Source organism: Nonomuraea sp. NPDC049649, assembly GCF_040675175.1.
Lineage (GTDB): Bacteria > Actinomycetota > Actinomycetes > Streptosporangiales > Streptosporangiaceae > Nonomuraea.
On sequence record NZ_JBFAOH010000017.1, the window covers coordinates 1 to 113,607 of the forward strand.

The 113,607-nt window shown below is 71.7% G+C and carries 105 protein-coding genes and 1 tRNA gene (1 of these 106 only partly in view); 46 read left to right on the top strand and 60 right to left on the bottom strand.

What is annotated here, in order from left to right:
- Positions 1-368 precede the first annotated feature (368 nt).
- From AB0J42_RS21565 to AB0J42_RS21580, 4 genes are all read left to right on the top strand, one after another.
- Positions 369-773, top strand: a complete 405-nt coding sequence (locus tag AB0J42_RS21565) for a hypothetical protein (protein WP_364297010.1) — start codon at positions 369-371, stop codon at positions 771-773.
- Between the two features lie 202 nt (positions 774-975).
- Positions 976-1,164 carry a hypothetical protein gene (locus tag AB0J42_RS21570; protein WP_364297012.1) on the top strand — a complete coding sequence of 63 codons (189 nt, stop codon included), beginning with the start codon at positions 976-978 and terminating at the stop codon, positions 1,162-1,164.
- A 5-nt stretch (positions 1,165-1,169) separates the two neighbouring features.
- On the top strand, positions 1,170-1,388 hold the full coding sequence (locus tag AB0J42_RS21575) for a hypothetical protein (protein ID WP_364297014.1): 219 nt from the start codon (positions 1,170-1,172) through the stop codon (positions 1,386-1,388).
- 16 nt (positions 1,389-1,404) lie between these two features.
- Positions 1,405-1,983, top strand: a complete 579-nt coding sequence (locus AB0J42_RS21580) for a class I SAM-dependent methyltransferase (RefSeq protein WP_364297016.1) — start codon at positions 1,405-1,407, stop codon at positions 1,981-1,983.
- Here the strand turns inward: AB0J42_RS21580 and AB0J42_RS21585 are convergent.
- Entirely contained in the window at positions 1,980-2,555 is a 576-nt protein-coding gene (locus tag AB0J42_RS21585) for a hypothetical protein (RefSeq protein WP_364297018.1), read from the bottom strand. The genes AB0J42_RS21580 and AB0J42_RS21585 overlap by 4 nt on opposite strands.
- Positions 2,556-2,759: 204 nt before the next feature.
- On the opposite strand from AB0J42_RS21585, the gene AB0J42_RS21590 reads away from it, so the two are divergent.
- Positions 2,760-4,070 (top strand): glycoside hydrolase family 6 protein, encoded by a 1,311-nt coding sequence (locus tag AB0J42_RS21590; RefSeq protein WP_364297020.1) that lies wholly within the window; start codon positions 2,760-2,762, stop codon positions 4,068-4,070.
- Here AB0J42_RS21590 and AB0J42_RS21595 read toward each other — a convergent pair.
- The 5 genes from AB0J42_RS21595 to AB0J42_RS21615 form a co-directional block, all read right to left on the bottom strand.
- On the bottom strand, positions 4,067-4,654 hold the full coding sequence (locus AB0J42_RS21595; protein ID WP_364297022.1) for an ATP/GTP-binding protein: 588 nt from the start codon (positions 4,652-4,654) through the stop codon (positions 4,067-4,069). The two genes, AB0J42_RS21590 and AB0J42_RS21595, sit on opposite strands and share 4 nt — an antisense overlap.
- Positions 4,635-4,985, bottom strand: coding sequence for a DUF742 domain-containing protein (locus AB0J42_RS21600; protein ID WP_364297024.1), 351 nt, complete (start codon positions 4,983-4,985; stop codon positions 4,635-4,637). The genes AB0J42_RS21595 and AB0J42_RS21600 overlap by 20 nt, the downstream gene beginning before the upstream one ends.
- Positions 4,982-5,407 (bottom strand): roadblock/LC7 domain-containing protein, encoded by a 426-nt coding sequence (locus tag AB0J42_RS21605; RefSeq protein ID WP_364297026.1) that lies wholly within the window; start codon positions 5,405-5,407, stop codon positions 4,982-4,984. The genes AB0J42_RS21600 and AB0J42_RS21605 overlap by 4 nt, the downstream gene beginning before the upstream one ends.
- Complete coding sequence (locus AB0J42_RS21610) at positions 5,388-7,610, bottom strand: nitrate- and nitrite sensing domain-containing protein (protein ID WP_364297028.1); 2,223 nt, start codon at positions 7,608-7,610, stop codon at positions 5,388-5,390. Before AB0J42_RS21610 ends, AB0J42_RS21605 begins: the two co-directional genes overlap by 20 nt.
- Positions 7,611-7,834: 224 nt before the next feature.
- Positions 7,835-8,497 (bottom strand): class I SAM-dependent methyltransferase, encoded by a 663-nt coding sequence (locus tag AB0J42_RS21615; protein WP_364297030.1) that lies wholly within the window; start codon positions 8,495-8,497, stop codon positions 7,835-7,837.
- A 75-nt stretch (positions 8,498-8,572) separates the two neighbouring features.
- Between AB0J42_RS21615 and AB0J42_RS21620 the strand changes: the two genes are divergently transcribed.
- The 4 genes from AB0J42_RS21620 (at position 8,573) to AB0J42_RS21635 (ending at position 12,674) form a co-directional block, all read left to right on the top strand.
- The gene (locus tag AB0J42_RS21620; RefSeq protein WP_364297032.1) at positions 8,573-9,661 is read left to right on the top strand and encodes an ATP-binding protein; all 1,089 of its coding nucleotides are present in this window, start codon (positions 8,573-8,575) and stop codon (positions 9,659-9,661) included.
- Positions 9,662-9,755: 94 nt separating this feature from the next.
- A complete protein-coding gene (locus tag AB0J42_RS21625) occupies positions 9,756-10,958 on the top strand; it encodes a VWA-like domain-containing protein (protein ID WP_364297034.1) in 1,203 nt (400 codons plus the stop codon).
- Between the two features lie 14 nt (positions 10,959-10,972).
- Positions 10,973-11,704 (top strand): hypothetical protein, encoded by a 732-nt coding sequence (locus tag AB0J42_RS21630; RefSeq protein ID WP_364297035.1) that lies wholly within the window; start codon positions 10,973-10,975, stop codon positions 11,702-11,704.
- 163 nt (positions 11,705-11,867) lie between these two features.
- On the top strand, positions 11,868-12,674 hold the full coding sequence (locus AB0J42_RS21635) for a hypothetical protein (protein ID WP_364297037.1): 807 nt from the start codon (positions 11,868-11,870) through the stop codon (positions 12,672-12,674).
- Between the two features lie 45 nt (positions 12,675-12,719).
- Here the strand turns inward: AB0J42_RS21635 and AB0J42_RS21640 are convergent.
- From AB0J42_RS21640 to AB0J42_RS21660, 5 genes are all read right to left on the bottom strand, one after another.
- Positions 12,720-12,796, bottom strand: a tRNA-Met gene (locus tag AB0J42_RS21640).
- A gap of 56 nt (positions 12,797-12,852) precedes the next feature.
- Positions 12,853-15,792 (bottom strand): UPF0182 family protein, encoded by a 2,940-nt coding sequence (locus tag AB0J42_RS21645; protein WP_364297248.1) that lies wholly within the window; start codon positions 15,790-15,792, stop codon positions 12,853-12,855.
- A 132-nt stretch (positions 15,793-15,924) separates the two neighbouring features.
- Positions 15,925-16,965: a PDZ domain-containing protein gene (locus tag AB0J42_RS21650; RefSeq protein ID WP_364297039.1), complete on the bottom strand. Its 1,041-nt coding sequence runs from the start codon at positions 16,963-16,965 to the stop codon at positions 15,925-15,927.
- A 10-nt stretch (positions 16,966-16,975) separates the two neighbouring features.
- A complete protein-coding gene (locus AB0J42_RS21655; RefSeq protein ID WP_364297041.1) occupies positions 16,976-17,401 on the bottom strand; it encodes a molybdenum cofactor biosynthesis protein MoaE in 426 nt (141 codons plus the stop codon).
- A 20-nt stretch (positions 17,402-17,421) separates the two neighbouring features.
- Positions 17,422-18,495 (bottom strand): NAD-dependent epimerase/dehydratase family protein, encoded by a 1,074-nt coding sequence (locus tag AB0J42_RS21660; protein ID WP_364297250.1) that lies wholly within the window; start codon positions 18,493-18,495, stop codon positions 17,422-17,424.
- A 130-nt stretch (positions 18,496-18,625) separates the two neighbouring features.
- Here AB0J42_RS21660 and AB0J42_RS21665 point away from each other — a divergent pair, with 130 nt between their 5' ends.
- Genes AB0J42_RS21665 through AB0J42_RS21675 form a run of 3 tightly spaced genes read left to right on the top strand, consistent with a single transcriptional unit; the run spans position 18,626 to position 21,391 of the window.
- Positions 18,626-19,831 carry a zinc-dependent metalloprotease gene (locus tag AB0J42_RS21665; RefSeq protein ID WP_364297252.1) on the top strand — a complete coding sequence of 402 codons (1,206 nt, stop codon included), beginning with the start codon at positions 18,626-18,628 and terminating at the stop codon, positions 19,829-19,831.
- A complete protein-coding gene (locus tag AB0J42_RS21670; RefSeq protein WP_364297043.1) occupies positions 19,828-20,379 on the top strand; it encodes an NUDIX domain-containing protein in 552 nt (183 codons plus the stop codon). The genes AB0J42_RS21665 and AB0J42_RS21670 overlap by 4 nt, the downstream gene beginning before the upstream one ends.
- A gap of 10 nt (positions 20,380-20,389) precedes the next feature.
- On the top strand, positions 20,390-21,391 hold the full coding sequence (locus AB0J42_RS21675) for an endonuclease/exonuclease/phosphatase family protein (protein ID WP_364297045.1): 1,002 nt from the start codon (positions 20,390-20,392) through the stop codon (positions 21,389-21,391).
- Here AB0J42_RS21675 and AB0J42_RS21680 read toward each other — a convergent pair.
- Together AB0J42_RS21680 and AB0J42_RS21685 are read right to left on the bottom strand one after the other, a co-directional pair.
- Complete coding sequence (locus tag AB0J42_RS21680; RefSeq protein WP_364297047.1) at positions 21,378-21,962, bottom strand: hypothetical protein; 585 nt, start codon at positions 21,960-21,962, stop codon at positions 21,378-21,380. The two genes, AB0J42_RS21675 and AB0J42_RS21680, sit on opposite strands and share 14 nt — an antisense overlap.
- Positions 21,959-22,474 carry a M48 family metallopeptidase gene (locus AB0J42_RS21685; RefSeq protein ID WP_364297049.1) on the bottom strand — a complete coding sequence of 172 codons (516 nt, stop codon included), beginning with the start codon at positions 22,472-22,474 and terminating at the stop codon, positions 21,959-21,961. Before AB0J42_RS21685 ends, AB0J42_RS21680 begins: the two co-directional genes overlap by 4 nt.
- A gap of 314 nt (positions 22,475-22,788) precedes the next feature.
- Here AB0J42_RS21685 and AB0J42_RS21690 point away from each other — a divergent pair, with 314 nt between their 5' ends.
- The 3 genes from AB0J42_RS21690 to AB0J42_RS21700 all read left to right on the top strand — a co-directional run bounded on the left by AB0J42_RS21690 (position 22,789) and on the right by AB0J42_RS21700 (position 27,762).
- Positions 22,789-24,141: a ThiF family adenylyltransferase gene (locus AB0J42_RS21690; RefSeq protein ID WP_364297051.1), complete on the top strand. Its 1,353-nt coding sequence runs from the start codon at positions 22,789-22,791 to the stop codon at positions 24,139-24,141.
- Positions 24,142-24,205: 64 nt separating this feature from the next.
- Positions 24,206-25,543, top strand: coding sequence for an AarF/ABC1/UbiB kinase family protein (locus AB0J42_RS21695; protein ID WP_364297053.1), 1,338 nt, complete (start codon positions 24,206-24,208; stop codon positions 25,541-25,543).
- A 242-nt stretch (positions 25,544-25,785) separates the two neighbouring features.
- The gene (locus AB0J42_RS21700) at positions 25,786-27,762 is read left to right on the top strand and encodes a heavy metal translocating P-type ATPase (RefSeq protein WP_364297055.1); all 1,977 of its coding nucleotides are present in this window, start codon (positions 25,786-25,788) and stop codon (positions 27,760-27,762) included.
- 131 nt (positions 27,763-27,893) lie between these two features.
- On the opposite strand, the gene AB0J42_RS21705 is transcribed toward AB0J42_RS21700, so the two are convergent.
- The 5 genes from AB0J42_RS21705 to AB0J42_RS21725 all read right to left on the bottom strand — a co-directional run bounded on the left by AB0J42_RS21705 (position 27,894) and on the right by AB0J42_RS21725 (position 31,974).
- Positions 27,894-28,091, bottom strand: a complete 198-nt coding sequence (locus AB0J42_RS21705; RefSeq protein ID WP_364297057.1) for a hypothetical protein — start codon at positions 28,089-28,091, stop codon at positions 27,894-27,896.
- A gap of 51 nt (positions 28,092-28,142) precedes the next feature.
- The gene (locus AB0J42_RS21710) at positions 28,143-28,412 is read right to left on the bottom strand and encodes a WhiB family transcriptional regulator (RefSeq protein ID WP_364297059.1); all 270 of its coding nucleotides are present in this window, start codon (positions 28,410-28,412) and stop codon (positions 28,143-28,145) included.
- Between the two features lie 131 nt (positions 28,413-28,543).
- A complete protein-coding gene (locus AB0J42_RS21715; protein WP_364297061.1) occupies positions 28,544-28,834 on the bottom strand; it encodes a hypothetical protein in 291 nt (96 codons plus the stop codon).
- A gap of 97 nt (positions 28,835-28,931) precedes the next feature.
- A complete protein-coding gene (tesB, locus tag AB0J42_RS21720; RefSeq protein WP_364297063.1) occupies positions 28,932-29,816 on the bottom strand; it encodes an acyl-CoA thioesterase II in 885 nt (294 codons plus the stop codon).
- A 115-nt stretch (positions 29,817-29,931) separates the two neighbouring features.
- Positions 29,932-31,974, bottom strand: a complete 2,043-nt coding sequence (locus tag AB0J42_RS21725; RefSeq protein ID WP_364297254.1) for an ATP-dependent DNA helicase UvrD2 — start codon at positions 31,972-31,974, stop codon at positions 29,932-29,934.
- A 154-nt stretch (positions 31,975-32,128) separates the two neighbouring features.
- Between AB0J42_RS21725 and AB0J42_RS21730 the strand changes: the two genes are divergently transcribed.
- The gene (locus AB0J42_RS21730; protein ID WP_364297065.1) at positions 32,129-33,031 is read left to right on the top strand and encodes an alpha/beta hydrolase; all 903 of its coding nucleotides are present in this window, start codon (positions 32,129-32,131) and stop codon (positions 33,029-33,031) included.
- Between the two features lie 76 nt (positions 33,032-33,107).
- Complete coding sequence (locus AB0J42_RS21735) at positions 33,108-33,356, top strand: mycoredoxin (RefSeq protein ID WP_364297067.1); 249 nt, start codon at positions 33,108-33,110, stop codon at positions 33,354-33,356.
- A 46-nt stretch (positions 33,357-33,402) separates the two neighbouring features.
- Here the strand turns inward: AB0J42_RS21735 and nudC are convergent, their stop codons facing one another.
- The gene (nudC, locus tag AB0J42_RS21740) at positions 33,403-34,377 is read right to left on the bottom strand and encodes an NAD(+) diphosphatase (protein ID WP_364297069.1); all 975 of its coding nucleotides are present in this window, start codon (positions 34,375-34,377) and stop codon (positions 33,403-33,405) included.
- A gap of 114 nt (positions 34,378-34,491) precedes the next feature.
- Here nudC and AB0J42_RS21745 point away from each other — a divergent pair, with 114 nt between their 5' ends.
- A complete protein-coding gene (locus AB0J42_RS21745; protein WP_364297071.1) occupies positions 34,492-36,111 on the top strand; it encodes an IucA/IucC family protein in 1,620 nt (539 codons plus the stop codon).
- Between the two features lie 148 nt (positions 36,112-36,259).
- Here the strand turns inward: AB0J42_RS21745 and AB0J42_RS21750 are convergent, their stop codons facing one another.
- The 11 genes from AB0J42_RS21750 to AB0J42_RS21800 form a co-directional block, all read right to left on the bottom strand.
- Entirely contained in the window at positions 36,260-39,517 is a 3,258-nt protein-coding gene (locus tag AB0J42_RS21750; RefSeq protein WP_364297073.1) for an ATP-dependent DNA helicase, read from the bottom strand.
- Complete coding sequence (locus AB0J42_RS21755) at positions 39,511-42,894, bottom strand: ATP-dependent DNA helicase (RefSeq protein ID WP_364297075.1); 3,384 nt, start codon at positions 42,892-42,894, stop codon at positions 39,511-39,513. Before AB0J42_RS21755 ends, AB0J42_RS21750 begins: the two co-directional genes overlap by 7 nt.
- Positions 42,895-43,020: 126 nt before the next feature.
- Entirely contained in the window at positions 43,021-45,870 is a 2,850-nt protein-coding gene (locus AB0J42_RS21760; protein ID WP_364297077.1) for a CDP-glycerol glycerophosphotransferase family protein, read from the bottom strand.
- Between the two features lie 93 nt (positions 45,871-45,963).
- Positions 45,964-46,284: an MGMT family protein gene (locus AB0J42_RS21765; RefSeq protein WP_364297079.1), complete on the bottom strand. Its 321-nt coding sequence runs from the start codon at positions 46,282-46,284 to the stop codon at positions 45,964-45,966.
- Positions 46,272-46,631, bottom strand: coding sequence for a hypothetical protein (locus AB0J42_RS21770; RefSeq protein ID WP_364297081.1), 360 nt, complete (start codon positions 46,629-46,631; stop codon positions 46,272-46,274). Before AB0J42_RS21770 ends, AB0J42_RS21765 begins: the two co-directional genes overlap by 13 nt.
- A 23-nt stretch (positions 46,632-46,654) precedes the next feature.
- On the bottom strand, positions 46,655-47,809 hold the full coding sequence (locus tag AB0J42_RS21775; protein ID WP_364297083.1) for a S8 family serine peptidase: 1,155 nt from the start codon (positions 47,807-47,809) through the stop codon (positions 46,655-46,657).
- A complete protein-coding gene (locus AB0J42_RS21780; protein ID WP_364297085.1) occupies positions 47,803-48,705 on the bottom strand; it encodes a hypothetical protein in 903 nt (300 codons plus the stop codon). The genes AB0J42_RS21775 and AB0J42_RS21780 overlap by 7 nt, the downstream gene beginning before the upstream one ends.
- A 58-nt stretch (positions 48,706-48,763) precedes the next feature.
- Positions 48,764-50,023, bottom strand: a complete 1,260-nt coding sequence (locus tag AB0J42_RS21785; protein ID WP_364297087.1) for a S8 family serine peptidase — start codon at positions 50,021-50,023, stop codon at positions 48,764-48,766.
- Positions 50,017-50,733, bottom strand: coding sequence for a hypothetical protein (locus AB0J42_RS21790; protein ID WP_364297089.1), 717 nt, complete (start codon positions 50,731-50,733; stop codon positions 50,017-50,019). Before AB0J42_RS21790 ends, AB0J42_RS21785 begins: the two co-directional genes overlap by 7 nt.
- 56 nt (positions 50,734-50,789) lie before the next feature.
- Positions 50,790-51,971: an adenylyltransferase/sulfurtransferase MoeZ gene (gene moeZ / locus AB0J42_RS21795; RefSeq protein WP_364297091.1), complete on the bottom strand. Its 1,182-nt coding sequence runs from the start codon at positions 51,969-51,971 to the stop codon at positions 50,790-50,792.
- Between the two features lie 42 nt (positions 51,972-52,013).
- Positions 52,014-52,913 carry an alpha/beta hydrolase gene (locus AB0J42_RS21800; RefSeq protein ID WP_364297093.1) on the bottom strand — a complete coding sequence of 300 codons (900 nt, stop codon included), beginning with the start codon at positions 52,911-52,913 and terminating at the stop codon, positions 52,014-52,016.
- Positions 52,914-53,553: 640 nt separating this feature from the next.
- Between AB0J42_RS21800 and AB0J42_RS21805 the strand changes: the two genes are divergently transcribed.
- On the top strand, positions 53,554-53,928 hold the full coding sequence (locus AB0J42_RS21805; protein WP_364297095.1) for a hypothetical protein: 375 nt from the start codon (positions 53,554-53,556) through the stop codon (positions 53,926-53,928).
- A 776-nt stretch (positions 53,929-54,704) separates the two neighbouring features.
- Here AB0J42_RS21805 and AB0J42_RS21810 read toward each other — a convergent pair.
- Positions 54,705-55,031, bottom strand: coding sequence for a hypothetical protein (locus tag AB0J42_RS21810; RefSeq protein WP_364297097.1), 327 nt, complete (start codon positions 55,029-55,031; stop codon positions 54,705-54,707).
- A gap of 284 nt (positions 55,032-55,315) precedes the next feature.
- Positions 55,316-56,200 carry a Ku protein gene (locus tag AB0J42_RS21815; protein WP_364297099.1) on the bottom strand — a complete coding sequence of 295 codons (885 nt, stop codon included), beginning with the start codon at positions 56,198-56,200 and terminating at the stop codon, positions 55,316-55,318.
- A gap of 158 nt (positions 56,201-56,358) precedes the next feature.
- Here AB0J42_RS21815 and ligD point away from each other — a divergent pair, with 158 nt between their 5' ends.
- The 4 genes from ligD to AB0J42_RS21835 all read left to right on the top strand — a co-directional run bounded on the left by ligD (position 56,359) and on the right by AB0J42_RS21835 (position 58,482).
- Positions 56,359-57,234 carry a non-homologous end-joining DNA ligase gene (gene ligD / locus AB0J42_RS21820; protein WP_364297101.1) on the top strand — a complete coding sequence of 292 codons (876 nt, stop codon included), beginning with the start codon at positions 56,359-56,361 and terminating at the stop codon, positions 57,232-57,234.
- A gap of 42 nt (positions 57,235-57,276) precedes the next feature.
- The gene (locus AB0J42_RS21825) at positions 57,277-57,483 is read left to right on the top strand and encodes a hypothetical protein (protein ID WP_364297103.1); all 207 of its coding nucleotides are present in this window, start codon (positions 57,277-57,279) and stop codon (positions 57,481-57,483) included.
- A 62-nt stretch (positions 57,484-57,545) separates the two neighbouring features.
- Positions 57,546-58,166, top strand: coding sequence for a TetR/AcrR family transcriptional regulator (locus AB0J42_RS21830; protein ID WP_364297105.1), 621 nt, complete (start codon positions 57,546-57,548; stop codon positions 58,164-58,166).
- 85 nt (positions 58,167-58,251) lie between these two features.
- Positions 58,252-58,482 (top strand): DUF3107 domain-containing protein, encoded by a 231-nt coding sequence (locus tag AB0J42_RS21835; protein WP_364297107.1) that lies wholly within the window; start codon positions 58,252-58,254, stop codon positions 58,480-58,482.
- A gap of 55 nt (positions 58,483-58,537) precedes the next feature.
- Here AB0J42_RS21835 and AB0J42_RS21840 read toward each other — a convergent pair whose 3' ends face one another.
- Complete coding sequence (locus AB0J42_RS21840; RefSeq protein WP_364297109.1) at positions 58,538-59,182, bottom strand: ferritin-like fold-containing protein; 645 nt, start codon at positions 59,180-59,182, stop codon at positions 58,538-58,540.
- 428 nt (positions 59,183-59,610) lie between these two features.
- Here AB0J42_RS21840 and AB0J42_RS21845 point away from each other — a divergent pair, with 428 nt between their 5' ends.
- Together AB0J42_RS21845 and AB0J42_RS21850 are read left to right on the top strand one after the other, a co-directional pair.
- Positions 59,611-61,290, top strand: a complete 1,680-nt coding sequence (locus AB0J42_RS21845; RefSeq protein ID WP_364297111.1) for a DEAD/DEAH box helicase — start codon at positions 59,611-59,613, stop codon at positions 61,288-61,290.
- Positions 61,291-61,402: 112 nt separating this feature from the next.
- Entirely contained in the window at positions 61,403-62,290 is an 888-nt protein-coding gene (locus tag AB0J42_RS21850) for an alpha/beta hydrolase (RefSeq protein WP_364297113.1), read from the top strand.
- A gap of 71 nt (positions 62,291-62,361) precedes the next feature.
- Here AB0J42_RS21850 and AB0J42_RS21855 read toward each other — a convergent pair whose 3' ends face one another.
- The 3 genes from AB0J42_RS21855 to AB0J42_RS21865 all read right to left on the bottom strand — a co-directional run bounded on the left by AB0J42_RS21855 (position 62,362) and on the right by AB0J42_RS21865 (position 64,705).
- Positions 62,362-63,261, bottom strand: a complete 900-nt coding sequence (locus AB0J42_RS21855; RefSeq protein WP_364297115.1) for a PD-(D/E)XK nuclease family protein — start codon at positions 63,259-63,261, stop codon at positions 62,362-62,364.
- Positions 63,262-63,984, bottom strand: a complete 723-nt coding sequence (locus tag AB0J42_RS21860) for an MBL fold metallo-hydrolase (protein WP_364297117.1) — start codon at positions 63,982-63,984, stop codon at positions 63,262-63,264.
- Positions 63,985-64,051: 67 nt separating this feature from the next.
- Positions 64,052-64,705 carry a DUF6758 family protein gene (locus AB0J42_RS21865; protein WP_364297119.1) on the bottom strand — a complete coding sequence of 218 codons (654 nt, stop codon included), beginning with the start codon at positions 64,703-64,705 and terminating at the stop codon, positions 64,052-64,054.
- Positions 64,706-64,752: 47 nt separating this feature from the next.
- Between AB0J42_RS21865 and AB0J42_RS21870 the strand changes: the two genes are divergently transcribed.
- Positions 64,753-65,148 (top strand): NUDIX hydrolase, encoded by a 396-nt coding sequence (locus AB0J42_RS21870; protein WP_364297121.1) that lies wholly within the window; start codon positions 64,753-64,755, stop codon positions 65,146-65,148.
- Between the two features lie 3 nt (positions 65,149-65,151).
- Here AB0J42_RS21870 and AB0J42_RS21875 read toward each other — a convergent pair whose 3' ends face one another.
- Both AB0J42_RS21875 and AB0J42_RS21880 read right to left on the bottom strand, forming a co-directional pair.
- The gene (locus tag AB0J42_RS21875; protein ID WP_364297123.1) at positions 65,152-67,398 is read right to left on the bottom strand and encodes a hypothetical protein; all 2,247 of its coding nucleotides are present in this window, start codon (positions 67,396-67,398) and stop codon (positions 65,152-65,154) included.
- A 1,289-nt stretch (positions 67,399-68,687) separates the two neighbouring features.
- Positions 68,688-69,761, bottom strand: coding sequence for a type II CAAX endopeptidase family protein (locus tag AB0J42_RS21880; protein ID WP_364297125.1), 1,074 nt, complete (start codon positions 69,759-69,761; stop codon positions 68,688-68,690).
- A 99-nt stretch (positions 69,762-69,860) separates the two neighbouring features.
- On the opposite strand from AB0J42_RS21880, the gene AB0J42_RS21885 reads away from it, so the two are divergent.
- Together AB0J42_RS21885 and AB0J42_RS21890 are read left to right on the top strand one after the other, a co-directional pair.
- Positions 69,861-70,586, top strand: a complete 726-nt coding sequence (locus AB0J42_RS21885; RefSeq protein WP_364297127.1) for a hypothetical protein — start codon at positions 69,861-69,863, stop codon at positions 70,584-70,586.
- On the top strand, positions 70,586-71,131 hold the full coding sequence (locus AB0J42_RS21890) for a DUF6529 family protein (RefSeq protein WP_364297129.1): 546 nt from the start codon (positions 70,586-70,588) through the stop codon (positions 71,129-71,131). The genes AB0J42_RS21885 and AB0J42_RS21890 overlap by 1 nt, the downstream gene beginning before the upstream one ends.
- On the opposite strand, the gene AB0J42_RS21895 is transcribed toward AB0J42_RS21890, so the two are convergent.
- Positions 71,128-72,069 carry a CoA ester lyase gene (locus AB0J42_RS21895; RefSeq protein WP_364297131.1) on the bottom strand — a complete coding sequence of 314 codons (942 nt, stop codon included), beginning with the start codon at positions 72,067-72,069 and terminating at the stop codon, positions 71,128-71,130. The genes AB0J42_RS21890 and AB0J42_RS21895 overlap by 4 nt on opposite strands.
- A 42-nt stretch (positions 72,070-72,111) precedes the next feature.
- Here AB0J42_RS21895 and AB0J42_RS21900 point away from each other — a divergent pair, with 42 nt between their 5' ends.
- Positions 72,112-72,504, top strand: a complete 393-nt coding sequence (locus AB0J42_RS21900) for a hypothetical protein (RefSeq protein ID WP_364297133.1) — start codon at positions 72,112-72,114, stop codon at positions 72,502-72,504.
- On the opposite strand, the gene AB0J42_RS21905 is transcribed toward AB0J42_RS21900, so the two are convergent.
- Positions 72,441-73,403 carry an EamA family transporter gene (locus tag AB0J42_RS21905; protein ID WP_364297135.1) on the bottom strand — a complete coding sequence of 321 codons (963 nt, stop codon included), beginning with the start codon at positions 73,401-73,403 and terminating at the stop codon, positions 72,441-72,443. The genes AB0J42_RS21900 and AB0J42_RS21905 overlap by 64 nt on opposite strands.
- Before the next feature lie 96 nt (positions 73,404-73,499).
- On the opposite strand from AB0J42_RS21905, the gene AB0J42_RS21910 reads away from it, so the two are divergent.
- The 3 genes from AB0J42_RS21910 to AB0J42_RS21920 all read left to right on the top strand — a co-directional run bounded on the left by AB0J42_RS21910 (position 73,500) and on the right by AB0J42_RS21920 (position 76,498).
- Positions 73,500-74,699: a CBS domain-containing protein gene (locus AB0J42_RS21910; protein WP_364297137.1), complete on the top strand. Its 1,200-nt coding sequence runs from the start codon at positions 73,500-73,502 to the stop codon at positions 74,697-74,699.
- 1 nt (position 74,700) lies between these two features.
- Positions 74,701-75,168 carry a DUF1003 domain-containing protein gene (locus tag AB0J42_RS21915; RefSeq protein ID WP_364297139.1) on the top strand — a complete coding sequence of 156 codons (468 nt, stop codon included), beginning with the start codon at positions 74,701-74,703 and terminating at the stop codon, positions 75,166-75,168.
- Between the two features lie 190 nt (positions 75,169-75,358).
- Positions 75,359-76,498: an Mrp/NBP35 family ATP-binding protein gene (locus AB0J42_RS21920; RefSeq protein ID WP_364297141.1), complete on the top strand. Its 1,140-nt coding sequence runs from the start codon at positions 75,359-75,361 to the stop codon at positions 76,496-76,498.
- A 15-nt stretch (positions 76,499-76,513) separates the two neighbouring features.
- Here the strand turns inward: AB0J42_RS21920 and AB0J42_RS21925 are convergent, their stop codons facing one another.
- From AB0J42_RS21925 to sigE, 4 genes are all read right to left on the bottom strand, one after another.
- Positions 76,514-76,864, bottom strand: coding sequence for a sec-independent translocase (locus tag AB0J42_RS21925; protein ID WP_364297143.1), 351 nt, complete (start codon positions 76,862-76,864; stop codon positions 76,514-76,516).
- A 131-nt stretch (positions 76,865-76,995) separates the two neighbouring features.
- On the bottom strand, positions 76,996-78,672 hold the full coding sequence (locus tag AB0J42_RS21930; protein ID WP_364297145.1) for a trypsin-like peptidase domain-containing protein: 1,677 nt from the start codon (positions 78,670-78,672) through the stop codon (positions 76,996-76,998).
- 168 nt (positions 78,673-78,840) lie between these two features.
- Positions 78,841-79,365 carry a zf-HC2 domain-containing protein gene (locus AB0J42_RS21935; protein ID WP_364297147.1) on the bottom strand — a complete coding sequence of 175 codons (525 nt, stop codon included), beginning with the start codon at positions 79,363-79,365 and terminating at the stop codon, positions 78,841-78,843.
- 1 nt (position 79,366) lies between these two features.
- A complete protein-coding gene (gene sigE / locus AB0J42_RS21940; RefSeq protein WP_364297149.1) occupies positions 79,367-80,023 on the bottom strand; it encodes an RNA polymerase sigma factor SigE in 657 nt (218 codons plus the stop codon).
- 161 nt (positions 80,024-80,184) lie between these two features.
- Between sigE and AB0J42_RS21945 the strand changes: the two genes are divergently transcribed.
- A complete protein-coding gene (locus AB0J42_RS21945; protein ID WP_364297151.1) occupies positions 80,185-80,823 on the top strand; it encodes an O-methyltransferase in 639 nt (212 codons plus the stop codon).
- Between the two features lie 75 nt (positions 80,824-80,898).
- On the opposite strand, the gene AB0J42_RS21950 is transcribed toward AB0J42_RS21945, so the two are convergent.
- On the bottom strand, positions 80,899-82,308 hold the full coding sequence (locus AB0J42_RS21950; RefSeq protein ID WP_364297153.1) for a leucyl aminopeptidase: 1,410 nt from the start codon (positions 82,306-82,308) through the stop codon (positions 80,899-80,901).
- A 77-nt stretch (positions 82,309-82,385) separates the two neighbouring features.
- A complete protein-coding gene (locus tag AB0J42_RS21955; RefSeq protein WP_364297155.1) occupies positions 82,386-82,553 on the bottom strand; it encodes a DUF3117 domain-containing protein in 168 nt (55 codons plus the stop codon).
- 191 nt (positions 82,554-82,744) lie between these two features.
- Here AB0J42_RS21955 and AB0J42_RS21960 point away from each other — a divergent pair, with 191 nt between their 5' ends.
- Positions 82,745-83,521: a PaaX family transcriptional regulator C-terminal domain-containing protein gene (locus AB0J42_RS21960; protein WP_364297157.1), complete on the top strand. Its 777-nt coding sequence runs from the start codon at positions 82,745-82,747 to the stop codon at positions 83,519-83,521.
- Entirely contained in the window at positions 83,518-84,294 is a 777-nt protein-coding gene (locus AB0J42_RS21965; RefSeq protein ID WP_364297159.1) for an enoyl-CoA hydratase-related protein, read from the top strand. Before AB0J42_RS21960 ends, AB0J42_RS21965 begins: the two co-directional genes overlap by 4 nt.
- 3 nt (positions 84,295-84,297) lie before the next feature.
- Here the strand turns inward: AB0J42_RS21965 and AB0J42_RS21970 are convergent, their stop codons facing one another.
- From AB0J42_RS21970 to dapE, 5 genes are all read right to left on the bottom strand, one after another.
- Entirely contained in the window at positions 84,298-84,846 is a 549-nt protein-coding gene (locus AB0J42_RS21970) for a DNA-3-methyladenine glycosylase I (protein WP_364297161.1), read from the bottom strand.
- A complete protein-coding gene (locus AB0J42_RS21975) occupies positions 84,843-85,955 on the bottom strand; it encodes a hypothetical protein (RefSeq protein WP_364297163.1) in 1,113 nt (370 codons plus the stop codon). The genes AB0J42_RS21970 and AB0J42_RS21975 overlap by 4 nt, the downstream gene beginning before the upstream one ends.
- A 58-nt stretch (positions 85,956-86,013) precedes the next feature.
- The gene (locus AB0J42_RS21980) at positions 86,014-86,598 is read right to left on the bottom strand and encodes a TIGR00730 family Rossman fold protein (protein WP_364297165.1); all 585 of its coding nucleotides are present in this window, start codon (positions 86,596-86,598) and stop codon (positions 86,014-86,016) included.
- 11 nt (positions 86,599-86,609) lie between these two features.
- Positions 86,610-87,407 (bottom strand): TIGR00730 family Rossman fold protein, encoded by a 798-nt coding sequence (locus AB0J42_RS21985; protein WP_364297167.1) that lies wholly within the window; start codon positions 87,405-87,407, stop codon positions 86,610-86,612.
- Positions 87,408-87,631: 224 nt separating this feature from the next.
- Positions 87,632-88,699, bottom strand: a complete 1,068-nt coding sequence (gene dapE, locus AB0J42_RS21990; RefSeq protein ID WP_364297169.1) for a succinyl-diaminopimelate desuccinylase — start codon at positions 88,697-88,699, stop codon at positions 87,632-87,634.
- 149 nt (positions 88,700-88,848) lie between these two features.
- Here dapE and AB0J42_RS21995 point away from each other — a divergent pair, with 149 nt between their 5' ends.
- Complete coding sequence (locus AB0J42_RS21995) at positions 88,849-89,703, top strand: hypothetical protein (RefSeq protein WP_364297171.1); 855 nt, start codon at positions 88,849-88,851, stop codon at positions 89,701-89,703.
- Between the two features lie 182 nt (positions 89,704-89,885).
- On the opposite strand, the gene AB0J42_RS22000 is transcribed toward AB0J42_RS21995, so the two are convergent.
- The 3 genes from AB0J42_RS22000 to fdxA all read right to left on the bottom strand — a co-directional run bounded on the left by AB0J42_RS22000 (position 89,886) and on the right by fdxA (position 92,176).
- Positions 89,886-90,554 carry a DUF4178 domain-containing protein gene (locus AB0J42_RS22000; protein ID WP_364297173.1) on the bottom strand — a complete coding sequence of 223 codons (669 nt, stop codon included), beginning with the start codon at positions 90,552-90,554 and terminating at the stop codon, positions 89,886-89,888.
- 113 nt (positions 90,555-90,667) lie between these two features.
- Positions 90,668-91,738, bottom strand: a complete 1,071-nt coding sequence (gene dapC / locus AB0J42_RS22005; RefSeq protein WP_364297175.1) for a succinyldiaminopimelate transaminase — start codon at positions 91,736-91,738, stop codon at positions 90,668-90,670.
- A 117-nt stretch (positions 91,739-91,855) separates the two neighbouring features.
- A complete protein-coding gene (gene fdxA / locus AB0J42_RS22010) occupies positions 91,856-92,176 on the bottom strand; it encodes a ferredoxin (protein ID WP_148029241.1) in 321 nt (106 codons plus the stop codon).
- A gap of 120 nt (positions 92,177-92,296) precedes the next feature.
- Between fdxA and AB0J42_RS22015 the strand changes: the two genes are divergently transcribed.
- From AB0J42_RS22015 to AB0J42_RS22050, 8 genes are all read left to right on the top strand, one after another.
- Positions 92,297-92,512 (top strand): hypothetical protein, encoded by a 216-nt coding sequence (locus AB0J42_RS22015; RefSeq protein WP_364297177.1) that lies wholly within the window; start codon positions 92,297-92,299, stop codon positions 92,510-92,512.
- A 17-nt stretch (positions 92,513-92,529) separates the two neighbouring features.
- Positions 92,530-93,591 carry an ABC transporter substrate-binding protein gene (locus tag AB0J42_RS22020; RefSeq protein WP_364297179.1) on the top strand — a complete coding sequence of 354 codons (1,062 nt, stop codon included), beginning with the start codon at positions 92,530-92,532 and terminating at the stop codon, positions 93,589-93,591.
- Between the two features lie 101 nt (positions 93,592-93,692).
- Positions 93,693-94,469, top strand: a complete 777-nt coding sequence (locus AB0J42_RS22025; protein WP_364297181.1) for a methyltransferase domain-containing protein — start codon at positions 93,693-93,695, stop codon at positions 94,467-94,469.
- 136 nt (positions 94,470-94,605) lie between these two features.
- Entirely contained in the window at positions 94,606-96,582 is a 1,977-nt protein-coding gene (locus tag AB0J42_RS22030) for a hypothetical protein (RefSeq protein WP_364297183.1), read from the top strand.
- Positions 96,583-96,586: 4 nt separating this feature from the next.
- The gene (locus tag AB0J42_RS22035) at positions 96,587-98,401 is read left to right on the top strand and encodes a UvrD-helicase domain-containing protein (RefSeq protein ID WP_364297185.1); all 1,815 of its coding nucleotides are present in this window, start codon (positions 96,587-96,589) and stop codon (positions 98,399-98,401) included.
- A gap of 47 nt (positions 98,402-98,448) precedes the next feature.
- Positions 98,449-100,278, top strand: coding sequence for a sigma factor-like helix-turn-helix DNA-binding protein (locus AB0J42_RS22040; RefSeq protein ID WP_364297187.1), 1,830 nt, complete (start codon positions 98,449-98,451; stop codon positions 100,276-100,278).
- A 16-nt stretch (positions 100,279-100,294) separates the two neighbouring features.
- A complete protein-coding gene (locus tag AB0J42_RS22045; RefSeq protein WP_364297189.1) occupies positions 100,295-101,389 on the top strand; it encodes a cysteine--tRNA ligase in 1,095 nt (364 codons plus the stop codon).
- A gap of 716 nt (positions 101,390-102,105) precedes the next feature.
- Complete coding sequence (locus AB0J42_RS22050) at positions 102,106-104,631, top strand: penicillin acylase family protein (protein WP_364297191.1); 2,526 nt, start codon at positions 102,106-102,108, stop codon at positions 104,629-104,631.
- Here AB0J42_RS22050 and AB0J42_RS22055 read toward each other — a convergent pair whose 3' ends face one another.
- On the bottom strand, positions 104,632-105,561 hold the full coding sequence (locus tag AB0J42_RS22055) for an MBL fold metallo-hydrolase (RefSeq protein ID WP_364297193.1): 930 nt from the start codon (positions 105,559-105,561) through the stop codon (positions 104,632-104,634).
- Positions 105,562-105,591: 30 nt separating this feature from the next.
- Positions 105,592-106,023 (bottom strand): hypothetical protein, encoded by a 432-nt coding sequence (locus AB0J42_RS22060; RefSeq protein WP_364297195.1) that lies wholly within the window; start codon positions 106,021-106,023, stop codon positions 105,592-105,594.
- Positions 106,024-106,191: 168 nt separating this feature from the next.
- On the opposite strand from AB0J42_RS22060, the gene AB0J42_RS22065 reads away from it, so the two are divergent.
- Positions 106,192-106,692: a hypothetical protein gene (locus AB0J42_RS22065; RefSeq protein ID WP_364297197.1), complete on the top strand. Its 501-nt coding sequence runs from the start codon at positions 106,192-106,194 to the stop codon at positions 106,690-106,692.
- Positions 106,693-106,787: 95 nt separating this feature from the next.
- On the opposite strand, the gene AB0J42_RS22070 is transcribed toward AB0J42_RS22065, so the two are convergent.
- A complete protein-coding gene (locus AB0J42_RS22070; protein ID WP_364297199.1) occupies positions 106,788-107,240 on the bottom strand; it encodes a DUF6113 family protein in 453 nt (150 codons plus the stop codon).
- Positions 107,241-107,251: 11 nt separating this feature from the next.
- Positions 107,252-108,157 carry an N-acetyl-1-D-myo-inositol-2-amino-2-deoxy-alpha-D-glucopyranoside deacetylase gene (gene mshB / locus AB0J42_RS22075; RefSeq protein ID WP_364297201.1) on the bottom strand — a complete coding sequence of 302 codons (906 nt, stop codon included), beginning with the start codon at positions 108,155-108,157 and terminating at the stop codon, positions 107,252-107,254.
- Between the two features lie 34 nt (positions 108,158-108,191).
- Here mshB and AB0J42_RS22080 point away from each other — a divergent pair, with 34 nt between their 5' ends.
- Complete coding sequence (locus AB0J42_RS22080) at positions 108,192-110,261, top strand: prolyl oligopeptidase family serine peptidase (RefSeq protein WP_364297203.1); 2,070 nt, start codon at positions 108,192-108,194, stop codon at positions 110,259-110,261.
- Positions 110,262-110,373: 112 nt separating this feature from the next.
- Here AB0J42_RS22080 and AB0J42_RS22085 read toward each other — a convergent pair whose 3' ends face one another.
- Both AB0J42_RS22085 and AB0J42_RS22090 read right to left on the bottom strand, forming a co-directional pair.
- Complete coding sequence (locus tag AB0J42_RS22085; protein ID WP_364297205.1) at positions 110,374-112,155, bottom strand: ABC transporter ATP-binding protein; 1,782 nt, start codon at positions 112,153-112,155, stop codon at positions 110,374-110,376.
- 113 nt (positions 112,156-112,268) lie between these two features.
- Positions 112,269-113,607, bottom strand: the 3' portion of a protein-coding gene (locus AB0J42_RS22090) for an ABC transporter ATP-binding protein (RefSeq protein WP_364297207.1). 350 nt of this gene lie beyond the right edge of the window; the window shows 1,339 of its 1,689 coding nt (coding positions 351-1,689); the start codon falls outside the window, past its right edge — the gene reads right to left on this strand; it ends in the stop codon at positions 112,269-112,271.

Below are 113,607 nucleotides of genomic sequence, written 5' to 3' on the forward strand. Positions count from 1 at the left end.
CCCCGCGGCCCGAGTTTGTGTCAAATTGACGCTAACCCCGCCAAGCCGCTGGAATCGGCAACCGCCCCGCTTCCGAGGCAACCCCTCTACCTTACCAGCCGATCCGGACAGCTAAGCACCATCCGGACGTTCGGTGAGGAAGTGGGATCTGCCGGGCTTCTCGTGACTCTTGCGAGCCCCTGCGCCGCCCGTGCCTGAGCAACTGTAGCAGCCTCCACGGGCATCTCGGCCCCGCAGAGGTAATCATCAACTCCTTCCCTCTCCATAGGACACCCAAACCCTCACGGCTCGGGGCAAGCGAACGGCAATTAGTCCGCAACACCCCCCAGATACGAAGGGTTCAGACAGCGCTCTCGGAGGTGTCCGCCATGACCCGCTCTGAATTCGACGACATCCGTGGCTTCCTGGCCGACCCGTCGACCCGGGCGGGCGACCTGCTGGACGTGGCCAGGACTCTGGTGGACGACCTGGAGCAGTCCCGCATCCGCGAGGCGGTGCTGCGGACCCACTACCTGCGCCTGCTGACCGCAGCCCGCGCGACGGTGGCCGCCGAGTACGCCGGCGCGCCGGACCCGATGACGTTCGTCAGGCACGAGCTCGGCGAGCGCGGCCAGCTCCCTGGGCCCGGCGAGGCTGTGCACCGCGTCCTGTCGGACGCCCAGGCGGCGGCCGCCCTGCTCGCCTGCCTCACCGAGCGGCAGACGAAGCCGCGTCCCCGCGGCACCGTGCGCCTGCGCCGCTGCATCGGACCGGCCCGCACCCTGCGCCGCTGATCCGCGAGAGCGGTGGTCCCGAATCGGCGGTGGTTCCCGGGTCGGCGACGGTTGCTGACGCGAGAATCACCGCTGAGGCGAGGACCGTCGACGGTTAGGGAACCGTTGACAGCCGGGGTACCGCCGCCGGGGTCAGTGAGAACGACGTGGCTGTGACCTGCGGCATACCCGGGCTTGGTGCGCCGACTGTAAGACTGCGCATATGTGGCAGAGAGGGATGAATTGGGCGGCCATCGCGTTGGTCGCCGTGTTCAGCCTGACCTGGCTGGGCGTGGTGGTCTACGCGGACCTGGACTCCGCCGTCTGGGTCCGCGTCACCCAAATAATCGTCGCCCTGTCACTGCTGGGCTGGGCCGCCAGGAAGACGGTCCAGATGTTCGGCAAGGCGTGAGTTCCATGAGCGAGCAACCGTACGAAATCAACAAGGACCTGGGGGACGATCCGCAGCAGTCGTGGGCCTCGATGTACGAGGACGTGTTCCCTCAGCGGCACCTGATCGCGGAGATCGACGACGAGATCCCGCGCGGCATCTCCCGCTGGGTGCGCGAGGAGGACGATCGCGAGACCGACACCTTCATCGACCCGATGGACGAGCCGCCGCCTTTCGAGCTGTAGGACCGCCCTCGGCCCCATGGCTTTCGATCACAACGACCATTACCACCCCCTGCTGCTCCGCCAGGTCCCCAGCGGCGCGGCCACCGCGCTCGACGTGGGCTGCGGCACCGGGCTGTTCGCGCGCCGGCTGGCGGCCCGCGGCGTGGTCGTGGACGCGGTCGATCCGGCGCGGGAGGTCATCGAGGCGGCGCCGCCGGCGATGGGCGTCCGGTACCGGCACGCCGACATCACCACGATGGATCTGCCCGAGGCCCACTACGACTTCGTCTCGTGCCTGGCCAGCCTGCATCACGTGCCGTTCGAGACGGTGCGCAGGCTGCATCGGGCGCCGGCGCCCGGCGGGGTGCTCGCGGTGCTCGGCTGCTACCGGGAGAGCACCCCGTCCGACTTCTTGACCAGCCTGGCGGCGGTCCCGGTGAACGCGGCGGCGCGCCTGGCGCTGAGCCGCCGCCCGCAAGCGCCGGTACGGGCGCCGGTCAAGCCGCCGGCGATGACCCTTGGCGAGGTGCGGGAGGGCGCGGCCCGTCTCCTACCGGACGCCCGCGTCAGGCGTCTCCTCTTCTGGCGCTATCTGCTGGTCAGCCGCAGGCCCTAGAAGTCCTCACAGGTGGCGTACCACCGGGAGGAGAGCCGGTCGACGGACGAGAACCGGTAGACCTTCAGCCGTTCCCCGCTCACGTACGTCAGGCCGCAGAACTCGAACCAGCCGCCCGAGCCGACCACTCCCAGGTCGGCGCGGTCGAGGTGGCGTACGGCCCGGCCGACGGGGAAGAGCCCCACCCATTCGACGCCGAGCCCGCTCTCGGCGTCGCCCACGGTGACGTGCTCGGGGTGGAGCGGCAGCGAGCGCACGTAGGCGGTCAGCGCGGGCTCCGACATGGCGAACGCCGCGCGCATCGGCAGGTCCGCCGCGACGACGGCGTACGTGAGGGCGGCCACGAGCGGCGGGACCAGGATGGCCGTGCTCTCGCGGTAGCGGGGCACGCAGAGCACGACGAGCCACCCGGCCAGTGCCAGGATCCAGAACAGGGCCGCGTAAGACAGGACATAAAGGCTGCCGCCGGGGAAGACCATCCCGATGAGGGTGAGAAGGGCCGCGAGTGTGGCCGGCGCCACGGGCCAGAGCCATCGCATCCTGCCGGTCGAACCCGCCACGGGGACACGCACACACGGACCCTAGCAAGAGCGGGCCGGTCGGCCGGCGGGATCGTGTTCAGTCGTATCGCCTGAGTGAAAGTTTCAGCCGATGCCGGGCCTCCCGCCTGTGGCTTTGCGTCCGGACGGGTGGACGGCGCTTCTGGGCTGGGGCGGCGGCTCCCTACCATGCGTGGGAGCGCTCCCACGCTGCTCCCACCTCAGGACGGAGTATCCATGTCTCGCAGCAGACCCGTGCTGGCAACCCTCATCGCCGCGGTGGCGACCGCCGTAGCGGGAACGGCCGTCTTCACGGCAACCACGGCCCAGGCCGCCGATTCCGCCTTCTACGTGGACCCCCAGTCGAACGCCGCCAAGTGGGTGGCCGACAACCCCGGAGACAGCCGCGCCGCGGTCATCAGGGACCGGATCGCCGCCGTCCCGCAGGGCCGCTGGTTCGCCACGTACAACCCGTCGACCGTCCGCAGCCAGGTCGACGCGTACGTGGGCGCCGCCGCGGCGGCGGGCAAGATCCCGATCATGGCCGTGTACGCGATGCCCAACCGCGACTGCGGCGGCCCGAGCGCGGGCGGGGCGCCGGACCACAACGCGTACCGGGCCTGGGTCGACGAGATCGCGGCCGGGCTCGGCGGCCGTCCGGCCACGATCGTGCTGGAGCCGGACGCCCTGGCCATCATGACGAACTGCATGAACTCCAGTGAGCAGGCCCAGGTCCAGGCGTCGATGTCGTACGCGGGCAAGAAGTTCAAGTCGACCTCGTCGCAGGTCAAGGTCTACTACGACATCGGGCACGACGCCTGGCTGTCCGCCGGGGAGGCCGCGAACCGGCTGCGCGGCGCCGACGTGTCCGGCAGCGCCGACGGCATCGCGATCAACACGTCCAACTACCGCTCGACTCCCGGTCTCGTCTCGTACGCGAAGAGCATCATCTCGGCGACCGGCGACTCCAGCCTGAGGGCCGTGATCGACACCAGCCGCAACGGCAACGGCCCGTCCGGCAGCGAGTGGTGCGACCCGCCCGGCCGCGCCACCGGCACGTGGAGCACGACGAACACCGGCGACTCGATGATCGACGCGTTCCTCTGGGTGAAGCCGCCCGGCGAGGCCGACGGCTGCATCGCGACCGCGGGCCAGTTCGTCCCGCAGGCCGCCTACGACATGGCCATCGCGGCCGGTGAGCCGAGCCAGACGCCGACTCAGACGCCGACCGTCACCCCGCCGCCCGGGGAGGACGGCTGCACCGCCTCGCTGACCGTGGTCAACAGCTGGCAGGGCGGCTTCCAGGCCGAGGTGACCGTCCGCAACTCGGGCTCGTCGAGCCTCAACGGCTGGCGGACCGACTGGTCGTGGTCCGGCGGGCAGTCGATCTCCCAGCTCTGGAACGGCGACCACACTCAGTCGGGCTCGTCCGTAAGCGTCAAGAACCTGGGCTGGAACGGCACGATCGGCGGTGGCGCCACCACCACGTTCGGCTTCCTCGCCTCGGGTGAGGCCGACACGCCCGCGCTCACCTGCGTCGCCGGCTAGCGGACCTCCATCGCATGGGTGACGAGGGTGGTCAGCACGTCCTTGACCGACGACCGGTTGCGGGCGTCGCACATGATGACCGGCGTCACCTCGTCCAGTCCGACGGCCCGCCGCACCTTCCCCGGATCGTGCCGGCGGGCCCCGTCGAAGCAGTTGACCGCGACCACGAACGGCAGCTTGAGCTGCTCGAAGTAGTCGACGGCGGGGAAGCAGTCGGCCAGCCGGCGGGTGTCGGCGAGCACGACGGCGCCCAGCGCGCCGAGCGCCAGCTCGTCCCACATGAACCAGAACCGGTCCTGGCCGGGCGTGCCGAAGAGGTACAGCCACAGATCCTGGCGGATGGTGATGCGGCCGAAGTCGAGGGCGACGGTGGTGGCGACCTTCCGCTCGATGCCGGACAGGTCGTCGACGTCCACGCCGCGGTCGCTGAGGAGTTCCTCGGTGTGCAGGGGGCGGATCTCACTGATCGTGCCCACCATGGTGGTCTTTCCCACGCCGAAGCCGCCGGCCACCAGGATCTTCAGGGCGGTCGCGGTGAGCGTCCCGCCGGAGGGCCGGGGGCGATCAAAGCCTGCGAATTCCATGCAGTACATCCCTGTAGGTACGTTCGTCGATCGACTGGTTGGCGGGCTTCGGCGGGGTGATGCTCACGTACCCCTCGCGCCGCAGGTCGCCGAGCAGTACGCGGGTGACGTTGAGCGGCAGGCCGAGCCCGGCCGCGACGTCGGCCACGGGGGTCGGCTTGCGGCAGATGTGCAGAATGTGGTGGTGCTCCGGGTTGAGTACGGACGGTTCCTGGGGCAGGTGCACCGTGACGACGATGGCGACCAGGTCGAAGGCCTCGCCCTGCGGTCTCGCCCGCCCGCCGGTGAGCCCGTACAGCCTGATCAGCGGCCCGGGATCGTCTTCGATCACGGCGCCGTCCCGTTCCACACCGGCGCGGGCGCCGCACCTCTCGGCAGCGCCGTCAGGTGCTCTCCCACCCTGCGGACGAGCAGGGCCATCTCGTACGTGATCAGGCCCAGCTCGGAGTCGCCCGCGGCCAGGACGGCGAGCCGGGCACCCTGTCCGGCCGCGGTGACGAACAGGAAGCCGCCCTCCAGCTCGATGATCGTCTGGCGGACGCCGCCCATGCCGAAGTGCCGCCCCGCGCCCATCGCCAGGCTGTGGCTGCCTGCCGCGATCGCCGCGAGGTGTTCGGTGTCCTCCCTGGTCAGCCCCTGGGAGCCGCCCATGGTGAGGCCGTCGGCGGACAGCAGGATCGCGTGCCGCACCCCGGCGACCCGGTTGGCCAGGTCGTCGAGCAGCCAGCTCAGCTCAGATCTCGCGTCTGCCATGGGAATCCCTTTCGTTCGGCACGTCACAGCCGCCCTCGGTCTCCCTGCGCGCCTGCCGCCAGCCCTCCTGCATGGAGGTCATCATGCTGAACAGCTCTTCCGGTGCGCGGGTGGAGACGTCGGGCTCCTGCTCCGGACGTGTTCTCCGTAGTTGTGGTGCGAGATGCGCCTGGCGCACCCGCACCGGCAGGCCGTCCAGCTCGTCCGGCTCCGACTGCTGCGGCACCGGTCCGGTGGGCGGGTCGAGCGACCGTACGGGGGCGCGCTCCCGGGGGAGCGGCGCCGGAGCGGGCTCGAACAGAGAGTGGGTGAGCTGCCGCGGGACGGGCGCGCGCTCGCTGAGCACGCTCGCCGGCAGCATCACGATCGCGGTCGTGCCGTCGTACGGGGACGGGCGGAGCGTGACCTTGATGCCGTGGCGCGCGGCCAGCCGGGACACCACGAAGACGCCCATCCGGTCGCTGCGCGCCAGGTCGAACTCGGGCGGGGTGGCGAGCTGGGCGTTGAGCTCGTCGAGGATGCCGGGGCTCATGCCCAGGCCCCGGTCCTCGATCTCCAGGGCGAACCCGTTGGCCGCCGTGAGCCCGCGTACCTGCACGGTGGTGTTGGGCGGGGAGAACGCGGTGGCGTTCTCCAGCAGCTCGGCGACCAGGTGGATCACGTCGGTCACCGCGCCGCCCACGAGCAGCGGCCCGTCCGGCATCGGCTCGACGCGGACCCGGGTGTAGTCCTCGACCTCCAGGCCCGCGCTGCGGACCACGTCGAAGACCGGCACCGGGTCCCGCCAGCGGCGGGCCGGGGCGGCGTCCGACAGGATGATCAGATTCTCCGCGTGGCGGCGCATGCGGGTGGTGAAGTGGTCGAGCTTGAACAGGCCCTCCAGCGTGTCCGGGTCCTCGGCCTTGCGCTCCATCGTGTCCAGCAGCGCGAGCTGGCGGTGGAGCAGCGCCTGGTTGCGGCGGGCCAGGTTCAGGAAGACCTGGCCGACGCCCTTGCGCAGGGTGGCCTGGCCGACCGCGGCCTCGACGGCGGTGCGCTGCACGGCCGAGAACGCCCGCACCACCCCCTCCACCTCCGCGGTGCGGGCGCTCTCCAGCTCCGGCGTCTCGGCCGGGTCCACGTCCTCGCCCCTGCGCAGCCGCTCGACCAGCTTGGGCAGCCGCACCTCGGCCAGTTCCACGGCCGAGGCGCGCAGCTTCTTCAGCTCCTCGACCAGCGACCGGCCGAACCGGTACGAGAGCACGATCGACAGCACCACGGCCAGCAGGCCCAGGCCGACGACGAGCGCGATGCGCAGGAGCCCGGAGATGACCAGGTCCTCGCCCTTGGCGGTGGCGCGGGCGAGCTCCCAGGCGTAGTTGTCGCTCAGCGTGAGGTGGACCGCGCCCGCGTCCCGCCGCCACGCTTCGGCCAGGACGGGCGGCTGGCCGGTCTTGTTCCAGTGGAAGACGGCGTCCTCGGCGGTCACGAACCGCTGATACTCGGGTGAGGCCAGCAGCCGCTCGTGCCGGGCCCGCAGCTCGGGGCCCATGTCGCGCTCGGCGTTGGCGAGCTGGACCCGGCGGGCGGACATCGCCGCGACGAACGCCCCGTGCTCGGCCCGGGTCATCCGGCCGCGTTCGAGCGCCGGGGTGAGGATGGCGTTCTCCCTGGCGACGTACTCGTCGACGGCGCCGTAGTAGCCGAGGCCGCGCAGCACCCGGTACGAGTCCACCGCGGTGACGCTCTCGGTGCCGGTGAACTGGCGGTTGGCGACGGTGATGATCGCGCTGAACTTCTCGGTGGTGGCGAGCGCGGGCACCTCGTCCAGGTCGGCGGCGGCGCGCACGGCGGGCAGCCCGTCGAGCTCGTCGAGCAGATCGCGCACCGCCTGGGGCGGGGTGCTGACGTCATCGGGCATGGCGGCGGCGACGTCCCTGATGCGCGACACGGCCTGGTCGGTGTGCTGCCGCTGGGTGCCGAGCCGGCCGTTGCCCGCCGTGTGCCCGGCGGCCTCGGCGGTCAGCTGCCGCTCCCGCTGCAGGTGGCCGATCAGGTCCTGGGCGGGGACGCCGATGGCGTCCCACTCGCTGCGGCTAGTCACGAACCCGGAGGTCTCGCCCACCATGGTGTACGCGATGTACCCCCACAGGACGGCCAGCGAGACCAGGGGGACGATGAGGATGCGCAGGATCTTGGCACGGATCGGCGGGGCGGTTTTCATACGCTTCATCCAATCCGCGCGTTTACCTGCGCCTAGTTCGATGCCGGAGGGACGGTGAGCGCCTGGGGAGCACTACCGCGACGGATGCGCGCTGTGATTTGCCCCACTATGCCGCTGAGGGTCACGGGCTACAACCCGGCGTAACAAAAGTTGAGATTCTGATATCCAATCCGCCACAAACTTGCATTTACAACCTTTTGTCATGATCCATCCCGCCTAGGGCCTCACGCTGGCCTGATCGCCCGGACAGCCAGCGCCACAGGGACGGGATGGTCACGCGGCTCCGTCATTCGCTCGATCACCAGTCCGGCGTCGATGAAGGCGTTGACCAGATCGGGCAGCGGGACGTGGCTCATGCCGAACCGGTCCCTGATGCCGCCCTCCCGCCACCAGGGGCTCTTGGGGTGCCATCCCGCCCTGCGGTACGTGGGGTGGATGATCACGGCGCCGTCGCCGCGGTTCTCGATGTGCGGGCCGTTGAAGCAGGGGTGCACCCCGTAGAACAGCAGGAGGCCGCCCGGGCGCAGCACCCGGGCGGCCTCCTTCGTCAGCGCGGCGAAGTCGGGGATGTCGGTGGAGACCCAGAGCGCGGTGACGGTCCCGAACACTTGGTCGCGGAACGGGAGCGTGTGGCCGTCGCCCTGGAGCAGGGGGGCGGGGTCTCTTCTTCGCGCGAGGCGTAACTGGTCGGCGGAGCGGTCAAGGCCGACCACCGTCCTGCCGGTGGAGCGGATCACGTCGAGGTACTGGCCGGTTCCGCAGCCCAGGTCCAGGCAGAGGCCGTCGCCGGGGCCGAGCAGGTCGGCCAGCTCGGGCGCGTTGCCGGCGGCGCCCTGGGCGTTGAACTCGTCGTACCACTCGGCCAGGCCGTCATAGCGAGCGTTCATGGTCCAGTCATACATGGTCGCGCCCGTCAACCTTTGTTGACTTCGATGCTGTGCGTCAACTACGGTTGACGCATTATGAAGAACGACACCGTGCGTACCGCCCTCGCCCTGGCCGTACAGGCGGACCTCCCCGTCCTGCTGTGGGGAGCGCCCGGCACCGGCAAGACCTCCGCCGTCGTCGCGCTCGGGCGGCAGCTCGGGCAACCGGTGGAGGTGGTCGTCGGCTCGGTCCGCGAACCCAGCGACTTCGCCGGGCTGCCGGTCGTCCGCGACCAGGGCACCTGGTTCGCGCCGCCGCGCTGGGCGGAACGGCTGGCCTCCGCCGGATCGGGACTGCTGTTCCTGGACGAGCTGACGACCGCGCCCCCGGCCGTGCAGGCGGCCATGCTGCGGGTGGTGCTGGAACGGACCGTGGGCGACCTCGTACTCCCTCCAGGAGTACGGATCGTCGCCGCCGCCAACCCGCCGGGCCTGGCCGCGGACGGCTGGGAGCTGTCCGCCCCGCTCGCGAACCGCCTCATCCACCTGGACTGGCAGGTCTCGGCCGTCGACGTGGCCGACGGCCTGACCCACGGCTTCCCTGCCCCGGACACCGTCCGCCTTGTCCCGCCGACGTCGGCTCAGGTCTCTGCGGCGAAGGCCCGGGTCGGTGCCTTTCTCCGGATCAGGCCCGAGCTGGTGCTCGCCGTTCCCGGTACGCCCGAGCAGGCGGGCCGGAGCTGGCCGAGCCCGCGCACCTGGGAGATGGCCGCCATCGCCCTGGCCACCGCCGAAGCCAACCCGTCCGCCTCGGCTTCCCCTCTCACCGCGCTGATCGTGGGCGCTGTCGGCGAGGCGGCCGGATTCGAGCTGCTGTCCTGGCTGCGCACCCTGGACCTGCCCGACCCCGAGATACTCCTGCGAGACCCGGCCACCCCGCTCCCCGACCGGGCCGACCGGCTGCACGCCCTGCTCGGCGGACTCGTCGCACACGTCATCGCCGACGGCAGCGCCACCGCCTGGGAACGCGCCTGGACGGTCATCGGCCGAGTCTCCACGACCACACCCGACGTCGCCGCCGCCTCAGCCCGCACCCTCGCCGCCAACCGGCCACCCGACGCGAACCTTCCCCCCGCCCTCCTCGACCTCGCCCCGATCCTCCGCTCCGCCGGATTCATGCCATGACCGCTTCCACGAGGTCCGTGGTCCTGCGCTCCCCCATGTATGGCACGGCGGCCGAGGTACGAGCAGAGAGGCTGCCGACGCCAGGGGGCAGGTCATGAAGGACGAGGTGTTGCGGCGGTTCGCTGAGGGGCGGGTTTGGGCCGCAGGGCGGGCGCCCTATCTGGCCAGCGCGTTGTTCGCGTTGCGGCCGGTTGTGCTGGAGCCGCGGGTGGACGAGGTGAGCGGGGAACTGGTCGCCGATGCGGAGTTCCGGGCTTTTCCTGCTGATACGCGGTGGCAGGTCTATCTGGATCCGGGGACGGCTCTGAACACGTCGGCTGAGGAGGTCGGGTGGTGGCTGCTGCATCACATCGGTCATCTGGTGCGGCGGCATGCGGCTCGGGCCCCGGTGTCGTCGCCGCATTGGGCGCAGGCCGCCGATGCCGAGGTAAACGACGATCTCGAAGCTGGGGCGCCTGCCGGGGTGGTGTCGCCGCGGGCGCTCGGGCTGCCGGAGGGGCGGATGGCGGAGGAGTACCTGTCGCTGATCGAGGTCCTGGACGCCGCCCACCGCCGGGGTGGCCGGCCGCTCGCCGAGCTGATCGACTGCGGTAGCGCCTCTGACGGGGTGGAGCGCCCGTACGAGGACTCCGGTGCGGGCGAGGGGCTGGACGAGGTCGAGCGCGAGTTGCTGGAGCTCGCGATCGCCCGCGAGATCGAGAACCGGGCCGCGGGGAGGTCACCGGTCGGCGGCGGGTGGCGGCGCTGGGCCGGGGAGCGGCTGCGGCCCGCGGTCGATTGGCGGGCGCAGCTCGGCGCGGTCGTCCGGCGTGGCGTGCGGCAGGCGGCGGGGCGGGTGGACTTCTCCTACCGCCGGCCCGCGCGGCGTCCGGGGGTGAACGGTGTGGTGCTGCCCGCGATGGTGGCGCCGGCACCGGAGATCGTGCTGGTCGTCGACACCTCGGGGAGCATTCCGCCGGGGACGCTGGCCAGGTTCCTCGCCGAGATCACGGCCCTCGTGACCCGTGCGGGCGGCCCGGCGCGGCGGTTTCGGGTGATCTGCTGCGATCTGCACGCGCATCCCGTTCAGACCGTACGGAGGGCTGAGGAGGTCGAGCTGACCGGCGGGGGCGGGACGGACCTGCGCGAGGGCATCGCCGCCGCCGTGGCCCTGCGCCCGCGCCCCGACCTGATCGTCGTCCTCACCGACGGGCAGACCCCCTGGCCAGAGCATCGGCCGCCCGTCCCCGTCCTCGTCGGGCTCACCGGCACCGAACCACCTCCCTCCTGGGCCCGCACCGTCTCTCTCCCTACCTGAGAAAGGAGAACGTCATGACTGTTGCCTGTGCTGATCAGCCGGAACCCGAGGGGTTGTACGAGTGGACGGCCCGGGGGTTCACCGTCGGGGAGGCGCGGCGGTGGATCGGGTGGGGCTTTCAGGTGGCGGAGGCGGAGCGGTGGCGGGACGGTGGGGTCTCCACACCGGATGACGCTCTGGCCTGGCGTACGGCGGGTTCGACGCCGTACACGGTGGGGTCTCTGCTGCGCGCGGGGATGACGCCCGGGGACGCGGTGCGCTGGCGCGAGCTGGGTTATGCGCCCGCTGAGGCGGCCGAGCGGCATCTGGCCGGGGAGCGTCCGGGGCCGCGGCGGTTGCGTGATCTGTTCCGGTCGCGGTCCCGGCGGGCGAGTGTGCTGGGTGACGAGGAGAGGGCCGCGATGCGGGCGCTGCTGGAGAGCGGTGTGCCCGCGGCGACGGCGCGTGCCTATCTGGACGCCGGATGGTCGGGGGCGGACGCGGTGCCGTGGGCGAGCGCCGGGGTCGAACCGGGGGCGGCGGGTCTGTGGCGGGCGCTCGGGTTCGCTCCGGGGGAGGTCGCCGGGCTGGACGCGTACGAGGTGATGCGGGAGTGGTGGGACGCCGGGATTCCCCGTGACGAGGTCGCCGCCTGGGTGGTGGCGGGGTTCTCGGCCGAAGAGGCCGCCCGGGCCAGGGCGACGGGGGCGACCGTCGAGCAGGCCGCGGTGCTGCGCGCGCTCAGAAACGACGGAGAATCCGGGTGAACTCGATCGGATGCGTCCGCGTACCTCATCATGACCGGATCGTGGCAGGAGGTGCTGATGGCGTAAGGACCCCATGCCCATATCGGCGCCCTCCCGGCACGGACCCCGGGAGGGCGCCGGCGTGTGTGGACGCCGCCGCGCTCCGGCGAGGATCATGGGGCATATGGCCCGTTTACATGCCCAAGCGTTCGTCGAGGCGGTTCCGCGTGACTGGTTCGAGGAGTACGTGCGCGCGCTGCTGGACCGCGCCGGGAACCTGACCCTGGACGAGGACGGCTGGATCGAGGGGGACGAGGAACTCGCCGACGTCGCCCTCGTGGAGGGCGACCATCTGACCGTCGGCGCCAAGTATCAGCAGCACACGGACCCGCCGGAGGGCGAGACCGGCGACGGCACGACCACCGAGCTGGTGATCACCTCGTGGGACCGCAGGGGCGAGGTGAGCGCGGCCGTCACCACGTGGCATCCCGAAGGCGACAAGACGGCGTGGACGGTGAAGCTGTCCCGGCCCGACGCGCTGCGCTCGGTGGTGACCGGCGGCACGTACAGCGGCGCGAAGCGGCTGCAGCAGGTGTCGTGGGCCGCACGGCTGGATTGCGGGCAGTGGTGGCGGCAGGCGTCGGGTGGCGGCGGGCAGGCGCCGGCGACGGTGCTGCTGCGCCACGCCCACATGCAGGGGAACCTGCGGATCAGCCCGTCCTCGGCGGGCTTCGGGAAGTGGCGGGTCAAGGTCACGCTGGTGGTGCGGGGGCGGAGCTGGCTCTGGCCGTTCGCGGCTCTCGTGCTGCTGGCCGTGCGGGGCAGGCTGGAGGCCAAGTTCCAGGAGATGGTCGGCGAGATGGCGGAGAACTGGAACGCGGACGTCAAGGAGCTGCTGGCGTCTGACCCGCGGGCGGCGGAGTTCCGGATCCCCCGGTTCGGCCGGCGTCAGGAGGAAGTCGACCGCTGGATCGAGGAGCAGCACGGATAACATGCGAAAGGCCCTCCAGGGCTAACCCTGGAGGGCCTTTCGTACTGGTAGCGGGGGCAGGATTTGAACCTGCGACCTCTGGGTTATGAGCCCAGCGAGCTACCGAACTGCTCCACCCCGCGTCGGTGTGTGTCTAAAGACTACCGGTGGTGCGGGGCTTGTGCAAATCGGGGAGCTCCTACCCTCCCTCAGGCGACCCGGACGGCGTCGGCGTGGGCGACTCCGTCGGCTCGGGTGACCCCGTCGGGCTGGGCGTGGGCGTGGGCGTGACCGGGGCCTGGACCCCGGCCGTGCGCAGCTTCTCCAGAGCCTCGTCGAGGCGCTGCTGGGCCTTGCCGAACTCCTCCCAGTTGGGCGGGTCGCTCTGCAGGGCCTTGGTGGCGTCGTCGTAGGCCTGCTGGGCCTCGTTGATCGCCGTCTGCAGCGCGGAAGTCTCCTGCTGCTGCTGGTTCTGCTCGGTCTGCTGTTCCTGCTGTTGCTGCTGGTTGTCGGTGGTCTGTTCCTTGCCGAAGACCTGGGCCAGCGCCTCGTCGAGGGTGCGGGCCACACCGATCTCGCTGCCGAACGAGACCAGGACGCGCTGCAGGATCGGGTACGGCTCCTGGCCGCCGCCCGCCGCCACCTGGATGTAGACGGGTTCGATGTAGACGAGCCCGCCCGCGTACGGCAGCGTCAGCAGGTTTCCGTACCGGACGGAGGACGCGCCGACGCCCAGCAGGTTCAGCTCACCCGCGAACCGGCTCTGGAAGGCGTTCTGCGCCTGCCCGGGGCCGGGGATCGGGGTGTTGGCCGGCATCCGCAGGATGCGCAGCTTGCCGTAGTTCTCGCTGGCTGTGGAGTCGACCGCCATGAACGCCGCCAGGTTCGGGCCCTGCCTCGGCACGAACGTGGTGGTCAGCGAGAACGTCGGCTTGCCGCCCGGCATCGTGGTGGTGAGGTAGTACGGCGGCTGCTTGACGTTCGCATCGCCCTGCGACGGGTCGTTCGGGACGTTCCAGAAGTCCTGGCCGCTGTAGAAGGCCGCAGCGTCGGTGATGTGGTAGCGCGACAGGATGTAGCGCTGCACCTTGAACAGGTCTTCCGGGTAGCGGACGTGCGCGAGGAGCTCCTCGCTCATCTCCGACTTCGGCGCGATGATGCCGGGGAACGCCTTGCTCCAGGTCTTGAGCACCGGGTCGTCCGGGTCCCAGGCGTAGAGCGTGACGGTGCCGTCGTAGGCGTCGACCGTGGCCTTGACGGAGTTGCGCATGTAGTTGACCTCGTCCTGCGGCTGCTGGGCGATCACCCGGGACCGGTCGGTGGCCGTGTCGCGGGTCATCTCCTGCAGGCTCTCGCTCTGCGAGTACGGGTACGCGTTGGACGTGGTGTAGGCGTCGACGATCCAGGTGACCCGGCCGTCGATGACGGCGGGGTACGGGTCGGAGTCGAGCGTCAGGAACGGGGCGACCTTGGCGATCCGGTCACGCGGGCTGCGCTCGTACAGGATCTTGGAGTTCTCGTTGATGTCGCCGGACAGCATGATGTTCACTTCGCCGTACTTGGCGGCGTAGAACAGCCTGTTGATGAACGAGCCGACCGGGACACCGCCCTTGCCGGTGTAGGTGGTGTTCTTCTGGCCGGTGCCGCCGGTCTCCGGGTAGTCGAGTTCCTGCGGGCGCTCGGGGTTGCCGCCGGCGATGACGTACTGGGCTCCGCTGGTCTCGCCGTAGTAGATGCGGGACTCCTTGAGGCCGGTCCGTTCCACCAGGGGGCCGGTGACCGGCATGTCCTTGGCGTCGTAGGCGGGCAGGCCGCTGGAGTCGACCCGGTTGCCCGGCGCGGCCACGAAGCCGTAGCCGTGGGTGTAGACCAGGTGGCGGTTGATCCAGTTGTTCTGGCCCTCGGGCGGCCCGGTCAGCTCGCGGACGGCCACGATGTGGTCGACGAGGTTGCCGTTCTCGTCGGGGTAGCGGTCGACGTCGAGCTGGTCGGCGAAGTTGTAGAAGCCCCGGATGCGCTGGGTCTGCTCGTAGGTGGCGGACACGAGCGCGGGGTCGAGCAGGCGGACACCGGTGACGGAGGCGTCGCCGGCGGCGTTCTGCTGCACCTGGCTCGGGTCGGCGACGGCGCTGTACGGCTCGACCTTGGCATCATGCACGGCGTACGCGTGACGTGTCGCCTCGATGTTGCGGCCGATGTAGTCGGACTCCTTGGCCTGCTGGTTGGGCCTGACCTGGAACTGCTCGACCAGCATCGGGTAGACGCCGCCGATCAGCACCGCCGAGAGCGCGAGCAGGCCGAACGCGACCCCGGGCAGCATGCCGCCGGGCCGGATGACGCCCGCGAAGAACAGCAGGGCGCAGATCAGGGCGATGAACGCGAGGATGTTCTTGGCGGGCAGCACCGCGTTGATGTCGGTGTACGAGGCGCCGTGGACGAAGCCCCGGTCGGAGAAGACCAGGAAGTACTTGTCGTACCAGTAGGCGATGGCCTTGAGCAGCACGAAGACGCCGAGAAGGACCGACAGGTGGACGCGGGCGGCTTTGGAGGCGTGCACGCCGGGCGACTGCAGCCGGAATCCGCCGTACAGGTAGTGGGTGACCGCCGCCAGGATCGCCGAGATGATCACGGCGGTGAACATGAAGTTCAGCAGCAGCCGGATGAACGGGAGCTCGAACATGAAGAACGAGATGTCCCGCTGGAACTCGGCGTCGTTGATCCCGAACGGCTGGGCGTTGACGAACTGCATCCACGTCGGCCACTGCCCGGCGGTGGAGGACCCGGCGAAGAGCGCGAGCAGCGCCAGCCCGACGATGAAGATCAGCTTGCGGTGCGGATCGAGCGCCTGGCGGTAGCGGTCGGCGCCGCTGCTGCCGCCGAAGACGGCGGGCCCGAACATCGGGCGGGTCCGGTAGGCGAGCAGGATGTTGCCGCCCACGATGCCGACCATGAGCACCGCTCCGATGAGGAACAGCACGACCTGGGTCAGCAGCACGCCGGAGAAGACCGCCGTGTAGTCGATCGCCTTAAACCATAGATAGTCGGTATAAATCCCGGAAAATAGGAAAAAGAGCGCCACAATCGCCACGAGGGCGATCGCGACAGGCAGAAGCAGTCGCGGTCGGCGGGGCACGCGCATCGCCCCGCCGCCGGCTCCTGGGGTCCGGAAGCTCAAGGCCAACCCCTCGTCGTGATGAAGAAACAGTCCGTGTCTGGCAACCTACACCGCAGTGTCACCACTCCGGCCAACGCGCGGGGATGACGCGAAGTTTCATCCAGAGCAAGACGGTACCTCCCCTTTACCCGAAACCAACGCTTCGATAGCCCGCATCACCCCGTTCAGAGTTTCGGCCTTGACCAGCCGGAGCCCGTCGGGCACCGACCTCAGCGCCTCGGCGCAGTTCGCCGCCGGGGTCAGGAAAATCGTCGCGCCCGCGTTCCGCGCGCCCACCATCTTCTGGGGAATGCCGCCGATCGGGCCCACCTTGCCCTCCGGCGTGATGGTGCCGGTGCCGGCGATCTGCTTGCCCCCGGTCAGCGACCCCGGGGTGAGCTTGTCCACGATGCCGAGCGAGAACATGAGCCCCGCGCTCGGCCCGCCGACGTCGCCCACGTTGATCTCCACGTCGAAGGGGAACTCGTATCCGGGCCGCATGTTGACCCCGACGATCGGCTGGCCGCCGGAGTCGGCCGTCTTCATGGTGACGTCGAGCTCTTCCTCGCCCCTCTTGATGCCGAACGTCACCTCGTCGCCCGGCTCGCGCGCCCGCACGATGTCGCCGACCTCCGTGGTCTTGGTGACCGGCTTGCCGTCGACGGAGACAATCCGGTCGCCCTGCTTGATCTTGCCGTCGGCGGGCTTGCCCTTCACCACGGAGGCGACCGTTACGACACTCTCGTACGGGATCTTCAGCTCGTTCAGCGCGGCGGCCGTGGCGTCGTCCTGCGAGTTGGTCATCTCGATCGTGTTCTCCTCCTCGACCTCCTTCTGGCTGCGGTCGGGAGCGAAGATGGTCTCCTGCGGCACGACGGCGATCGTGGGGTCGATCCACCCGCGCAGCGCGGTGAGCAGGTCGATCTGGGAGGTGGGCCCGCCCTGGTAGGCGACCGTGACGAGCCGCAGCGAGCCGGTGGTCGGGTACGTCTCGCGCCCGGTTATCTTGATCACCGGTTCTTTGTCGATGTCACCGAGCGTGTTCTCGGTGGGCCCGGGACTGAGCACGACGTACGGGACGTCCACCAGAGCGCCGACGATGCCGAGCGCCAGCACGAGGAAGCCCGAAACCAGAAGGGTCAACGCACGTCGTGACATGGGTCCGAGCTTATTCGCAGGCGCCTACCCACTCGGTCGACCCGTCGGCGAACTCCTGATGTTTCCAGATCGGCACCTGGGCCTTGAGGTCGTCGATCAGCCGGCGCGCGGCCTGGAACGCCTCCTCGCGGTGCGGGCAGGCGGCGGCCACGATCACCGCGGTGTCGCCGAGCGCCAGGTCGCCGACCCGGTGGACGGCGGCGAGCGCGGTCACGGGGAAGTCGGAGGCCACCTTCTCGGCCACGGCACGCAGCTCGCGCTCGGCGGTGGGGTGGGCGGAGTAGGACAGCTTCGTCACCGCCTTGCCCTGGTCGTGGTCACGCACGGTGCCCACGAACACGGTGGTGCCGCCGGCGGCATGATCGCCCACCGCGGCCATGACCTCGTCGACCGACAGCGGGGTGTCACGAAGAGCGAGCAACCGGATGACGTCCACGTAAAGAGCCTACAGATTTCTCACGTACGGCGCTTCTTGCGCACCTGGTGGACTATGGCGGCGGTGCCGATGACGGCCACGGTGGCGCCGGCGGCGGTGAGCGTGGCCTCCTTGACGGGCAGCCGCCTGCCGACCACGGTCGTGCGGTTCTCGCGCAGCTCCAGGAGCTGGGCGAAGGCCGCCTCGTTCGTCCACGACGGCTTCCACCCGGCCTCGCGCAGCCCGGCGCAGTCCACCACCCACGGGTAGACGACGTAGTGGAGGTCGGTGGCGGGGGCCGGGGTGATGCCCAGCCGGTGGAGGCGCTGGGCGGTGCCGAAGGTCAGCCCCGCGGGCAGCTCGAACGGCCTGATGCCGGACAGCTCCTCGATCTGGTCCTGCTCCAGCCAGCCGTCGCAGCCCACGGCCGCCACGCCGGTGACGGCGCCCTTGGCGGCCAGCTCCAGGGCGGAGAGCAGGTCGTCGAGGTGGCAGAACTGCCAGCGCTGCGTGCATCCCTTGACCGTCAGCAGCCGCGGCGACTCGAAGTGCCGGGTGATCACGGTGTCGACGCCGGGGCCGACGATCGCGGCCGGGCGCAGCACCGTCACCTCCAGGCCAGGATGGCTCCGCAGCGACCGGCGGACCAGCGCCTCGATCTCCAGATAGTCGCCGACCACGCCGGTGTCGGGCTCGGCCGCCACCGGCGCGTCCTCGGCGAGGGGCACGTCGTTGTCGGGCGCCGCTCCGTACACCATCGCGCTCGTGACGAGCACCACGCGCCGGACGCGCGCGGCCGCGCTGGCGGTGAGCACGGTCTGGGCGGCTCTCAGGTTGTAGGCGCGGCGTTCGCGGGGGTCGGAGTCGAGAGCGTAGTCACCGGCGAGATGGACGACGACGTCGATGTCGGACATCCGGTTCGCCAAGAGCGGATCCCGAACGTCGATCACCCGCCAGGTGGCTTCCTGGACGTCGCCGCGCTCCTCGTCGATGGCCACCACCCTGCGGAAATCCGCGGAGGTGACGAGCCTGGCGAGCAGCTCGCGGCCCAGGCCGGATGCGGCACCGGTGACGGCTACGACGGGTCGGCGCGAGCGTTTCGAGGTAGGCACCAGGTCCTCACTTTGCACTGATCCGCCACAGGACGACTAACGTGGCGGATGTGGACTCCTCCATCCTGCACGAGGTAGAGCGGTGACTGACCTGCCAGGTCGCGAAAACGACCCCAACGAAAACCCGTTCGCCATGTTCGGCGACCCTGAGCAGATGGCTCAGGCGATACGCCAGTTCGCCGACATGCTGTCGGCGCCGCAGGGTTCCGGCCCTGTCAACTGGGACATGGCCAAGAACATCGCCCGCCACGCCGTCGTCGCGCAGGGCGATCCGAGCGTGATGGAAGGCGAGCGCCGCCAGATCGTCGAGGCGCTGAACCTCGCCGACCTCTGGCTCAACGAGGCGACCGCGCTGCCCAGCGGCGTGTCCACCCCGCAGGCGTGGAGCCGGTCGGAGTGGATCGAGAACACCATCCCGGTCTGGCGCAAGCTGGCCGAGCCGATCGCCGAGCGCATGGTCGAGACCATGGGCGGCGCCATCGGCGGCTCCGGGCTGCCCCCGGAGGCCCAGCAGATGGCCGGGCCGCTGATGGGCATGCTCAAGCAGATGGGCGGCATGATGGTCGGCCAGCAGATCGGGCAGGCCATCGGCTCGCTGGCCCGCGAGGTGATCGGCACGACCGACATCGGCCTGCCGCTGTCCGACACGGCCGCGCTGCTGCCCGGCGGCGTCGCGTCCTTCAGCTCCGGCCTGGAGCACCCGGCCGACGAGATCAGGCTCTATCTGGCGCTGCGCGAGGCGGCGCACCACCGGCTGTTCCAGCACGTGCCGTGGCTCCGCGGCCACCTGCTCGGGGCCGTCGAGGAGTACGCCAAGGGCATCACGGTCGACACCTCGGCGCTGGAGGAGCAGATCCGCGGGCTCGACATCAACAACCCGCAGGCGCTCCAGGAGGCGCTGAGCGGCGGCGCGCTGCTCAAGCCGGAGGAGACCGAGCGGCAGAAGGCCGCCCTGGCCCGGCTGGAGACGATGCTGGCCCTGGTCGAGGGCTGGGTCGCCACCGTGGTCGACGACGCCGCCGCGGGCAAGCTGCCCTCCGCAGTGGCGCTGGCGGAGACCGTACGACGTCGCCGCGCGACGGGCGGTCCGGCCGAGGTGACCTTCGGCACGCTCGTCGGCCTGGAGCTGCGCCCGCGCAGGCTGCGCGAGGCGGCCAAGCTGTGGGAGACGGTCAAGGAGGCGCGCGGCGTCGACGGGCGCGACGCGCTCTGGGCGCACCCCGACCTGATCCCGACGGCCGAGGACCTGGACGACCCCGAGGCGTTCGTCCGGGGCGACAGCGCGTGGGACATCTCACAGCTCGAGGAGAAGCCCGGCGACGAGGGCGACGAGAGTTGAGCCTCCACGACGACGCCGTGGCCGTGCTCACCGCGTGGACCGCGCCGACGGCCGAGGAGGAGCTGCTGCGCACGCGGTTCCTGGACCATCTGGCGGCGCACGACGACGCGATGCTGCGCGAGTGCGTGCCCGGCCATCTGACGGCGACCACGGCGGTGCTGTCGCACGACGGCGCCCGCGTGCTGCTCACCCTGCATCCCAAGGCCGGGATGTGGCTGCCGATGGGCGGCCACTGCGAGCCCTCCGACACGACGCTGGCCGGGGTGGCGCTCCGCGAGGCCGTGGAGGAGTCCGGCATCGCGGGCCTCGAACTGCTGCCCGGCCCGCTCGCGCTCGACCGGCACCGGGTGTGGTGCCATCCGCCGCACAGCTGGCATCTCGACGTCGAGTACGCGGCCGTCGCCCCGGAGGGTGCCGAGGCGGTGATCAGCGACGAGTCGCTGGACCTGCGCTGGTTCCCGGTGGAGGAGATCCCGGAGCTGTCCGACGAGGCCACCCGCCGCCTGGCCGCCCGGGGGCGTGACGCGCTGGCCGTGGCGGGCCGCTGAGGGTCCGCCGGTGGCCGGGTCGGTGGAGAGTCCTGTCGGGGGGACGATCGTCACGCCCGCGCGCCGCAAACACCCCGGCCGCACCGCCGCCGTGCTGACGTGGCTGGCCGTGACGCCGTTCGCGGCGTGGGCGGTGACAAGGCTGGCAGGGCTGGAGCGGGGGGCGATCCCCACCCAGATCATGACCGCGACCCCGTACGCGGCGGCGGGCTCGCTGATCCCCCTGATGATCGCCGCGCTCGGGCGCAGGCGGGCCGCCACCGCGGTCGCGCTGCTGACCAGCACCCTGCTCGGGTTCAGCGTGCTGCCCAGGACGCTCGGCGTGGCCGACGCCACGGCGGGCAGGCCGCTGCGGGTGCTGACCGTCAACCTGCTGTTCGGCAAGGCGGACACGCCGACGGTCATGGGCCTGGTGCGTGAGCTGCGGCCGGACGTGCTCAACACGCAGGAGCTGACGCCCGGGGCGGTGGACGAGCTGGACGCGGCCGGGCTGCGCGAGCTGATGCCGCACCGCGTGCTGCAGCCGGAGTGGAGTGCCAGCGGCAGCGGCATCTTCTCCAGCCTGCCGCTGAAGCCGATGCAGGACGCGCTGCCGCCGCTGGAGGGCCACAACATGCCGGTGGCCCGGGTGTCGCTGCCCGGCGGGGCGCCGGTGGAGCTCTACGACGTGCACCCGGTGCCGCCGATCGGGCGGTACGCGGACGCCTGGCGGACGGCGCTGGAGGCGCTGCCCGGCCCGTCCGACGAGGCCGTGCGCATCCTGGCGGGCGACTTCAACGCCTCTCTCGACCACACGCCGATGCGCCGGCTGCTGGCGCGCGGCTATAAGGACGCCGCCGCCCAGGTGGGCGCGGGGCTGATCCCGACCTGGCCGGCCAACCGGCGGGTGCCGCCGCTCATCACGATCGACCACGTGCTGGTGGACGAGCGGGTGGGCGTGCAGGCGGTCAGCGTGCACGACGTGCCCGGCACCGACCACCGGGCGGTGTTCGCGGAGCTCAGCGTGCCGTGAGCAGCGCGCGGGTACTCTCCCAGCCTTCGAGACCCGGGTCGAGCCGGTCGGCGTCGCCGGGGTCGCGCAGGCGGTGCCAGCCGGGCGTGGTCGCCACCATGCGGCGGCCGGGCGCCTGCGCGCGCAGCGCCGCCACCGGGTCGGGGTCGTCCAGGTCAGGGTCCGCCCAGCCGGGCAGCGGCAGGTGGCAGGCCAGCGCGACGGCTCCGCCCCCCTCGGCCGGGCTGACGGTGATGCGCGCCCGCCCGAGCTCGCGGAAGAGCTTGCCGACCAGCAGCGGAGGCAGGTCGGGCGCGTCGGCGGCGACGATCGCGGCCTGCTCGCCCTTCAGCATCCCGAGCACGTCCTTGACCGGGTCGTCCTCGCCGATCTCCAGGATCTCGGTGCCGGGCCAGACCAGGTCGTCCAGGCCGGGGACGCTCGTCGCGAGCACGGGGGTGACCAGCTCCAGGCCGGCGACCATCTCGTAGGTGTCCTCCGCGATCGCCTCCAGCCAGCGTCGCGGATCGATGCCCGGGGGCGCGGATCGCGCCATGCGCTCGCGTACGAGAACCGCGACGGTGCGCGTCAACACTCCTCCGGGGCGCTCTGAGCTGCGGCGGAGAAGCCTTCGAGGTAGCCGCGGGCGCGCTCGGCCTTCGGATAGTGCTCCACCAGGGCCCAGAAGCGGGGGCCGTGGCTGGGCACGAGCAGGTGGACCAGCTCGTGCACGATGACGTAGTTGATGACCCACTCGGGCAGGCCCTTGAGGCGGGTCGAGATGCGGATCGTGCCGGTCTCAGGCGTGCAGGAGCCCCATCGGTGCTGCTGGTTGTCCACCCATCGCACGCTCACGGGGCGGGCTTTGCCGTCGAGGTACTTCACGGACAGCTCCTTGGCGCGGGCGAGCAGCGCCTCGTCCGTCGGGCGGCGCCGGCGTTCCTTGGCCGCGAGGCGGTCGAGCATCCGGCTCACCCATTCGTCCTCGTCCTCGCCGCTGAGCCAGGCGGGCAGGAGCACGATCGTCTTGTCGCCGTCTCGGTAAGCGGAAACCGTACGCCGGCGACGAGAACTGCGACGGACCTCGACTGTCTCGGGGGGCACATATTGCACGTTAGCCGAGACGGACGGAATTCCCCAGAGGGCGAGACATGTTTGTGCTGGTCAGATGATTAAGCCTGGGTGAATGTGGGCACGCGGGTTTTCCCGATCGGGAGGGCGGGAGGCCCGTTCTGAGCGCCGGTTCAAGAGCGGGGAGAGTTCTGGTCAAGCGGTTTCTTGTGATCGTTACCAGGATGGAGTTTACCTAAATTTTACTGTTGGGGCTTCGTCCACAGGGGTTGTGGGGTGCTCCGAGTTATCCACAGCGGCGGTGTTTTCTGCTCGGGATCTTGAATCTGCGTGCAACTCTTCGCGGCATGAGGCCACGTCTGCACCCCGCGCTCGCCCGTACGAACCGTGACGAGCAAACGCTCCAGCTCGGCGCCCACCCCCTGCGCGCCGTCGTCCTGACCGGCCTGAGCCCGGCCGCCCGGCGGTGGCTCTCCGGCCTCGACGGCAGCCGCGACCTCGCCGGGGCGTTGCGGGCGGCGCGCTCCGCGGGGCTGCCTGAAGAGTCCGCCCGTGCTCTGCTCGATCGGCTGGCGCGGTCCGGTGTCCTCGACGACGCGGGCGGGCCCGCGATCCCGCTGCCCCTGCCTGTGCTCGACCGGATGCGTCCCGACCTGGACGCGATGGACCTGTCCTCCTCAGCGCCCGGCGGCGGGAGAGAGTCGCTGCGGCGCCGGGCGTCGGCGCGGGTGCGGGTCTACGGCGCGGGGCGGGTGGGGGCGCAGGTGGTCGCGCTGCTCGCGGCGGCGGGTGTGGGCGCGGTACGGGTGATCGACCCGGATCCAGTCCGCCGTCGTGACCTCACACCGGGCGGGCTGACCTGGGCCGAGATGGGGATGACGCGGGAACAGGGCGCGGTCGCGGTCGCGGCGAGACTGGCACCCCCGGGCGAGGGCTACGCCAGCCCAGTGACTCGTGCCCACCGCGCCGACGCGGAGCGACCGACCAGACCAGGCAACGGCGCCGCACGACCGACCCGCGACGTCGGTAACGGCACCGAACGGCCAGCCCGGACAGGCAGCGGCGGAGGCGTTCCCAAGCGGCCGGGGCGCGCAGGGAGCGGCGTCGCACAGCCGACTCAGACACGCGGTCGTGGGAACGGCGCCGAACGGCGGAGCCGGACAGAGTGGGCGGGGCGGCCGGGTGAAGGGGTGTGCGAGGTGCGGGCGGGTGGGCCGTATTTGGGGGATGGGACTGAGCGGCCGGATCTGGTGATTCTGACGCCGGTGCGGCCGCTGGACATGGTGCTGGTCAACGAGTTGATGGAGTTGCGCATCCCGCATCTGCTCGGATCCGGGTTCGAGGGGCATGGAATCGCGGGCCCGCTCGTTGTACCTGGACAGACCGCCTGTTTGCACTGCCTGGATCTGACCAGACGAGATCATGATCCGGCTTGGCCGGTGGTCACCGCCGAGCTTGGTGGCTATCCCCCGGGAGAGATCGCATGTGACGTCTCCTTGGCGGCCTCGGTCGCCGCCGCGGTGGCCGGTCATGCCCTGGATTACCTCGATGGTCACGGCTCGGTTGTGATGAACGGCACAACCGACATATCACCTGATCGACACTGGAAGCACCGATCGTGGTCAATCCACCAAGACTGCCGTTGTATACGAAACTATCCATATCCGCTAACAATGGTCATGTCAGCTACCTGCGATTGACATGCACAGGTAACGACCGACGAAGGGGGGAAGCGGCATCTCGTCCGAGATCCCGCACTTCAGGATGAGCGATCTTCCTCGCCGCGCCGTCACGCGCTCCGCCAAGCTGGCCACCCTGCCCCTCAGCTTCGCCGGACGCACCGCACTTGGGCTGGGCAAGCGGATCGGCGGCAAGTCCGCCGACATCGTCGCGGAGGAGATCCAGCAGCGCACCGCCGAGCAGATCTTCAAGGTGCTGGGCGAGCTCAAGGGCGGCGCGATGAAGTTCGGCCAGGCGCTCTCCATCTTCGAGGCGGCCCTCCCGTCCGAGATCGTCGCCCCGTACCGCGCGACGCTCACCAAGCTGCAGGACGCGGCTCCCCCGCTGCCGGTCGCCACCGTCCACAAGGTGCTCACCGAGCAGCTCGGCGACGACTGGCGCGACTACTTCCAGTCCTTCGAGGACGAGCCGACCGCCGCCGCCTCGATCGGCCAGGTCCACCGGGCCGTCTGGCACGACGGCAGGCAGGTCGCGGTCAAGATCCAGTACCCGGGCGCCGGCAAGGCCCTGCTCGGCGACTTCACCCAGCTCGCCAGGCTCGGGAGCCTGTTCGGGGTGCTCATGCCGGGTCTCGACGTCAAGTCCCTGCTCGCCGAGCTGCGCGAGCGGATCGCCGAGGAGCTCGACTACCTCCGCGAGGCCGAGGCCCAGCACGCGTTCGCGGTCGAGTTCGAGGGCGACCCCGACTTCCACGTGCCGCACGTCATCGCCGCCAACGAGACGGTGCTGGTCACCGAGTGGATGGACGGCGTCCCGCTGTCGCGCGTCATCACCGAGGGCACGAAGGAGGAGCGCGACCGGGCCGGGCTGCTGTTCGTGCGGTTCCTGTTCTCCTCCCCCGCCAGGGTGAACATGCTCCACGCCGACCCGCACCCGGGCAACTTCCGCATGCTGCCCGACGGCAAGCTGGGCGTCCTCGACTTCGGCGCCGTCAACCGGGGCGGCTACCCGCTGGCGTTCGGTCAGCTCACCCGCATCTTCAACCAGGGTGACATGGAGACCGTGATCGACGGGCTGCGCAAGGAAGGCTTCATCCGGCCCGGCATCGAGATCGACCCCGACGCGCTGCGTGCCTTCCTCGCTCCGTACGTGGAGCCGACGGCGGTGGAGGAGTTCACGTTCAGCCGCGAGTGGCTGCGGACCCAGGCCGCGTCGGCGACGGACCTGCGGCCAGGCAACGTGGTCCGCCAGCTCAACCTGCCTCCTTCGTACGTGCTCATCCACCGGGTCCACATGGCCGGGATCGGGGTCCTGTGCCAGCTCGGCACCACGGCGCGGTTCCGCGACGAGGTGATCCGCTGGGTGCCGGGCTTCGCCGACGACCCCGACGACACGGGTGCCGTGGAGCTGGCCACCGCTTGACGCCTCTACAGGCGTGATGATCCATGTCAGGCTGGGCAGGGCCTGACATGGAGGTGAGGAGCGTGCACCGCAACCACCGGCATACTCCTGAACCAGGCGTAGATCGTGTCGGCCAGGCGGGTCTTGGTGATCGTGAGGGTCGCACGGATCACGCAGGGCATGCGAACCACACAGGTCATGCGGATCACGCGGGCCATGCTGATCACACGGGGCATGACGGGCACGCTGGGCATGGCGGGCATGTGGGGCAGTTTCGGCGGCTCTTCTGGGTCATGCTGGTGCTCGCGGTCCCGGTGGTGGGGCTCAATGAGATGTTCGCCGGGCTCGTCGGTTATGGGCTTCCCGAGGGCGCGTGGGTGCGGTGGGTGTCGCCGGTGCTGGGCACCGTCATCTATCTCTGGGGTGGGCGGCCGTTCCTGAGCGGGGCGGTTTCGGAGATCCGCGCTCGCAAGCCCGGCATGATGCTGCTCATCGGGCTGGCCATCACGGTGGCGTTCGTCGCGTCCTGGGGTGCGAGCCTGGGGTTGCTCTCCCATGAGCTGAACTTCTGGTGGGAGCTGGCCCTGCTGGTGGTCATCATGCTGCTGGGCCACTGGATCGAGATGCGTTCCCTGGCCCAGACCACCTCGGCGCTGGATTCGCTGGCCGCGCTGCTGCCCGACGAGGCCGAGAAGGTCGACGGGGACGAGGTGGTCAAGGTCGCGCCGGCCGATCTGGTGGTCGGCGATGTGGTGGTCGTGCGTCCGGGCGCGTCGGTGCCCGCCGACGGGAAGATCATCGAGGGTTCCGCGAGCATGGACGAGTCGATGATCACGGGAGAGTCCCGGCCGGTGCGCCGTGAGGCCGGGCAGCAGGTGGTCGCGGGTACCGTGGCCACCGACTCGGGCCTCCGTGTCGAGGTCACCGCCACCGGTGAGGACACGGCGCTGGCCGGGATCCAGAAGCTGGTCGCCGACGCCCAGGCCTCCTCGTCGCGTGCCCAGCGGGTCGCCGACACCGCCGCGGGGTGGCTGTTCTGGTTCGCGCTGGGGGCCGCCGCGATCACCGCCGTCGTCTGGGCGTTCATCGGGCTGCCGGACTTCTCGGTGGTGCGGACCATGTCGGTGCTCGTCATCGCCTGCCCCCATGCGCTGGGCCTGGCGATCCCGCTGGTGGTGTCCATCGCCACCGAACGGGCCGCGCGCGGCGGCGTGCTGGTCAAGGACCGGCTGGCGCTGGAGTCGATGCGTACGGTCGACACCGTCCTGTTCGACAAGACCGGCACGCTCACCAAGGGCGAGCCCACCGTGACCGGGGTCGAGCCGATCGACGGCCGCGACGCGGACGAGGTGCTGGCCGTGGCCGCGGCGGCGGAGCAGGACAGCGAGCATCCGCTGGCCAGGGCGATCGTCGGCGCCGCGCGGGAACGCGGGCTGGACGTGCCCCGGGCCACCGGTTTCTCCTCCTCTCCGGCGGTCGGTGTCAAGGCCGAGGTGGACGGGTCCCGGATCGAGGTGGGCGGGCCGTACCTGCTGGAGGAGCACGGCCTGGACGAGCTGCCCGTGGCCGGCGCGTGGCGGGCGGAGGGCGCGATCATCCTGCACGTGCTCGCCGACGGCCGGGTGGTCGGCGCGCTCCGGCTCGCCGACGAGATCCGGCCGGAGTCCCGGGAGGCGGTCGACGCCCTGCACGCCGCCGGGGTCCAGGTCGTGATGATCACCGGGGACGCGCGGGCGGTGGCGGACACGGTCGCCCGGGAGCTCGGCATCGACCGGGTGTTCGCCGGGGTGCGGCCGGAGGACAAGGCGGCCAAGGTCGCGGAGCTGCAGGCGGAGGGCCGGAAGGTGGCGATGGTGGGCGACGGCGTGAACGACGCGCCCGCGCTGGCCCAGGCCGACGTCGGCATCGCGATCGGGGCCGGGACCGATGTGGCGATCGGTTCGGCGGGGGTGATCCTCGTCTCCTCGGATCCGCGTTCGGTGCTGTCCGTCATCGAGCTGTCGCGGGCGAGCTACCGGAAGATGAAGCAGAACCTGTGGTGGGCCGCCGGTTACAACCTGCTGGCGGTGCCGCTGGCGGCGGGGGTGCTGGCGCCGGTCGGGTTCGTGATGCCCATGAGCGTCGGGGCGCTGCTCATGTCGGCTTCGACCGTCGTGGTGGCGCTCAACGCCCAGTTGCTGCGCCGGCTCGACCTGGCCCCGGCCCACAGCGCGGGCCGGTTCCTCGGGGCATCCGGATGATCATGGCGGTGGAGGGCGAGGACGGCTCGGGCCTCGGTTCGTACGCTGACATGAGAAGACCCGCCTGGACGTTCCAGGCGGGTTTTCTTCAGAGGTGGGGAGACCCCGCGCCGGCGGCGGGATCTCCCGCGTCACTGCACCAGGCTCAGGGCCCGGGCCAGGCGCTCGTTGGCGCGCCGGACACCGCGCTGGGCCCGGCGGACGCGCGTGATGCGGGCGGCCACGCGGTGCTGCTCCGCCTCTTGGTGGAGGCTCCGTATTCGGTCGTTGACCAGTTCATGGTAGAGATACGGGGCCGCGAAGTCGCCGCTCGTCGGGATCAGGCTCATCGGATTTCCTCTTTCTGCTCGTGCGGAGTCGTTGCGGAGTGGATCAGCGGTTCAGGCCGCGACAGGGTGCTTGCGCGGGCGGCCGCGCGGACGCTTGCGCGGCACGATCGTGCCGCGAAGGATCAGCTCGCCGCCCCAGACGCCCCACGGCTCGGCGCGCTCCAGCGCGCGCTCGAGGCAGGTCTTCTGGATCGGGCACCCGGTGCAGAGCGCCTTGGCGAACTCGACGTCCTCCGGCGACTCGGCGAACCACAGGTCAGGGTCGGTACGACAGGGGATCTCGGCTTCGTCGACCAGGTCCATGATCGTCTTCGCCCCCATCTGTTTTCTCCTTTGATCGAACCTTTGTTCTCGGTCGGACACGCACCTCGTGGGTGATCGGATCACGGACAAACAAAGAGGCCGCGGATCCTGTCTGCGGATCCGCGGCCTGGGGGCTGCTTGCGTGCCGGTCAGGTTATGACCGGCGCATCCCTCCAGGGTTGCGGACCCACCCCACGCTGGGCGATCGGCTGGGTCGGCACTTCGGCGCCCGCGACGAAGGCAGGGACGCCCAGAGCGGCTGCCGCGAAGGCAGGAGCGGTCGAAGCAGCGGCGCCGAAGTGGGCGCTCGCGTACATCAGGGACTCCCGGCGACGGGCAGACTCGTCTCGCCGCAGTTTGGCGGGCCCGTCGACGAGCCTCACCGAGTCACGGCACGCGGAAAGCAGCCACTGCGTGGCCTGCGTGTTGATGCTGATCACCGTGACTCACCTCCGCTCTGGGATCGTCGGACACAGATTGCCCGACTCGCTTGACCACGACCCTAAACCGGGATCCCGGGGTAGGGCAACGTATTTTCTACCTGCGATTTTGTGACAATCTCGTGCGGATCATGGCCTCCTGAACCACGGACACCACGAGTTCGCCCGAGGCGTTGAACATCTCCCCGCGAGCCAGCCCTCTGGCCCCTCCGGACCACGGCGACTCCTGCGCGTAGAGCAGCCACTCGTCGGCCCGGAACGGCCGGTGGAACCACATCGCGTGATCCAGCGAGGCGGCCATCACGTCGGTGGTGCCCCAGGCGAGCCCGTGCGCGAGCAGGACCGTGTCGACCAGGGTGTAGTCGGAGGCGTAGGCGGCCAGCACGACGTGGAGCAGCGGGTCGTCGGGCAGGTCGGCGTCGTAGCGGAACCACACGTTGGTCTCGGCGCTGCGCAAGGAAGGGTCGAGGTGGGCCTCCCAGGTCAGCGGGGAGGCGTAGCGGGCCTCGACCGGGCGCGGCCGGGTCACCCACTCGCGCCGCTCGTCGTCCTCGTCGAGCAGCGTCAGCAGCTGCTCCTGGACGGTCGGCAGCGTCTCGGGGGCGGGCACGACCGGCATCGCCGACGCCTGGTGCTCGACGCCGGGCTCCTCGACGTGGAACGAGGCCGACATCGTGAAGATCGCCTTGCCGTGCTGGATCGCGACCACCCGCCGGGTGGTGAACGACCGGCCGTCGCGGACCCGTTCGACGTCGTACACGATCGGCCTGGCCGGGTCGCCGGGGCGGATGAAGTAGGCGTGCAGCGAGTGGACGTTCTTGCCGGCCGGCACGGTGCGCCCGGCGGCGACGAGGGCCTGGGCGGCGACCTGCCCGCCGAAGACGCGCTGGATCCGCTCCTCCGGGCTGCGGCCGCGGAACATGTCCTCCTCGATCTGCTCCAGGTCGAGCAGGTCGAGCACTTCCTTCAGGGCCTCGTTCACCCGGTCCCCCTTCACGTCGGCGCGCGAGCAGCCCTCGGACCCACCCTCGTATGGTGGCATTGCGCGGTTTCGCGACGATTAAGCCCGGAACAGATTACGCGAAAGCGAGCACCGTTCAGTGACCGGAGCCCCGGCACAGATCCAGCACCGCTTCCCCGTACCGGTCGACCTTGACCCGGCCGATGCCCGCGATCGCCAGCAGCTCCTGCTCGGTCGTCGGCACCAGCTCGGCGATGGCCTGCAGCGTCACGTCCGTGAAGACCACGTACGGCGGGATCTTGGCCTCCTTGGCCGTGGCCGCGCGCCACGCCTTGAGGTTCGCCAGCAGCATCTCGTCGTAGTCGGCCGGGCAGGTCGCGCACCGGCCCAGCTTCTGCTCGGCCGCGGCCCGCAGCGTCTTGGCGCAGATCCGGCAGCTCACCGGGGCCGCCACCTTCTTGCGGTCGCGGACCGGCGTGGCGGGCCGCGCGGGCACGGACGTCCGCCCGGACAGCCCGTCGAGGAAGCGGGACGGGCGGCGGCCCTTGCGCCCGCCGGGGGCGCGGGCCAGCGCCCACGACAGCGACAGGTGCTCGCGGGCGCGGGTGACGCCCACGTACAGCAGCCTGCGCTCCTCCTCGATCTGCTCCGGCGTCTCCGCGTAGATGATCGGCAGCATGCCGTCGGTGAGGCCGACGAGGAAGACCGCGTCCCACTCCAGGCCCTTGGCGGCGTGCAGGGAGGCGAGCGTGACGCCCTCGACGGGCGGGGCGTGCTGCTCGGCGGCGCGGCGCTCCAGCTCGGCCACGAACGCCGGCAGGTCGGCGCCCTCGGCCGCCATGTCCTCCGCCAGGTCGGCCAGCGCCTTGAGCGACTCCCACTTCTCGCGCGCCTTGCCGCCGCCCGGCGGCGAGGGCGTCAGCCCGACCCCGGCCAGGATGTGGTGGACCTCGGAGGCCAGCGGCTCCCCGGTGTGGGAGCGGGCCGCGCCGCGCAGCAGCACGACGGCCTGCCGCACCTCCGCCCGCTCGAAGAACCGCTCCGCGCCGCGCAGCACGTACGGGATCTCCGCCTTCGCCAGCGCCTGCTCGTAGGCCTCCGACTGGGAGTTGGTACGGAAGAGCACCGCGATCTCGCGGGACGGGACGCCCTGGTCGATCAGCTTGCGGATGGCGCGGGCGACGCCGGCGGCCTCGGCGGGCTCGTCGTCGTAGTCGGCGAAGACCGGCCTGGGGCCGTCGGGGCGCTGCGCGACCAGCTCCAGGCGGTGCGGCGACTTGCTCGCGGCGATGACGCGGTTGGCCAGGTCGACGACCTGGGGGGTGGAGCGGTAGTCGCGGACCAGCTTGATGACCGCGGCGTCGGGGAACTCGACCGGGAAGCCGGTCAGGTAGCGCGAGGTGGCGCCGGTGAAGGAGTAGATCGTCTGGTTGGGGTCGCCGACCACGCAGATGTCGTCGCGGCCGCCGAGCCAGGTGTCGAGCAGCAGCTTCTGCAGCGGGTTGACGTCCTGGTACTCGTCGACGACGAAGTAGCGGTACTGCTGGCGGATCTGGGCGGCGACCTCGGGGTGCTCGGTCATCACGGCCGCGGTCAGCTCCAGGATCGTCTCGAAGTCGACGAGGTGACGTTCGCGCCGGATCCGCTCGTACTCCTCATAGAGGCGCGCGACCTCGTCGGCGGGGACGGGCGGAGTGCGGTGGTGTTTGGCGGCGGCGGCGACGTAGTCGTCGGGGCCGATCTGGGTGACCTTGGCCCACTCGACCTCGGCGGCGATGTCGCGCAGCTCGGACCGATCCGGATTTTTCCGGATCTGGCGGCAGGCTTCGATCAGCACCGGCAGCTTCGACTCGATCACCGACGGCGCCTCGCCGCCGATCACCCGCGGCCAGAAGTAGGTGAGCTGCCGGAGCGCGGCGGCATGGAACGTGCGCGCCTGCACCCCCGGCGCGCCCAGCCGCCGCAGCCGCTGGCGCAGCTCCCCCGCCGCGCGCGTGGTGAACGTCACAGCGAGCACGTTCCGCGCGTCGACCGCGCCACTGCGCACCGCATGCGCGATCCTGTGGGTGATGGCCCGGGTCTTGCCCGTGCCCGCCCCGGCCAGCACGCACACCGGCCCGCGCACGGTCTCGGCCACCTCGCGCTGCTCGGGGTCGAGCCCGGACAGCACGTCGTCCACGCTGCTCACCTCTCCATCCTCCCAGCCGGCGGCGGTACGGAAGCCATTCTCGCAACAGGGGGCGTCACCGGTTTCAGGGGCAACGAGATGCAAACCACCAGTCTCTTCCCCCACAATGGGGCCGTCCATTTAGACCGTGAGGGAAAGGAAGACCGTGCGGACAGCGGTTTCCCTGAGCGCGATCGCGCTCGCTTTTGCCGCGCTCACCCCGGTGAGCGCGCAGGCGGCGCGCAACCCGGCGCCGGAGCCCGCGGTGACCATGCCCACCGACCCCGACGGCATCGGCGGGCTGGCCAAAGAGACGGTCTCCTACGGCAAGCACCGCCTGCAGAAGATGGACGTGTGGTGGACGCCCGACGGCATGGAGCGGCCCGGCGTCTTCATCATCCACGGCGGCTGGTGGTCCAGCGGCGACAAGAAGAGCATGACCCGGATCGCGCGCTCCTACGCCGACCTGGGCTACACCGTCTTCAACATCAACTACCGGCTGTCGACCCAGGCCGCCTGGCCCGCGCAGCGCACCGACGCGCTGGCCGCCATCGCCACCGCCCGCCGCAACGCCGACCGGTGGGCGTTCGACGCCGACAACTACGTGGTGGCCGGCTTCTCCGCGGGCGGCCACATCGCCGCCGCCGTCGGCACCTTCGGCAACGGCGTGCAGGGCCTGAAGGGCGTGGTCGGGCTGTCGCCGATCATCTCGCCGCTGCGCGCCTACACCGACGGGGCCGCCGCCGTCGAGCCCGCCAAGGTACGGCTGCGCAAGTCGGCGATCCGGCTGGCCGGCGGCTGCCACCCGAAGGGCAAGTGCTCGCGGACGTGGGCCAGCATGGAGGTCGCCTGGCACGCCAGCCGCAGGGACGCCCCGATGCTCACCGTGCATGCCAAGGACGAGTTCGTGCCGCCGGCCCAGAGCGAGCTGCTCAAGGAGTCCCTCGGCAAGCTCGGCGTGCCCGTGAAGACCATCACGATGCCGGGCAAGTCGCACAGCACCGCCCTCTACCGGGAGCCGGGCGTGGCCGAGCGCGTCCAAGCGTGGATCTACGACCGGATCGGGTGAGGGATTAACCAGGGCTGTCGTGTTGTTGCACGGGACGCCTTCGTTTCTTTCCTGACCTTGGAGGGATTCCCCAGCGATGACGCTCACGGTCTACAGCACCACGTGGTGCGGCCCCTGCAAGCGGCTCAAGTCTCAGCTGACCCAGGAGGGCATCAGCTACAAGGAGGTCGACATCGAGAGCGACCCCGCCGCCGCCGATTTCGTCATGAGCGTCAACGGCGGCAACCAGGTGGTGCCGACGGTGGTCATCGAGACCCCCGGTGGGCGCATCGTCCGGACCAACCCGTCCGCCCGCGAGGTGAAGGCCCTCCTCGAAACGGCCTGATGGTATTCGCCGGGACCCGGGTGCGCGGCGCACCCGGGTCTCCGTCTCACCAGTCGCCCGCGAGCGGGCTGCCGTACCAGGTCTCGATGAGGCGGCGGGCGATGGACACCGGCGGCGGGAGGCGCACCTCGCCGGTCTCGAGCGCGTGGGCCAGCTCCTCGCGGGAGAACCAGCGGGCCTCGGCGATCTCCTCCGTGTCGAGGGTGAGGTCGGTCGAGAGCGCCTGGGCGAAGTAACCCAGCATGAGGCTGCGCGGGAACGGCCACGGCTGGCTGCCGAGATAGCGCGGGTTGGTGACGAGGATGCCGACCTCCTCGGCCACCTCGCGGACCACGGCCGCCTCCAGCGACTCGCCCGGCTCGACGAACCCGGCCAGGATGGACAGCCGCCCCTCGGGCCACTGCGGGCCGCGCGCCAGCAGGCAGCGGTCGTCGGGGTCGCGGATCAGCATGATGACCGCCGGGTCGACGCGGGGGAAGTGCTGGCTGGCGTCGCGGGGGCAGACGCGGATGTGGCCGCCCGCCTCGACGGTCGTGCGGGCGCCGCAGCGCGGGCAGAACTGGTGGGTGCTGTGCCAGGCCTCCAGCGCCACGGCGTAGACGAGAAGCCCTGCGTCGCGGTCGCCGAGCAGGCCGCCCGCCTGGCGCAGCCCGGCCGGCACCGGACGGCCCTCGGGCGCCTCGTGCGGGCTCATGGGCACGGTGACCCGGCCGTTGACGTCGCTCGCCGCGGTGCCCGGCAGTCGGGCCGCCACGGCGAAGTAGGTGACGCCGTCGGCGACGCCGAGCAGGAAACGCTCCCCCGGCGGGGCCTCGGACGGGGAGAACAGCACCGCCCGCACCTCGTCGCCCACGCGTTCGACGAGCGTGCGGCCGTTGTCGATGATGAGAACCCGGGTCGCGGGGTCGTGCCAGGCACGTTCCAACCACGCCGGGTTGTTGCGCAGGGCCGCAGACCTGTCGATGGTGCCCCGTGCGAGGAGCAGCGGTCCGATGAGTTGCTCTTCCGCTCGCGTTTCCACGGGCTCCACCCTTCCAAATCCCCCCTCATCCTAGGGCGGCTTCGGGAAGATCTTCGCTGGGGGCTAGGATCTTGGGTAGTTAGGCTGACCTTACCTGCACTGCTCGGGGGTGGTATGCGCGACTCCTACCTGGCCGCCCGGGTGCTCGACGCCCTGCTGCGGGAGGACTACGGCGACATCTCCGCCCAGATCACCCGGAGCCGGGAGGGCGTCGGGTTGACGCTGTCCGACGGCAGGCTGGTGCGGCTCGCGCCCGGTGTCCCGTTCCAGGACTTCGTGGTGGCGCCCGGGCAGCTGCTGGGGCTGGAGCAGGTGCTGGACACGCTGGCCGAGATCGCCCCCGAGGAGGACGCCGACGGCGTGAAAGCGTTCTTCGACGAGTGCGTGGCGGCGCTGGCCGCGCTGGATTCGCACGACGCGCGGCTGCCCGACGTGCTGGCACGGGATCCTTCGTACGAGACGCTGGCGGCCTTCGCGGACCATCCGGGCTACCCGACGGCGCGGGCCCGGCCGGGGGTTCCGGACGGGGAGCAGGCGGCGTACGCGCCGGAGTTCGGGCCCGCCTTCGAGCTGCGCTGGGCAGTGGTGCCGAGGCGCGACCTCGAACCGGGCTCGGCGGAACTGCCGCCGGACGTCCTGACCTGGGAGCCGGACGAACCGCGCTCTGAGCCCTCGGACGAAGCGCACCCGCCCGCCGCGCTGCCCGCCCCGCACCCGTCAGCCACGCCGTTCCCCGTGCACCCGGACGAGGTGCTGTTTCCCGTGCATCCGCTGGCCGTGGACGAGGTGCGGCGGGCCGGGGGGCGGGTGCTGGACGAAGGGCGCGGCACCGTACGGCCGGTCGCCTCGATGCGGGCCGTGGAGATCGGGCCGCGCACCCATCTGGTGCTGCCGCTGCCTGTGAGCGTGCTCGGGACGCGCGACCGGCTCAGGATCGAGCCGGGCAGGCTGGGCGCAGGTGCCCGGGCCGAGTCGTTGCTGCGGGAACTGGCCGACGATGACGTGCTGGTCGCGGGTGAGCAGGAGTACGCGGGCGCCGGGCACGACTGCCTGGCCTGGATGGTGCGCAGGCTGCCGGAGGGGCGGCGGATCCCGGTGACGGCGCTGACCCAGCCGCACGTCGAGGACGGGCTCCGGTCCGCGGAGGTGCTGGGCGCCTATGTGCGCGTGCTGCTGCGGTGGGGTGTGCGGCTGCTGGTCGAGTACGGAGTCGTACCGGAGATCCGCTGGCACGAGGTGGCGCTGGTCCTGGACGATCATGACGCCGACGTGTGCCGGCCGGTGACGGTGCCGGACGAGGGCGCGGATCGCGGTGCCGAGGTGCGCCGGCGGGTGAAGGTGCTGGTGCAAGGGCATGACGGGGTGCTGGTGTCGCCCGCGCGGCTGGCCGCGGCCGGCGTCACCGTGCCGGAACTGCCTGAGTGGATGCTGACCGACGATCCGCACGCGCTGACGGACGCGTTCGTGACCCGCATGCTGCATCTGGGGACGGCGGCGATCGTGTTCGCGCTGCTCCCGGCCGCCGAGGCCGCCGCGCTGCTGCGCCGCACGCTGGAAGAAGCGCTGCATCCGTACGGCGAGCTGGCGATGGCCAGGCTGCTGCGGGCCAGGACGCTCGAAGCGGTCCGGCTCACCGGCAGGCCGTGGCTGACGACTGGAACGCTGGCGTCGGAGGCGCGGCTGGAAGCCAGGCCGCCCCGCATGAGCGGTCCGAACTACCTGCGCCTGACTTAACACGATTTCGTCGTAGCAGGCTCCACGACATCCGCGCGAGCAGCCCGGCCGTTTGTGCCTGCCCCCACCACCACGCGCAGGAACAACCCGGGCCGCCCGCGCTACCACGTGCGGGAACAGCCTGGCCGCCTGCCCCTCGCCTGGAAAGTCAGGTATCGGTGGGGATCGACTCGATGAGGGCGACCAGGCCGTCGGCGTCGAGGAGGTCGACGGGGCGGATGGTGAGGTTGGCTCGTACGTAGTGGAAGGCGGCGCTGACCTGGTCCAGCGGGACGCCCGCCAGGTGCGACCAGGCCAGCCGGTAGGCGGCGAGCTGGACCGACGCGGCGCGGGCCGCCTTGCCCGCGGGCGGGCGGCCGGTCTTCCAGTCGACGACCTCGTAGCGGCCGCCGGGCAGTTCGAAGACGGCGTCCATCCGCCCGCGCACCACCCGGTCGGCGATCATCGTCTCGAACGGGACCTCCATGTCGATGGGCCGCCGGTCGGCCCACTCGCTCCGTTCGAAGTGCTCCTGCAGCTCCGCCAGCCGCACGTCGGCCTCCTCCGGTTCGGCGTCCAGGCCGAGCTCGAAGTCGTCGATGAGCCGCTGCTGGTCCCAGCGGGTCTCCAGCCACCGGTGGAAGGAGGTGCCGCGGCGCGCCAGCGGGGCGGGTTTGAGCGGGACCGGGCGGCGGATCCGGCGGGCCAGCTCGCGGGGGTCGGAGGCCAGGGTGACCAGGGAGGAGACGGTGAGTTCGGCGGGCAGCTCGACGGTGGTGGCGTCGGGCCGCCGCTGCCGGTCGCGTTCGCGTAGCAGCAGCTCGGTGTCGCGTTCCCAGGCCTGGAGCCGTTCCTCCTCGAAGGGGCGGAGCGGCTCGTCGTCGCCCAGGTCCAGGTCGCCGGTGAGGGCGTCCTCGACCAGCCGGGCGCCGTCGAGTACGGATTCGTACCGCGGGCCGGAGGGCTCGACCGGCCAGATGGCCTGGGGCGGCTCGGCCAGCAGCGGGTTGGTGGCGCCGGGCGCGAGGTCGGGGGCCCAGACCGCGACCCGGTCGGCGGTGTCGCGGATCTCCAGCAGGAAGTCCGACGGCGCGAGCGGTTTGGAGGCGCTGCCCCACCGGTAGCCGGAGGCGATGAGGTGGTAGTGGGCCCGGGTGACGGCGACGTACGCGAGCCGCCGTTCCTCCATCAGGTCCCGGGCGCGGCACCGCTCGTCGAAGGCGGCCAGTTCCTCCTTGGTCAGGCCGGTGAGGCGGGGCAGGTCGGGGGCGTCGCCGCGGAGCGGGTAGGGCAGTTTGCGCGGGTTCTCGGTCCAGCGGCCGTTCACGACCGGGGTGGCGGGGAAGACGCTGCCCGTGGTGATCGAGCCCGATGAGCTGACGAGCTGTGACAGGCCGGGCACGACCACGATCGGCCACTCCAGGCCCTTGGAGGCGTGCACGGTCATCAGCTTGACGCTGTTGCTCTCGCCGACCCGGCCGCTCTCCAGCCCGAACTCCTCGCTCTCGGCCGCCTCCAGGTAGGCCAGGAAGGCGCCGAGCGTCGGGTCCTCGGCGTCGCCCGCGAACCGGGAGGCCGCGTCGAGGAAGGCGTCCAGGTCGGCCCTGGCGGCGAACGAACTGGCCGTCCCGCTGCGCGCCGCCACCTCGATGTCCAGGCCGAGCCGCCGTTCCACCTCGCTGATCAGGTCGGGCAGCGGTTGCGCGGTGTGCGCGCGGAGCTGGCGCAGCTCGTGCGCGAGCGCGACCAGCCGGGTGGCGGCCAGCGGCGAGAAGGCCGCCAGCCACTCCTCCCGGTCGGGCAGCTCGTCCAGCGCGTCGACCAGGCTGCCCTGCTCCTCGGCCAGGTCGGCGACGGCCTGCTCCAGCGGGTCGTCCTCGTGGCGGCTCTCGCGGGACTGGCGGACCAGCTCGCGGGCGCAGTCGCCGAGCACCCGCAGGTCGGCGGGGCCGATCCGCCAGCGCGGCCCCGCCAGCAGCCGGGCCAGGGCGTCGCCCGCGGTGGCGTCGTAGAGCACGCGGAGCGTGGCCACGATGTCGCTCACCTCGGGCACGGTGAGCAGGCCGCCGAGACCGACCACCTCGACCGGGATGTCGCGTTCCTCCAGCGCCCTGCGCAGGGCGGGGAACTGCGAGCGTTTACGGGCCAGGACGGCGATGTCCTGCGGCTGGATGGCGAGGGTCTTCTTGCGTTCCCGGTCGCCCCAGGGCAGGCCGTCGGGCGCGACCTCCTGGCCGATCAGCTTGGCGAGCATCCCGGCGATCCACTCCGCCTCGTCCTCGGCGGTCTCGTGGAAGGCGCAGGTGACGCAGCCCCGGTCCACCCGGTTGGCCCCGGGCACCAGCACGGGCACCTCGCGGGCCTCCATGCGGAGCGGGAGCTGGACCCGGGCGGCGACGTCGAGCACCCGGTCGCCGTTGCGGAAGCTGACGCTGAGCTGCCGCACCGGAGCCTGGTCGCCCGAGGCGGTGCGGAAGTCGGCGGGGAAGCGGCGCAGGTTGCCGGCCGACGCGCCGCGCCAGCCGTAGATGGACTGGCAGGGGTCGCCGACCGCGGTCACCGGGTGGCCGCCGCCGAACAGCGAGCGCAGCAGCACGAGCTGGGCGTGGCTGGTGTCCTGGTACTCGTCGAGCAGCACCACCGCGAAGCGGGACCGCTCGATCTCGCCGACCTCCCGGTGACGGGCGGCGATCCGCGCCGCCAGCGCCATCTGGTCGCCGTAGTCGATCACCTCACGCCGTCGTTTGAGTCGCTCGTACGCCTCGACGAGCGGAAGCAGCTGTTCCCGGGCGGCCTGCACGGCGAGGGGCCGTTTCTGCGCCTTGGTGACGCGGCCGGTCAGCTCGGCGTGCCGGTCGTGCAGCCACTCGCCGATGCGGCGCACGTCGTCCGGGCCGCGCAGGTGCTCCGACAGCTCCCCGGCGAGCTCCAGGACGGCGGCGGTGACCGAGGCGGGGCTCAGCTCGACCCGGTCCATCGGCCCGTCGTACATCGCGACGACGCGGGAGGCGAGCTGCCAGGAGACGGCCGGGGTGACCAGCCGCATGGTGGGCTCCAGGCCCTCGCGCAGCGCGTGGTCGGTGACCAGGCGCGAGGCGTAGGAGTGGTACGTGGAGACGGTCGGCTCGTCGTGCAGCAGCTCGGGGTCGATCAGGCCCGCCTCGGCCAGGCCGGCGAGCCGTTCCCGGACGCGGGTGGCCAGCTCGGCGGCGGCCTTGCGGGTGAACGTCAGGCCGAGCACGTTCGCGGGCTTGACCAGGCCGTTGGCGACCAGCCAGACGACGCGGCCCGCCATCGTCTCGCTCTTGCCCGAACCGGCGCCCGCCATGACGACCATCGGCTCCAACGGGGCCTCGATGACGGCGGCCTGTTCGGGGGTGGGGGGAAGGATGCCGAGTTTGTCGGCCAGTTCGACCGGGTTCAGCACACCTGTCCCCCGCTGTCGTTCACCGGGCAGCTCGCCCTGGCCGCGCAGGTGCGGCAGCCGTCGTTCACCTTGGCCTGGAAGAGCGGGCCCGACATGCCGATCGCGACCGTGTCGACCAGGTCGGCGGCCCAGCCCGGGTTCTGGTCGTCGGCCAGCGCGTCCTGCTTCTGCTCGATCGCGGCGTACTTGCCGGCGGCCTTGCCGAGCTGGACGAGGGCGGCGCCGCCCGGCTCGGTCAGGCCGTGCCTGGCGAACGCGCCCAGCAGGGCGGCGAGCTGGTAGACGCCGAGCTGGGGGTGGCGGTCGAGCTCGCCCGGCTTGGGCTTGGAACCGCCGGTCTTGAGGTCGATGATCACCGCGCGGCCGTTCTCGTCGCTTTCCAGGCGGTCGACCCGGCCCTTGATCTGGACGCCTTCGGCGATGGTGGCCACGAACGACTCCTCCAGGGCCACCAGGTCGCGGTCGTTCTCCTCCTGCCAGCGCAGGAACCTGCCGATCATCTGCTCGGCCACCTGCCGCTGCTTGCGGTTGAACCAGACGCCGCCGAAGTCCAGCTCCTTCCAGACGTCGTCGAGGCGCTTGCCGAGCTGGTTCTCGTCGGGCACGCCGGTGGCGGCGAGCACGGCCAGCGCGTGGATGACGTTGCCGAGGCCCTGGGCGGTGCTGGTGCCCGCGGCGCCGACGGCCGTCTCCAGCAGCCAGCGCAGGCCGCACTTGGTGAAGCTCTCCACCGCCGACGGGGAGATGGTGACGACTCCTTCCGGCCAGCTCAGCGGCCGGTCGTCGGAGATGGGGGTCAGCGCGTACCACTCGTTGGGGTGGGCGCCCGGCACCCCGGCGGCGGCCAGCCTGGCGAGCTGCCTGGCGGCGGCCTTGCGCATCCTCTCCGGCCGGGTCGGGTCGGTGACCGCGCTGCGCAGGTCGGCCACGAGCGCGGGCATGCTGAGCCAGCGGGCACGGTCGCCCGCGCCGGCCTCCTCGATCGCGCCCGGCATCAGCTCCGACAGGAACCGGGACGGCCGCTCGTCGGTGTCCTCGCCGCCGACCGCCGTGACGACGAGCCTGCGGCGGGCGCGGGTGACGGCCACGTAGAACAGCCTGCGCTCCTCGGCGAGCAGCTTGGAGGCGAGCGAGGCGGCGTTCGGACGGCCGCCCTCGACCACCTCCACCAGGTCCTCCACGCCGAGCAGGGTGCCGCGCAGCCGCAGGTCCGGCCAGACGCCCTCCTGGACGCCCGTCACCACCACCACGTCCCACTCCAGGCCCTTCGCCCGGTGGGCGGTCAGCACGCGCACCGCGTCACCGTCGGGAGCCCGCTCGGCCAGCGTGTCGCCGGGGATCTCCTGGGACGCCAGATCGTCCAGGAACACCTCCGGCCCGGCCTTCGGCATCCGGTCCACGAACCGGGCCGCCTGGTCGAACAGCGCCACCACCGCGTCGAGGTCCCGGTCGGCCTGAGCGCCCCTGGTGCCGCCGGACAGGCTCATGTCGGCCCACCTCGTGGCCAGCCCGGACGCCTGCCAGACGGCCCACAGCACCTCCTCCGCGCTCGCCCCCTCGCCGAGAGCGGTGCGGGCGGTGGCCAGCAGCTTGGCGACCCGCTCGGCGGGCGCGGCGACGTGCGGCTCGATCCGTACCAGCTCGCGGGGGTCCTCGATGGCGGCGACCAGCAGCTCGCCCGACGAGCGCGGCACGTACGGGAGCTCCGGCGGGTCGGCGGCCACCTCGTTGTCGGCGATCTTGAGGGCGCGGCGGAGACGGCGGACGCCGATCATGTCGGTGCCGCCCAGCGGGCCGGTCAGCAGCTCCTCCGCCGTGTTCTCGTCCAGCGCGGCCGGGTCGAGGGCGACCTTGAGCATCGTCAGCAGCGGACGGACGCCGGGCTCCTGCGCGATCGGCACCTCGTCACCCGCGATCATCGTCGGCACGCCCGCGTTGACCAGCGCCCGGCGCAGCAGCGGCACCTGACGCTTCGCCGACCGCACCACCACCGCCATCCGATGCCACGGCACCCCCTCGACCAGATGGGCCCGCCGCAGCGTATCGGCCACCACCGCGGCTTCCTGACTCGTGCTGTCGGCCAGCAACACCCGCACCTCACCCGGCGGCGCGTCCGGCGAAGCCACGAGATCCCGATGCCCCCGACCCCCGGTCACCGCCTTCACGGCGGGCTCCGGCGCGGTGGGTTGTGGCATGGCGGGTTGCGACGCGGCGGGGTGCGGCGCCCTCGACTCCGCCCCGGCTGGCTCCGGTGCGGCGGGATCCGGCGCGGCGACGTCCACTCCCCTGGACTCCGACGCGGGCAGCACCGGTGCGGGAGGTTGTGGTGCGGTGGGGTTGGGGGTTGGGGGTGGGGTGGGGAGGGGGGCGGCGGGGAGGCGGGAGGCGATGCGGCGGGAGGCGGTGAGGAGGTCGGTGCCGGCGCGGCGAGAAAGGCGGAGGGCGACGATGGGGGCGTCGTGGCCGTCGAGGGTGCGGAAGCGCTCCGGGAATTTGAGGATGTTGTGGACGTCGGCGCCGCGGAAGCCGTAGATGGACTGGTCGGGGTCGCCGACTGCGACGAGGTCGCGGCCGTCGCCGGCCAGCTGGTGGAGGAGGTATTCCTGGGCGGGGTCGGTGTCTTGGTACTCGTCGACGAAGACGGCGTCGAGGGCGGCGCGTTCCCGGGCCTGGACGGCGGGGTTGGACAGGAGGCGGGCCGCTTCGGCGATGAGTTCGGCGTAGTCGAGGGTGGGTTCGGGGTCGAGGTCGAAGCGGGTTTCGTAGCGGTCGGCGAAGCGGCCCACGGCCACCCAGTCGGGGCGGCCGTGCTGTCTGCCGAGTTCCTGGATGCGTGCGCCGTCGAGGCCGCGTTCGGCGGCGCGGGACAGGAAGTCGCGCAGTTCCTCGGCGAAGCCGCGGGTCTTGAGGGGTTCGCGCAGGTCCTCCGGCCAGTCGAGGGCGCCGTCCTCCAGTTCGCCGTGGAGGAGGCGCCGGACTTCCAGGAGCTGTTCGGGGCCGGTGAGGAGGCGGGGCGGGGGCCCGCCGGACAGCACCGCCTCGCGGCGGAGCAGGGCATAGGCGTACGAGTGGAAGGTCATCGCGACCGGGGTGCGGGTGGTGCGGCGCAGGCGCGCGGTGACGCGGCGGCGGAGTTCGCCGGCGGCCTTGCGGCCGAAGGTGAGGATGAGCACCCGCTCGGGGTCGGTGCCGCGGCGTTCGATCCGGTCGACGACGCTCTCCACGATCGTGGTGGTCTTGCCGGTGCCGGGCCCGGCCAGGACGAGCAGGGGGCCGCCGGGGTGGCCGACGACGGCGCGCTGATGTTCGTCCAGCACAGGGGGCTCAGCGGGCTCGCTGCCGCCACGGCGCACCAGCCGCCAAGTGTGACCACTCACAACCCTAGATTCCACCAGATCACAGGGGTAGATCGTGCCGGATTGACCGGTCTACCGGGCGATCGTCCAGGGTAGCGGGGGAAATGCGCGTTCTCCCGCCCGGCATTCCGGGCGGGAGAACGTGCGTCAGAAGATGTGGTCGACGACGCGGGCGGTGGCCTTGCCGTCGTCGCGGGGCGCGAACGTGGCGCGGAAGGCGTCGTAGCGGTCGGCGTGCGCCGAGGCCACCTGGTCGATGGACCGCAGCGCCTCGATGACCTCGGCCGACGTCGACAGCATCGGGCCGGGCGCGATCTCGGGCAGGTCCAGGTAGAGGCCGCGCCTGGTGGTGAACTTGGGCAGGTCGTACCCGTACAGGACGATCGGCCTGCCGGTCACCACGAAGTCGGCCATCACCGACGAGTAGTCGGTGACCAGGACGTCCGTCACCAGCAACAGATCCGCGATATCCGGATAAGTCGTGACGTCGCGGGCGATGTCGGGGACGGCGGGCATGGCCTGCATCGGGTGCGCGCGCACCAGCAGCTCGTGGTCCGCGCCCAGCGCCTGCCTGGCCTTGGCCAGGTCGAGCTTGACCATCGCGTTCTTGCGGTCGTAGTCACGCCAGGTGGGCGCGTACAGGATGACCCGCTTGCCCTCGGCCAGCCCGAGACGCTTGCGCACCTTGGCCGCCAGTTCCTCGCGGTCGGGCGAGGTCAGCACGTCGTTGCGGGGCAGCCCGCTCTCCAGCACCTCGCCCTGGTAGCCGAAGGCCTGGCGCAGCACGGGCGTGGCCCACGGCGACTGCGACAGCAGCACGTCCCAGCCGCGCACGTCGGCGGCCTGCCGGTGCCAGACCGGCGGCTTCGGGTCGCGCTTCATGTGCGGCTGGTCGTTGCCGATGTGCTTGATCGGGGTGCCGTGCCAGGTCTGCAGCACCACCTGGCCCTCGCGGGAGCGGAACCAGACGGGCAGGAGCGAGTTCGTCACGATGTAGCGGGATCTGGCCAGCGCCGCCGTGTGCTCGCGGCTGCCCGCCCGGACGACCGTGGCGGGGCCGGGCGGGGTGAACGCGCCGTCCCTGACGACCCAGATGTGCTCGCGGTCGTCGCCGCGGCGCAGCCGCTCCTCATAGATGGCCCGGACGCTGTCGGCGTACAGGCGGCCCTCGTTGACCACGTAGACGGTGGCGTCGTTCAGCGGCTCGGTGCGCTGCTGCGGGTAGAAGACCTTGCGCAGCACGTGCGTACCGGCCAGGCCCTTCTCGTCGGCGGGCAGGTCCTCCTCCGACAGCACCACCGGCACGTCGAAGCGGGTGGAGACGAAGCGGAACCGGTGGCCGCCGACGGTGCGCCGGGTCTCGTCCAGGTCCTCCAGCGCGGCGTGGTCCATGCGGACGGGCAGGATCTCGCCGGACGGGTGGCGCATGGACATGTTCCAGGTGCCCGAGGCCAGCGGCACGGGCTCGCCGAAGCGGTCCATCGCGCCGGGCTCGAACCGTACTTCGAACTCCTCGCCGGTACGGGTCATCGGCAGCTGATAGGTCAGCCCGGAGCGGTGGCGCAGCGTGATGGAGCGGGGACCGGCGGCGTCGGGGTAGCGGCCGCGCAGGACCAGCGCGCTGTCGTCCCAGACGGCCGAGGTGATGATGGGCCGTATGCGGTGGGCGGAGATGACGACGCGGTCGCGCCGGTCGCCGAGCACGGTGATCTCGCGGTCGCCGGTGGTGAACCTGGTCTCCCCCAGGTCGCCGAGCATGACGGTGGCGGCCGGGTCGCCCTTGGGCTCGACCCAGAGGCGGCGGCCGTCCTTCTCCTGCAGCAGCGCGGGGACGGCGAGGCGGACCGTCACCTCGGTGGCCTGGTCCTTCGGGGTGAAGTCGGCGGCGATGCGGTGGCCGCCGACCCGGGCGTGGCCCTTGGTGACCACCCGGCCGGGCAGCTTGATCTTCAGTTCCAGGTGCTCGTCGTCCACCTGGACGCCGATGAGCTCGGCCCGGTTGGGCTGGAACGCCACCTGGAGCGCGCGGTCGGAGGTCCACACCGGCCGGACCCACCAGCCGGGCCGGAGCTTGCGCCCGGCGGGCCGCTCGCTGCGTCCGACGCCGTAGCCGCGCAGCAGGCCGGTGGCGCGGGCGCCGCGGCTCCAGAACACGATCTCGGCGCGCCACGTCGTGGTGTCGGCGACGGCGGGGCGGCGGCGCAGGCGCCTGCGGGCGGCGGAGACCACGCCCCTGGCCGCGCCGCGCCAGCGCAGCGCCCAGGGGTTCAGCTCGGCGGTGAAGCCGGACCAGTCGTAGTTGCAGCCGACCTCGCGGGCGCCGTGGGTGGCCTCGGGGGCGAGCACGCGCCGGGTGCGCAGGCGGACCGGCGGCAGCCAGCGGGGGCCGCGCAGCACCACGGTCGCCCAGTTGAACCGGCGGCTGCGGACGGACAGGCCGGCCAGGTACGCGTAGCCGGAGATACGGAGCTTGCCGCCCTCCCACACGATGTCGCTTATGTGGGTGACGGGCACCAAATCGGCCTTGCGCAGCCGGTAGAGGCCGGCGGGCAGCTCGTCCTTGAAGGGCAGGTCGGCGTACCAGCGCAGGCCCTTGCGCAGGCGCTTGGACGGCTCGGCCGCGGCGGCCACGACCTGAGCGAGGGTGTCGCCCTCGATGAGTTCCTCGTCCGGGCGGGTCTCGATGAGGTGGCATATGAGGCGCCGTGCCACCGGCAGCTCGCGCTTGACCTTCGGGTCCACCCCCGCGAGATAGGGGCGCACGAGGGTGAGGAGCTCGCGCCGCGTGGCAGGACCGCGCTTGACCGCCAGGTCCATCCGCGCACCCAGCGGCCCGCTGAGCGCTTGGGCGTCGAAGGCCGCATCACGCCCGCCGGGCCCGACCGCGTTCATGATCGCGTCGAGCGGTTCGCCGCGGTCGCAGAGGTCCTGGACAGCCTTGAGACGGTCGGGGACCACTTCGCCGCCCGGGCTCTGGGCTGTCAGGCCGTTGGCCATCGGGTAGGCACCGCCTTTCAGGCCGCCGTTATGTTCTGCCCATGGTAATAGGAGTCACATGTGACCAATTCGCATACTTCGCGAAGAGGCAGGTCAGGGGTCTTCCTGTGAATCGGCTGAACGTCCGTTCCACCGCGCCAGGCGCATGTCGACCCGTTTTCCGCGCAGCGGAGTGGCCTCCGCGCGCCAGCGGGACAGGCACGTCACCTCGTGTCCGGGAGCGCCCGTGCCATCCGCGTGCACCACGCGCCACCAGGGCACACCGCCTCCCCAGGTGGACATCACCCGGCCCACCTGACGAGGGCCGCCCTCGCCCAGATACTCGGCGATGTCGCCGTAGGACATGACCTTGCCGGGCGGGATCCGGTCGACCACGTCGAGGACCCGCTCGGCGTACGGGTTCAGGCCGTCCACGCCGCCGGGCCCGCTCCGATCATCTCGTCGTACTTGCCGAGCTCCGTCGCCGCGCCGTCGGCGAGCACCTCGACCACGCCGTCACGCAGCGCGTAGACCTCGCCGTCCTCGCCCACCAGCCGGGCGCCGAGCGCGGCCGACAGCCGCACCAGCTGCGCCACCTGCCAGTCGGAGCCGGGCTCGCCGACCACCTCGCCGCGCCACGCTCCCACGGGGTGGGCGCCGTCGCCGTGCCTGGCGACGATTTCGTCGGACTCGCGTAGTTCGAAACCTGCCCGCTCGGCCGCCTTCGCGAGGTCCGCGAGAGCGATCGGCGACTCACGAACCACGCGCAGTTCGTATCCCATGAGGCGCGACCCTAGCGGATCTTTCACTCTCTGCGTTGGTTGAGTACCACGATTCCGCCACAGAACATGACAAGGGCCACGAGAACCCCGATCCCGTACAGCCAGAGCCGCAACGGGTCCGGCCCGGGAGCCGACGGCGCCGGGGAGTCCTCGCCCTGCCCGAAGTGCTGGTCGTCGGGGACGGGGACGCTGCGCCGCTGCTCTGCCAGCCCGGCCGCGGCCTCCAGCGCGGCTGCCGCGTCGACCACGCCGAACCCGGTCTCGTCGTCGTAGCCGGTGGCCGGCCTGCCCTTGGCGCCCACCGCCAGGGCCTGGGCCACCTGGTCGGGCCGCAGGTCAGGATGGCGCGCCTTGACCAGCGCGGCCACCCCCGACACGAGCGCCGCCGCCGAGCTGGTGCCCTGCGACAGCTCGTAGCCGCCGCCGCGCCTGACCACCGGCACCTGCGAGCCGGGCGCCGCGACCAGCACCGACAGGTTGTCACTGCTGTACGAGGCGACCCGGCGCCGCTTGTCGACCGCGGCGACGCCGATGACGCCCGGGTAGCCGGCGGGGAAGCTCCAGTAGGAGGTGCCGTTCTCCTCCGCGTATCTGGTCTGCCCGTCGTTGCCGACCGCCGCGACCAGCACCACGCCCTTGCCGAGCGCGTACGAGACGGCCTCACGCTCGGAGCGGTGCGCCCCGTACGTGCCGATGGACATGCTGACGACCTGCGCGCCCTGGTTGACCGCGTAGCGCAGGGCGCGCGCGAGCGGGCTCTCGACGATCGCCCGGTCCTCCTCCAGCGGCGGGTCCACCCGGTCGGGGTCCTCCGAGACCGCCAGCGGCAGCGACAGCACCCGGGCCTCGGGCGCGGCGCCGACGTAGCCGCCGCCGTCGCCGGAGGCGGCGATGAGCGCGGCCATCGCGGTGCCGTGCCGGCCCGGCCGCACCTCGCGGCTCACCGCGGCCGAGCTCATGTCGGGGCCGACGGTGACCCGGCCGCGCAGCTCCCTGATGTCCGGGTCGACCGCGCTGTCGATGACGGCCACGGTGACGCCGGCGCCCTTGGTGGTCCGCCAGGCCTGTTCGAGGTTGAGCGCGTCGATCACCCACTGCTGCTGCTCGCGGATGGGCGCCTGCGCCGGGACCTGCAGCACCAGGACGGCGGCGAGCAGCGCGCGGACGGCGGCTAGCACACGTTCCCCTGGGTGCACGGCGGGACCTTGGGCGGGTCGGCCAGGAAGTAGGCGATCTGGTTGCCGATCGATCTGGCGGCGGGCCAGAGCTCGCTGTGCAGCTCCTCCTCCGGCGGGATCGCGGCCCTGGTGCGGCCGTCGGCGTAGCCGGCGGTGGTGAAGACGATGTAGGGCCCGGCGCCGACCCAGCCGGTGCGCTGGCGCTGCTCGGTGCCGAACCGCTCGGTCACGGTGCCGGGAAAGGCGACGGGCAGCACGCCCACCCGGTCGTCCTGGGTGAGCTCGGCGCCGGCCGCGAACCTGGCCTCCTCGTTCTCCAGCACGGCCACGCCGACGGTGAAGACGAAGGTGGAGGTCTGGTCGACGTAGGTGGCGCGCAGCATGCTCACGCACCCGTGCTCGGCCAGGATCGCGCCGACCGCCTCGTCCACGGCCTCGCGGCAGGCGGCCTCGGGGGCGATGCCGACCCGCCTGGCGTACTGCTGGGCGCGGTCGAGCCCGAGGTACTTCAGCTCCTCGGGGAAGATGCCGGTGGTGGGCCAGGCCTGCCAGCGCCGGGCGATCTCCTCCTGCTTGTAGCGGTTCTGCTCCTCGGGGGTCAGCGGCCGGGAGCGGGTCTCCTGGAACAGGCCCACGGTGCCGAGCAGCACGACGACGGCCGAGAGCGCGACGATCATGCCCACCAGCGTCACGAACATGCGCCGGTAGCGCACGCCCTGCTGGAGCTCGTCGGTCTCCGCCCGCCGCCTGGCCGCGGCACGGTCGCGGGCGGTGCTCTGCGACCAGTCGCGCACGCGCGTCCTGCGGCCGGTGGGCGCGCCGAGCGGGTTCCTCCGTCCCGGCGTGGCGTCCCCCGCGGCGCGCGGCAGCCCTGTGGTGGACCTACGTGCCTTCACCACCGCCTCGTTCCCAAGCTCGGCTTTTCTGTGTCATTCGTCCCCTTAACAGGGCGGATCATGCGTCTTGGTCATTGTGCGCGCGCCGCACCCTCCTCACCAGGGTGAGGATGACCGCCAGCGAGAACACCGCGCCGCCCGCCGACGCCGCGGCGATCGCGGTGTGCAGCACGACGCGCCGCTCGTCGCGGTCGACGACCCGCACCGGGCCCGCGGCTCCGCCGCCGAGCGGCTGTCCGGGGTCGTGCGCCTGCCCGGCGGGGGCGGTCTCGGTGTGCCCGGCCAGCTTGGCTGCCTCGGCCAGCGCCCGGGCTGCGTTGACGACGCCGAAGCCGGTGCCGGTGTCGTAGCCGCCGGGCGGCCGGTCGACGGCGCCCGCGGCGAGGGCTCGGGCCACCAGCGGTGGCGACAGTTCCGGATATTCCGCTTTTACCAGGGCGACGACTCCGGAGACCAGGGCCGCCGCCTGCGACGTGCCCCGGCCCACCCAGTACTCGCCGCCCGGCCCCGCGCCCATGATGTCCACGCCCGGCGCGGCCACCAGCACCGAGGCGTTCCCGTTCGAGAAGGAGGCCCGCCGCAGGCCGGCGTCCGTCGCGCCGACCGCGACCACGCCGGGGAGCGCCGCCGGATACGAGTACGGGGCCGCCCCCGCCGAAGTCCGGGCCCCCTCGTTCCCGGCCGCGGCGACCAGCACGACGCCCTTGTCGATGGCGTACCGGATCGCGGCCCGGTCCTCCTTGCTGGCCAGCTCCTTCGAGATGGACAGGTTGATGACGTCGGCGCCCTGCTTGACCGCGTAGCGGACGCCCCTGGCCACCACGTCCTCGAACCGGTGCTCCAGATTGAAGGTGTGGAACCCGGGCTCCTCGTCCTCCAGGATCACCCGTACAGACAGCACCTCGGCCTCGGGGGCCACGCCGATGATGCCTTTCCCGCCGCCGGGGCCGTGACCGTGACCGGCGATCAGGGAGGCCATGTACGTGCCGTGCAGGCGGCGCGGCGGCACCCCGGGCGGATTGGCGCCCTCGGTGAAGTCCTTGCCCACGGTGACGGAGCCGGCGAGGTCGGGGTGGTCCGGGTCGACGCCGGAGTCCAGCACGGCGACGGTGACGCCCGCGCCCCGGGTGATCCGCCAGGCGGCGGGCAGGTCGAGCGTCCTGATCACGCCCTCCTGGCCGTTGCGCACCTCGTCGGCGAGCGCCGGCGCGGCGTCCAGCAGCAGCGCGCCCGCCATCGCGAGCGCCCCGGCCCGCCGCAGCCCCTTCTGCCGGGTCAGCCCCCTCTGCCGGGTCAGCCCCTTCTGCCGGGTCAGCACTGCCACTCCTCGGCGGCGCAGTCGGGCATCCGGGGGGCGCTCAGCCTGGCGAGGACGCGTTCGGAGATCTCGGCGGCGAAGGCGAAGACCGTGGGCCGCTGCTCGGCCGCGTGCGCGGGCCGGCCGTCCACCTGACCGGCCGTGGTCAGCACGAGGTACGGACCGGACTGTCGTACGGAACCCTGCTGGCGCACCTCGGGCGTGAACCGGTCGGCCACCGTCCCGGCGAAGGCCAGCGGGCGCAGGCCGGGAACCGGCCGGCCGTCCGCGGGGAACGCGGACCTGGCCCGGACGGCGCGGTCCTCGTCGGGCAGGGCGACCACGCCGATGGTGACGAGCACGCCGCGCAGCGCGTCGATGTACGTGGCGCGCAGCACCGCGCGGCAGCCGGACGCGGCCAGCGCGGGGGCGGCCTCGTCGTCCACCGCGCCCTCGCAGCCGGTGTGCGGCGAGATGCCCAGCCTGCGCGCCCGCTCGCGCCCGCCCTGCTCGGCCGAGTAGGGCAGGGTGGCGGGGAAGACGCGGCCGGCCTCCCAGGTGCGCCAGCGCTCGGCGACCTCGCGATGGGCGGCGGCTTCGAGCTCCGCGCCGGTGGGGCCGCGAGTCAGCTCGGAGGCCGCCGAGCTCGCCGAGACCCCGGCGGCCACCGCACAGACCAAGGTCAGCGCGGAGGCCACCATGAGGATGGGCCAGAGGCGAGCGTTGTCCACAGGATCGACCTTAATGCGGGCGACCCTCCGCCATCCCCCGAAACCGGACCCCCGGCTCAGTACTCGGGCAGGCTGGGGTCGACGGTCTTGATCCAGCTCAGCACGCCGCCGCCGACGTGCACGGCGTCGTTGAAGCCGGCGTTCTTGACCACCGCCAGGGCCTCCGCGGAGCGGCCGCCCGACTTGCAGTGGAGCACGATGCGCTTGTCCTGCGGCAGCTTCTCCAGGGCGGAGCCGTTGAGGAACTCGCCCTTGGGGATCAGCGTGGCGCCGGGGATGCTGACGATCTCGTACTCGTTCGGCTCGCGGACGTCGACGAGGAAGATGTCCTCGCCCTTGTCCTGCATCTCCTTGAGCTCACGGGCGGTGATGGTGGAGCCGGTGACCGCCTCGGTGGCCTCCTCGGAGAGCACGCCGCAGAACGCCTCGTAGTCCTCCAGCAGCTCGGTGACCGTGGGGTTCTTGCCGCACAGGACGCACTCGGGGTCCTTGCGGACCTTGACGTCGCGGTACTTCATCTCCAGGGCGTCGTAGATCATCAGCCGGCCGACCAGCGGGTCGCCGATGCCGGTGATGAGCTTGATGGCCTCGTTGACCTGGATGGAGCCGACCGACGCGCAGAGCACGCCGAGCACGCCGCCCTCGGCGCAGGAGGGAACCATGCCGGGGGGCGGGGGCTCCGGGTAGAGGCAGCGGTAGCACGGGCCCTGCTCGGCCCAGAACACGCTGGCCTGGCCGTCGAAGCGGTAGATCGAGCCCCACACGTACGGCTTGCCCAGCAGCACCGCGGCGTCGTTCACCATGTAGCGGGTGGCGAAGTTGTCGGTGCCGTCGAGGATGAGGTCGTACTGGGAGAAGATCTCCTTGACGTTCTCGGTGGTCAGCGTGGTGTTGTGGACCACCACATTGACCAGCGGGTTGATCTCGCGCACCTTGTCGGCGGCGCTCTCGGCCTTGGGGCGGCCGACGTCGGAGTGGCCGTGGATGACCTGGCGCTGCAGGTTGGAATCGTCGACGACGTCGAAGTCGATGATGCCGAGCGTGCCGACGCCCGCCGCCGCGAGGTAGAGCAGCGCGGGCGAACCGAGGCCCCCGGCGCCCACACAGAGCACTCGGGCGTTCTTCAGCCGCTTCTGCCCATCCATCCCCACGTCGGGGATGATCAGATGGCGCGAGTAGCGGCGCACTTCGTCAACGGTCAGCTCGTCAGCCGGCTCGACCAGCGGTGGCAACGACACTTTCTACGCTCCCGTTTCAGGGGTCTTATCTCCCTATGAAACCTAGCCGGGCAGTGGGGCATTCCCCAATCGCGATTCCTCGATGAGACGGCGTGTTTCCATGGCGACCAGACGGGGCTGCTCCATCATCGCCACGTGCCCGCATCCCGGCAGCAGAACCAGCTTGACCTGCCGGAACGCGCGCGCTGCCCGGGCGGCCATGGCCGGCCTGACCAGCCGGTCGTGCCGGCCGTGGATGATCAGCGTGGGGGCCTCGACCCGGGCCGCCAGCCGCCACAGCGAGTCCGGGCCGCGGCGCAGGTACTCGGCCACGATGCCGCGGGCCGAGCCGAGCAGGGCGGCGACCGTGTGCGGCAGGTCGTCGCGGCGGCGCAGCTCCTCGACCGCCTCGCTCAGCCGTACCGGGTGGATGGCCTCGGCGTTCGCCCAGACCATCGCGAACGTGGCGTTGACCCGCTGCTCGGCGGGGAGCAGCTTGAACCGGTCGGCCAGCCACTCCCCCACCCAGGGCGTGGCGGCCGCCGCTACCCGTACCGGCCCGTACCGGGGATAGAGGTCGGGCAGCGCGGGCGAGATGAGCGTGAGCGTGCGCACCAGGTCGGGGCGGGTGGCCGCGACCCGCACGGAGACCGCGCCGCCGAGCGAGTTGCCGAACAGGTGGGCCGGGCCGGTGTGCTCCAGGAGGCCGATCACGGCCCGGGCGTGCGCGCGGACGCTGTAGTCGCCGTCGGGCGCGGGCGGCGAGCACCCGGCTCCCGGCAGGTCGACGGCGTGGCCGGTGACGGTGTCCTTGAGCTCGTCCATGAGGTCGGTCCAGTTGGTCGCCGAGCCGGCCAGGCCGTGCACGAACACCGCCTGCTCTGCGGGGCCGGGGGGCGTCGACCGTACGTGGACCGGGCCGATCATGCGTCCTGGCCAGTGCGGGACCGGCTCCGCCGACATGAGCCTCCTCCTTCCCGGTGAGCTTTGTCCGCTTTCACACGATAGGTAGCGCGCGACATGACGCCCAAACGCTGCCTTCTCCACCATGGGGGACACTGCGGTCTAAACGATCTCTGGACACGCCGAGAGCAGGACAAAAGCCGCCGGACGCCGTTTATCGCGGCCAACGCCGGAAACCATGACGTCAGCGATACCCAGCGTCACTGGTGCAGTACTCAACGTGACTGTCCGACTCCGGGCCGGGAAAGGCCACTCGCCGGGTTCCGCTGTTTCCGCGCGAATGCAGCAAGAAAGGCAGTGCTCGCATATATTCGCGCGTTTCTGCTTTTTCGGAGCAGCGCACGTGACGGGCCGCCTCTTTTCCACGCGGGCTCCGTACGAGAGAGCACGACAGAGAGGCCCGATAAGGCTTCTCGACCGTACTCTACTTACGCTCAAATCGGACATATCGCTCCATTTCGAGCGATAGATCTACAAGCCGAGCAATAAGACTGTTATTGCCTAGCAAAATAGGGCGATTGCCGTTTTATAGAGCGCAAGCTCGGAAATGACATCCACTGGATGACTCACCGGACAGCTCATCAGCAGCCATCCGGAATCGTCGAGAACGGGGCAATCGATCCTTTAGGGGGAAAACGCAATGCCCAAGCTCAAGAGTGTTATCGCGGGCCTCGCTGCCGGTACCGCCATGGCCGCCGCGCTCGCCGCCGGCGGTGCGACCGCCGCCGCCGCCATGCCGACCGCCGCGCCGGTCGTCGCGAACGACTGGGACGGCGACTGGGACGGCTTCAACGGCTTCAACGGCTGGGGCCCGGGCTTCTTCGGCTTCTTCGGCCACCACCACAACGGCCACGGCCACAAGTGCGGCCACAACCACGGCAAGCGGAAGAAGAAGGTCTGCGTCGTGGTGCGCAACTTCAACTTCAACGACAACCACGAGCGCAAGCGCCTGCACCGCAACCACGACCACGACCACTTCAACCACAACTTCAAGCACCACAGGCGGCACCGCTGAGCAGCCGCGTGCTGATGAGATGAGTGCTCGATTTCATTGACGGTCCGCGCCTTTCCAGGGGATACGGTTCTTCGGTCCAGGTGAACTCCGGGCTCTCGGGCGGGTCGCGCCGAATGGCGCGGCCCGTCCTCATTCATTGACTTCTCCTCATCTCTGAGGCAGCTTCGAGGGCTCCGCCGGCAATGGCGCCGGCGGGGCCTTCGCCATGTCTGGAGATAGGCGCATATCATGCAGTGCCCGCGCTGCTTAAGCGGAAGACCGCGGTACGGGACGCCCCCGATTCACTCCCCGGCCCCGGAAGCTCCTGGCGCTCGACGCGCGAACGCCGGGCTCAAGGACGGAAAGACCGCCGCGGGCTACGCTGCACATGAGCAAGGCCGACCGGCTGTGTGCGGCCGTGACCGTTTCCGCTGAATCGCAGTGTCGCCCTGGCCGCCTTCTAGAGGCGACTGTGAGACGGGTCTGTGAGACAACGGGGCTGTGAGACAACAAGGGCTGTGAGACAACACAGTGAGGGCCCCGCCGGCGTAGTGCCGGCGGAGCCCTCAAAGTTGCCGTAGGGACGAGGAGAAATGAATTCCCAGGACGGGCCGCGCCACAGGACGCGACCCGCCTGAAAGCCCGGAGTTCACCTGACCGAGAAACCGTACCCCCTGGAAAGGGATGCCGGACGACCGTCAATGAATACGAGCACTCATTCCTGCACCGTCAACGACGGTGATCACCAGCCGACCGTAGCCGGCGGCGCCACGCGACGATCGGCGAGACCGTTCGCGTCAGTCTTCCCAGTCACCGTTGTCCCAGTCGCCGTTGTCCCAGAAGCGGTGGTTGAAGCGGTGGTGGTCGTGGTCGTGGTGGTCCCGGCGGTGCTTGAACCGCGGGTTCCGGTTGAAGTTGAAGTTCTCGACGATGACCCTGATCTGCTTGCGCTTGCGCTTGCAGCGCTTGCCACAGTGTCCGCCGGTCAGGACCGACGTGCCCGCGCTGATCTGAGTGGCGGCGTTGGCGCTGGTGGCGGTCATGGTCGCGCCCGCGACCACAACACCACCGGTGACGGCGGTGCTGAGGGCAAGGCCCGCGATAACACTCTTGAGCTTGGGCATTGCGTTTTCCCCCTAAAGGATCGATTGCCCCGTACTCGACCTTTCCCAGTATTCGAGAAAGGTCTCGGATGATTACTGAGAAGTCATCCGGTAAGTGACATTCCCGTCACTGTGGGTGAGCAAACAGCCATCTCCCCATTTTGCGATGCATTAGCAGTGCTATTGCTCGCATTACATATTTATGGACTAAACGCCCACAAATTGCCCGAAATGTCCTATTTGAGGACCGCTGGGCATGACGAAAGCGCCCCGGCTCGCCAGGGCGCGTTCCACTCGTACGGGTGTCAGGCGGACTTGCGGGTCTTCCGCTTGGCGGGGGCCTTCTCGTCCTTCTCGTCCTTGGCCTTCGACTTGCCCGAGGCGGCCCGCTTCGGCTTGGCGCCGGCGCCTTCCCGCTCGCGCTTGGCGGCCTCGACGCTGGCCCGGAGCGCGGCCATCAGGTCGACGGCCGGGCCGCCCTCCTCCTCGGCCTCCGGAGGCGCGATGACCTCCTTGCCCGCCACCTTCGCCTCGATGACCCGCTGCAGCGCCTCACGGTAGGTGTCGTGGTGCTCGGTGGGGTCGAAGTCGGCCTCCATCGTGGAGATCAGCGACTCGGCCATCTTGAGCTCCTGCGCCCGCACGTCGATGTCCTCGTCCAGGAAGTCGAAGTCCGGCTTGCGGATCTCGTCCGGCCAGAGCATCGTCTCCAGCACGAACACCCCGTCGCGCACCCGCAGCGTCGCCAGCGACTCGCGCTGGCGCAGCGCCACCTTGACCACCGCCACCTGCCCGGAGCTCTCCAGCGCGTCGCGGAGCAGCACGTACGGCTTGGCGCCCTGCGCGTCGGGCTCCAGGTAGTAGGACTTGGCGAAGTAGATCGGGTCGATCTGCTCGGCGGGCGTGAACTGCAGCACGTCGATCCGGCGCGAGGTGCTCAGCGGGAGCCCCTCGAAGTCCTCGTCGGTGAGCACGACCATCTCGCCGGTGGCCAGCTCGTAGCCCTTGGCGATGTCGGAGTAGGGGACCTCCTGGCCGTCGAGGGTGCACACCCGCTTGTAGCGGATGCGGCCGCCGTCCTCGCGGTGCACCTGGTGGAAGCTCACGTCCTTCTGCTCGGTGGCCGAGTAGAGCTTCACCGGGATGGTGACCAGCCCGAAGGAGATCGCACCCTTCCAGATGCTGCGCATGGGCACTCCTCACCGAATAGCGGGCGGCTGGACCAAATTGCACATACCCGTCATGGTGCAACCAATGCCATATCCAGGGGTACTACCTGCGGGGGGTTAGACCCGATTCCGCCGGGGAGGTGGCGTACAGACGCGATGCCCCCGGAGGTGACGTCCCGATGAGCAAGGTCCCGGTGCGGGTGGACGGCCGGGAGCTGACGCTGAGCAACCTGGACAAGGTGCTCTACCCCGAGTACGGCTTCACCAAGGCCGAGGTCATCGACTACTACACCCGGATCGCCCCCGTGCTGCTGCCGCACCTGGCCGGCCGCCCGCTGACGGTCAAGCGCTTCCCCGACGGCGTGGACGGCATGTCGTTCTTCGAGAAGAACGCCCCCGAGCACACCCCCGGCTGGGTGCGCCGCGCGCGGCTGCCCGTGCCCGGCAGCACCAAGGACCGCGAGACCATCGACTTCGCCGTCGTCGAGGACCTGCCGACGCTGGTCTACTACGCGAACCTGGCCGCCCTGGAGCTGCACGTGCCGCAGTGGCGGGTCGACGATGAGGGGCGGGCGCTGCCGCCGGACACACTGGTGTTCGACCTGGACCCCGGGCCGCCCGCGACGATCGTGGAGTGCTGCGCGGTCGCCCTGATGCTGCGCGAGGTGCTGGCCGCCGAGGGCCTGACGGCCAGGCCGAAGACCAGCGGGAGCAAGGGCATGCAGCTGTACGCGGCGTGGGACTGCCGGGAGGAGCCGTCGGCGTACGCCAGAAGGCTGGCCCAGCTCCTCGCCAAGGAGCACCCCGATCAGGTGGTCAGCGTGATGACGAAGAAGCTGCGCACCGGCAAGGTCTTCATCGACTGGAGCCAGAACAACCCCGCCAAGACGACGGTGGCACCATACTCACTACGGGCCCGGGCGCGCCCGACGGTCTCCACCCCCCTGCTGTGGGAGGAGGTCGAGGGCTGCGAGGCCCCGGATGACCTGGTGTTCACCTCGTCCGAGGTGCTGGCGAGAGTGAACGAGCACGGCGATCTCTTCAGCCGGGCGTAGTCTGGTTCAGTCCACGAGAAGAGGGGGACCGAGATGTCGGAGATGGACGTTCGCGGGGACGACGACAACTTCGCCACCGAGGAAGAGGAGCTGCCGGTGGAGGCGCCCGCGGCCGACGCCGCCGACCAGCGCCGCCTCATCGACGAGGCGGAGGACCGGCTGCGCCGCGAGCTCCCTCTGGAGGCCAACCCGGCCGACGCGATGGACCAGGACCGCGTCGTCGAGTTCGACGACGACGACTATCGCTGAGCCGGCGGCGCCCTCACACGTAGGATGACGCCAGGACCGGCACGAAACCGATGGAGACCCGCGTGACCGCTACCCCGGACGCCAAGCCCCGGGGCACCCGGCTGCCCCGACTCGCCCGCCGCAGGCAGCTGCTGAGCGCGGCGCAGGAAGTGTTCGTGGAGAACGGCTATCACGCGGCCGCCATGGACGAGATCGCCGAACGCGCCGGAGTCAGCAAGCCGGTGCTCTACCAGCACTTCCCCGGCAAGCTGGAGCTCTACCTCGCGCTGCTCGACCTGCACATCGACGACATGGTCAACCGGTGCAGGGAGGCGCTCGCGTCCACGACCGAGAACAAGCTGCGGGTGCAGGCGACCTTCAGCGCGTTCTACGACTTCGTCTCCACCCAGGGTGAGGCGTTCCGGCTGGTCTTCGAGTCCGACCTGCGCAACGTGGCGCCGGTGCGGCAGCGGGTGGAGCGCTCGCTCAACGAGTGCGCCGAGATGGTCAGCGCGGTGATCCAGGAAGACACCGGCTGCACCAGCGACGAGGCCCACCTGCTCGGGGTCGGGCTGGTCGGCATGGCGGAGGTGAGCGCCCGCTACTGGGTCACCAAGCACGGCTCCATCCCCAAGGACGCGGCCGAGCAGCTGATGGCGCGGCTCGCCTGGCGCGGCATCAGCGGTTTTCCGCGTACGGCTTAACCCGTTCGCTGGGCGCGATCGGCGGCGTTTCTTTCGCCCCGAACGACGACGATGGGGAGGTTCCGCCCCGTTGAAAGGGAGCACGATGGAAATCAAAATCGGCGTGCGTTCGGTGCACCGTGAGCTCGTCGTCGAGACCGACCTGTCGGCCGACCAGGTCGAGGAGGAGATCAGGAAGGCCCTTGCCGCCGATCGTGGCGTGTTCGCCATCACCGATGTGAAGGGCAGGCGGGTGGTGGTGCCGGTGGCGTCGCTGGGCTTCATCGAGATCGGCGAGGACGAGGCGCGCCCGGTGGGCTTCGGCGGCACGCTCTAACGCCGTCTCCCAGTCCCGGAGCCGCACGTTCCCGGTGCGGCTCCGGGCGTCGCGCTCAGATGCCCAGCGCCGCCATCCGCTTGCCGTGCTGCTCCGTCAGCCGGGCGAACAGCCGGGAGATCTCCGCCTGGTCGTTCGCGCCCGACTCCACCAGCATCATCGCCAGCTCGGGGCGCTCCGCCGCCACCCGCTGCCCCTGGCTCAGCGCCTCGCCGACGAGCCTCCTGGCCCACAGCGCCAGCCGTCCGCCCGCCGTCGGATCCTCCTCCAGGCCGGCCCGTACGCGCTCGACCGCGAACTCCGCGCGGCCCTCGTCCGCCAGCACCTCGTCGACCAGCTCGACGATCGCCGGATCCAGCCGGCGGGCCGCCTCACGATAGAAGTCGAGCGCTATCCCGACCCCCACATAGGCCTTCACCAGGGCCTGCATCCAGTCGGACGGGGTGGTCTGGGTGTGCCAGGCGTCCAGCGCCCCGGCGAACGGCTGCATCGCGCTCTCAGGGTCGGCGTCCAGCTCCCGGATCCGGTCGTACAGCAGCCGGAAGTGCTGATACTCGGCGACGGCCAGCTCGCACAGCGCGGTCCGGTCGGCGAGCGTGGGCGCCAGCCTGGCGGCGTCCTCGGTCATCCTCGTGAAAGCGCTCAGCTCGGCGTAGGCCAGGACGCCGAGCAGGTCGACGACTCCAGGAGACTCGTTCATGGAACGCAGCGTACTTCCGGCGATGTCCGGGAACATCCGCAAGCCCGGTCAGCGTTGACCACCCCAGCGGACTCGACCATGGAACGCAGCCCACTAGCGGCAATGTCCGGGAACATCCGTAAGCCTGGTCAGCGTTGTGGTATCGAGTACACTGCTCTGAGAAAGTGCGACCGCACTGTGTAAATTCGGGGGTCTGTCCCCGAATCCCCCGATCCCCGGGTGCGCGGTCGTGTTGACGCGAGAGGGCTGGCTCTACCGCGAGGACCCAGGTACGGGCTCGGTTTTCCGCCCGTAGGTCCCGGCAGGCCCGCCTTCATTTGAGACTGAGGCAGGCCACGCTGACGACTTTCCGAGACCTCGGAGTCACACCAGAAATCGCGGATGCCCTCGAGACCGAGGGCATCACCACACCGTTCCCGATTCAGGAGATGGCGCTCCCGCTAGCGCTGAGCGGCCAGGACCTGATCGGCCAGGCCCGTACGGGCACCGGCAAGACCTACGCGTTCGGCATCGCGATGCTGCAGAGCATCGGCAAGCCGCGCAAGAACCGCAAGAAGCCCCGCGGGCTGGTCGTCGTGCCGACCCGCGAGCTCGCCATCCAGGTGAGCGAAGATCTCGTCACCGCCGCCGGCAAGCTCGGCTCGCGGGTGCTCACCGTCTACGGCGGGCGCGCGTACGAACCCCAGATCGAGGCGCTCAAGGCGGGCGTCGACGTCATCGTCGGCACCCCCGGCCGGCTGCTCGACCTGGTCAAGCAGAAGCATCTCGACCTCAGCCAGGTCCGCACCCTGGTGCTGGACGAGGCCGACCGGATGCTCGACCTGGGCTTCCTGCCCGACATCGAGCGGATCTTCAAGCTGATCCCGGCCGAGCGCCAGACGATGCTGTTCTCGGCCACCATGCCGGGCGAGATCGTCTCGCTCTCCCGCAAGTACCTCAACCGGCCCACGCACGTGCGCGCCGAGATCGAGAGCTCCGAGGCCGAGACCACCCCGCAGGTGCGCCAGATCGTGTGGCGCACCCACCGGATGGACAAGATCGAGATCCTGGCCCGGCTGCTGCAGGCCGAGGGCCGCGGGCTCACGATGGTCTTCTGCGAGACCAAGCGGGCCTGCGACATGGTCGCCGAGCAGCTCGACACCCGCGGGTTCGCGGTGGCGGCCGTCCACGGCGACCTCGGTCAGGGCCAGCGCGAGCAGGCGCTGCGGGCGTTCCGCAACGGCAAGATCGACGTGCTGGTCGCCACCGACGTGGCGGCCCGCGGCATCGACATCGACGACGTCACCCACGTGGTCAACTACGACTGCCCCACCGACGACAAGACCTACGTGCACCGCATCGGCCGCACCGGCCGGGCCGGGCGCACGGGCATAGCGGTCACGTTCGTGGAGTGGGAGGAGCTGACCCGCTGGAAGATGATCAACTCGGAGCTCGGCCTCGACTTCCCTGAGCCCGAGGAGACCTACTCCACCTCGCCGCACGTCTACACCGAGCTCGGCATCCCCGAGGGCACCAAGGGTGTGCTGCCGCACGCCAGCCGCTCCCGGGCGGGCCTGTCGGCGGAGCGCATCGAGGACCTCGGCGAGACGGGCCGGCCCCGCGCGCGCGGCCGGCGCCGCGACGAGCGTGAGGAGCGGGAGCGCCCCCCGCGCACACCGCGCCAGCGCCGCCGCACCCGCGGCGGCCAGCCTGCGGAAGAGACCCCCGCAGCCGTCGACACGCCGGAGGTGGAGCCCGTGAACGGCCGCTCCAGCAAGCAGGAGGAGACGCCCGCGATCATCAGCGCCGAGGAGCTGGCGGCGGCGGCCGAGCCCCGCACCCGGCGGCCCGCCGTCCGGGCGGAGCCGGTCGCGGACGTTCCCGCCACGCGTGAGGAGCCGCACGACGCGGATCCGTACGAGCACGCGGACGACCACGACGAGCCCGGCTACCAGGCCCCGCCGCGCCGGGAGCCGGAGCGGATCATCCCGCCGAACCCGTTCACGGTGATCTTCAAGTCGCCCGAGCTGGCGACGGACGACGACGACATCGCGCCGTCGGCGGCCACCGAGCGCAAGCAGCGCCGCCCCAGTGGCGGGCGCGGGAACGGCAGCCGCCGCCGCGGCTGACGGACTCATCGGGGAAGGCGCGCACCTTGAGGTGCGCGCCTTTCGCATGCGGGCACCGGCGTACCGGGTTCACCGGTGTCGAGGCAGCCGGCGCTGGGTATTGTTGCCCCACGTGAGTACGCCGCGATTCCTGCACCTGCCCTCTGGCGTCACCCCATGCAAGATCGACACCACGCGGGGCACGTTCGCGGCCCTCGACGCGGTGCCGGCGTCGGGCGTGGTCGAACGCTGGCCCGCGATCCTGGTCCCGGGCCTGACGGGCAGCAAGGAAGACTTCATCGCGGTCCTGGAGACGCTGGCCCTGTCGGGCCGCCGCGTGGTCGCCGTCGACCTGCGCGGCCAGTACGAGACGCCCGGCCCCGACGACCCGGCCGCCTACACCTGCGAGGCGCTCGGCGCCGACGTCGACGCGCTCGCCCAGCGGATCGGCGACGGCGAGCCGGTCCACCTGGTCGGCCACTCCTTCGGCGGGCTGGTGGCGCGCGAGGCGGCCATCGACGGGCGCACCAAGTTCGCCACGTTCACGCTGATGGGCTCCGGCCCGGCCGGCATCACCGGCAAGCGCGCCGAGCACGCCCGCTGGCTGGCGCGCACGGTCCCCGAGTCGGGCCTCGAACACGTCTGGCACGCCGGTTTCGAACCGGAAGCGCTCGCCGCGCGGGTGCCCGACGACATCCTGACGTTCCTCCGGCAGCGGCTGCTCGCCACCTCACCGGCCGGCCTCGCGCAGATGGCGCGCGAGGTGGTCTCCGCGCCGGACCGTACGGACGAGCTCCGCCAGGTCGGGGTGCCCACGTTCGTCCTGTACGGGGAGCACGACGACGGCTGGCCGGCCGAGACGCAGCAGGAGATGGCGGCGGCCCTCGGCGCCGACTGCCTGGTGGTGCCCGGGGCGGCCCACTCGCCCGCGGTGGAGGCGCCCGAGACCACGGCGGCGGCGCTCGTCAGGTTCTGGAGCACGGCCGAGAGACACCCTCTCGACGCCACGACGACCGGCTGACTCACTCCCCTGTCGAGAGCGTCACGATCGGCCGATTCACTCCCCTGTCGAGAGCGTCACGACCGGCTGGCTCACTCCCCCAGGCCGTCCCAGGGGCGGCGTTCGGGGGCCGCCACCTGACCCTCCGGGCAGTGGCGGCGGAAGTCGCACCAGCCGCACAGCGGGCCGGGGCTCGGCGCGAACACCTCGTCCAGTTCCGCGGGCACCCGCGGCGGCCCTGCCGCGCTGTCGCCCGGCCGGGTGCGTCGGGCGGAGCCGCCGCCCATCACCGCCCGGTAGCGCTCGTCGGCCTCCGACGCCTCCAGGGCGATCTCCTCGGCGCGCCGCAGATGACGGCCGAGCGACTCGTCCGTGTGACGCCACTGCACGATCTCGCCGGTCGGCAGGTGGTGCAGCTCGACGACGCGGGCCGGGGTGCGCATCACCCGGGACGCGGCGATGGCGTAGACGGCCAGCGCGAGCGAGGAACGGGCGTCGTCCTGGGTGAGCGGTCGCCGCCCGGTCTTGTAGTCGACCACCACCAGTTCGTCGCCGCGCCGGTCGAGCCGGTCGATGCGGCCCGACACCGCGATGACCGAGGTCCGGGTGGCCACGGTCCGCTCGACGCCGACCGGCTCGTCGGACGGGTCCAGCGTGGCCGCGTACCCCGACACCACGTCGCGGGTGCGGCCCAGCCACTGCGCCGACTGGGCCTCGTCCCTGAACCCCTCGGTGATCCAGCCCTTGGTGACCAAGACGGCCGCCGTCAGCGGCGTGCGTCGGTCGTACGGCTCCCGCCACCACGCCGCCAGCGCGTTGTGGGCGCTCGCCCCCACGCTGTTGTGGGCCCAGGGCGGGCCCTTGGGCGGCTGCGGCCGGTCCAGATAGGTGAACCGGTAGCGGCGCCGGCAGTCGAGCCAGGCGTTCAACCGCGACGGCGTGCACGAGTAGAGCCGCCGCGGCATGCCTTCCAGCGGGAGCTGGTCGTACACCTAGACGGCGCCCGGGTCGAGCTTGATGCCGGCGGCCTTCGTGCCGTCGGTGAGCGGACCCGTCGCCTCCGGCTCGGACTCGGTCTCGGCCCTGGTCAGGGAGCCGCCGATCCAGTCGTCGAAGTGCGGCTCCAGGTCGCCGACCGTCACCTCGTCGCCGTGGCTGGGCAGCACCCGCGTCTCGGCGGGCAGCGTGAACAGCCGCCCGCCGATCGCGGTGAGCTGGTCGGCCAGGCGGGGGTACTCGCCGCCGAGCTTGCCGGGGCCGTCGGCCTGCAACGTCTTGCCGGAGAAGACCACGCCGAGGCCCTCGCAGTAGAGCGAGACCCCGCCGTCGGTGATGCCGGGCGTCTCCATGACGTCGAGCTGGACGTCGGCGACCTGGAAGATGCCGTCGTCCTCCATGTCGATGTCGGGCCAGGTCTCGGACCAGGTCTCCCGCCAGAGCGGCTTGTCCTTCGGGTGGAGTGCGATGACCGCCTCGTCGCGGGCCGCCACCTCGATCGCGGCGCCGACGTGGTCGGGCAGGCCGTGGGTGCAGATGACCGCGAGCACCTCGCGCTCGCCCACCTGCTCCAGGATCTTTTCGGCGTCCCTGGCCGGGTCGATGACGATGGCCTCCTCGTCATCCCCGATGATCCAGGTGTTGTTCTCGACCTTGTGCTCGGTGCCGTCGATGTCGACGAGGCCCTCGGTCACCACTCGCTCGATACGCGCTGTCACGCCTCCGAACTCTAGCCCGTCCGCACCCCTGAGCGAATCCCGTTGCGTCAGTGTTGAAGCCGTTGAATCAGTGCTGGAGCCGCGGGGAGAAGGCGCCGAAGGGGATGTCGAGGTCGTGGTCGCGCAGGTCGATCAGGCTCAGCTCGGACAGGACGAGCAGACAGCCGGCCTCGGCGGGCCAGGCGATGGTCCACAGCCAGTTGCCCAGCGCCTCGCCGGCGTAGACGGCCCGGTCGGCGGCGCCGTTCACGCACCACAGCGGCGCGGGATGACCCATCACCTCGATCTTGGCGTTCGGCGGCCCGGCGTCGAACCCCTCGCCGGGGTCGGCCCCGTCCAGCCCCGCGTACGCGGCCCCGAGCCCCACGCCCGGCTCCTCGGCGATGATGACGATGTCGGCGGGCCCCTGCGTGAAAGACGGGCCCGACAACGCGACCAGGCTCGCCCGTACGCCCTTGCGCTCGTCGCCCACCTCCCCGAACCCCGTCACCAGCCACCCTGACGGCAACGGCCAGGGCAGCCAGACGGGCACCAGCGAGTTCTTGCGCATCGCCGCCGCGGCGGACTCCGACGGCGGCCGGGGCGGCTGGTACGGCAGCACGTCGCCGTGGACGCCGCAGCGCCAGGAACTCGACCACACGCTCGGCGCGTGCAGCGGGTCGAAGCACCGTGGGCACGTTGGAGCCGCTCTCACAGTTACCCAAGGTGCTTCGTCGGGCACCGCCCCGTCAAGGCCGCAGCCCGTTATCCCGTCGTAATCTTGGCCATGTGCGCGTAAATTGTGTCGGCGCGATCGTTCTGGACGGCGCGCGCCGCCTTCTGCTCGTCCAGCGCGGGCACCCGCCGTCCGCGGGGCTCTGGTCGCTGCCGGGTGGCCGGGTGGAGCCCGGCGAGTCCGACGCGGCGGCGGTCCGGCGCGAGGTACGGGAGGAGACGGGGCTGGAGGTGGCCGTGGGTCCCCTCGCGGGCACGGTGGATCTGCCCGCTCCCGGCGGCGACACGTACGTGGTGCGCGACTACCTCGCCACCGTCACCGGCGGCACGCTGACGCCGGGCGACGACGCCGCGGACGCCCGCTGGTGCACCCCGGAGGACCTCTCCCGGCTGCCCCTCACCCCGGGCTTGCTGGACATCCTGCGATCCTGGCGGGTCCTGCCGGAGTGACGTTCAGCGGCCCGCGGTGAGGGTGGAGGTCCAGAGGATGAGGTGGTCGTCGCGGTAGGTCGTGGAGCGGCCCAGGGCCACCACCTCCTCGCCCGAGACCGTCACCGCCGCGAGCCACTGCGCGCCCGGCCCGGCGAGGCGGTCCTGTTTCAGGTCCAGGCGGCTCCAGGACAGGCCGTCGTGGGAGGTCCAGGCGGCGCTGTCGCCCTCTCCCTGGTCGCCGTGCCAGCCGACCGCGACGAGGCCCTGCCTGGCCGCCGCCAGGTCGTGCACGCCCGCCGCCCGTTCGGCGGGCAGCCACGACGTCTCCCAGGTCACGCCGTCGTCCTCGGAGACCGCCGAGAAGGCCCGGGACGCGCCGGAGTCGTCCTGTGCGGTCCCGATGACGACGAGCTTGTCCTGGTACGTCACCACCCGGCGCAGCCCCGCCGAGGACGCGTCCGGCGGTGACAGCCGCTCCCGGGCCGTCCAGTTCAGCCCGTCCGGCGACACCCAGACGACGCCGCTCTCGTTCGAGCCCGCGCCCGCGCCGCCGACCGCCACGTACCCGTCCGGGGTGGCGGCCACGTCGTGCAGCCGCACGCCCGAGCCGCCCTGCGGCAGCCGCTCCGAGCGGGTGTACGCGCGCAGGTCCGGGGTGAACCAGACCGCCGCCGCCGTGCCCGCCGGGCCCCGGTCCTCGCCCGCCAGCAGGTACCCGCCGGGGCCCGCCGCGACCGCCCGCACGTCCAGGTACGGGTGATCGCCCGGCCGGGCCAGGTCGCCGGAGATCGGCACCTTCTTCCAGGTGCGCCCGTCGCCGGAGCTGACCAGCAGCGGCTCGGTCACCTGGAGACCGGCCTGGGTGCCGCCCACGGCCAGCCAGCCGCGGCGGCCGAACGCCACGTCGTTCAGCTGCTGCCGTCGCGGGCCGCCGAGGCCGATGGACGTCCAGTCCTTCCAGTCCTGGGTGGTCCAGATCCCGGCCTCGCCCCCGGCCGAGCCGACGGCCACGTACCGGCCGTCGTGGGCGGCCAGCCCGCTGGTCTCACGCGCCATCCTGGTCAGGCCCTCGACCTTGTCGAGCCGTACGAAAGAAGGTTCGCCGCGGCGGGGCACCGTCATCAGCACCGGCTCGTTCTCCACGTCGGAGACCGCGCGGTCGCCGCCCGCGTACAGGGTGCCGGAGCCGGCGATCCCGAAGCCGCGCAGCGTCGCCCCCCGCAGGTCGCCGATGCCCGCCCATTCGCGCCACGAACGCCCGTCCGCGCTGGTCAGCACCGCGTACGAGCCGATCCCGGCCTGGCTGACCGCCGCCACGCCGTCCTCGTACGAGACGAGCAGTTCCACGCCGGGGCTGGCCGCGGGCAGGCCGTCGATCGTGCCGCACTGCGACCACTCGGCGCCGGTCGGCGAGCAGTAGACGCGCACGTCGCCCGTGATCGCCCGCTGCCGGGTCGCCGCCAGCACGAACCGCTTCGACGCCACCGCCAGCGAACCCGGCTTGGGCATCGCGCCCGGGAGGTGGAAGCCGGTCGCCTGCCAGGTGCGGCCGCCGTCGGCCGACCTGATGACCCGCGAGCCCTCGCCCTGGGCGGGCCTGGCCATCGCCACCACCGTGTCGCCCCTGGTCGCCACCGCCCGGATCTCGCCCGCCGCCAGGCCGCGGGTGTCGGCCCGCTCCCAGGACCGGCCGTCCGGGGAGTGCCAGGCGGCCGGGCCGGTGCCGCCGTCGCGCAGCGTCGCCGCGCCCACCGCGACGAAACCGGAGCCGGTCCGGGCGATGTCATGGATCTGGTCGCCGTCCCGGAACGCCTCGCCGCCGCCGGTCGCCTGCCAGTTCAGGCCGTCCGTGCTGGTCCACAGGGCCCGCTCGCGCATCCCGTCGCCGCCCGCGGCCAGCCAGCGGCCGTCGCCGCCGGTCACCCTGCGCACGATGGGCGGGCTGGCGCCGGTGACGCGGCCGAGCTGCCACGTCTCGCCGTCGGCGGAGTAGAGGAACAGGGGTCTCGGCGTCGGGCTGGTCGTGTCGCTGCCGACCGCCACCACGGCGCGGCCTACCGCGGCCAGGTCGTTGAGCTTCTGGTCGGTGCCCTGGGCGGCGGCCGGAACCGTGAACAGGCCGTCGCCGGAACGGCCCGTGCCCGTGGCCAGGCTGAGCCGGGACTCGTCGGCGGCGCGCCACTGCCACACCACCACCCCTGCCGTCACCAGCAGCGCTATCGCCACCGCCACGGCCATCGGCGCCACCCTGCCGCGTCCTCCCCGCACCGGGGTCACCCGCCGCAACGCCGCCGGCGCGGGGCCTCTCACATGCCTGCCGCTGCCTGCGGGCCGGGCGGGGCCTGAGGCGACGAGCCGATCGGGACGCGTCGGCCGCCCTCCCGGCGGCCTGCCCACCCGCCGCACCGGCTCCTCCGCCGCACCTTCATCGGCCTCCAGCGGCGTCTCCCGCTCGTCGCCGGGCTCTCCATGCGAGGGTTCCCCAGCGCGCTCTCCAAGCGGGGGTTCCCCTGCGCCCTCTCCAGGCAGGGGTCCGCCTGCGTCCTCTCCAGACGGGAGTTTCCCTGCGCCTTGTCCAGGCAGGGGTTCCCCTGCGCCCTCGTCTCGGAAAACCTCGCCCCGCCTCGGGGTGGAGGTCTCGGATGAGCCACCCGGTTGTGGCGGCCGATGCGCGATCCCGTACGGAGCCGTACGAGGGTCTCTGCGCCCCCGGACACCCTCCGAAGCGCCCTCACCCGTCGCGCCACGAACATCGTCCTGAGCCCGGGAGCCCACCACGCCTCCGGCAGAGCCCACCTCGCCCTCGTCGTGATCATCACCCCGAGCCGGAGAGCCCGCCTCGCCTCCGGCAGGACTCAACACATCGCCCTGAGCACCCTCCCGGCCCCCGGAGCCCACCTCGCCTCCGGCAGGGCTCAGCACATCGCCGGGAACACCCCGGGAGCCCGCCTCGTCGGTGGCCGGTGTCGGAGCCTTCCCCGCCCCCTCGCCGGGCGGGGAAGGGGCTCCTGACACGGGGGGTGGGACGGGGCGTGGAGGGCCGCTGGCGACGAGTTTGTCGGGGCGGTCGACGGTGCGGCGGCGTCTGGGTTCGGTGGTCGGGGAGCTGTAGGGGCGGCGGCCTCGGCGTGGTTCCTCGGGTTCCTCCTCGGGGGTGGGGGCGGCGAAGGGGGGCATTCCCCAGGGGGAGGTCAGCGGTAAGCCGCGGGCTCTGTCGTCGGTGGGGCCTGGGGGGTGGTGCCGGATGCGGGGTTCTGTCGCGCCGGGGTCCGGGGCTCCTGGGGTAGGAGGGGCGGGGGCTGCGGCGTCACCGGGTCGGGGTTCGTCCGGCGGCTGCTGGTCACTGGTGCCGGAGGCCACGCGCCGTACCTCCTAGTCGTACGGGGTCGAGCGGGACGGGCCGGAAGCGGTCGGCTCATCGGTCAGGACTCCTACCCACGGGTCTGAGGCGATCACTCCTCATACGTACGTCCGAAGCGCTACACCATCCAGACCAGCACGCCGCGGCCGGAATGGCGAGACCTCTCTAGTGAGATTCCTGGCACCCCAAGGGCGATTTATCCGGAAGTAGTGCTGATTGACCGCTTTCTGGCGAGGTAAAGCACCAGCAGGACGAACAGCCCGAGCTGCACAGCCGTCCCCACCAGCGACTGCCACGGGATCGGCACCGACGCCTGATCCAGGGCCTCGTCCAGCCGCCCCGCCGCCGCGCTGATCCCGAACGCCACCATGTTGTTCATCACGTGCAGCGCGATGGGCGCCTCCAGCCCGCCGGTCCGCACCGCCAGGAACCCCATCGCCACGCCGAAGACGAACACGTCGAGCAGCCCCGCCCACGAGTACCCGTGGAGCGACGCGAAGAGCACCGAGCCGAGCAGAATCCCCCACCACGGGTTCCGCAGGTGAGCCCCGAACGCCTGCAGCAGCCACCCGCGGAACATGTACTCCTCGGCCGCCGCCTGGAAGGGCACCAGCAGCAGTATCACGACGAGCGCCGGCAGGAACCGCTCCCACCCGATCCACCCGAGGAAGTCGTCGGTCTGCTCCCCCGTCACGACCAGCAGGACCACTTGGGCGATCTGGGCCAGCACCAGCGACAGCAGGCCCAGGCCCGCGCACATCAGCAGCCACGACCAGCGCAGCCGCCCGGCCACGGACGACAGCGTCCCCGGCCGCCGCCTCTGCACCGCCGCGACCGTGCCGAACACCACCGGCAGCACGGCCACGATCGACAGCAGCAGCAGGCTCATCCCGAAGACGGGGTCGCCGGAGATCTGCTCGGGCCGCGTGGGCGGCGGCACGCGCAGGAGCATCCCGACGAAGGTCCCGGCCACCACCACGACCGCGCCGACGACGAAGAACCCGGCGGCGATGACCAGGGTGCCCACGATCTGCCGCCACACCTGGTTGACCGGGGTCCTGGCGAGCTGGTCGTAGCGGGCGTCCTGCGGCACGGGCACGTACCAGGACGGCGCGGGCGGCGGCGGGTACGGGTAGTACGCGGGCGGCCCCGGCTGCGGACCGTACGGGCCAGGCGGGCCTTGCGGGCCCTGCGGGCCGTACGGGCCCTGCGGACCGTGCGGGCCAGGCGGGCCGTACGGGCCGGGCGAGGGCTCCGGATTATCCTGCATCTCCATATTCTGTCCATCCGATGCGCATTAGTTCACAGACGGCCCGGCCTTTTCGGCGGATGCTCAGGAGCGTACGCAGGTCGACTCTGGGAGCAAGCCATGTCAAGGCTGGGACCGATCATCACCCTGGCGGCGGGCGCGGTGCTCGCGGCGGGGCTGGGTGTCGCCAGCATCGTCGCAGCTCCGGCGGCGGAACAGACCGCCGCCACCGCCGACGAGGCTACGCAGGCGACGCGAACACCGGAAATCGGCGAGGAGACGGCGGCCGCGGAGCCCTCGCCCAGCGAGACCCCGACCTTCGAGGATCCGGCCCCCGTCGTGCCGGAGAAGGCGGACTACGCGGGCCGGGTGCAGGGCAACGGCGGCCTGATCGCGATCTCCATCCGTGACGGCAAGGCCGTCGGCTACTTCTGCGACGGCAGGACCGAGGTCTGGTTCAAGGGGAACGCGGCCGGCGAGCGGCTGACGCTGAAGAGCGCCGGGAAGGCCCCGGTCAAGGACACGGTCAAGGCCACGCTGGGCGTCGGCGAGACGGACGGCCAGGTCTCGGTCGGCGGCAAGAAGTGGACCTTCGTGGCCGGCACGGTGAAGAAGCCGTCGGGCCTGTACCGGGCGAGCGCCGTGGTCAGGGGCGCCGAGATCCGCGCGGGCTGGATCGTGGTGCGGAACCCGCAGGGCGGCTACACGCAGGTCGGCGCCGCCTCCCAGGACGGCGAGCCGGTGGACGTCCCGCGGCTCGACGGCGACGACCCCACCGGCCCCGTCTCGGTGAACGGCGCCACCGTCACCCCCGAGGACGTCGACGGCTTCATCGAGGAGATGTGATGACCGCCATCCACCGTCAGCCCACGCGCGCTTCCGTCTCCCTGCTGGTGCCGCTGCTGGCGGGCGGCGTCGTCATGGTCGTGCTCGGCGTGTACGGGCGCGCGCACACCCCGACCGGGTTCGCCGTCGGCGTCGCGGGCTTCTCGGCCGCGCTGCCGATGAAGGTCTGGCTGACCACGGGCGCGGCGGCGCTGGGCGTGGTGCAGGTCGTCTCGGCCCTGTCGATGTGGGGCAGGCTCGGCGTGACCATCCCGGACGGGGTGCACCGGTGGTCGGGACGGCTGGCGTTCCTGCTCACCGTCCCGGTCGCCTTCCACTGCCTGTACGCGCTCGGCCTGCAGTACGACGTGCCTCGGGTGATGGTCCACTCGCTGCTCGGCTGCTTCTTCTACGGGGTGTTCACCACGAAGATGCTGGCCCTGCGGAAGGAGAACGCCCCCGGCTGGACGCTGCCGGTGATCGGCGGGCTGGTGTTCACCGCGCTCGTGGGGCTCTGGCTGACCTCGTCGTTCTGGTTCTTCACGGCCGTCGGGGTGAGGGTCTAACTCTCCGGGCTGAAGCTCGTGGTGCGCTTCAGCCCGGCGGCCCGGCCCTTGGCGGCCACGACGAGCGCCATCTTCCGGGACGCCTCGTCGATCATCTCGTCGCCGAGCATGGCCGCGCCGCGCTTCTCGACCGTCGTGTAGTACTCGTACGCCTCCAGGATGAGCTCGGCGCGGTCGTAGTCCTCCTGCGACGGCGCGAACACCTCGTTGGCGGCGTCGACCTGCAGCGGGTGGAGCACCCACTTGCCGTCGTAGCCGAGCGCGGCCGAGCGGCGGGCGACCCTGCGGAACCCGTCGACGTCCTTGATCTGGAGGTAGGGGCCGTCGATGACCTGGAGGTCGTGGGTGCGGGCGGCCATGAGCAGGCGCATGAGGATGTAGTGGTAGGCGTCGCCTTCCTCGTAGCCGGGCGGCTGCTCGCCCACGACGAGGGTGCGCATGTTGATCGAGGCCATGAAGTCGGCCGGGCCGAAGATCAGCGTCTCCAGCCGCGGGGAGGATCCGGCGATGGCGTCGGCGTTGACCAGGCCGCGGGCGTTCTCGATCTGCGCCTCGATGCCGATGCGGCCGGGTTCGTAGCCCATCGCCTTCTCGATCTGGCTGAGCAGGGTGTCGAGCCAGATGACCTCGGTCGGGTCCTGCACCTTGGGCAGGATGAGGCAGTCGAGCCGGTCGCCGGCGCCCTCGACGACCTCGATGACGTCCTTGTACGCCCACTGCGTCGCCAGGTCGTTGACCCGGACCGCGACGGTCTTGCCCTCCCAGCCGCCCTCGCGGAGCGCGGCCACCACGTTGCGCCGCGCCTCCTCCTTGGCGAGCGGCGCGACCGCGTCCTCCAGGTCCAGGAACGCCTCGTCGACGGGCAGGCCGCGGGCCTTCTCCAGGAACCTGGGGTTGCTGCCGGGCACGGCCAGGACGGATCTACGTGAACGCAACATGAGGCACACCGTAACGCCACCCCGCCGCGTTACATTCATGAGGTGACCGACAACACCCTGGTAATCCAGGAGGGCGCCAAGAAGTCCGGCATCCTCTGGCTCGACCTGGACCGGCCGCGGCTCGCCTGGCACGCGTGGCACGACGGCGCGATCTACGTGGTGACCGGCGGCGAGGAGCAGGAGCTGCCGGGTCTCGCCGGGCGCGACACCGTACGGGTGACGCTGCGCAGCAAGGACAACGGGGCGCGGCTGGTGGAGTTCGAGGCCGCCGTCTCGGTGGTCGATCAGGCGGCCGAGCCCGAGGTGGTGGCGGTGCTGGCCAAGGAGCGGCTCAACGCCCGCGACAGCGAGACCCTGCCGGCCCGCTGGGCTCAGGATTCGACGGTGGTGCGGCTCAGGCCCGCGGGCGCGGGTTCGGGCGGCGCCGCCGCCTGACGGCCGAGTGTGGCGGTCTGCGCGAGGAGCGCGCCGGACAGCACGATGACCCCGCCGAGGATCTGGTACGGGCCGAGCGCCTGGCCGAGCAGCAGCCAGGCGACGACCGCGCCGGCGATGACCTCCAGCGAGGCGACGGTGGCGCCCACGGCTGCCGAGAGCCTGCGCACCGCGTTCACGCCGAGGATGTAGGCGGCGACGGTGGCGACGACCACCATGCACAGGAACGCGCCCAGCACCGGCAGCGTGGCGCCGCCCTCGGGGGTGACGGTCAGGGTGAAGGCGGCCCAGTCGATGTTCCACGGCTGGGAGATCGGGGCGAGCACGACCGCGGCGCCGGTCATGCCCCAGGCGATCAGGCCGAGCGGGTCGACGTCGTCCCCGAAGCTATCGCTCATCAGGAAATATCCGGCGCAGCACGCGCCCGCCAGCAGCCCCAGCATCAGCCCGATCGTGTCCAGCCGGATGCCCTCCCAGGCCTCGACCACGATGGCCAGCCCGGCGACCGCCGCCACCGCGCCGATGTAGGCCGCCCTGGCCAGCCTGATCTTGCGTACGATACGTACATAAGCCACCACCATCACCGGCGCCATGAACTCCAGCAGCAGGGCGATCCCCACCGGCAGCCGGGTGATGGCCGCGAAGTACAGCGACTGCACGCCCGCGACCGCGACGACGGCGTACACCGCGAAGAACGGCAGCCGTGATCGGGCGATGCGCAGCGCGGCGGGCTTCACCACGGCCAGCACGCCGAGCAGCAGCAGCCCGGCGCCCGCCATCCGCACCCAGACGGCCTCCAGCGGCGCGACGCCGGCCTCGTTGAGGTACTTGGCCATGGGCCCGGAGAAGGCGAAGCAGAGCGAGGACGCGAACGCCATCGCGAGTCCCGCGTACCGCACGCGAACCCCCGTCGAAGTAATTACCGTTATGCCGGTTGGATACTGACACGTGCGGGGTCCGCGGCGCAACGTCTTGGCGCTGTTAGCCTGATTGACGTGCAGATCTTCGTCGCCCGTCTGGCCGGCACGCCGGTCTTCGACCCGGCGGGAGACCAGATCGGCCGCATCAGGGACGTGGTGGTCGGGCTGCGCGGCGCCCGCCCGCCGCGCGTGCACGGCATGGTGGTCGAGGTCCGCCCGCGCCGCCGCGTGTTCCTGCCCATCACCCGCGTACGGGGCATCGAGGCGGGCGCGGTGATCTTCACGGGCAAGCTCAACGTCCGCCGGTTCGAGCAGCGGCCCACCGAGACGCTGGTGATCGCCGAGATGTTCGACCTGACCGTGACGGTCGACGGCGAGGAGATGACCGTCTACGACGTGGCCATCGCCGAGACCAAGCCCGCCGAGTGGCAGGTCACCCAGGTCGCGGTCTACCGGGGCAGGCGGCGGCGTGACACCCGGGTGGTCGAGTGGGGCGAGGTGTCCGGGTTCGACATCCTCCAGGAGGACCAGGGCGCCGCCGGGCTGATCGCCTCGTTCGAGTCGCTGCGCGCCGCCGACCTGGCCAACGCCATGCACGCGCTCTCCCGTAAGCGCCGCGACGAGGTCGCGCACGCGCTCGACGACAACCGGCTGGCCGACGTGCTGGAGGAGCTCCCGGCCGGAGACCAGGTCGGCATTCTCGGCACGCTGGCGCCGGAGCGGGCCGCCGACGTGCTGGAGGCGATGGGCCCGGACGACGCCGCCGACCTGCTCCACGACCTGCCCCCGGATCAGGCGGCCGCGCTGCTCGCGCTGATGGAGCCCGAGGAGGCCGCGCCGGTGCGGCGGCTGCTCACCTATCCGCAGGACACCGCCGGCGGCCTGATGACCTCCGACCCCGTCATCCTGCCGCCGAGCAGCACGGTCGCCGAGGCGCTCGCGCACATCAGGCAGCAGGAGCTGACCCCCTCGGTGGCGGCCCAGGTGTTCGTCACCCGGCCGCCCAACGAGACCCCGACCGGCCGCTACCTCGGCATGGCGCACTTCCAGCGGCTGCTCCGCGACCCGCCGTCCACGCTGCTGGGCGCCGTGATCGACCCGTCGGTCGACGCGATCAGCCCGGATCTGCCGCTCCCCGAGGTCGCCGCCTACCTGGCCGTCTACAACCTCGTCGCGGTGCCGGTCGTCGACGAGCACCAGCGGCTCGTCGGCGCGGTGACCGTCGACGACGTCCTCGACCACATGCTCCCTGAAGACTGGCGCGAGAGGCTCTGACGTGACCACCGACCGCCTTGACCAGCCCCGCGAACTGCGCCGCACGCTGCGCCCGCACTACGATCCCGAGGCCTTCGGGCAGATGTCGGAGCGCATCGCCCGCTTCCTCGGCACCGCCCGGTTCCTGGTCTACATGACCGTGTTCGTGACGGTCTGGGTGAGCTGGAACGTCGCGGCCCCGGACTGGCTGCGGTTCGACCCGTACCCGTTCATCTTCCTCACGCTCATGCTGTCGCTGCAGGCCTCCTACGCGGCGCCGCTGATCCTGCTCGCGCAGAACCGGCAGGACGACCGCGACCGCGTCCAGTACGAGCAGGACCGGCAGGCGGCCGAGCGCAACCGCGCCGACGTCGAGTACCTGACGCGCGAGATCGCGGGGCTGCGGATGGCGCTCGGCGAGGTGACGACCCGCGACTACCTGCGCTCGGAACTGCAGCGGCTGGGCGAGGAGCTCAGGGAGGCGCGCTGACGTCCCCCTCGCGGCCCGGAGCGGGGCACGCAGTAACCTTGGAACGCTGCCCGGGAACCGGCGGATTAACGGGCCGGGTTCCCGGGTTCATACCATGGAGGGGCATCCTCAGCAGGCGTTTCCGCGCCTGTCACCCACATACCGGCAAAGGAGGGACGGCACCCCCTCACCCGGGCGTGCCGAGACTTCGATGGCACCAACCCAGGAACAGGTAACGGCCGCCCTCGCCACCGTCATCGACCCCGAGATCCGGCGCCCCATCACCGACCTCGGCATGGTCAAGGGCGTCGACATCGCCGCGGACGGCACGGTGCGGGTCGGCGTCTATCTCACAGTGGCCGGCTGCCCGATGAAGGACACCATCCGTCGGGACGTCGTCAACGCCGTCGCCAAGGTCGACGGCGTCCGCTCGGTCGAGCTGGAGCTCGACGTGATGAGCCAGGAGCAACGCAAGGAGCTGCAGACCAAGCTCCGCGGCGACCGGGGCCCGGAGAAGGAGATCCCGTTCAACAAGCCCGGCTCGCTGACCCGCGTCTTCGCGGTGGCCAGCGGCAAGGGCGGCGTCGGCAAGTCCTCGGTGACGGTCAACCTCGCCGCCGCCATGTCGGCGAGCGGGATGAAGGTCGGCATCGTCGACGCCGACATCTACGGCCACAGCGTCCCCCGCATGCTGGGCGCCGCCGAACGGCCCACCAAGGTCGAAGACATGATCATGCCGCCGGTGGCCCACGACATCAAGGTCATCTCCGTCGGCATGTTCAAGCCCGAGGGCAACACCCCCGTGGTGTGGCGCGGGCCGATGCTCGACCGGGCGCTCCACCAGTTCCTCTCCGACGTCTACTGGGGCGACCTGGACGTCCTCCTGCTCGACCTGCCGCCCGGCACCGGCGACATCGCCATCTCCGTGGCCCAGCGGCTGCCGGGCGCCGAGATCCTGGTCGTCACCACCCCGCAGATGGCCGCCGCCGAGGTGGCCGAGCGGGCCGGCTCCATCGCGGCGCAGACCCACCAGCAGATCGCCGGCGTCATCGAGAACATGTCCTGGCTGCCCTGCCCCCACTGCGACGAGCGCGTCACCGTCTTCGGCGAGGGCGGCGGCCAGACCGTGGCCGACGCGCTGACCCGCATCCTCGGCGCGCGGGTGCCGCTGCTCGGCCAGGTCCCGATCGACCTGCGGCTGCGCGAGGGCGGCGACGAGGGCAAGCCGCTCGTCCTCACCGACCCCGACTCCCCCGCCGCGGCCGAGCTCAGCTCGATCGCGGAGAAGCTGAGCAAGCGCTCGGCCAGCCTCAAGGGCATGCAGCTCGGGCTCACCCCCAACCGGGGCTGACCTTCAGGGCGTGGGTCAGGTCGCCTCGTCGTCGAACGGGGGGATCTCGCCCACGCCCAGCTCGCCGCCCGCCGGGACGGCGACAGGCTCCGGCTCGGCGGCCGGCTGCGCCTTCCAGTCGTCCTCGTCGTCCTCCAGCAGGTGCTTGCGGACGAAGTTGCGCGGGTTGAGGTCGGCGGGATCGAAGTTGGAGAACTCGGGGCCGAGCCCGGCCCGGAGGTCCTCACGCGCGTTGTTGGCCATGCGACGCAGGCTGCGCAGAGTCTTCCCGGCCTGGGCGGCCGCCTGAGGCAGCTTATCCGGGCCGAAGACCAGCAGCGCGATAATGATCAGCGCACCGACTTCCAGCCAGCCAAGTCCGAACACCGTCAGCTCCAAGCAGTCAACCGCCCCGGGGACAACCCCGGCTATCCCACAGACTACGGGCTCCACCGGGTAACCCGGTCGCGGGATCTCCGACAAGATCCCCGCTGATCTCTACGGGCGGGCCACGGGGATCAGGACGGCGTCGGCGTCGGGGCGTCGGCGCTCACGGTGAGCGTGGCCGTGTGCTCCTCGTTGTCCCTCTCGTACTTGATGCTGATCTTCGCGCCCGGGGCCTTGCTGCGGATCAGGGCGATGAGCTCGTTGCCGTCCTGCAGGCGCAGGCCGTCGACCTCCAGGATGATGTCGCCGGGCTTGAGCCCGGCCTTCTCCGCGGGCCCGCCCTCGTCGATCGGCGGGCGGCCGCCCTGGCGCTCGGTGGTGATGCGGACGCCCTCACCGCGATACTGGGTGTCGAGCACGATGCCGATCTTGGGACGCTTGGCCTTGCCGGTGGTGATCAGCTCTTCGGCGACGCGGCGCGTCTGGTTGACCGGGATGGCGAAGCCCAGGCCGATGCTGCCGCTCTGACTGGTGAGCGACCGGCTGAGGGTGGCGATCGCCGAGTTCACGCCGACGACCTCGCCGCGGCCGTTGACCAGCGGGCCGCCCGAGTTGCCGGGGTTGATCGCGGCGTCGGTCTGGATGGCGCTGATGTAGGCGGGCTCCTCGTTGCTCTGCCCGCTCTCGTCGCCGGCGATGACGGGACGGTTGAGCGAGCTGACGATGCCGGTGGTGACCGTGCCGGTCAGGCCCAGCGGCGAGCCGATCGCGATCACCGGGTCGCCCACCACCACCTGGTCGGAGTTGCCGAGCGTCGCCTCGGGCGTGCCGAACGTCTCCTCCGGCTTGAGCACCGCCAGGTCGGAGCCGGGGTCGCGGCCGACGATGCGGGCCGTCGTGGTCTTGCGGTTGTTGAAGATGACCCGGATCTGACCGCCCTTGGCGGCCACGGCGACCACGTGGTTGTTCGTCACCACGTACCCGTTCTTGATCAGGAACCCGGAGCCGGAGGCGCCCTCGGTGTTCCGGCCGTTGCCGACCTCCAGCGAGACCACGCTGGGCAGCACCCGGGCCGCCACGCCGGCGACGGATTCGGGGGCGCGGTCGATGTTGCCGGTGGGCACGGGGCCGAGGCTGTACGAGGGGTCGGTGCCGCTGTCCTGCCGGGTGAGCAGGTAGGTGCCGACGCTGCCGAGGCCGGAGGCGACCAGGGCGATGACCAGGGCGACGACGAGCAGCATCGACGTGCTGGGGCCCCGCCTGGGCGGCTTCGCGGCGCCGGGCGGCGGCGCCCAGTGCGGGCCCATCGGCAGGGCGCTGGGCGGCGGGGGCGGGATGCTCCCGCCGTACGGGCCCTCGCCGCTGGGGTTGGTGAAGGAGCCTGCGCGGTGCTCGCCGCCGAAGAACGGCCACTCGCTCGTCGAGTACGAGCCGGAACCCTGCGGGCCTTCCTGGTCGCCGAAACGCGGCTCACCGCCCGGGCTGTGGAAGTCGGGGCCCGCACCGTAACGCGGGCTCTCACCGCCGGGGCTGTGGAAGTCCGGGCCTTCACCGCTGGGGTCGTGGAACTCTCCTCCGCCGGAGCGGGGACTGTCGGCGTGGCCGAAGGCGGGGGGCGGGGCGGGGTGGTCGTAGGCGCGGGTGTCGCCCTGGCGGGAGGGGGCGTCGTGGAAGCCGGGGTCGGTGTCGTCCCATCCGGGTGAGAGCGGCCGCCCGGAGGGCTGGTCGCCGGCGGGCAGGAAGTCCGGCCGCCCCGGTGGCTCAGGGTTTCCCGACGTGCGTCCTTCGCGGCGCGTCTCGTCGGTCATCTACTCTCACCACTCCTTGCTCAGGACACCGCAATCGTGACCTGATGACCATACGGGTGCTGTAAAGCAGTCTTCGGCCCGAATCTCCTGACAAATCCCGATCTCAGATCGTATGCCCCCCAGGCCGACGACTACGCCAACCCCGAGTATCGCAGCAGGGACGGCTCTTTAAGGAGCGGCGGTGGAAGGCGCGCCCGTAGGCGTCGGATGGACCCGCTTCACAAGTTCGACCGGCGGGGCCGGATTCTCCTGACCGGTGCCGGAGACGGCGAAGAACGTGCCGAGCGCCACGGCCGCCGACACCACGCCGACGGCCACGTACGTGCCGCGCCTACTTCCACGGCCAGGGCCCGCGAAGGCGCCACCGGTGGCGTTCCTTCGGGGCCGGTTGTCCAAAGGGGCGATGCTGTGCGGCCCGGGTATGGGCACCCCTCCGAACGTACGCGTAGGGAAAGGCCGCTCCCTGGGCGGCAGGGGTCCGCCGGGTTCGGCCATGTGCAGCAGCGACATGGTGAGGTCGGCGGGCAGGGAAGGCGTGTCCAGGGCGCGCAGGCGGGACTTCAGCGCCCGTACGGACTCCACCTCCCGCCTGCAGTCGCCGCAGAACGTGAGGTGGGCCAGGGCCCGTTCCCGCTCCGCGTGGCCGAGTTCGCCGTCGACGAACGCGGAAGCGCGTTCTCCAAGGTGAGCCATATCAGACTTCCTCCCCACGGGTAACGGTCGGGGGGAGTTGGGAACTACGGGGTGCTCGATGGTCGAGTGCCTCGCGCAACTGTGCCCGGCCACGGTGAATCCGGCTTCTGACCGTTCCCAGCTTGACGCCGAGCGTGGCCGCGATCTCCTCGTACGAGAGCCCCTCGATGTCGCAGAGCACGATCGCGGCCCGGAAGTCGGGGGCGAGCGCGTCGAGGGCGGCCTGGATGTCCGGCTCCAGGTGTGCGTCGTGCAGGGCCTGGGCGGGCGACGGCTCGCGGCCGCGCAGCCGCTCGGCCGCGTCGTCGGCGAGGCCCTCGAACCTGATGCGCTGCTTGCGCCGCGCCATGTCGAGGAAGAGGTTGGTGGTGATGCGGTGCAGCCAGCCCTCGAACGTGCCGGGCGTGTAGCTGGACAGAGACCGGAAGACCCGGACGAAGACCTCCTGGGTCAGGTCTTCAGCGTCGTGGATGTTGCCGGTGAGGCGGTAGGCAAGCCGATATACCCGTGCGGAGTGGGTCTGCACCACTTCCTCCCACGTAGGGGGAGTCCACTCGGGTTCAGGCGCCATGCCGGACATATCGGACATTGGAGTATCGGCCTGGTGGTCACTTTCGTCCACCAGAACTCCTCTCTCTGGGACCACCGCTACCGCCATAGTGCCTGGTTTTGTCCCTTCATGCGCACTGGCTGCCGTCCAGACCGGCAAAGCCCGTTTAAACCTGCAACGCCTCAGGGCCCTCCTGAGTTCCCGTCCCGGCGTGACTCCCCTAGGCTGCGATCGGTGACCAATCGCACGAAAGTGGGGGGAGGAGGCCGATGACCAGTCCGTTGGAGGCCACTCTGGCCTATGCGGAGCAGTTCCATCACGAAGATGAGATTCTGCACGCGGCGCGGCAGCGCGGGCTGGAGATGGGCGCCGTGCCCGTCCTTCCTGGTGTCGGGGCTGCGCTCTGCTTTCTCGCCACCGCCATCAACGCCAAGTCGGTCGTCGAGGTCGGCACCGGATGCGGCGTCTCGGGGCTCTGGCTGCTGCGCGGCATGCGCCCCGACGGCACGCTCACGAGCGTCGACGTCGAACCCGAGCACCAGCGGCTGGCCCGCCAGACGTTCGCGGAGGCGGGCTTCTCGGGCGGCAGGGTCCGGCTGATCGCCGGCCGGGCGCTCGACGTGCTGCCGCGGCTCTCCGACGGCGGCTACGACCTCGTCTTCGCCGACGCGGCCAAGCAGGAGTACGCCGACTACTTCGCCGAGGCGCTGCGCCTGCTCCGGGTCGGCGGCATCGTGGCCTTCGACAACGTGCTCTGGCACAACCGGGTGGCCGACCCGGCGCAGCGCGACCCCGACACGGTGGCGCTGCGCGAGCTGGGCAAGCTCGTGCAGGCCGACGACCGGCTGCGCTCGCTGCTCATCCCGCTCGGCGACGGCCTGCTCGCCGCCGTCAAGGTGTCGGACTGACACGCTGGAGCCGGCCCGGCACTCCACCGGGCCGACGCGCCAGAACTCGGCCGGTCACCCCATGGGGCTGACGCGCTAGAGCCCGGCCAGCCACTCCAGCAGCACGCGCACGCCGAACCCGGTGGCGCCCTTCGTCAGCAGCCCCTCGTCGACCGTGCTCCGGCCGACGCCGGCGATGTCGAGGTGCGCCCAGGGCCGGTCACCGGCGAACTCGCGCAGGAACAGCGCCGCCGTGATCGACCCCGCGCCGAAGCGGGACCCGATCTCGACGTTGGCCAGATCGGCCACCGGGGACTTCAGCGCGTCGGCGTACTCGTCGAGCAGCGGCATCCGCCAGAGCCGGTCGCCGCTCGCCTCACCGGCCGCCAGCAGCCGCTTGGCCAGCTCGTCGTCGGAGGCGTAGAGGCCGCCGACGTGACGGCCGAGCGCCACGGTCATGGCGCCGGTGAGGGTGGCGATGTCGACGACCACGTCGGGGTCGAGCTGGGCGTCGGCGTAGGCGAGCGCGTCGGCCAGCACCAGCCGCCCCTCGGCGTCGGTGTTGAGCACCTCGACCGTGCGTCCCCCGTACGGCCTGATCACGTCGCTGGGACGCTGGGCCGTGCCGGACGGCATGTTCTCGGCGGCGGCCACCAGGCCGGTCACCCGGACCGGGAGACCGAGCCGGGCCAGCGCGCCCATCACGGCGATCACCACGGCGCCGCCGGCCATGTCGGTCTTCTGCGTCTTCATGTTCTCGGTGGGCTTCAGCGAGAGCCCGCCGGTGTCGAACGTGATGCCCTTGCCCACCAGCACCACATGGCGGGCGGCGGGCTCGTCGGGGGTGTAGGAGAGCTGGATGAGGCGCGGCGGCCGGACCGAGCCGCGGCCGACGGCCAGCAGGCCGCCGAACCCCTCGGCCTGGAGCTGCTCCTCGTCCCAGACGCGGACCGGGACGCCCTGCTCGGCGGCCCGTTCGGCCAGCCAGTCCGGGCTCTTGACCGACGACGGCGTGTTGGCCAGGTCGCGCGCGAGCGCGACGGCCCGCGCCACCTGCTCGCCCCTGCGGACCTGCTCCTCGTCGGCGCCGACGAAGGTGAGCGCGCCCACCGGCCGCTTCCCGGGCGAGCCGATCTTGTAGGAGTAGGCGGCCAGCAGCGCCGCCTCCGTGAATACCGACATGTCGCCCTCGGGGGTGACCACGGCCAGCGACTCCCTGCCGCGGACGCGGCGGGTCAGCGTGGCCGCGGCCTTGCGCAGGCTGCGCGGCGAGGCGTCGCCCACGCCGTACAGCAGCACGCGGCCCACGTCGCCGCCCCTGACCACGGGGACCTCGACGACCTCACCCGCCTTCCCTTCGGCCTCGTAGTGCGCCAGCAGCCCGGCGACCGGCACGGGCAGGTCGACGTCGAGCGCCGGCGCGAGCCCGGAGTCGTAGGGGAAGGCCAGCAACGTGGCGTCGCCGGGGACCTGGGCGGCCACCGAGGCAACAGTCTCGATCGGCACTGTCACTCCTCATACGTGGGCGGCCCTGGCACGCGGGAGCACGCCAGGGCCGAAGGTGAAGATCGTCGGGGAGGGTCTCAGCCGATGACGTTCTGCAACGCCTCGCCGAGCGCTTTCGCCTCGTCCGGGGAGATCTCCACGACGAGCCGTCCGCCACCTTCCAGGGGCACGCGCATGACAATGCCTCGCCCTTCCTTGGTGACCTCGAGCGGACCATCGCCGGTCCGCGGCTTCATCGCCGCCATGCGTGCATCCCTTCCTGCCTTGGGCTCCCGCGGCCCGCGATTTCCGACCTCTCCGACCACCCGTAACGCGGTGGTCGGCGTATTCACGTCTTCTGTGATGTCCTATTCTCCCGCATCGAGAGCCCTCATGGGTAACGATCTCCTCCCAGAATGCGTTGTCGAGCGGGTCGAAGCGCTCCAAACTGGACTTCGTGCACGCACGATCCGCCCTGTTCGACCTGTACGGAGACCACCTGCGATCACGTGGCGGGCAGGCGTCCGTGGCCGCTCTCGTACGACTCATGAAGCCCCTGGAAATCGCTGCTCCAGCGGTGCGTACGGCCGTTTCCCGGATGGTCCGGCAGGGCTGGCTGCGGCCGGTCCGGCTGCCCCGCGGACCCGGTTACGGGCTCACTCCGAAGTGCGTCAGAAGACTGGACCAGGCGGCGTTGAGAATTTACCGAGCCGGGACCTTGAGCTGGGACGGCCGCTGGCATTTGATCGTGTTCCCGCCCGTCAGGGAACGTCCGCGCCGCGAACGCGTCAGGGCCACGCTGACCTTCCTCGGCTACGCGGCGCTGTCCGACAGCACCTGGATCGGCCCGCGCTCCTCCACCGAACTGGACAACCTGCTGGAGAGCGAGGGAATCCGGGCCGATAGGTTCGACGCGGAGCTGGAGGGCGACCCGCGCGAGCTGGTCGCCCGGGCATGGGATCTGGAAGCGATCGGCGAGGCGTACGCGCGGTGGCACGCCGAGGCTGACACGCTGATCAGCGCCCTGCCCGCCCACGCCCCGCCGGACCAGGTCTTCGCGACAAGGAGCAAGCTCGTGCACGGATGGCGGAACTTCCTGTTCCGTGACCCTGGCCTGCCGCCCGAGCTGCTGCCCACCGGCTGGCCTGGAGAGAAGGCCAGGGCGTTCTTCGAGCAGGAGGCGGCCCGGCTGCTGCCCGTAGCCGCCGCGTTCGTCGACAGGGAGTTGCATTGATCCGCTATGACGTGGCCGACGCCGTCGCCACCATCACGCTCGACCGGCCCGACGCGATGAACTCGCTCACGGCAGAGCTGAAGACCGCCCTGCTGGAGGCGCTGCGGAAGGCGGCGGCCGATTCAGGCGTGCGCGCCGTCCTGCTGACCGGCTCCGGCCGGGCCTTCTGCGCGGGGCAGGACCTGCGCGAGCACGCCGCCAACCTGGAGGCCGGGCGCGGCCTGGCCGACACGGTGCGCGAGCACTACAACCCGATCGTCCAGCTCATCACCACCATGGACAAGCCGGTCGTGGCCGCCGTCAACGGGGTCGCCGCCGGCGCGGGCGCCGCCCTCGCCTTCGCCTGCGACCTGCGGGTCGCCTCCGAGAAGACCCGGTTCGCGCTGGCCTTCTCCGGCATCGGGCTGGCCCCCGACTCGGGCGCGTCGTGGACGCTGCAGCGCCTCGTCGGGCTGGGCCGGGCGACCGAGCTGCTGCTGCTGGGCGAGCCCGTCAGCGCTGAGCGCGCGCTGGAGCTGGGCCTGGTCACCCGGGTGGTGCCCGCCGCCGACGTGGTCGAGAGCGCGCGTGAGCTGGCCGTACGGCTCGCGCAGGGGCCGACCAAGGCCTACGCCGCCACCAAGCGGGCGCTGGCCTACGCCGCCGCGCATCCGCTGGCCGAGTCGCTGGCGCTGGAGGCCGACCTGCAGGACGCGTGCGCGGCCACCGACGACCACGTGCGGGCCACCGCGTCGTTCCTCGCCAAGGAGCAGCCGGTCTTCCACGGCCGCTGACTCTCAGCCCCGTACGAAGCAGCCTTCGATGTGATCGTTGACCAGCCCGATCGCCTGCATCAGCGCGTACGCGGTGGTCGGGCCGACGAACCTGAACCCGTGCCTCTTCAGCTCCTTCGCCAGAGCCGTCGAGGCCGGGGTGATCGCGGGCACGTCGGCCATCGTCTTCGGCACCGGCGCGGACGGATCGGCATACTTCCAGACCAGATCGGAAAGCCCGTCAGGCAGCTCCAAAGCCGCCCTGGCGTTCGCGATCGCCGCCTCGATCTTCGCCCGGTTGCGCACGATCCCCGGATCGGCCAGCAGCCGCTCGACGTCCTGCTCGGTGTACGCGGCCACCTTCGGAAGGGCGAACCCGTCGAACGCGGCCCGGAAGTTCTCCCGCTTCCGCAGAATCGTCAGCCACGACAGCCCCGACTGGAACGCCTCCAGCGTCACCCGCTCGAACACCCGGTCGTCGCCCCGCACCGGGCGGCCCCACTCCTCGTCGTGGTAGGCCAGGTAGAGCGGGTCCGCCATCCCCGGCCAGGAGCAGCGGATCACCTCGCTCATCCCCTCTCGCCGCCCCTGCTGCCCCACGTGACCCGGACCGGCTCCCGCTCCTCGGCCTCCTCGCCCCACTCCAGGCCGCCCACGCCGCGCCCACGCGCGTCATCCGCGCCCGTCTCACCCGGCACGCCCGTCTCGCTTCCCGCCTTCGACACGCCCGTCTCGGGCCCTGTCTCGCTTGCCGATTTCGACGCGCCCGTCTCGGACACGGCCGAGTCGGCCCCGCCATCATGCACAGCCGCGGACTCAACCGCGCCGCGCCCATCCGTCTCGGTTTCAGCCGCGCCGCGCCCAGCCGTCATGGGTTCAGCCGCGCCGCGCCCATCTGTCTCGAGCTCAGCCCCAGCCCGCTCGGCTGAGTCGTGCGCAGCCTCGTCGCCCGCGCCTCTCTCGCTCGCCGCCGCGTAGCGCCCGCGACCGCCGTCCGGATCCGTCTCACTCTCCGCCGCGTCGCGCCCGGTCTTCTCAGGCTCGGCTCCATCGGCGGCGGTGTCGCTCTCGTAGTTCGGCGCCGTCGAGTCCTCGGCCTTCTCAGAAGCCTCCGTGTCGTCCTCGACCCCGTCGAAAGCGGCTGTTTCGGGATCGGACGGGATGTTCGCGGCTCCATTGGGGGTGGGCGTGTCGTGGTCGGGGTGGGCACCCCAGACAGGCCGCTCGTGGGCGGAGACGGGCTCGTCTTCCGGAAGCGTGGGGACGTGCCCGTTGGAGAGGGGGTCGGTCTCGGCGGGGAGGGTGAGGGGCGCGGCCGGCGGTTCGTGTTCGGTGCGGGGGCCGGCGCCGGGCGTGGCGTGGACCTCCTGCCGGGCGTGCAGCCGGCTCGACAGCAGCTCCGACACCCGCTGCTCCAGGATCGCGATCCTGGTGTCGCGCGCGCTGATGGCCTCCGCCGCCCGGCGCAGCGTCTCGTCGACGCTCTGCGTGTGGTAGCCGATGAGGTTGAGCGGGAGCTGCAGGGCCATGATGTCGACCGCCCCCAGCTTGCCCGTGTCGGGAAGGTTGAGCGGCGGCACGTCCGGCGGGAACTCGGTCAGCTCACCGCCCTTGCCCAGGGACACCAGGACCACGCAGGCCAGGATGGCGAGCGCGGCGATGGCGAGTATGACCAGCAGCACATTGGCATCGTACTCATACCACCGGGGCATCAGTCCCGCACTTGCCGCACCCGGGCGCTCAGTCGGCGGCCTCGCTGAGCTCCTCGACGCTCGGCCGTACGGGTTGCGCGCGGGCTTCGAGGTGGGCGAAGGCCTCCTCGACCGTGGTGGTCCAGGAGATGGCGTCGAAGACGTCGGCCCGGGTGAACCCGGCGTCGTACATGCCGCCGACCAGGTCCCGGAGCGGCCGGTAGAGCCCCCACGGGTCGAGGAGCACCAGCGGCCGGTCGTGGATGCCGAGCACCCGCGCCGTCCACATCTCGAACAGCTCCTCCAGCGTGCCGATGCCGCCGGGCAGCACGAGGAACGCGTCGGACCTGGCGTCCATCTCGCCCTTGCGCTCGCGCATGTCGGCCGTGACGATCAGCTCGTCGGAGTCGCGGTCGGCGATCTCGACGTCGACGAGGACCTGCGGGATGACGCCGATGGTCCGGCCGCCGGCGGCGCGGGCTGCGCGGGTGATCTCGCCCATGCAGGAGACGGTGGCGCCGCCGCTCACCAGGGTGTGGCCGCGCCGGGCCAGCTCGGTCCCGACCTCGGCGGCCAGGCGCAGGTACTTGTCGTCGATGAGGCGGCTGGAGGAGCAGAAGACGCAGATGTTCACGGGGGGTGAGCCTATTGCGGCTCGGCCACCTGTGCCCGGACGGCCTCCGCCTCGCTCTCCCGCTGTCTGGACCGGTTGAGCTCGGAGTCGGCGATGATGCGCACGGCCTCGTCCACGTCGTCGGTCATGTGGATCAGGTCGAGGTCCTTGGTGGCGATCTTGTCGGTGCCGGCCAGCTGGCTCTTGACCCAGTCGAGCAGCCCGCCCCAGAACTCCGAGCCCATCAGCACGACCGGGAAGCTGGTGACCTTGTGGGTCTGGACCAGGGTGAGCGCCTCGAACAGCTCGTCTAGCGTGCCGTAGCCGCCGGGCAGCGCGATGAAGCCGCACGAGTACTTCACGAACATGGTCTTGCGTACGAAGAAGTAGCGGAACTCGATGCCGAGGTCCACATAGTCGTTCATGCTCTGCTCGAACGGCAGCTCGATGCCGAGCCCGACCGACACGCCGCCGTCGACCTCGGTGGCGCCCCGGTTGGCCGCCTCCATGATGCCGGGGCCGCCGCCGGTGATCACCGCGAAGCCCGCCTGCGCCAGCGCCCTGCCCAGCTCCCGGCCGAGCTTGTAGTCGGGCGAGTCGGCGGGGGTCCGGGCCGAGCCGAACACGGACACGGCCCTGGGCAGCTCGGCGAGCTGGCCGAAGCCCTCGACGAACTCCGCCTGGATGCGCAGCACCCGCCACGGGTCCTGGTGGACCCAGTCGGCGGGCCCTTGCCGGGCCAGCAGTCTCTGGTCGTGGGTGGATTCGGGCACAAGGTTGCCCCGCACCACCGCCTGACCCTGCCGACGTTCGCGGCGATTCGCTCTCATACGGCCCACGCTATCCCTCCGGAGTTCACTCGATGTCCGCTGATCCCTGCCTACCCTGCGAGGACGGGCCCCGGGCACCGCCCGGAAGACGGCCCGAAGAATCTTGAAAAACTTCCCGGGAAACCTGGAACCAGATTTCGCGACCCCTGCGTCTAATCGGCGAGGGTGCTGCTCGGGACTGAAAGTGGCTCTCCCCGTCAAATGGCCGGCGAGGAGAGCCACTTTCACTGTTTTGCGGCCCCGGTGAGCCAGGCGCGCATCGCCCGCTCGCCGTCCACGATCTTCTCCAGCTCCACGTACTCGTCCTTCTGGTGCGCCAGGTTCGGATCGCCGGGACCGTAGTTGACGGCCGGGATCCCCAGCGCGGAGAAGCGCGCCACGTCCGTCCAGCCCAGCTTGGCGCGCGGCGTGCCGCCGACGGCGGCGGTGAAGGCGGCGGCCACCGGGTGGTTCAGCCCGGGCCGCGCCCCGGACGCCGCGTCCACGAACGCCACCTCGTACCCCTCGAACACCTCGCGCACGTGGTCCTGCGCCTGCTCCACGGTCAGGTCGGGGGCGAAGCGGTAGTTGACGGTGACCACGCACTCGTCGGGGATGACGTTGCCGGCCACGCCGCCGCGCACGCCCACCGCGTTCAGCCCCTCGTGGTACTCCAGCCCGTCGACCACCGGCCGCCGCGCCTCATAGGCGTTGAGCCTGGCCAGTACGGGCTCGATGCCGTGGATGGCGTTGACCCCGAACCACGACCTGGCGCTGTGGGCGCGCTTGCCGGTGACCCGGACGTCGGCGCGGATCGTGCCCTGGCAGCCGCCCTCGATGACCCCGCCGGTGGGCTCCATCAGCACCGCGAAGTCGGCGGCGAGCCAGTCGGGGTGCTCTTCCGCGACGCGCTTGAGGCCGTTCAGCTCGGCCGCGACCTCCTCGCAGTCGTAGAAGACGTACGTGACGTCGCGCACCGGGTCGGGCACCGTGGCCGCCAGCTTCAGCGCGACCGCCACCCCGGCCTTCATGTCGGAGGTGCCGCAGCCGTAGAGCCGGTCACCCTCGACCCGGCTGGGCAGGTTGTCCGCGACGGGCACCGTGTCGAGGTGCCCGGCGATCAGCACCCGCTCGGCGCGGCCCAGCCCGGTGCGGGCCACCACGGTCTGCCCCGACCTGTCGACCTTGAGGTGCGGCAGCCCGCTCAGGGCCTGCTCGACCAGCCCTGCCAGCACCTGCTCCGCGCCGCTCACCGACTCGATGTCGACGATGGCCGAGGTCAGGGTCCGCACGTCCTGCGTCAGGTCAAGCATCAGGTGTTCACTCCGTGTTCGCGCAGCGCGTGAAGCGCTGTCTCGTCGTGGCGCCTCCGGCGACCGCGGCGTGGGGCACCCGCGCCGGTGACAGGGTGCTCACTTCGGTCATGGCCCCGGAGCCTATCCCGCCGGGTAGGTTTCTCAGCGTGCACGTGCGCTTCTCCCGGGGAGTCGTCACCATCGCGATCGTCATGCTGGTCCTCGCGGTGGGCCTCTCGATCGGTGTCTATCAGTTGCTCACGCGGGCCCCGCGGCCGCTGGCCGTCCCCGAGCCCCACTGCGTGGTGCGGGCCGAGGGCGAGGAGCGGGAGATGGACATCGAGCAGGCGCGGATCGCGGCGACGATCGCCGCGGTGGCCGCCCGGCGGAAGCTGCCGGAGCAGGCCGTGGTGATCGCTTACGCGACGGCGCTGCAGGAGTCCGAGCTCTACAACCTCCCCTACGGTGACCGTGACTCGCTGGGGGTGTTCCAGCAGCGGCCGTCGCAGGGGTGGGGCTCCAAGAAGCAGGTCATGGATCCGGTGTACGCCACGAACCGGTTCTTCGCCGCCCTGGTCAAGGTGAAGGGGTACCGGAAGATGCCGGTCTCGGAGGCCGCCCAGGCGGTGCAGCGCTCCGCGGCCGGGTACGCGTACGGCCCGCACGAGACGGACGCCAGGATCCTCGCGGCGGCGTTCACCGGGCGGGTCCCGCGTGCCCTGCACTGCTGGTATCCGGTTGAAGGTCACCCGCAGGCGGCCGGGCCGGAGGGCGGCAAGCAGGCCGCGCCGCCGCGGCCCGAGAAGGCCAAGGCGCTCCGCGCGCTCAAGCGGGCGCTCGGCAGCACCGCCGTCACCAGCCGCAAGCGCGGCTGGCTGATCGCCACCTGGTGGGTCGCGCACGCCGAGGAGTACGGGCTGAGCCGGGTCGAGTACGCGGGCGCCCGCTGGACCAACGACCTGGACACGGACGGCTGGGAAGACGGCGGCGCCCGCAGCAGAACGAAGATCGCCGTCGCCTGACCGCGCCGACCCTGCCCACGCCGACCGGACCACCCCGCCCTGGTCGGCCGACCGGACACCCTCGTCTGGCCGAACCAACCTGGCCGCGACAACCGGGCCACCCCCGTCTGGTCGAACCGATCAGACTGCGGACCGGTACCCAGGATTCGCCGAGCCGATCCGATCGTGCTGGTTGGGGGTGGTCAGGAGGAGGCGCGGCTGATGATGCCGATGGAGCCCGGCGGGAGGGGCTGGGCGTACGCGGCCGTCCACGGGTGGCCCTGGACCCGCTCGAACGACAGCAGCCGCCCGTCCGTCGCCCGGTAGTCGGCGAAGTCGAGCAGGCCCCGGTCGGGCTTGCCGGTGCTGCCTTCGGAGCGGAACGCGGCGGTGCCACGCTCCAAGGGATGGAACTCGACGTCGTCCATGATGAGGCTGCTGCGCGCGGGGATCATGCCCTGGGTGGGCACGTCCGTCCAGAGCAGCACTTCCAGGTGCGGCGGCTGGTCGGGGCCCTGGCCCTGGCGCATCTCGACTGTCAGCCACTGGATGCGGCGGGCGCTGTCGCGCAGGCGGTACTCGACCCACTGCTGCCCCTGCCAGGACACGTGGAGAGCGCCGAGCACGCGGACCGGGGAGCCGAGCACGTCGATCTTGTCGCCCACCCGGAGCGTGCGCGGGTCGGTGTAGTCGACGCCGGCATGGCCGGGCACCGCGACCGGCGCCGGGAGCGGAGGCTCGACGGGAGCGACCGGCTGCTCGGTCGCCGTGCCGTCCTTCCGGTCCTGGCGCAGGGTGGCCAGGAACGCCCCAAGCAGGAGAAGGACGGTGGCAATGCTCAGCCCGAGAACGACCATGGAGGTCATGCTCATCGTACGGCTCGCTCCACTCGCGGTTCGCCTCGGCGAACTCCCGGTATCTACTTGTGCTGCTGGATATGCGGCTCGCTCCTGCCCGCCTCGGGAGGGGCGTTTGAGGGGGGATCCTACTGGAGGCGGCGCACCGCCGCATCGATGCGGTCGTCGGCGGCGGTGAGCGCCACGCGGACGTGCCGCTCACCTGCCGGTCCGTAAAATTCGCCGGGAGCGACCAGAATCCCCGTTTCGGAGAGCCTGCCAACCTGATCCCAGCAGGTCTCCCCGTTGGACGCCCACAGGTAGAGCCCGGCCGTGGAGTGGTCGACGCGCCAGCCGGCCCGTTCCAGCGCCGGGCGCAGCTTGGCGCGGCGCGCGGCGTAGCGTTCGCGCTGCTCGTCGGCGTGACGGTCGTCGCCCAGGGCCGCGGTCATCGCCGCCTGCGCCGGCTGCGGCATGAGCATGCCGGCGTGCTTGCGGATCTCCAGCAGCCGCGCGATCAGCGCGGGGTCGCCCGTGACGAAGCCGGTGCGGTATCCGGCCATGTTGGACCGTTTCGACAGGGAGTGGACGGCGAGCAGGCCCTCGTGGGACCCCTCGCACACGTCCGGATGCAGGATCGACACCGGACGCTCCTCCCAGCCGAGCTCGATGTAGCACTCGTCGGAGGCGACGATCGTGCCGCGCTCGCGCGCCCAGGCGACCACCTTGCGGAGGTGCTCCACGGGGAGCACCTTGCCGGTCGGGTTGCCGGGCGAGTTGATCCAGACGAGGTCGGCGTGGCGCGGGCCGAGCGCGAGCAGGCCGTCGGTGGCCGTGCCCGCCGCTCCCGCCAGCCTGGCCCCCACGTCGTAGGTGGGGTAGGCCAGCTCGGGGAAGACCACGTGACCGGCCCCGAGGTAGCTCGGCAGCCAGGCCACGAACTCCTTGGTGCCGATCAGCGGCAGCACGTCGCGCTGGTCGACGCGGACCCCGTGGCGGCGAGCCAGCCAGCCCGCCGCCGCCTCGCGCAGCGCCTTCGTCCCGTGGGTGGTCGGATAACCCGGGCTGTCGGAGGCCCGGGTCAGCGCGTCCTGGACGAGCTGCGGCACCGGGTCGACGGGGGTGCCGACCGAGAGGTCGACGATCCCGCCGGGGTGCGCGGCGGCGCGTTCCTTGTACGGCTCCAGCCGGTCCCAAGGGAAGTCAGGCAGCTTGTTCACGGTTCTCCTGGCTCGTACGTACGGCTGACGGCCGCACTCCGCGTGCGGCGGCACGCGGCACTGGCGGCACGGCCCGCCGCGCCGCCGGTCGACCGGCCCGCGTGCGGACCGCGCCGGTTACTCGCTCTGCGGCGGGAGCGCCGCCACGACCGGGTGGTCCTTCTCGATCTTTCCGACCTTGGAGGCTCCTCCGGGCGAGCCGAGGTCTTCGAAGAAGTCCACGTTCGCCTTGTAGAAGTCCTTCCACTGCTCGGGAAGGTCGTCCTCGTAGAAAATCGCCTCGACCGGGCACACTGGCTCGCACGCTCCGCAGTCGACGCACTCGTCGGGGTGGATGTAAAGCATGCGCTCGCCCTCGTAGATGCAATCGACGGGGCACTCCTCGATGCACGCCTTGTCCAGGACGTCCACGCAAGGCTGCGCGATGACGTAGGTCACCTCGAGCTCCTTCTTCTCCGCACCATGGCATGACTCTGACCGCGGTTTGCTAGGCCCTAGTATTGCCGTGCTCACTTGGTGGCCGAAACGGAGGGTGGCAAACTCGTGGCCGCTCGTCTCGTGATCACTATCTCAGCATCCGACGTCGGAGCGCGCGTCACCACGCGCAGGCGGGTCCCCGGAGGGTTCCGCGACACGGTCGGGACGCTCGAATCGTGGGAGGGCGGGGTGCTGTGCGTGCGCAGGCGCGACGGCACTCTGGTGGAGATCCCGGAGGAGACGCTGGTGGCGGGCAAGGTGGTTCCCGCCGCGCCTCCTCGACGTGAGCGGAAGTAACGGACAGTATTCGATGTGTGACCGTACGTACCTGCGCCGCCGTAACCGCCATCCTCGTCAGCGCCGGATGCGGCGCGTCGCCCTCCGCTGAGAAGCCGGCGTCCGAACATCCCGTCAAGGTCCAGGCCGCCTCGCTCAAAGAGGGCTTCGGCACCATGGAGCGGCTGATCGAGGCGGCCCAGAAGGAGGGGACGCTCACCGTCGTCGGCCTCCCCCGCGACTGGGCGAACTACGGCGAGATCATCGACACCTTCGCCGACAAGTACGACATCGAGGTCAAGCAGCTGGAGCCCGGGGCGAGCAGCCGCCGGGCGCTGGACGCCGCCGCGCAGCTCAAGCCCGACGTGTTCGACCTGAGCCTGGAGGAGGCGGTGGGCGCCGCCGGCCGGTTCGCGCCGTACAAGGTGCAGGGCTGGCTCGACCTTCCCGACCACGTCAAGGATCCGTCGGGCGCGTGGTACGCCGCCTACGGCGGCTACATGTCCATCGGGTACGACCCGCGCGCGGTGCCCGCACCCGCCTCCTTCGCCGATCTGGCGAAACCGGGCTACAAGGTGGCGCTCGACGGCGACCCGCTGCGCTCGTCGGCGGCGTTCTCCGGCGTGATGGCGGCCTCCTTGCAGGGCGGCTCGCCCCGTCCGCAGCAGGGGGTGGCGCTGTTCGCCAAGCTCAAGAAGGCCGGGCAGCTCACCTCGACCGACTCCGCCAACACCGTGATCACCTGGGACCACGTCAACGCCGCCCGCGCGGCCCGCAACTCGGGCTCCTGGAAGGTGGTGATCCCGGCCGGGGCGCCGCTCGGCGTCTACCACGTGCAGGCGATCAACAAGGCCGCGCCGCATCCCGCCGCCGCCCGGCTGTGGCAGGAGTTCATCCTCTCCGACGAGGGCCAGAACCTGTTCCAGAAGGGGTACGCGCGACCGGCCCGGGGTGAGGCGATGCACATGCGCGGCACCCTCGACGCCGAGCAGGCGGCGAGCCTGCCGAAGGCGCCCGGCCCGCCCGTGCTGCTGACGATCCCGCAGACCGACGCCGGGAAGACCTACCTGAAGAAGGAGTGGGCGAAAAGCGGCGGGTGATGCCACTGTGATCACTTATGTCGTAGCGACAATCTAGCTCTAAAGTGAACCGACACTACGGCCACGGGGGCCCGATGTCTCACGAATGAGAGCTGATCGTCTTGCGATACGACACACCGGGCCTGGAGCGGTGGAACAGTCGCGCCTACGACAGCAGCTTCGGCTACGTGTCCACCCAGGGCGCGCCCCTGGTGGACCTGCTCGATCCGCAGCCGGGCGAGCGCGTGCTCGACCTGGGCTGCGGCACCGGCGTGCTGACCGCGCAGATCGCCTTCCGGGGCGCCGAGGTGCTGGGCATCGACGGCTCGACCCCCATGATCGAGAAGGCGCTGGCGCAGAATCCAGGCATCAACTTCATCGTCGGCGACGCCCACGACTTCACCGTGGCCCGCCCGTACGACGCCGTCTTCTCCAACGCCGCGCTCCACTGGATGAGCCGCGACCCGGACGCCGTGATCTCCTGCGTGCGTGACGCGCTGCTGCCCGGCGGGCGGTTCGTCGCCGAGATGGGCGGGGCGGGCAACTGCGCCGAACTCACCACGGCGATGCTGACCGCCTGGCGCGAGCACGGGCTGCGCGAGCCCGAGCTGCCGTGGTACTTCCCCTCTCCCGCCGAGTACGCCCGCCGGCTGGAGGCCGGGGGCTTCGTGGTGCGGCTGCTGGAGTACTTCGACCGGCCCACGCCGCTGGAGGAGTGTCCCGGCGGGGCCGCCGACTGGGTGCGGATGTTCGCGTCCTCGGCACTCGACGGGCTCGCACCCAATATGGTCGAACCCCTGCTCCGGCGGGTGAACGAGCTCGCCGCGCCGGCGCTGCGGCGGGAGTCCGGCTGGATGGCCGACTACGTGCGCCTACGGTTTGCCGCCGTTCGACGCTGATGCGTAGTGCAGGATGCGTAGGGCTGATTTGCCGGACTATGGTCTCTTCAGTGGACGGCGAGATGATGGCACCGCGACACGGCGTCGCATGGCCCGCTGAGGCACGGCGGCGTGAGGGGCTGGTGAACGGAACGGGATGAACTTCTGCCTGAGCGACCTCGTACCACCGTTGCGGTGGAGCGACACGTCCACGATCACGCTGCTCACCGGGCAGCCGGGCCTGCCCGACGCCTGGTGGCGCAGCCTGCCCATGCCGCGGGTGCTCGCGGCCATCGGCCCCGAGTCGCTGGGTGAACTGCTCACCGAGATCGCCGTCGAGCACTGGCCCGCCGCCGCCGTCGGCGACGTGCTTCCGGCCCTGCACATGCTGGACCCGGACGAGGCCGACGAGCCGTACGTGGCGATCGCGCTGGACCGGGCCGGGTCGTGGCCGGGGCTGCTGGCGCTCACCGGGCGGGAGCTGATGGACCAGCCGTTCGTCCAGGCCCGGCCGGTGCTGACGGCGCTGTTCTCGGCCGCGCTGAGCCGCCTCGCGCCGGACGCGCCCGTCTCGTCCAGCGGCGTCGACACCCTGGACGAGGAGACCCCCGAGGCTCCCGCCGTCCACGAGTCCCCGGCCCCCGTCGCGGACGACGAGGCGGAGGCGCCCCAGGAGGACGCTGCCCCCGCCGACCTCGCCCCCGGGGCTTCTCCCGACGACGAAGCCGCCGCGGAGCAGCCCGCCGTGGCGGAACAGCCGGTCGCGGCGGACGAGCCCGAACCGGAGCCCGCCGACGACCAGCCGGAGGCGTCCCGGGAGGAGCCCGCCCCCGCGGACCTCGCCCCCGCCGACCTCGCCGCCGCGGACCTAGCCTCCGACGAGGAGCCCGCCGACGACGCGGTCCCCGCGGAGCAGCAGCCCGGACCCGCCTCCGTGGAGGACGAGCCTGAGCCGGAGCCCGCCGGCGACCGGCCGGAGGACTCCCAGGAGGACCCCGCCCCCGACGAGGACGAGGCTGATCTGCGGCAGCTCATCGAGACCGCGTTCGCGCATCTCGACGACAAGAGCTGGGCCGTCGCGCAGAACCGGGTCTTCACCGACCAGCCGTCGGAGGTGGACCAGCTCGCCAAGCTGTTCGCCGTGCCGCCCGCCGAGATCACCGCGACCGAGGACCGGCTGCGTGCCATGCTCGACACGTGGCTGGCCAGCGACGAGGCCGCCCCGTACCGGGCGTACCTGGACGAGCTGCGCGAGCGGATCGGCCCGGGCGCTCCCAAGGAGCGCCTGATCAAGGCCGCCGGCTGGCACGCGAAGGAGATCAAGGCGCTGGAGGTGCCTGCCTGGCAGTTCGTGCTGGCCACGCTGCCGGACCGGCCGCTGCCGCAGCGCCCGGCACCGCCGTCGGCGTTCAGCGCGCCCTACGCCTCGCTGCCGGAGCCGCCGTCCGCCTTCGCGCCGGCGCAGCCCAAGAGCCCCCCGCCCACGAGCCCCCCGCCGACGAGCCTGCCTCCCGGGTTCGTGCCGCCGGACCCGGTGCCGTCGCAGTTCCAGGCGTTCGCCCCGGCCGTCCCGGTGGACAGGAACGGCGGGTCGGGCGAGCAGCCCGCCAAGCCGTACCAGCCGCTGAAGGACGTCTCGCAGACCAGGCGCTGCTTCCGCCAGCCCGACGGCCGGTGGTGGCTGCGGGTGGACGTGACGGCCGAGCAGCTCGCCGGCGGCGAGTGCCCGCTGCCGACCGGGTTCGCCGCGTACCTGGGGCTGTCGCCGGGCGAGAGCAGGACGGTCCGGAGCGCCGCGGGCGAGCTGACCATGACCTGGCACGGCCGGCCGGTGCTGGACTCGATCGAGCGGCTGCTGGCGGACGTCGGCGCCAAGGAGGGCGGTCACCTGTTCCTCACGCTGTCGGACGAGGGCGTGCTGCGGGCCCGGCACCTCCCGGTCGCCGCGGCCGGCGCCGAGAAGATCACCAAGGCGCTGCGCCTGGTCGGCTACACGGCCCCGGGCGGCACCCGCGACCAGGCGGCGCGGGTGATCGCGACGAGGATCGGGATGACCGGCCCGGTGAACCTGCCTGACCTGCTCACCAGGCTCCGCGAGCGCGGGGACCGCGACCTGCTCCAGCTTCTGGACTGATGCCGTGCCGCGGCTCGCGATCGGCCCTGAGTTCTCCAGGGACCTGGGCGCACTGGCACAGCCGGTGCGCCGGGACGTCGTGGTCGCGCTCCGGCGCTTCCTGCTGAACATCGCCGGCGCCCCGGAGCCGGTGCCGGGCGCCAGGGACGCGCGGGTGGCGACCCTCCCCCTGGCCGAGGGGCACCGGGGGGTCGTGGTGCGGCAGCGGGACGTCTGCTGGCTGCGCACGGTCCTGCCGGACGAGGAGGCCCGGTCGTTCGCCGCCCGGCACCGCTACAGGATCAACCCGGTGCTCGGCGTGGTCGAGGAGTGGGACGCCGAGGCTCTGGAACGTGTCGAGCCCTCCTTACGCCGGTCGGCGGGCCGGGACCGGCTGTTCGACCCGGTCGGCGACGGCGACCTGCTCGCGCTCGGCATCGACGAGCGCCTGCTGCCGCTGGTCCGGCTGATCACCACCGAGGCGGACGTGGCGGCGCTGGAGCCGCTGCTGCCGTTCACCCAGTACGTGCCGCTGGAGGTGCTGGCCCGGGGCGGCACGCCGGGCGAGGCCTGGCGGGAGCTGGACGGCTGCCGCGCCTTCGCGGATGACGCCGGGGAGCCGGTCGACCCCGAGGACCTGCACCGGGCGCTGCTGCGCAGCCCGGACCGGGCCGCGTTCGCGGCCGACAAGACGGAGCTGGACCGGCTGCTGACGGCGCCGGAGTGGTGCGTGTTCCCGCGCGCGCCGCACCGCCGCCTGTCCACCGGCCGGTACGACCATCCGGTGCTGGTGGTGGGCGGGGCGGGCACCGGCAAGACGGTGGTCGCGCTGCACCGGGCCGCGCAGCTGGCCGCGCACGGCAGCGGGCCGGTGCTGCTGGTGACGTTCTCGCAGGGACTCTGCGACGAGCTGTCGGCCCGGCTGGACCAGCTCGTCCAGGACGACCTGCTGCGCAAGCGGATCGAGGTGGACAACCCGGAACGGCTGGCCATGCGCATCGTGGCCCAGGCCGAGGGCCGCCGCCCCGCACTGATGGGGGCGGGCGCGCGGAGCATGGACGAGCTGATCGACGAGGCGCTCCGGCTGCTGGCCAGGTCGACCGGCGACCTGCTCGACGACGTCGAACCGGGGCGTAAACCGTACCGGCACATCGTGGTGGACGAGGCACAGGACGTCAGCCCGGCGCAGTGGCGGCTGCTGCGCGCGGCGGTGCCGCGCGCGTCCGACGACCTGTTCATCGTCGGCGACCCGCACCAGCGGGTCACCGACACGCGGGTGACGCTCGCCGCGGTGGGCATCCCCGCCGTCCGGCACGTGCTCAGGATCTCGCACCGGCTGCCGCAGGACATGCTGTCGTTCGCGGTCCGGATGCGCGGCGGCGGGCCGGCGGACGGGCTGGTCGAGGGGATGTCGGCGCTGTACGGGTTCCGGTCCTGGCGAGCGGGGGCGCGGCCGGTGGTCCGGGCGTACGAGAGCGCGCGGGCGGAGCTGGCCGGGCTGGAGAGCACGATCGCCGGCTGGCTGGAGGAGGGCGTGCCGGCCGACCGGATCGCGGTCGGGGCGCGTGGTCAGGACATGGTCCGGGCGGCCAGGGAGATGCTGGGCGACGTGCCGGTGCGGGTGTCGACGTTCGCCGGCCTCAAGGGGCTGGAGTTCGAGCGGGTGGCGCTGATCGGCGTGGCCGAGGGGGTCGTGCCGGAGCGGCCTCCCGACGATCCGGGTGCCCGGGCTCGTGCGCTGCAGCGGGAACGGAGCATGCTGTATGTCGCGTGCACGCGGGCCCGATCCATGCTCTACATATCCCATTCAGGAAGAGGGAGCCCATTTTTGTCGTTTTGATCACATAGTCTGAACTGCGGATATCTATCTTGGCCGGTTGGACCCCAATGAACCTCAGCCTGAGCGACATCGCGCCACCACTGCGCTGGACCGCACCTGGTCAGATCGCGCCGATCGCGGAAGAGCCACAGCTGCCCGAGGCATGGTGGCAGGCGATCCCGCTCGACCGGGCATGCGCCATCGTCGGCACCCACGCCGTGGCGAGCCGCCTCGCGGACCTCGCCGTGGCCTTCTGGGGGCATCTGGTACTCGGCGACATCATGCCGTTGCTGCGCTTCTCCGACCCCGCCGAGGCGGAACGGACACCCGAGACGCTCGGCAAGGACGTGGTGGAGAAGCTGTTCACCGGCGTCTTCGACCGGCTGCTCGAACCCGCCTCCGCCACGGCCGTCCCCGCCCAGCAGGACAGGCCGCTGCCCGAGGTGATCGACGGCCTGTTCGCGACGCTGGACGAGCGGCAGCGGGCCATCGCCCGCGACCGGCTGTACGCGGGCGACCGGGCCACGCTGGACGAGCTCGCCCAGCGCTTCTCCGTCACCCGGGAACGGATCCGGCAGATCGAACGCGACCTGCGCGAACACGTCGAAGCCTGGCTGGGCGGCCCGGAGGCGGCGCCGCTGGTCGCGCACGTCACCTGGCTGCGCGGCCGGCTCGGCTCGGCCGCCCCCGCCGACGACCTGACCGCCGCCGTGCCCTGGCACCGCACCGAGCTGCGCACCCTGGGCATCCCCGTCTGGCGGTTCGTCCGTACGCTGCTGACCGGCTACGAGGAGACCGACGGCTGGCTCGTCGCCGGCGGCGCCGACGACCTGCGCGAGAAGACCCGCCAGCTCTTCGCCGACGGTCCGCACCCGCTCGCCGAGGCCGTCACGATGGTGGCCCAGCTCGGCGTCCGTGAGGACGTGGCCGAACGGTGGATCCTCGCCGTGCCGCACCTGCGGGTGCTCGACGGGCACGTGGTGCCCTGGCCGCGCAGCATCAACGACAAGGCCGAAGCGGTGCTGGCCGTCACCGGGAAGCCCATGTCGCCCGAGGAGATCCAGGAACGCATCGGCGAGGACTACAGCCTCGTCGGCATCCGCAACCAGCTCACCGCCGACGACCGGTTCCTGCGGGTCGACCGGAACAAGTACGGCCTGACCCGCTGGGGCGGCGAGGAGTACCTGGGCATCCGGGAGATGATCGTCAGGGAGATCGAGCGGGCCGGCGGCGAGGCCCCGGTCAACACGATCGTGGCCAACCTCACCTCCCGCTACGACGTCAGCGAGAGCTCGGTCCGCGCCTACTCGGGCGGGCCCGGGTTCGAACGCAGCCAGCGCGGCTGGGTCCGGGTGGCGGGCACCTCCTCCGGCGACTACCAGCCCCGCAAGGACGTCTCCGAGACCCGGCGCTGCTTCCGCAGCCGCGACGGGCGCTGGTGGCACCGGGTGGACGTGAACGCCGAACACCTGCGCGGCTCCGGCTCGCCCCTGCCGACCGGGTTCGCGGCGCACCTCGGCATGGCGCCCGGCGGGTCGCTCACCGCCTCGACCCCCACCGGCGACGTCGTCATCAGCTGGCACAACCAGCCCACGATGGGCTCCATCCGCAACGTGCTCGCCGACTACAAGGCGGGCGAGGGCGACCACATCTTCCTCACCGTCTCCGACGGCGGCGAACTCCTCACCCGCCACCTCCCCGGCGCCCCTCCCGGGATGCCGCCGCTCAACCGGGCCCTCTACCTGATCGGCTACACCGCGCCGGTGGCCTCCGAGATGGAAGGGCTGCGGCTCATAGGGGCGCGGGTGGGGCTGCCCGAGACCGCGACCCGCGAAGAGATCCTCGCCCGGCTGCGCGAACGGGGCGACCGCGACATCCTCGGCTTCCTGGGGGGCTGACGGCTAGGGTCGAAGCATGCTGCGGATCTACGACACGCGTACTGGACAGGTCGAGGAGGTCCCGCCCGCCCGCGGGGTGCGCCTGTACGAGTGCGCGCCGCCCGTCGACCGGCCGGCGCACCTCGGCGACCTGCGGCCGCTGCTGCTCTCCGACCTGATCCGCCGGGTCCTGGAACGGCAGCGGGTGCGCATGGTCGTCTGCCGGGGCGTCTCCGACCTGGGCAGCCCCTCCGAGGCCGCTCGCTCGTACGAGGAGGCGGTCTCCCGGGACGCGCTGGCGCTCAACCTGCGCTCGCCGGAGCAGTCGCCACGCGCCACCGAGCACGTCGCCCAGGTGATCGAGCTGGTCAGGGGGCTGATCGAGCGGGGTCACGGGTACGCCGCCGACGGGTGGGTGTTCTTCGACGCCGCGAGCTTCCCTACGTACGGGGAGCTGTCCGGGCAGAAGGAGGGCCCGCCCGGTGACGAGGACGGGCCGCGGCGGAACCGGGCCGACTGGGTGCTGTGGCGGCCCGCGGACGGCTGGGACTCGCCGTGGGGGCGCGGTGTGCCCGGGCCGCACGTCTCGTGCTCGGCCATGTCGCTGGCGAGGCTGGGCGAGGACGTCGCGTTCCAGACCGGCGGCACCGAGCTGATCTTCCCGCACCACGAAGCCATGCGGGCACAGGGGAACGCGGTGGCCGGGCGCGAAGTGGTGCGCCGCTGGGCCCACGGCGCCGGCCTGCTGTCCGAACCCCCTATGCTCGCCGACGTGACGTCCGCCGGGCTCGACCCGCTGGCGGTGCGGCTGGCGTTCCTGCAGCACCACTACCGCAGCCCGTTCGACCTCACCTGGGACGTCCTGCGCGCCGCCGACGCCACCCTGCGCCGCTGGCGCGCCCGGGTCGCCGAATGGTCGGAGTCGCCAAGCGCGCCGATGTCCACCGCGTACGTCCAGCGCGCCGAAGCCGCCCTCGACGACGACCTCGACACCCCGGAGGCGCTGCGGGTCATGGACGAGCTCGAACACGACGAGTCGGTGCCGGCGGGCGCCAAGTTCGAGTCGTTCCTGCACCTGGACTACGTCCTCGCCCTCGACCTTCCCGTGGACATCGGCAAACCCCGCACCTGAACAACCGCAACCCCCGGCCCGGCGCACGCCTTCTCCGCGGCGCGGGTGGCCGCACGCCGGTGGCCCGCCGCCAGCAGGAGCAGAGCGCCGGTCCATCCGCCTGCCGATAGTCGACGAAGCAGGATTCGCGGGCGCGGAGGCCGGCTTTACCAGCACATCAACGGTTCCCTGACGGTAGCCGATGCGGCGTGAGCGCCACTCCCGATGGTCGCGAGCCGAGAGATCCCAAGGAGCGTCATGCGCTTTCCCGGACTCGCCGCAGCCGTAGTGGTGGCCGCTCCCGCGCTCATCGTCTCCCCCGCGGACGCGGCGGCGGCTTCGTGGACAGGGTGGAGGCCGTCAACGTGGCCGAGCACGACGGCCGGGAGGGGAGCACGCCGACGGCGTACGACTACTTCGTCACGCTGAAGGTGACCGGGCGCTGAGCCCCGGCCCCGCTCGCGCGCGGTGCGGGCAGGGCTTTCCCGTTAGGATCCAAGATCGCTGCGAATGGGGTCGGGCGGACGGCATGGCAGGAACCGTCCGCCCGGGATGGCGCCGTCCTGGTGCGGGGGTGTGGACGGTAGCGCGCCATGCGCACGATAGACAGATCTTGGGTTGCATCCGGGTTGCGAGATGCCTCCCAGTGCGCGAGAGAGGACGCGGTGTGACGGCGGTGAGAGGAGCCGGCGGGGGCTGCCACACTGGGTGCCAGCGCGGGGAGTATGGAGGTTTTCGTGAGGTTGAAGCCGTACGCGTGGCTGCCGAGACCGCTTCGGTGGTTCGCGCGGGTGGTGACCGTTCTCCTGGCGATCGCGGTGGTGCTCACGGGGGTGCTCGTGTTCACCGTCCGGCAGTCGTTCCCGCAGCTGGAGGGCACGATACGGCTCCCGGGCCTCACCGGGAATGTGGAGATTTATCGGGATAAGTACGGAATCCCGCACATCTACGCTGACACGTCCGAAGACCTCTTCCTGGCCCAAGGCTTCGTCCACGCCCAGGACCGCTTCTGGGAGATGGACTTCCGCCGCCACGTGACCGCCGGCAGGCTGTCGGAGCTGTTCGGCCCCGCGACCCTCGACAGCGACAAGGCCATCAGAACGATGGGCTGGCGCCACGTGGCCGCCCAGGAGCTGCCCCTCCTGACCGACCGCACCCGGCGCTTCCTCGACTCCTACGCCAAGGGCGTGAACGGCTGGATCGCCGCCAACCCCAACGCCTCCGAGCGCAGCCTCGAATACTCGATCCTCAAGGTCCAGAACGGCGCCTCCAACCCCGAGCCGTGGGCGCCGCTCGACTCCATCTCCTGGCTCAAGGCCATGGCCTGGGACCTGCGCAGCAACCTGGAGGACGAGATCGATCGCGCCCTGGCGCTCACCGTGCTGCCGCCCGAGCGGGTCGCCCAGCTCTACCCGGGCTATCCGTACGAGAAGCACGAGCCGATCGTCACCCGCGGCACGATCGATCAGGACCGCTTCGACCAGACCGCCGAGCCGCGCGCCCGGCAGGAGCTCGGTACGGGCGAGGAGGCGCTGGCGCAGGCCGCCAAGGCGCTCGGCGCGGTGCCCAGCACGATCGGCGCGGCCGACCGGGAGGGCCTGGGCTCCAACTCCTGGGTGGTCTCCGGCGAGCACACCAAGAGCGGCAAGCCGATCCTGGCCAACGACCCGCACCTGTCGGCCCAGCTGCCCTCGGTCTGGTACCAGGTGGGCCTGCACTGCCGGAAGCTGAGCGCGGCGTGCCCGTTCGACGTGACCGGCTTCTCGTTCTCCGGCGTGCCCGGCGTGGTCATCGGGCACAACCACCGGATCGCGTGGGGATTCACCAACCTGGGGCCCGACGTGGCCGACCTGTTCCTGGAGAAGGTCAGCGGCGACACCTACCTCTACCAGGGCGAGCAGGTGCCGCTGAAGACCCGCCGGGAGCGGATCCAGGTGGCGGGCGAGTCCCCGGTCACCATCACCGTGCGCAGCACCCGGCACGGGCCGCTGGTCAACGAGGTCATGGGCCAGGTGAAACCGAGCGGCGAGGCCAACGCGGTGGCGCTGTCGTGGACCGCGCTCATGCCGGGCCGCACCGCCGACGCGATCTTCGAGCTGAACGAGGCGCGCGACTGGCACGAGTTCCGGGCGGCGGCGGCGCTCTTCGAGGTGCCCGCGCAGAACCTGGTCTACGCCGACACCGCGGGCAACATCGGCTACCAGGCTCCCGGACGCATCCCCGTACGCAAGGCCGGTGACGGCACGGTCCCCGTGCCGGGCTGGACCGGCGAGTACGACTGGTACACCGCGCCCATCCCGTACGACCAGCTCCCGTCGGTGCGCAACCCGGAGGAGGGGTACGTCGTGACGGCGAACAACGCCGTCATCGACCCCCGGCGCTACCGGCCGCTGCTGACCGAGGACTGGTCGCACGGCTACCGCTCCCAGCGCATCCTCGGCCTGCTGCGCGAGGAGATCGACAAGGGCAAGGTGGACGTCGAGGCGATGGCCCGGATCCAGGCCGACGACCGCAACCTGTTCGCCGAGAGGCTGGTGCCGTCGCTGATGGCGGTGGACCTGGCCGGCCCGAGCAAAGAGGCGCGCGCGCTGCTCGACGGCTGGGACGGCTCCCAGGACGTCGGCTCGGCCGCCGCCGCGTACTTCAACGCGGTCTGGCGGCACCTGCTGGAGCTGACCTTCCACGACGACCTGCCGGAGGGCGCCTGGCCGAACGGCGGCGACCGCTGGTACGAGGTCGTCTCCGCGCTGCTGGACGACCCCGACGACCCGTTCTGGGACGACACCCGCACCGAGGAGGTCACCGAGCGGCGCGACGACATCCTGCGCCAGGCCCTGGCCTCGGCCTACCAGGAGCTGAAGGAACTGCTCGGCGAGGACGTGAAGGCGTGGCGCTGGGGCGACCTGCACACGCTCACGCTCACCCACGGCTCGCTCGGCACCTCCGGGATCGCGCCGATCGAGGCGCTGTTCAACCGGGGGCCGCTGGCCGCGCCGGGCGGCAAGGACGCGGTGAACGCCAACGGCTGGAACGTGCAGGAGGGGTACGCGGTCACGACCGTTGCGTCCATGCGGATGATCGTGAACCTGGCCGACCTGGACAAGTCGCGGTGGATCAACCTGACGGGCGCGTCCGGCCACGCCTTCCACGACAACTACTGGGACCAGGCCGAGCTGTGGGCCAGGGACGAGCTGCTGCCGATGCGGTCGGACAGGGAGTCGGTGACCAAGGCCGCCGTGCACGTCCTGCGGCTCCGGCCCTGATCAGAAGGAGCGCGACTCGCCCACGGCCAGCCCCCACAGACGCTCGCCGGGCAGGCCGTGGGCGGCCCACTCCTCGCGGACCCACTCCAGGGGCCGCAGCAGCGGCTCGCCCGAGAGCACGAACGTGCCCCAGTGCATGGTGGCCATCCGCTGGGCGCCCAGGTCCAGGAAGGCCCGCACGGCCTGCGGCGGGTTGAGGTGCGCGGGCTCCATCGCCCACGGCGGCTGGTAGGCGCCGATCGGCAGCAGCGCCAGGTCGAGGCCGGGGTGGCGGGCGCCGATCCGGGCGAGCCGTTCGCCGTAGCCGGTGTCGCCGGCGAAGTACACCGACCCGCCGATCACCCAGCCGCCCCAGAGGGTGCGGCAGAAGTCGAAGAGGGTGCGCCTGCTCCAGTGGTGGGCGGGCACGAACTCGAAGCTCACGCCGCCGACGGTCGCCGACTCCCACCAGTCCAGCTCGATCACCTCGGTGAAGCCGCGGCCGGTGAACCACTTCCCGAGCCCGGCCGGCACCAGCATCGGCGTCCCCCTGGGCAGCCTGCGCACGGTGGGCCAGTCCAGGTGGTCGTAGTGGTCGTGGCTGATGACCACGGCGTCGATCGGCGGCAGCTCCTCCCAGGCCAGGCCGGGCGGGGTGAGCCGGGCGCGGACCCCGGGGATGCGGCGCGACCAGACCGGGTCGGTGAGCACGGCCAGGCCGCCTGTCCGGATCAGGTAGGTCGCGTGCCCGACCCAGGTCACGGACGTCTCCCCCGCCGCCACCGGGGGCAGCCCGCCGCCGGCGATGGGGATGCGGGCGGCGTCGCGCAGGTCGGGCGGGAACAGGCCGTGCCAGGCGATGCTGAACACCTCCCGCCATCCTGACGGCCGGTCGGTGAGGCGGTCCCGGAATCCGCCGGTCCTCTTCGGGGCATCGATGATCTCCGTCATGGCGGTCACCTGCCCCGGGTATTCGATCAGTCACTCACGGGGACGCTCACCTGCCCGTACGCGCCAGCGCGGCGGTCTGCGCGGGTAGCCGCCCGCGTCCAGGCCGGCGAGGCGTTCGAAGGGGTTGTAGGACGCCTGATCGCCGCAGACGAGCACCGAGACCAGCATGGCCAGGAGATACAGCGGGAGCATGGGCAGGCCGAGGCACCAGGCCCACTGGCTGGCGTGCCTGCTCTCGTGCCGGATCAGGGTCTCGCCGAGCCGGTCGCGCCTGGTGATCACTACGTTCCCCACGGTGAACGCCCCGGCGATCGGGAAGCGGTAGCGGTACCCGTAGGCGAGCACCAGCCCGTCGGGGCCGGATCGCCTGGTCGCGCCCCCGATCGCGGCGATGAGCAGACCGAGCGGAGTGGTGAGATTGAGGAAATTGACGATGCGCCGGAACCGATATCGCCTGTCCATACGTCTTAGTCTTGACCAATCTTGACAAGTCGGAATAATAATCTGCGTCCTGAAATCTCCCAGAGAGCAGGATTATGAGATTGACCATCCTGTGCCTCCGGTACGGGCCAGGTCGCCAAGCGGATCGGCCTCGGCGACTACTGGCTGCGCGGCAAGCCGAGGATCAGGATGTGGGCGCTCCCCGGCCCCACGGTCACGGTCACGGCGCCGCCCGTCACAGTCACCGAGACGGTCACCGCCACGGCGACGGCCACCTTCACCTGTCAGCCCGCACCACCTGTGGAAACACCCACGGTCATCGACACTCCGCCGCCGGCCGCGGACCCTGCGAACCCGCCGACCGTGGACCCGACCGCGGCACCCACGGACCCGCCGATCACCGACCCGACCGCGGCACCAGAGCCGCCGACGGCCGACCCCACCGTGACGCCGGACCCGCCAACGGCCGACCCCACCGATCCGCCGACGGCCGACCCGACTGATGCACCCACCGACGTCCCGGCCCCGACCCTCGACCCCACCGAGGCGCCGACTACTGGGCCGACCGAGATCCCGACGTGCCCGCAGCCGGAAGAGCCGCCGTCCGAGACACTGCCGGAGCTCCCCACCCGGACGCCGCCCGAGGTGCCCACGGAAACGCCGCCTCCGGCGACACCACAGGTGCGGTGATCGAATTCTCCCGGCCCCGCGGCCTTCCCTTCCGCCGCCGGGCTGGGAGAAACACCTGAATAAATCCGATAGATCAAGAAATGCCGGTCGTGCTATTAAGCAGCGTCTTTTCCGCCCGTACCGTGCCATTTCCCGGATTCGATCCGGCCGCTTTCCGGATGCCCCCGCAACAGCCACGAACCCCCGGACGAGGGCGACAGCAGAAACGCCGCCGCCAGGGCCACCAGCCCGCCGTAGAGATACACGTACCCGGCCACGGTGTCGGCGATCACCAGATCGCCCGCGCCGAGCTGCAGCGAGAACGCCATCGACACCAGCAGCCAACCGGCGGACGTGACGGCGGCGCCCGCGCGGCCGCGCATCAGCCTGCCCGCGCCCAGCGAGACGCCGAAGACCAGGAGCAGCCAGAGCACCGCCGAGAGCACCGGGAAGCCCGGCCACGCGCCGTGGGTGAACCCGCCCACCACGCCCATGACGACGCCCAGCACGAAGAGCATGCCGTAGGCGGCTCCTCCAAGCGCCGACTCGACCTGGCTGCGTTGTTCCATGTCGATCGAGGTTAGTGGATGCCGGCGAACAGATCGTTCTCCCGCACGTGGGGCTCGCCGAGCCCCCCGGCCTCGACCGGGGGACCGGGCACGGCGGGCCCGCGCTCGCCGATGGCCAGCACGTAGTGCTCGACGCCCCGGATCTCCTGGCCGATGCCGTTGGAGAGCGCGAACCACGGCTCCGACACCGTGATCTGCGTCCGGTGGGCGCGCATCGCCGCCGCCTTGCGGCCCGCCCAGGGCCGGGCGTCGATCTCGGTGGTGACAATGTCATCGGCGTCGCCGAAGGGCATGTCGTCCACCTCCTGGAGGGTGAACGGCGGGCCGGCCGCGCGCAGCGCCTCATTCGACCGGGCCAGCACGGACCTGGGCGTGGCGGTGTGGTAGAACTTCGCGATCCGCCACGGCTCGCCCTCGCCGAACCCGGGGTCGGCGGCCAGCTCGAAGGCCCGGCGGGAGACCCGGTGGGCCTGAATGTGGTCGGGGTGCCCGTAATGCCCGTTCTCGTCGTACGTGACGAGCACCTGAGGGCGCACCTCCCGGATGACCTTGACCAGCTCGCCCGCCGCCTCGTCCACATCGGCCCGCCAGAACGCGCCCGGCCGGTCGTTGGAGGCGACCCCCATCATCCCGGAGTCGCGCCAGCGACCCGGCCCGCCCAGAAAGCGGTGGTCCTCGACGCCGAGCGCCGCGCAGGCGGCGGCCAGCTCGCCGATCCGGTGGTCGCCGAGCACGTCGTCCTCCGTGGCGGCCAGGTGCGCCAGCTCCTCGGGGATGACCTCGCCCTCCTCGCCCAGCGTGCAGGTGACCAGCGTGACGTGGGCGCCCTCGGCGACATAACGGGCCATGGTGGCGCCGGTCCCGATCGTCTCGTCGTCGGGGTGGGCGTGCACGAGCAGCAGCCGTCGGTCAATCATGGTCCCGAGCGTAACAACTGGCAGGATTGGGCCCATGAGTGAGAGCTTCCCGCGCCTCCATGCCAGGACCCGCCGCTTCACCCTGGGCGTGCCCAGGAGCTTCACCGTCTCCCCCGACGGCGCGCGGGTGCTGTTCCTGCGCACCAAGTCCGGCACCGACCCGGTGACGTGCCTGTGGGAGCTCGACACCGAGAGCCACATGGAGCGGCTGGTTGTCGACCCGCGGGCGCTCGACGCCGGTGAGGAGGACCTGCCGCCGGAGGAGCGCGCCCGGCGCGAGCGCAGCCGCGAGCAGGCGGGCGGCGTGGTGTCCTACTCGACCGACGCGGCGGCGGCCACGGCGGCGTTCGCGCTGTCCGGCGGCCTCTACGTGACCGACCTGGCCACCGGGCGCACCCGGCGGCTGGAGACGGCCGGCGCCGTGATCGACCCCCGGCTCTCCCCCGACGGGCGCCGCGTCGCCTACGTCACCGGCGGCGCGCTGCACGTCCACGACCTGATCACCGGCGAGGACCGGGCGCTGGCCACCCCCGAGTCCGAGACCGTCACGTACGGTCTCGCGGAGTTCATCGCCGCCGAGGAGATGGACCGCATGCGCGGCCACTGGTGGTCGCCGTCGGCCGACGCGCTCCTGGTGGAGCGGGCCGACGAGGCGCCGGTCCACACCTGGTACATCGCCGACCCGGCCAACCCGGGCAGGCCCGCCACCGCCCAGCGCTACCCGGCCGCGGGCACCCCCAACGCCGTGACCGAGCTGTTCGTGCTGGGGCTCGACGGGTCCCGGGTCGCGGTGCCGTTCGAGCACGAATACCTCGCGGCGGCGGCGTGGGACTCCCACGCGCTGTCGATCGTGACGCTCTCCCGCGACCAGAAGACGATGCGCCTGCTCTCGGTCGACCCGAAGACGGGCGAGTCCACGCTGGTGCGCGAGGACACCGACCCGGCCTGGGTCGACATCGTCCCCGGCGTGCCCGCCCACCTCGACGACGGCTCCCTGGTCTGGGTGGCCACCGCCGACGGCGGCCACCGGCTGTTCGTCGGCGACCGCCCGGTCACCCCGCCCACGCTGCAGGTGCGCGCGGTGCTCGACGTCGACCACGACAGCGTGCTGTTCAGCGCCAGCGGCGACCCGACCGAGATCCAGCTGTGGACCTGGGACGGCCACTCGCTGCTGCCGGTCTCCACCCGGTCGGGCGTGTTCAGCGGCCGGATGGCGGGCGGCGTCGGCGTCCTCACCGAGCAGAGCCTCGACGCCGAGGGCGTCTCCACCACGGTGGTGCGCCGCGACGGCGTCGCCATCCCGATCCCCTCCTACGCCGAGCGGCCCGGCCTCGACCTGCGCGTCTCGATCGGCCGTTCCGGCCGCCGCGAGCTGGCGACCGCCGTGGTGCTGCCCTCCTGGCACGAGCCGGGCTCGCGGCGGCTGCCCGTCCTCATGGATCCGTACGGGGGACCGCACGCGCAGCGGGTGCTCAACCGGTGGAACGGCTACCTGGAGAGCCAGTGGTTCGCGGAGCAGGGGTTCGCCGTGATCGTGTCCGACGGGCGGGGCACCCCGGGGCGCGGCCCCGAGTTCGAGCGCGAGGTCCTGGGTGACCTGGCCACGCCCGCCCTGGAAGACCAGATCGACGCCCTGCGCGGGGTCGCCGAGCAGTACCCCGACGACGTCGACCTGGAGAAGGTGGCGATCCGCGGGTGGTCGTTCGGCGGCTACCTGGCCGCGCTCGCGGTGCTGCGCAGGCCGGACGTGTTCCACGCGGCGGTGGCGGGGGCGCCGGTGACCGACTGGCGGCTCTACGACACCTGCTACACCGAGCGCTACCTCGGGCACCCGGACGAGCAGCCGGAGGCGTACGAGAAGTCGTCGCTGTTCGGCGACGCCGGCAAGCTGGAACGGCCGCTGCTGCTCATCCACGGGCTGGCCGACGACAACGTGGTGGCGGCCCACACGCTCCGCCTGTCGTCGGCGCTGCTCGCGGCGGGCCGCCCGCACACCGTGCTGCCGCTGTCGGGCGTCACCCACATGACCCCGCAGGAGGTCGTGGCGGAGAACCTGCTGCTGCTCCAGGTCGACTTCCTGAAGAAGTCCCTCCACCTGGCCTGACCACCGACGATCAGTCTCGGGCGCGCCCGTGATCAGCTGGGCGCGCCGCTGATCAGGCGAGTGCGCCGACGATCAGCCGGGCACGCCGGTGATCAGGCCGGAGTGTCGGTGATCAGGCGGGGGCGGCGGCTTCGATGGAGGCGTCGTCGGAGCTCGGCGAGCCGTGCCAGCTCCGCCAGAGGGCGGCGTAGGAGCCGCCCGCGGCCACCAGCTCGTCGTGGGAGCCCAGCTCGGTGATCCGCCCGTCCTCCACCACCGCCACCCGGTCGGCGTCGTGCGCGGTGTAGAGGCGGTGCGCGATCGCGATGACCGTCCGGCCGTCGAGCACCGCCGCCAGTGAGCGTTCCAGGTTCCTGGCGGCGCGCGGGTCGATGAGCGACGTCGCCTCGTCCAGCACGAGCGTGTGCGGGTCGGCCAGGACGAGCCGGGCCAGCGCGAGCTGCTGCGCGTGCGCGGGCGAGATCGCCGTGCCGCCCGAGCCGACGTCCGTGTCCAGCCCCTCGGGCAGGGCGAGCACCCACTCCAGGGCGTCCACGGCGGCGAGCGCGTCGCGGATCGCCGCGTCGTCCGCGCCGGGCCGGGCGATCAGCAGGTTGTCGCGGAGCGTGCCCTTGAACACGTGGTGCTCCTGGGTGACCAGCGCGACGTGCCCGCGCAGCTCGTCCAGCGGCAGCTCCACCAGCGGCACACCGCCCACGGCGACCGTGCCGGTGCGGGGGCCGTGGATGCCGGCGAGCAGCCTGCCGAGCGTCGACTTGCCCGCGCCCGACGGCCCCACCATGGCCAGCCGCTCGCCGGGCCGCACGGTGAGCGACACGTCATGCAGCACGTCGCGGCCCTCCCGGTAGGCGTAGCGCACCTCGTCGGCGTGGAGCAGCTCGCCGGCGGGCCGGGCGCCGCCGGGCTCGCGGTCGTCGGGCACGTTCGCGACGCCGAGCAGCCGCGCCATGCCCGCGCCGCCCACCTGGAGCTCGTCGATCCACATGAGGAACCGGTCGAGCGGGTCGACCAGCTGCTGGGCGTAGAGCGCCGCGGAGGTGACCTGCGCCAGCGTCACCCACCCGGCGTCGTAGAGCAGCCCGCCGACCAGCAGCGTGGCGACGAGCGGCACCACGTAGCCCAGCTCGACCGACGGGAACCAGACCGTGCGCAGCCGTAGCGTGTAGCGTTCGGCGGCGTACGAGCCGGCGATGTCGCGGTCGGCCCGCTCGCGCCGCCGCTCCTGGAGGCCGAGCGCCTCGGCGGCCCTGGCCCCCTCGACGGTCTCGGCCAGCCCCTCGGTCATCTCCGCGTAGGCGGCGTTCTCGCGCAGGTAGCCGTCCCTGGCCCGGCGCAGATACCAGCGGGTGGAGAAGAACAGCAGCGGCGCCGACACCAGCATCGGCAGGATGAGCAGCGGGCTGACCAGCACGATCGCGCCCACGGTGATCACGAACGTGACGACCGCGATCAGGGTCTCCGGAACCGCGTGCCGCACCGTACGCGACAACGAGTCGACGTCGCGCGAGGTACGGGTGAGCAGGTCGCCCGAGCCGGCCCGTTCCACGGTCGACAGCGGCAGGGCCAGCACCCGTTCCACGAACTCCTCGCGGAGCTCGGCCAGCACCTTCTCGCCCAGCTTGGCCGACGCGAGCACCGCGTACCTGACCAGCACGCCCTGGAGCAGCAGGAACCCGGCGACCCCGGCGGCGAACAGCACCACGTTCACCGCGGCGCCGTTCTCGACGTCCTCCACCAGCCTGCCGAGCTGCCACGGCACCACCAGTCCGGCGACGGCGGCGAGCGCGTGCAGGGCGAGGGCGGCGGCCAGCCCCCGCGGGTACTTCAGCGTCAGCCGCCGCGCGTAGGCGCGCACCTGCTTCCGGTCCGCGACCGGAAGAATCTCACGGGCCATCCCGTCACCCCTCCCCCTTCGAACTCACTGCCCCGTCCCCCTCCGCCGCTCGCGTCAGAGGTCCCCTGGGCGACCGTGTCCGCGTACGGCAGGCGGGTCACACCGCCCCGGCGTCACGTCTCTCCCCGGGTGACCGTGGCCGCGTAGGGCAGGCAGGTGGTCAGGAGGTCGCGGTGGGTGCCCTCGGCGCGGACCCGGCCGTCCTCGACGTAGATCACGTGATCCGTACGGTCGAGCACCAGCGGGCTCGTGGTGCAGACCAGCGTGGTGCGTCCGGCCCGCGCGGCCGCCAGCCGTTCGGCGATGCGGGCCTCGGTGTGGGCGTCGACGGCGCTGGTCGGCTCGACGAGGATGAGCACCTCGGGGTCCGCCAGCAGCGCCCGGGCGAGCCGGAGCCGCTGCTGCTGGCCGCCGGAGAACTCCCGCCCCGCCTCCGCCACCCAGGCGTCGAGCCCGTCGGGCAGCGCCTCCACGATGTCCTCGGCGCTCGCCGTGCGGAGGGCCTGCCGGATCCGCTCGGGGGTGGCGGTGCCGCGCACGTCGAGCTCGTCGCGGAGGGGCCCGGTGAACAGGCGGGCGCCGTTGTCGGCGACGAGGATGCGCTCCCGTACCTCCTCCAGAGGCAGCGACGCCAGGTCGGCGGAGCCGAAGGTGACGTCGCCCGCGGTGTAGCGGCCCAGCCGGTCGGCGATCGCGATGGCGTCCTCCGGCCGGGCCGCGGCGAGCGCGGTGAGAGAGCCGGGCTGCAGGGTGACGCCGCTGTAGCAGTCGCGCAGCACGCCGCCCGCGGTGCTGCCCGTGCCGCCGGTCACCTCCGGCTCGATCGACAGGATGCGCACCACCCGGCGGGCGGCCACGTGTCCCTTGGTCAGCCGGTCGGCCATCTCGGTGAGCGTCCGCATCGGCGCGATCAGGAAGACCGCGTACGCGTAGAAGGTGACGAGCTGGCCGACGGTGATGCGGTCGTCGACCGCGAAGGCGGCGCCGACGCTGGTGACGAGCGCGATGAGCAGGCCGGGCAGCACGATCTGGGAGCCTTCGAGCAGCGACTCCACCCGGGCCACGCCGACGCCCGCGTGGCGGGCCCGCTGCGACTCCTCGCGGTAGCGGTCGGCGAAGACCTGCTCGCCGCCGATGCCGCGGAGCACCCGCAGGCCGGCCACGATGTCGGCGGACCTGGTGGCCAGGTCGCCGGTGAGGTCGCGCTGGCGTTTCTGCCGCCGGTGCAGGGGACGCAGCAGCGGCCCGACCGCCGCCGTCATCACGGGCACGCCGATCAGCACCATGAGCCCGAGTACGGGTGAGGTGGCGATGAGGATCACCGTGACGGCGGCGATGGCCACGACGGAGCCGACGCCGCGCAGCAGGATGTCCATGGAGCCGCCGATGTGCGCGATGTCGGAGTTGCCGACGCTGACGACCTCACCGGTGGACAGCCGCTTGGACAGGGTG

What these genes read in the sequence shown, in the direction of transcription:
- AB0J42_RS21565 (WP_364297010.1), top strand. Translation starts at nt 369, where the DNA reads ATGACCCGCTCTGAATTCGACGACATCCGTGGCTTCCTGGCCGACCCG.
- AB0J42_RS21570 (WP_364297012.1), top strand. Translation starts at nt 976, where the DNA reads ATGTGGCAGAGAGGGATGAATTGGGCGGCCATCGCGTTGGTCGCCGTG.
- AB0J42_RS21575 (WP_364297014.1), top strand. Translation starts at nt 1,170, where the DNA reads ATGAGCGAGCAACCGTACGAAATCAACAAGGACCTGGGGGACGATCCG.
- AB0J42_RS21580 (WP_364297016.1), top strand. Translation starts at nt 1,405, where the DNA reads ATGGCTTTCGATCACAACGACCATTACCACCCCCTGCTGCTCCGCCAG.
- AB0J42_RS21590 (WP_364297020.1), top strand. Translation starts at nt 2,760, where the DNA reads ATGTCTCGCAGCAGACCCGTGCTGGCAACCCTCATCGCCGCGGTGGCG.
- AB0J42_RS21595 (WP_364297022.1), bottom strand. Translation starts at nt 4,654, where the DNA reads ATGGAATTCGCAGGCTTTGATCGCCCCCGGCCCTCCGGCGGGACGCTC.
- AB0J42_RS21605 (WP_364297026.1), bottom strand. Translation starts at nt 5,407, where the DNA reads ATGGCAGACGCGAGATCTGAGCTGAGCTGGCTGCTCGACGACCTGGCC.
- AB0J42_RS21610 (WP_364297028.1), bottom strand. Translation starts at nt 7,610, where the DNA reads ATGAAAACCGCCCCGCCGATCCGTGCCAAGATCCTGCGCATCCTCATC.
- AB0J42_RS21615 (WP_364297030.1), bottom strand. Translation starts at nt 8,497, where the DNA reads ATGAACGCTCGCTATGACGGCCTGGCCGAGTGGTACGACGAGTTCAAC.
- AB0J42_RS21620 (WP_364297032.1), top strand. Translation starts at nt 8,573, where the DNA reads ATGAAGAACGACACCGTGCGTACCGCCCTCGCCCTGGCCGTACAGGCG.
- AB0J42_RS21625 (WP_364297034.1), top strand. Translation starts at nt 9,756, where the DNA reads ATGAAGGACGAGGTGTTGCGGCGGTTCGCTGAGGGGCGGGTTTGGGCC.
- AB0J42_RS21630 (WP_364297035.1), top strand. Translation starts at nt 10,973, where the DNA reads ATGACTGTTGCCTGTGCTGATCAGCCGGAACCCGAGGGGTTGTACGAG.
- AB0J42_RS21635 (WP_364297037.1), top strand. Translation starts at nt 11,868, where the DNA reads ATGGCCCGTTTACATGCCCAAGCGTTCGTCGAGGCGGTTCCGCGTGAC.
- AB0J42_RS21645 (WP_364297248.1), bottom strand. Translation starts at nt 15,792, where the DNA reads ATGCGCGTGCCCCGCCGACCGCGACTGCTTCTGCCTGTCGCGATCGCC.
- AB0J42_RS21650 (WP_364297039.1), bottom strand. Translation starts at nt 16,965, where the DNA reads ATGTCACGACGTGCGTTGACCCTTCTGGTTTCGGGCTTCCTCGTGCTG.
- AB0J42_RS21665 (WP_364297252.1), top strand. Translation starts at nt 18,626, where the DNA reads ATGTTCGGCGACCCTGAGCAGATGGCTCAGGCGATACGCCAGTTCGCC.
- AB0J42_RS21690 (WP_364297051.1), top strand. Translation starts at nt 22,789, where the DNA reads ATGAGGCCACGTCTGCACCCCGCGCTCGCCCGTACGAACCGTGACGAG.
- AB0J42_RS21695 (WP_364297053.1), top strand. Translation starts at nt 24,206, where the DNA reads ATGAGCGATCTTCCTCGCCGCGCCGTCACGCGCTCCGCCAAGCTGGCC.
- AB0J42_RS21705 (WP_364297057.1), bottom strand. Translation starts at nt 28,091, where the DNA reads ATGAGCCTGATCCCGACGAGCGGCGACTTCGCGGCCCCGTATCTCTAC.
- AB0J42_RS21710 (WP_364297059.1), bottom strand. Translation starts at nt 28,412, where the DNA reads ATGGGGGCGAAGACGATCATGGACCTGGTCGACGAAGCCGAGATCCCC.
- AB0J42_RS21735 (WP_364297067.1), top strand. Translation starts at nt 33,108, where the DNA reads ATGACGCTCACGGTCTACAGCACCACGTGGTGCGGCCCCTGCAAGCGG.
- AB0J42_RS21745 (WP_364297071.1), top strand. Translation starts at nt 34,492, where the DNA reads ATGCGCGACTCCTACCTGGCCGCCCGGGTGCTCGACGCCCTGCTGCGG.
- AB0J42_RS21760 (WP_364297077.1), bottom strand. Translation starts at nt 45,870, where the DNA reads ATGGCCAACGGCCTGACAGCCCAGAGCCCGGGCGGCGAAGTGGTCCCC.
- AB0J42_RS21770 (WP_364297081.1), bottom strand. Translation starts at nt 46,631, where the DNA reads ATGGGATACGAACTGCGCGTGGTTCGTGAGTCGCCGATCGCTCTCGCG.
- AB0J42_RS21800 (WP_364297093.1), bottom strand. Translation starts at nt 52,913, where the DNA reads ATGTCGGCGGAGCCGGTCCCGCACTGGCCAGGACGCATGATCGGCCCG.
- AB0J42_RS21805 (WP_364297095.1), top strand. Translation starts at nt 53,554, where the DNA reads ATGCCCAAGCTCAAGAGTGTTATCGCGGGCCTCGCTGCCGGTACCGCC.
- AB0J42_RS21810 (WP_364297097.1), bottom strand. Translation starts at nt 55,031, where the DNA reads ATGCCCAAGCTCAAGAGTGTTATCGCGGGCCTTGCCCTCAGCACCGCC.
- AB0J42_RS21815 (WP_364297099.1), bottom strand. Translation starts at nt 56,200, where the DNA reads ATGCGCAGCATCTGGAAGGGTGCGATCTCCTTCGGGCTGGTCACCATC.
- ligD (WP_364297101.1), top strand. Translation starts at nt 56,359, where the DNA reads ATGAGCAAGGTCCCGGTGCGGGTGGACGGCCGGGAGCTGACGCTGAGC.
- AB0J42_RS21825 (WP_364297103.1), top strand. Translation starts at nt 57,277, where the DNA reads ATGGACGTTCGCGGGGACGACGACAACTTCGCCACCGAGGAAGAGGAG.
- AB0J42_RS21835 (WP_364297107.1), top strand. Translation starts at nt 58,252, where the DNA reads ATGGAAATCAAAATCGGCGTGCGTTCGGTGCACCGTGAGCTCGTCGTC.
- AB0J42_RS21840 (WP_364297109.1), bottom strand. Translation starts at nt 59,182, where the DNA reads ATGAACGAGTCTCCTGGAGTCGTCGACCTGCTCGGCGTCCTGGCCTAC.
- AB0J42_RS21845 (WP_364297111.1), top strand. Translation starts at nt 59,611, where the DNA reads ATGGCGCTCCCGCTAGCGCTGAGCGGCCAGGACCTGATCGGCCAGGCC.
- AB0J42_RS21880 (WP_364297125.1), bottom strand. Translation starts at nt 69,761, where the DNA reads ATGCAGGATAATCCGGAGCCCTCGCCCGGCCCGTACGGCCCGCCTGGC.
- AB0J42_RS21885 (WP_364297127.1), top strand. Translation starts at nt 69,861, where the DNA reads ATGTCAAGGCTGGGACCGATCATCACCCTGGCGGCGGGCGCGGTGCTC.
- AB0J42_RS21890 (WP_364297129.1), top strand. Translation starts at nt 70,586, where the DNA reads ATGACCGCCATCCACCGTCAGCCCACGCGCGCTTCCGTCTCCCTGCTG.
- AB0J42_RS21895 (WP_364297131.1), bottom strand. Translation starts at nt 72,069, where the DNA reads ATGTTGCGTTCACGTAGATCCGTCCTGGCCGTGCCCGGCAGCAACCCC.
- AB0J42_RS21920 (WP_364297141.1), top strand. Translation starts at nt 75,359, where the DNA reads ATGGCACCAACCCAGGAACAGGTAACGGCCGCCCTCGCCACCGTCATC.
- AB0J42_RS21930 (WP_364297145.1), bottom strand. Translation starts at nt 78,672, where the DNA reads ATGACCGACGAGACGCGCCGCGAAGGACGCACGTCGGGAAACCCTGAG.
- AB0J42_RS21935 (WP_364297147.1), bottom strand. Translation starts at nt 79,365, where the DNA reads ATGGCTCACCTTGGAGAACGCGCTTCCGCGTTCGTCGACGGCGAACTC.
- sigE (WP_364297149.1), bottom strand. Translation starts at nt 80,023, where the DNA reads ATGGCGGTAGCGGTGGTCCCAGAGAGAGGAGTTCTGGTGGACGAAAGT.
- AB0J42_RS21945 (WP_364297151.1), top strand. Translation starts at nt 80,185, where the DNA reads ATGACCAGTCCGTTGGAGGCCACTCTGGCCTATGCGGAGCAGTTCCAT.
- AB0J42_RS21955 (WP_364297155.1), bottom strand. Translation starts at nt 82,553, where the DNA reads ATGGCGGCGATGAAGCCGCGGACCGGCGATGGTCCGCTCGAGGTCACC.
- AB0J42_RS21970 (WP_364297161.1), bottom strand. Translation starts at nt 84,846, where the DNA reads ATGAGCGAGGTGATCCGCTGCTCCTGGCCGGGGATGGCGGACCCGCTC.
- AB0J42_RS21985 (WP_364297167.1), bottom strand. Translation starts at nt 87,407, where the DNA reads ATGAGAGCGAATCGCCGCGAACGTCGGCAGGGTCAGGCGGTGGTGCGG.
- dapE (WP_364297169.1), bottom strand. Translation starts at nt 88,699, where the DNA reads ATGCTTGACCTGACGCAGGACGTGCGGACCCTGACCTCGGCCATCGTC.
- AB0J42_RS22000 (WP_364297173.1), bottom strand. Translation starts at nt 90,554, where the DNA reads ATGAGCATGACCTCCATGGTCGTTCTCGGGCTGAGCATTGCCACCGTC.
- AB0J42_RS22030 (WP_364297183.1), top strand. Translation starts at nt 94,606, where the DNA reads ATGAACTTCTGCCTGAGCGACCTCGTACCACCGTTGCGGTGGAGCGAC.
- AB0J42_RS22040 (WP_364297187.1), top strand. Translation starts at nt 98,449, where the DNA reads ATGAACCTCAGCCTGAGCGACATCGCGCCACCACTGCGCTGGACCGCA.
- AB0J42_RS22045 (WP_364297189.1), top strand. Translation starts at nt 100,295, where the DNA reads ATGCTGCGGATCTACGACACGCGTACTGGACAGGTCGAGGAGGTCCCG.
- AB0J42_RS22055 (WP_364297193.1), bottom strand. Translation starts at nt 105,561, where the DNA reads ATGACGGAGATCATCGATGCCCCGAAGAGGACCGGCGGATTCCGGGAC.
- AB0J42_RS22060 (WP_364297195.1), bottom strand. Translation starts at nt 106,023, where the DNA reads ATGGACAGGCGATATCGGTTCCGGCGCATCGTCAATTTCCTCAATCTC.
- AB0J42_RS22065 (WP_364297197.1), top strand. Translation starts at nt 106,192, where the DNA reads ATGTGGGCGCTCCCCGGCCCCACGGTCACGGTCACGGCGCCGCCCGTC.
- AB0J42_RS22070 (WP_364297199.1), bottom strand. Translation starts at nt 107,240, where the DNA reads ATGGAACAACGCAGCCAGGTCGAGTCGGCGCTTGGAGGAGCCGCCTAC.
- mshB (WP_364297201.1), bottom strand. Translation starts at nt 108,157, where the DNA reads ATGATTGACCGACGGCTGCTGCTCGTGCACGCCCACCCCGACGACGAG.
- AB0J42_RS22080 (WP_364297203.1), top strand. Translation starts at nt 108,192, where the DNA reads ATGAGTGAGAGCTTCCCGCGCCTCCATGCCAGGACCCGCCGCTTCACC.
- AB0J42_RS22085 (WP_364297205.1), bottom strand. Translation starts at nt 112,155, where the DNA reads ATGGCCCGTGAGATTCTTCCGGTCGCGGACCGGAAGCAGGTGCGCGCC.